At 66.4% G+C, this 96,678-nt stretch carries 78 protein-coding genes and 1 riboswitch; of the genes, 25 read left to right on the top strand and 53 right to left on the bottom strand.

Annotated elements, in window-relative coordinates:
* Together RHOFW104R8_RS04780 and RHOFW104R8_RS04775 are read left to right on the top strand one after the other, a co-directional pair.
* Positions 1-652 (top strand): GDP-mannose 4,6-dehydratase (locus RHOFW104R8_RS04780; protein ID WP_082823532.1); only part of this gene is annotated, 652 nt, incomplete at its 5' end.
* Between the two features lie 110 nt (positions 653-762).
* Positions 763-2,103, top strand: coding sequence for a phosphomannomutase/phosphoglucomutase (locus tag RHOFW104R8_RS04775; protein WP_068090970.1), 1,341 nt, complete (start codon positions 763-765; stop codon positions 2,101-2,103).
* 65 nt (positions 2,104-2,168) lie between these two features.
* Here RHOFW104R8_RS04775 and RHOFW104R8_RS17285 read toward each other — a convergent pair whose 3' ends face one another.
* The 13 genes from RHOFW104R8_RS17285 to RHOFW104R8_RS04715 all read right to left on the bottom strand — a co-directional run bounded on the left by RHOFW104R8_RS17285 (position 2,169) and on the right by RHOFW104R8_RS04715 (position 18,407).
* Positions 2,169-2,750, bottom strand: coding sequence for a hypothetical protein (locus tag RHOFW104R8_RS17285; protein WP_153021638.1), 582 nt, complete (start codon positions 2,748-2,750; stop codon positions 2,169-2,171).
* 257 nt (positions 2,751-3,007) lie between these two features.
* Positions 3,008-3,733, bottom strand: a complete 726-nt coding sequence (locus RHOFW104R8_RS16880; RefSeq protein WP_082823530.1) for a class I SAM-dependent methyltransferase — start codon at positions 3,731-3,733, stop codon at positions 3,008-3,010.
* Between the two features lie 277 nt (positions 3,734-4,010).
* A complete protein-coding gene (locus tag RHOFW104R8_RS04765; protein WP_068090836.1) occupies positions 4,011-5,123 on the bottom strand; it encodes a glycosyltransferase family 4 protein in 1,113 nt (370 codons plus the stop codon).
* A gap of 26 nt (positions 5,124-5,149) precedes the next feature.
* Positions 5,150-5,509, bottom strand: coding sequence for an EamA family transporter (locus RHOFW104R8_RS04760; protein WP_068090837.1), 360 nt, complete (start codon positions 5,507-5,509; stop codon positions 5,150-5,152).
* Positions 5,509-7,746, bottom strand: coding sequence for a hypothetical protein (locus RHOFW104R8_RS04755; RefSeq protein WP_153021639.1), 2,238 nt, complete (start codon positions 7,744-7,746; stop codon positions 5,509-5,511). Before RHOFW104R8_RS04755 ends, RHOFW104R8_RS04760 begins: the two co-directional genes overlap by 1 nt.
* A gap of 52 nt (positions 7,747-7,798) precedes the next feature.
* Complete coding sequence (locus RHOFW104R8_RS04750; protein WP_068090841.1) at positions 7,799-9,223, bottom strand: UbiA family prenyltransferase; 1,425 nt, start codon at positions 9,221-9,223, stop codon at positions 7,799-7,801.
* Positions 9,224-9,340: 117 nt separating this feature from the next.
* Positions 9,341-10,282 carry an electron transfer flavoprotein subunit alpha/FixB family protein gene (locus tag RHOFW104R8_RS04745; protein WP_068090842.1) on the bottom strand — a complete coding sequence of 314 codons (942 nt, stop codon included), beginning with the start codon at positions 10,280-10,282 and terminating at the stop codon, positions 9,341-9,343.
* 112 nt (positions 10,283-10,394) lie between these two features.
* Positions 10,395-11,141: an electron transfer flavoprotein subunit beta/FixA family protein gene (locus tag RHOFW104R8_RS04740; protein WP_068090845.1), complete on the bottom strand. Its 747-nt coding sequence runs from the start codon at positions 11,139-11,141 to the stop codon at positions 10,395-10,397.
* A 117-nt stretch (positions 11,142-11,258) separates the two neighbouring features.
* The gene (locus RHOFW104R8_RS04735) at positions 11,259-13,319 is read right to left on the bottom strand and encodes a glycoside hydrolase family 99-like domain-containing protein (protein ID WP_068090847.1); all 2,061 of its coding nucleotides are present in this window, start codon (positions 13,317-13,319) and stop codon (positions 11,259-11,261) included.
* 338 nt (positions 13,320-13,657) lie between these two features.
* Positions 13,658-13,999: a transcriptional regulator gene (locus tag RHOFW104R8_RS04730; RefSeq protein WP_068098599.1), complete on the bottom strand. Its 342-nt coding sequence runs from the start codon at positions 13,997-13,999 to the stop codon at positions 13,658-13,660.
* Positions 13,996-14,283, bottom strand: a complete 288-nt coding sequence (locus RHOFW104R8_RS04725) for a DUF6516 family protein (RefSeq protein ID WP_068090972.1) — start codon at positions 14,281-14,283, stop codon at positions 13,996-13,998. The genes RHOFW104R8_RS04730 and RHOFW104R8_RS04725 overlap by 4 nt, the downstream gene beginning before the upstream one ends.
* A 348-nt stretch (positions 14,284-14,631) precedes the next feature.
* Positions 14,632-16,734, bottom strand: a complete 2,103-nt coding sequence (locus RHOFW104R8_RS04720; RefSeq protein WP_343123769.1) for a glycosyltransferase — start codon at positions 16,732-16,734, stop codon at positions 14,632-14,634.
* Entirely contained in the window at positions 16,731-18,407 is a 1,677-nt protein-coding gene (locus tag RHOFW104R8_RS04715; protein ID WP_255373060.1) for an electron transfer flavoprotein-ubiquinone oxidoreductase, read from the bottom strand. Before RHOFW104R8_RS04715 ends, RHOFW104R8_RS04720 begins: the two co-directional genes overlap by 4 nt.
* Before the next feature lie 99 nt (positions 18,408-18,506).
* Between RHOFW104R8_RS04715 and RHOFW104R8_RS04710 the strand changes: the two genes are divergently transcribed.
* The 8 genes from RHOFW104R8_RS04710 (at position 18,507) to RHOFW104R8_RS04680 (ending at position 27,203) form a co-directional block, all read left to right on the top strand.
* Positions 18,507-19,904, top strand: coding sequence for an amidase (locus tag RHOFW104R8_RS04710; RefSeq protein WP_068090852.1), 1,398 nt, complete (start codon positions 18,507-18,509; stop codon positions 19,902-19,904).
* Between the two features lie 214 nt (positions 19,905-20,118).
* Complete coding sequence (gene cysD / locus RHOFW104R8_RS04705; RefSeq protein ID WP_068090854.1) at positions 20,119-21,036, top strand: sulfate adenylyltransferase subunit CysD; 918 nt, start codon at positions 20,119-20,121, stop codon at positions 21,034-21,036.
* The gene (gene cysC, locus RHOFW104R8_RS04700; RefSeq protein ID WP_068090857.1) at positions 21,036-22,910 is read left to right on the top strand and encodes an adenylyl-sulfate kinase; all 1,875 of its coding nucleotides are present in this window, start codon (positions 21,036-21,038) and stop codon (positions 22,908-22,910) included. The genes cysD and cysC overlap by 1 nt, the downstream gene beginning before the upstream one ends.
* Positions 22,911-22,998: 88 nt before the next feature.
* Positions 22,999-24,099, top strand: coding sequence for a glycine cleavage system aminomethyltransferase GcvT (gcvT, locus tag RHOFW104R8_RS04695; RefSeq protein WP_068090859.1), 1,101 nt, complete (start codon positions 22,999-23,001; stop codon positions 24,097-24,099).
* A 91-nt stretch (positions 24,100-24,190) separates the two neighbouring features.
* A complete protein-coding gene (gene gcvH / locus RHOFW104R8_RS04690; RefSeq protein ID WP_068090861.1) occupies positions 24,191-24,586 on the top strand; it encodes a glycine cleavage system protein GcvH in 396 nt (131 codons plus the stop codon).
* Positions 24,587-25,003: 417 nt separating this feature from the next.
* Positions 25,004-25,195, top strand: coding sequence for a hypothetical protein (locus RHOFW104R8_RS17280; protein ID WP_153021640.1), 192 nt, complete (start codon positions 25,004-25,006; stop codon positions 25,193-25,195).
* Positions 25,196-25,249: 54 nt separating this feature from the next.
* The gene (gene metJ / locus RHOFW104R8_RS17990) at positions 25,250-25,774 is read left to right on the top strand and encodes a met regulon transcriptional regulator MetJ (protein WP_082823529.1); all 525 of its coding nucleotides are present in this window, start codon (positions 25,250-25,252) and stop codon (positions 25,772-25,774) included.
* Positions 25,775-26,168: 394 nt separating this feature from the next.
* Positions 26,169-27,203 (top strand): energy transducer TonB, encoded by a 1,035-nt coding sequence (locus RHOFW104R8_RS04680; RefSeq protein WP_068090865.1) that lies wholly within the window; start codon positions 26,169-26,171, stop codon positions 27,201-27,203.
* An 82-nt stretch (positions 27,204-27,285) separates the two neighbouring features.
* Here the strand turns inward: RHOFW104R8_RS04680 and RHOFW104R8_RS04675 are convergent, their stop codons facing one another.
* Positions 27,286-28,581: a serine hydrolase gene (locus RHOFW104R8_RS04675; RefSeq protein ID WP_068090867.1), complete on the bottom strand. Its 1,296-nt coding sequence runs from the start codon at positions 28,579-28,581 to the stop codon at positions 27,286-27,288.
* A 125-nt stretch (positions 28,582-28,706) separates the two neighbouring features.
* The gene (locus RHOFW104R8_RS04670) at positions 28,707-30,296 is read right to left on the bottom strand and encodes a GMC family oxidoreductase (RefSeq protein ID WP_068090869.1); all 1,590 of its coding nucleotides are present in this window, start codon (positions 30,294-30,296) and stop codon (positions 28,707-28,709) included.
* A gap of 113 nt (positions 30,297-30,409) precedes the next feature.
* On the opposite strand from RHOFW104R8_RS04670, the gene RHOFW104R8_RS04665 reads away from it, so the two are divergent.
* On the top strand, positions 30,410-31,672 hold the full coding sequence (locus tag RHOFW104R8_RS04665) for an NTP/NDP exchange transporter (RefSeq protein WP_068090871.1): 1,263 nt from the start codon (positions 30,410-30,412) through the stop codon (positions 31,670-31,672).
* Positions 31,673-31,787: 115 nt separating this feature from the next.
* Here the strand turns inward: RHOFW104R8_RS04665 and RHOFW104R8_RS04660 are convergent, their stop codons facing one another.
* The 3 genes from RHOFW104R8_RS04660 to mtgA all read right to left on the bottom strand — a co-directional run bounded on the left by RHOFW104R8_RS04660 (position 31,788) and on the right by mtgA (position 34,053).
* On the bottom strand, positions 31,788-32,216 hold the full coding sequence (locus RHOFW104R8_RS04660) for a CBS domain-containing protein (RefSeq protein WP_068090874.1): 429 nt from the start codon (positions 32,214-32,216) through the stop codon (positions 31,788-31,790).
* Positions 32,217-32,311: 95 nt separating this feature from the next.
* Complete coding sequence (locus tag RHOFW104R8_RS04655; protein WP_068090877.1) at positions 32,312-33,250, bottom strand: glycosyltransferase family 2 protein; 939 nt, start codon at positions 33,248-33,250, stop codon at positions 32,312-32,314.
* A gap of 62 nt (positions 33,251-33,312) precedes the next feature.
* Positions 33,313-34,053 (bottom strand): monofunctional biosynthetic peptidoglycan transglycosylase, encoded by a 741-nt coding sequence (gene mtgA, locus RHOFW104R8_RS04650; RefSeq protein ID WP_068090879.1) that lies wholly within the window; start codon positions 34,051-34,053, stop codon positions 33,313-33,315.
* Positions 34,054-34,151: 98 nt separating this feature from the next.
* Between mtgA and RHOFW104R8_RS04645 the strand changes: the two genes are divergently transcribed.
* Positions 34,152-35,051 carry an Hsp33 family molecular chaperone HslO gene (locus tag RHOFW104R8_RS04645; RefSeq protein ID WP_068090881.1) on the top strand — a complete coding sequence of 300 codons (900 nt, stop codon included), beginning with the start codon at positions 34,152-34,154 and terminating at the stop codon, positions 35,049-35,051.
* 58 nt (positions 35,052-35,109) lie between these two features.
* On the opposite strand, the gene RHOFW104R8_RS04640 is transcribed toward RHOFW104R8_RS04645, so the two are convergent.
* Positions 35,110-38,007 (bottom strand): EAL domain-containing protein, encoded by a 2,898-nt coding sequence (locus tag RHOFW104R8_RS04640; RefSeq protein WP_068090883.1) that lies wholly within the window; start codon positions 38,005-38,007, stop codon positions 35,110-35,112.
* Positions 38,008-38,255: 248 nt separating this feature from the next.
* On the opposite strand from RHOFW104R8_RS04640, the gene RHOFW104R8_RS04635 reads away from it, so the two are divergent.
* Entirely contained in the window at positions 38,256-39,161 is a 906-nt protein-coding gene (locus tag RHOFW104R8_RS04635) for a hypothetical protein (RefSeq protein WP_068090885.1), read from the top strand.
* 86 nt (positions 39,162-39,247) lie between these two features.
* Here RHOFW104R8_RS04635 and RHOFW104R8_RS04630 read toward each other — a convergent pair whose 3' ends face one another.
* The 5 genes from RHOFW104R8_RS04630 to RHOFW104R8_RS04610 form a co-directional block, all read right to left on the bottom strand.
* Positions 39,248-40,150, bottom strand: a complete 903-nt coding sequence (locus RHOFW104R8_RS04630) for a DUF4097 family beta strand repeat-containing protein (RefSeq protein WP_068090887.1) — start codon at positions 40,148-40,150, stop codon at positions 39,248-39,250.
* A 17-nt stretch (positions 40,151-40,167) separates the two neighbouring features.
* Positions 40,168-40,614, bottom strand: coding sequence for a hypothetical protein (locus RHOFW104R8_RS04625; RefSeq protein ID WP_068090889.1), 447 nt, complete (start codon positions 40,612-40,614; stop codon positions 40,168-40,170).
* Entirely contained in the window at positions 40,611-41,156 is a 546-nt protein-coding gene (locus RHOFW104R8_RS04620; protein ID WP_068090891.1) for an RNA polymerase sigma factor, read from the bottom strand. Before RHOFW104R8_RS04620 ends, RHOFW104R8_RS04625 begins: the two co-directional genes overlap by 4 nt.
* A gap of 143 nt (positions 41,157-41,299) precedes the next feature.
* A complete protein-coding gene (locus RHOFW104R8_RS04615; RefSeq protein WP_068090893.1) occupies positions 41,300-43,084 on the bottom strand; it encodes a phosphoenolpyruvate carboxykinase (GTP) in 1,785 nt (594 codons plus the stop codon).
* Positions 43,085-43,210: 126 nt separating this feature from the next.
* Positions 43,211-43,789: a TetR/AcrR family transcriptional regulator gene (locus RHOFW104R8_RS04610; RefSeq protein ID WP_068090895.1), complete on the bottom strand. Its 579-nt coding sequence runs from the start codon at positions 43,787-43,789 to the stop codon at positions 43,211-43,213.
* Positions 43,790-43,928: 139 nt separating this feature from the next.
* Between RHOFW104R8_RS04610 and RHOFW104R8_RS04605 the strand changes: the two genes are divergently transcribed.
* The 3 genes from RHOFW104R8_RS04605 to RHOFW104R8_RS04595 are packed head-to-tail and all read left to right on the top strand — an operon-like array spanning position 43,929 to position 47,824.
* Complete coding sequence (locus RHOFW104R8_RS04605) at positions 43,929-44,834, top strand: alpha/beta fold hydrolase (protein ID WP_068090898.1); 906 nt, start codon at positions 43,929-43,931, stop codon at positions 44,832-44,834.
* Positions 44,835-44,843: 9 nt separating this feature from the next.
* Positions 44,844-47,294 (top strand): acyl-CoA dehydrogenase, encoded by a 2,451-nt coding sequence (locus RHOFW104R8_RS04600; RefSeq protein ID WP_068090900.1) that lies wholly within the window; start codon positions 44,844-44,846, stop codon positions 47,292-47,294.
* 56 nt (positions 47,295-47,350) lie between these two features.
* Positions 47,351-47,824, top strand: a complete 474-nt coding sequence (locus RHOFW104R8_RS04595) for a hotdog fold domain-containing protein (protein WP_068090902.1) — start codon at positions 47,351-47,353, stop codon at positions 47,822-47,824.
* A 19-nt stretch (positions 47,825-47,843) separates the two neighbouring features.
* On the opposite strand, the gene RHOFW104R8_RS04590 is transcribed toward RHOFW104R8_RS04595, so the two are convergent.
* The 19 genes from RHOFW104R8_RS04590 to RHOFW104R8_RS04510 all read right to left on the bottom strand — a co-directional run bounded on the left by RHOFW104R8_RS04590 (position 47,844) and on the right by RHOFW104R8_RS04510 (position 73,808).
* On the bottom strand, positions 47,844-48,845 hold the full coding sequence (locus RHOFW104R8_RS04590; protein WP_201028696.1) for a diguanylate cyclase domain-containing protein: 1,002 nt from the start codon (positions 48,843-48,845) through the stop codon (positions 47,844-47,846).
* 201 nt (positions 48,846-49,046) lie between these two features.
* Positions 49,047-52,685: a response regulator gene (locus RHOFW104R8_RS04585; protein ID WP_068090905.1), complete on the bottom strand. Its 3,639-nt coding sequence runs from the start codon at positions 52,683-52,685 to the stop codon at positions 49,047-49,049.
* 69 nt (positions 52,686-52,754) lie between these two features.
* On the bottom strand, positions 52,755-53,654 hold the full coding sequence (locus RHOFW104R8_RS04580; RefSeq protein ID WP_068090907.1) for a CPBP family intramembrane glutamic endopeptidase: 900 nt from the start codon (positions 53,652-53,654) through the stop codon (positions 52,755-52,757).
* Positions 53,655-53,705: 51 nt separating this feature from the next.
* On the bottom strand, positions 53,706-55,307 hold the full coding sequence (locus tag RHOFW104R8_RS04575; RefSeq protein WP_068090909.1) for a peptide chain release factor 3: 1,602 nt from the start codon (positions 55,305-55,307) through the stop codon (positions 53,706-53,708).
* Between the two features lie 89 nt (positions 55,308-55,396).
* The gene (locus RHOFW104R8_RS17655) at positions 55,397-55,996 is read right to left on the bottom strand and encodes a hypothetical protein (protein ID WP_162493024.1); all 600 of its coding nucleotides are present in this window, start codon (positions 55,994-55,996) and stop codon (positions 55,397-55,399) included.
* A 588-nt stretch (positions 55,997-56,584) separates the two neighbouring features.
* Positions 56,585-57,211: a hypothetical protein gene (locus RHOFW104R8_RS17270; RefSeq protein ID WP_153021641.1), complete on the bottom strand. Its 627-nt coding sequence runs from the start codon at positions 57,209-57,211 to the stop codon at positions 56,585-56,587.
* A 97-nt stretch (positions 57,212-57,308) separates the two neighbouring features.
* Entirely contained in the window at positions 57,309-57,551 is a 243-nt protein-coding gene (locus RHOFW104R8_RS04570) for a hypothetical protein (RefSeq protein ID WP_068205426.1), read from the bottom strand.
* A 337-nt stretch (positions 57,552-57,888) separates the two neighbouring features.
* The gene (locus tag RHOFW104R8_RS04565; RefSeq protein ID WP_068090912.1) at positions 57,889-58,239 is read right to left on the bottom strand and encodes a helix-turn-helix domain-containing protein; all 351 of its coding nucleotides are present in this window, start codon (positions 58,237-58,239) and stop codon (positions 57,889-57,891) included.
* A complete protein-coding gene (locus RHOFW104R8_RS04560) occupies positions 58,236-58,601 on the bottom strand; it encodes a DUF6516 family protein (protein ID WP_068090914.1) in 366 nt (121 codons plus the stop codon). Before RHOFW104R8_RS04560 ends, RHOFW104R8_RS04565 begins: the two co-directional genes overlap by 4 nt.
* 152 nt (positions 58,602-58,753) lie before the next feature.
* The gene (locus RHOFW104R8_RS04555; RefSeq protein ID WP_068090916.1) at positions 58,754-60,175 is read right to left on the bottom strand and encodes a M20/M25/M40 family metallo-hydrolase; all 1,422 of its coding nucleotides are present in this window, start codon (positions 60,173-60,175) and stop codon (positions 58,754-58,756) included.
* A 227-nt stretch (positions 60,176-60,402) separates the two neighbouring features.
* Positions 60,403-63,336 (bottom strand): TonB-dependent receptor, encoded by a 2,934-nt coding sequence (locus RHOFW104R8_RS04550; protein WP_068090918.1) that lies wholly within the window; start codon positions 63,334-63,336, stop codon positions 60,403-60,405.
* A gap of 197 nt (positions 63,337-63,533) precedes the next feature.
* On the bottom strand, positions 63,534-65,663 hold the full coding sequence (gene fusA, locus RHOFW104R8_RS04545; protein WP_068090920.1) for an elongation factor G: 2,130 nt from the start codon (positions 65,661-65,663) through the stop codon (positions 63,534-63,536).
* A gap of 291 nt (positions 65,664-65,954) precedes the next feature.
* Entirely contained in the window at positions 65,955-66,317 is a 363-nt protein-coding gene (locus RHOFW104R8_RS04540; RefSeq protein WP_068090922.1) for a response regulator, read from the bottom strand.
* On the bottom strand, positions 66,314-69,874 hold the full coding sequence (locus RHOFW104R8_RS04535; protein ID WP_082823528.1) for a chemotaxis protein CheB: 3,561 nt from the start codon (positions 69,872-69,874) through the stop codon (positions 66,314-66,316). The genes RHOFW104R8_RS04540 and RHOFW104R8_RS04535 overlap by 4 nt, the downstream gene beginning before the upstream one ends.
* 104 nt (positions 69,875-69,978) lie before the next feature.
* A complete protein-coding gene (locus RHOFW104R8_RS04530) occupies positions 69,979-70,641 on the bottom strand; it encodes a M24 family metallopeptidase (RefSeq protein WP_068090926.1) in 663 nt (220 codons plus the stop codon).
* Between the two features lie 9 nt (positions 70,642-70,650).
* Positions 70,651-71,010, bottom strand: a complete 360-nt coding sequence (locus tag RHOFW104R8_RS04525; protein ID WP_068090929.1) for a DUF1304 domain-containing protein — start codon at positions 71,008-71,010, stop codon at positions 70,651-70,653.
* A gap of 94 nt (positions 71,011-71,104) precedes the next feature.
* Entirely contained in the window at positions 71,105-71,824 is a 720-nt protein-coding gene (locus RHOFW104R8_RS04520; protein ID WP_068090931.1) for a 2OG-Fe dioxygenase family protein, read from the bottom strand.
* A gap of 185 nt (positions 71,825-72,009) precedes the next feature.
* Positions 72,010-73,026 (bottom strand): cysteine synthase A, encoded by a 1,017-nt coding sequence (locus RHOFW104R8_RS04515; protein WP_068090933.1) that lies wholly within the window; start codon positions 73,024-73,026, stop codon positions 72,010-72,012.
* A gap of 146 nt (positions 73,027-73,172) precedes the next feature.
* Complete coding sequence (locus tag RHOFW104R8_RS04510; RefSeq protein WP_068090935.1) at positions 73,173-73,808, bottom strand: peroxiredoxin; 636 nt, start codon at positions 73,806-73,808, stop codon at positions 73,173-73,175.
* Positions 73,809-73,954: 146 nt separating this feature from the next.
* Positions 73,955-74,070, top strand: a riboswitch (SAM riboswitch).
* A gap of 86 nt (positions 74,071-74,156) precedes the next feature.
* On the opposite strand from RHOFW104R8_RS04510, the gene RHOFW104R8_RS04505 reads away from it, so the two are divergent.
* The 3 genes from RHOFW104R8_RS04505 (at position 74,157) to RHOFW104R8_RS04495 (ending at position 77,639) form a co-directional block, all read left to right on the top strand.
* Positions 74,157-75,188 (top strand): homoserine O-succinyltransferase, encoded by a 1,032-nt coding sequence (locus RHOFW104R8_RS04505; RefSeq protein WP_068090937.1) that lies wholly within the window; start codon positions 74,157-74,159, stop codon positions 75,186-75,188.
* 181 nt (positions 75,189-75,369) lie between these two features.
* On the top strand, positions 75,370-76,560 hold the full coding sequence (gene metB / locus RHOFW104R8_RS04500) for a cystathionine gamma-synthase (RefSeq protein ID WP_153021642.1): 1,191 nt from the start codon (positions 75,370-75,372) through the stop codon (positions 76,558-76,560).
* Positions 76,557-77,639: a homoserine dehydrogenase gene (locus tag RHOFW104R8_RS04495; protein WP_068090941.1), complete on the top strand. Its 1,083-nt coding sequence runs from the start codon at positions 76,557-76,559 to the stop codon at positions 77,637-77,639. The genes metB and RHOFW104R8_RS04495 overlap by 4 nt, the downstream gene beginning before the upstream one ends.
* Before the next feature lie 175 nt (positions 77,640-77,814).
* Here the strand turns inward: RHOFW104R8_RS04495 and RHOFW104R8_RS04490 are convergent, their stop codons facing one another.
* Complete coding sequence (locus tag RHOFW104R8_RS04490) at positions 77,815-79,947, bottom strand: autotransporter outer membrane beta-barrel domain-containing protein (RefSeq protein WP_082823527.1); 2,133 nt, start codon at positions 79,945-79,947, stop codon at positions 77,815-77,817.
* A gap of 121 nt (positions 79,948-80,068) precedes the next feature.
* Between RHOFW104R8_RS04490 and RHOFW104R8_RS04485 the strand changes: the two genes are divergently transcribed.
* Together RHOFW104R8_RS04485 and RHOFW104R8_RS04480 are read left to right on the top strand one after the other, a co-directional pair.
* The gene (locus tag RHOFW104R8_RS04485; RefSeq protein ID WP_068090944.1) at positions 80,069-80,575 is read left to right on the top strand and encodes a hypothetical protein; all 507 of its coding nucleotides are present in this window, start codon (positions 80,069-80,071) and stop codon (positions 80,573-80,575) included.
* A complete protein-coding gene (locus RHOFW104R8_RS04480; RefSeq protein WP_068090946.1) occupies positions 80,572-82,158 on the top strand; it encodes a hypothetical protein in 1,587 nt (528 codons plus the stop codon). The genes RHOFW104R8_RS04485 and RHOFW104R8_RS04480 overlap by 4 nt, the downstream gene beginning before the upstream one ends.
* Positions 82,159-82,212: 54 nt before the next feature.
* Here the strand turns inward: RHOFW104R8_RS04480 and RHOFW104R8_RS04475 are convergent, their stop codons facing one another.
* Both RHOFW104R8_RS04475 and RHOFW104R8_RS04470 read right to left on the bottom strand, forming a co-directional pair.
* Positions 82,213-83,877 carry an APC family permease gene (locus tag RHOFW104R8_RS04475; RefSeq protein ID WP_068090948.1) on the bottom strand — a complete coding sequence of 555 codons (1,665 nt, stop codon included), beginning with the start codon at positions 83,875-83,877 and terminating at the stop codon, positions 82,213-82,215.
* Positions 83,878-84,152: 275 nt separating this feature from the next.
* Positions 84,153-87,098 (bottom strand): DEAD/DEAH box helicase family protein, encoded by a 2,946-nt coding sequence (locus RHOFW104R8_RS04470; protein ID WP_068090949.1) that lies wholly within the window; start codon positions 87,096-87,098, stop codon positions 84,153-84,155.
* An 85-nt stretch (positions 87,099-87,183) separates the two neighbouring features.
* Here RHOFW104R8_RS04470 and RHOFW104R8_RS04465 point away from each other — a divergent pair, with 85 nt between their 5' ends.
* Together RHOFW104R8_RS04465 and RHOFW104R8_RS04460 are read left to right on the top strand one after the other, a co-directional pair.
* The gene (locus RHOFW104R8_RS04465; RefSeq protein WP_068090978.1) at positions 87,184-87,465 is read left to right on the top strand and encodes a type II toxin-antitoxin system RelE/ParE family toxin; all 282 of its coding nucleotides are present in this window, start codon (positions 87,184-87,186) and stop codon (positions 87,463-87,465) included.
* Between the two features lie 12 nt (positions 87,466-87,477).
* Complete coding sequence (locus RHOFW104R8_RS04460; protein WP_068090951.1) at positions 87,478-87,783, top strand: HigA family addiction module antitoxin; 306 nt, start codon at positions 87,478-87,480, stop codon at positions 87,781-87,783.
* Between the two features lie 113 nt (positions 87,784-87,896).
* Here the strand turns inward: RHOFW104R8_RS04460 and RHOFW104R8_RS04455 are convergent, their stop codons facing one another.
* Positions 87,897-89,891 carry a site-specific DNA-methyltransferase gene (locus RHOFW104R8_RS04455; RefSeq protein WP_068090980.1) on the bottom strand — a complete coding sequence of 665 codons (1,995 nt, stop codon included), beginning with the start codon at positions 89,889-89,891 and terminating at the stop codon, positions 87,897-87,899.
* A 92-nt stretch (positions 89,892-89,983) separates the two neighbouring features.
* On the opposite strand from RHOFW104R8_RS04455, the gene RHOFW104R8_RS04450 reads away from it, so the two are divergent.
* The gene (locus RHOFW104R8_RS04450; protein ID WP_068090953.1) at positions 89,984-90,430 is read left to right on the top strand and encodes a hypothetical protein; all 447 of its coding nucleotides are present in this window, start codon (positions 89,984-89,986) and stop codon (positions 90,428-90,430) included.
* Positions 90,431-90,541: 111 nt separating this feature from the next.
* Here the strand turns inward: RHOFW104R8_RS04450 and RHOFW104R8_RS04445 are convergent, their stop codons facing one another.
* Complete coding sequence (locus tag RHOFW104R8_RS04445) at positions 90,542-91,924, bottom strand: L-serine ammonia-lyase (protein WP_068090956.1); 1,383 nt, start codon at positions 91,922-91,924, stop codon at positions 90,542-90,544.
* 77 nt (positions 91,925-92,001) lie between these two features.
* Between RHOFW104R8_RS04445 and RHOFW104R8_RS04440 the strand changes: the two genes are divergently transcribed.
* Positions 92,002-92,232 (top strand): glutaredoxin family protein, encoded by a 231-nt coding sequence (locus RHOFW104R8_RS04440; RefSeq protein ID WP_068090958.1) that lies wholly within the window; start codon positions 92,002-92,004, stop codon positions 92,230-92,232.
* A gap of 225 nt (positions 92,233-92,457) precedes the next feature.
* On the opposite strand, the gene RHOFW104R8_RS04435 is transcribed toward RHOFW104R8_RS04440, so the two are convergent.
* The 5 genes from RHOFW104R8_RS04435 to RHOFW104R8_RS04415 form a co-directional block, all read right to left on the bottom strand.
* Positions 92,458-93,030 carry a DUF4337 domain-containing protein gene (locus RHOFW104R8_RS04435; protein WP_068090960.1) on the bottom strand — a complete coding sequence of 191 codons (573 nt, stop codon included), beginning with the start codon at positions 93,028-93,030 and terminating at the stop codon, positions 92,458-92,460.
* 95 nt (positions 93,031-93,125) lie between these two features.
* Complete coding sequence (locus RHOFW104R8_RS04430; protein ID WP_068090962.1) at positions 93,126-94,490, bottom strand: GTP-binding protein; 1,365 nt, start codon at positions 94,488-94,490, stop codon at positions 93,126-93,128.
* Between the two features lie 9 nt (positions 94,491-94,499).
* Positions 94,500-95,048, bottom strand: coding sequence for a YceI family protein (locus RHOFW104R8_RS04425; protein WP_068090963.1), 549 nt, complete (start codon positions 95,046-95,048; stop codon positions 94,500-94,502).
* Positions 95,048-95,626, bottom strand: coding sequence for a cytochrome b (locus tag RHOFW104R8_RS04420; RefSeq protein ID WP_068090966.1), 579 nt, complete (start codon positions 95,624-95,626; stop codon positions 95,048-95,050). Before RHOFW104R8_RS04420 ends, RHOFW104R8_RS04425 begins: the two co-directional genes overlap by 1 nt.
* Complete coding sequence (locus RHOFW104R8_RS04415; protein WP_068090968.1) at positions 95,623-96,243, bottom strand: YceI family protein; 621 nt, start codon at positions 96,241-96,243, stop codon at positions 95,623-95,625. The genes RHOFW104R8_RS04420 and RHOFW104R8_RS04415 overlap by 4 nt, the downstream gene beginning before the upstream one ends.
* Between the last annotated feature and the right edge of the window lie 435 nt (positions 96,244-96,678).

The raw sequence follows: 96,678 nt of genomic DNA, 5'->3' as shown, positions 1-96,678 counted from the left end.
CTATCGCGTCAATGTGCTGGGAACGCGCAACCTGCTGGAAGCGCTGGCGCAGGCCCCTCGCCGGCCTGAAATCGTGGTGTTGGCAAGCAGTGCCAACATCTATGGCAACGCGCATGTCGAGCCGATCACCGAGGATACGCCGTCAGCTCCTGCAAATGACTATGCGGTGAGCAAGCTAGCCATGGAACACATGGCGCGACTGTGGATGGATCGCTTGCCGATCGTGATCACGCGGCCTTTCAATTACACCGGCATCGGGCAATCCACGCAATTCCTGATACCCAAGATCGTCGACCATTTCAAGCGTGGTGATCGCGTGATCGAGCTTGGCAATACACTGGTGGCTCGCGATTTCAGCGACGTGCGCGACGTGGCCAAAGCTTATGCGGCGATCGTGAAGACATCGCCAGTGGGCCAGACCCTGAATATCTGCTCTGGCGTCGGCTACTCGCTGGGGGATGTGCTCGACATGATGGCCGAGATTGCCGGTTATCGGATCGAGGTTCGCGTCAACCCTGCCTTTGTGCGCAGTAATGAGGTTGCGCGTCTGGTTGGATCGCATGCTCAGTTGGTGACTTTGACCGGGTGGCATGCGCAGAACACATTGTTACAGACACTTGCTTGGCAGTATTCGGGTCAGCCCACCATCTGATGGCAACGGACAGGATATGCCATGGATGACAGTACTTCGTTTACGAAAGAACGGCTGGGTGACCAAGGTATGCACCGGCTTCGTTTCGAGTGCCAGGATTTTTATCTATGATGAAATGTTTCAAGGCTTACGATATCCGTGGTCGTGTTCCGGATGAGCTGAACGAGGATGTCGCCTATCGTATCGGCCGTTCATTCGCGCAGATTCTTCAGCCGACAGATGTGGTGGTCGGCTGGGACGTGCGACTGAACAGCCCTGCCTTGGCGATGGCGCTCATGCGTGGCCTGAATAATGCCGGTGCGGATGTCATTGATATCGGATTGTGCGGCACTGAAGAGGTCTATTTTCAGACCGCCCATCGTGGTACGGGCGGGGGCATCATGGTTACGGCCAGCCACAATCCAATGGATTACAACGGCATGAAGCTGATCCGCGAAGATGCCCGACCGATCAGTGGGGACACCGGGCTCAAGGACATCCAGCGATTGGTCGAGTCGGTTTCATTCGCTCACCATGCCACTGCAGGCACGATTCGGGCGGATGCCGACAAGTCCGCCTATATCGAGCATCTACTTGGTTATGTTGACCGTACAGCGCTGCGCCCGTTGAAAATCGTCGTCAACGCCGGCAACGGCGGTGCGGGTATTGTCGTCGACGAGCTTGCCTCGCATTTGCCGTTCCAGTTTGTGCGTATTCATCATGAGCCTGATGGAACTTTTCCTCATGGCATACCTAACCCCCTCCTGCCGGAAAACCGAGCTGCGACAGCGGAGGCGGTACGTATCCACGGTGCCGACTTTGGCATTGCATGGGACGGCGATTTCGATCGATGCTTCTTTTTCGATGCCGCCGGTCATTTTATCGAAGGCTATTACCTGGTTGGTCTGCTTGCCGCTCAACTATTGGAGAAGTGTCCTGGCGGAAAGATCATTCACGATCCGCGACTGACCTGGAACACCATTGATATGGTCCGGACCGCTGGTGGCGTACCTGTCCTGAGCAAGACTGGACACGCGTTCATCAAGGAGCGGATGCGCATCGAGGATGCGGTCTACGGCGGTGAGATGAGTGCGCATCACTACTTCCGAGACTTTGCCTATTGCGACTCAGGCATGATTCCGTGGTTGCTTATCGCCGAGCGCATCAGCAAGACGGGGATGACATTGGCCAAGATGGTGGAGCAGCGCATCGCCAAGTATCCATGCAGCGGTGAGATCAACTTCGAGGTGCGTGATGCTGAGCTGGTGGTGCAGCGGCTGCATGATCGTTACGTCGCAGAAGCCCAGGCGGAGGATCGTACTGATGGACTCAGTCTGGAGTTCGCGAACTGGCGCTTCAACGTGCGCTCCTCCAATACAGAACCATTGCTCAGGCTCAACGTCGAGACTCGCGGTGATACGAAACTGCTTGTCGAAAAGACTGCAGAGCTACGCTTGTTGATTACGGCATGAAGGTATGCATGAGGAGGGGGGAGTGCAGGCCCTCCTCATGCAGCAAACGATTTCAGTGGGCAACTTCAGTGGGCTGGGGTCGTGGCAAGTGGCTTGCCATCAGCGTTGCAGATCGCACCTTCAGCGGTATTTTTGCAGCTGTTGAACGGGCCGACCGTCAATGGTTTGGTGCCCCAGGTATCAAACCAGGCCACACCTTCCTGAACAGGAAGGATTTGTGCACTCTCGTTCACTATTCCAGCCACCGGCAGGAGAATGGTCACGGCAGTCGAGGTGCCGGGGGCAATGTCCGGAAGGGCGGCATGTACCAAGTCGTTGTTGATGATCTTCCCATTGGCATCCACGCTGTGTGCTCCGAGGTTGACCGGATTGCTGCCGGACGAAGTCAACAAGGTCTTGCCGCTATTTGCCAAGTCCACGGTTACGGCGATGTTCTGCCCGTCCGCCGTGAGAACCGGCTCACCTTGCAGAGTGAGTTTTACGTTCACCTGATCAGCGGTGAGCGTCGCCGCTGGGGCCGACGGCATGGGACTGGCAGTCGAAGCCTTCGACTGCTGATCGGAGCCTTCCTGACTTGAACTGCAGGCACCAAGCGCAAGCGTTGAGGCAAGTGCAAGGGTGCCAAGGGCGTTGCGCATCGAAAGCATGTCGGTTTCCTCAAGTAGTGGGCGTTCAAAAAGATCACGGGAGAGCTACATTCAGAGCGGATGCTGCTGTTTCCACGGGTTCGTCCGTGGACATCACCGGTGGATGACGTGAGCCTAGCCAGGTAACTGCCTGCCGGTCCGCACTTCAATCGGTTCCGAAGGTACCATGGTGAGGTTGTGCGGACGATGAATGACACCCTTGGACAAGCCCGGGCGAGTGCAATGCACTCCGTAGTCCAGTGCTATTGACCCGACCCTTATACGGTTTCATGCGACGTATTTGACGCGAGGTGGCCGAGCAGGAAAATTACCGATTCGCCAGTGCCTGCTTTTAACAGCAAGCGGCCGGCAATGAACTGGACAATCGTTGGCCAACCGCGCAAGGCTATGTCGATGAGCCTGGATTTCCTGGGTGGATAAGGGAAGTCGTAAAGCCCATCTGCCGCTTCTTTCAGGACTGTGAATCCGTGGTCCAGAAACAGCTGACGCCATGCGGCGTGACCTTTCAGATTGATGTGGGTCGGATCGGTCAGCGCGAGCCAAGCCGTACCCTTGGTCCGCGAGGCCCAGCCGGTAGCGTCCGGCGTAACGATCAGAAGACGGCCGCCGGGCTGCAGGATACGCTTGAATTGCGCCAATACGGCGGCCAAGCCTTCGTCTTCGATGTGCTCGACTACATGGATTGAAACTATTCCGGCATAGGCGGCGGTCGGGATTTCGTCGAGCGAACGGTAGACCGTGGACGCGGGACAGTTTTGCCGCGATGCCACAGAGGCCCATTCGCTTGCTTCGACTCCGGCAGCGACGCGGTCTCTGCCGAGACGTTTAAGCAAATGCCCCATGCCGCAGCCAAAATCAACGACGGGGCCGGGGGGGATATATCGTCGAACAAGGCGTTGGTAGAGCGCCAAGGCGGGTCGATCACGATCTTGCTGATTACCCTGATAATACGAGTTGTCATAACCAAGCGTGGATTCAATCATCAGGTGTCATCCTTTGGCAAAATCTACCGGGAGTAAGTGTGGCCATAAACATCAATAACATCCTACGATATCGTCTTGGCCTAATAGCTACTTGGCTGCACTTCAATCAGTTCGGGAGGTATCGTGTCAACGTTCCCCAGCTAGTGCGTAATCCACAAAGGAATATATTTACTTCTCGGCTTCCGATTGTATATCGCTACCAGCGAGAGCAGGGGGCCAAGTGCCCATCAAACAGGGGTTCAGTTGCCGCCAAGCGGGAGAACTGTTTTCCAACGCATTAGGTTGCGTCAGAGTCAATCAGAGCAAGGTAGCGTTCTATAAATGCCTGATTAGAAAATATTTTCAGAGCGGTCTGGCGCACTGTTTCCCGGTCGCAACGCTGCTCAGGGGCGATGGCATCGACGATTGCTGTGGCCAGGCCATCGTCGGAGCCGGGCGGAGCCAGGCTACCGACGCCGGTCAGCTGGACCGGCACCCTGACCCCGCGCATGTCGCTGGCAACAGCGGGAACTCCCGCCAGCATTGCCTCGACCTGCACCATCCCGAACGCCTCATAGGCATTGATGCTCGGTAGTACGAATACATCCAGACGTGCGTAGAAGTTCGGCAGATCGGCTTCTTCGATGCGACCAAGCAGCTCGACACGGTCGCCGAGAGCGTCGATGCTTGCCTTGAGCTGAGGATAGATCGAACCGCCGGCAACTGTCTTGTAGTCGCCACCTAACAGCAATCGGGCAGAGGGGTAGCGCAAGCGCACACGTTCAAAGGCACGAATGAGAACGTCAATGCCTTTCTCGGCCACGAATCGACCAAGGAAACCGATAACCGGGAACGCCCCGTCGTCGCCAATCCTTGCTGAGGCCGGGAGCCCCATGTCCTTGATAGGAGCGTAGCCTTCGGCAATGGGGACGGTTTCGCCACTCAGAATGTTCGATCCGGCGGCATAATCATGAGACAGCGCGACGACCTTTTCCGAACGACGGATGCACGTTCGGGATCCCAGATTGACTGCGCCAACTGCAAGTCGGTCGATCCAGCCACCAACTGGCTGGACATCGCACTGGTAAGTCGTGATGAAGCGTGCGCAGCGCGGTGCCAGGTGCGTGAGCCAGGCTGCATCGAGCATGGGCAGATGAAAGTTGATGACATCCGCAGCGCGTGCAAGACGCCGGAACTGCAGGGCTAGATCGAGGCTTATATAGCCCTTATGCATGAACAGAAGCGGTTTGGCGCGAACGATCGTAACGCCGCCGATTTCTTCCCTAGTGGGTAGCGTGTCCAGGTGCCGCCCCGTTAACACGGTGATGTCATGATGTTGCGCCAGGCCCTCGGCGAGCATTTTCGCGTATTCTGATATGCCGCTTATGTAAGGGTGGTAGTAGCTCAGCACGAGAAGTATGCGTTTACGGGATGCCATCACGACCTCGAAATCATGACTACGCCGATCACGATGACCGCGATCCCGGCCCAGCGCGAAGCGGATACGTGTTCGTCCAAGAAATAAACCGCCAGCAGCGGTGTGATGACATATACGATCGACATAAGCGGCTGGAGCAGGCTAAGTTCAACTTTCCGCAGCAGCAAAATCCAGATCACTGCAGGGATGAAATACAGCGTCAATCCGGCCATGATGCGCCAGTTAAGCAGAATCGCAAATAGATCGAACATACCATGAATTGGCGCCAAGCGCGTGGCACCCAGCTTGAGGAAGATGCCGCCTATGGCGCTTAGCAAAGCACCGAAAAAAACCATCGACAGTAGGATAAGCAAAGGCATTAAGGTGCACTCCCGCATGTTACAGGTTGGAACGTGGCATCGGTCGACAATGCGAGTTTTGATACTTGGTAGGTCAGAATGCGATCATCGTTTGACTGGCCTAGGATGCTCGGGCTGACGGCGCGGCCCATTGGTACGATCGTCACTTGATGGTGTGGCCCTTCGGGTATGGCGAGTGACAGCTTATTCGATGTCGTGGAGCCTAGAAATTCGCAATGCCTGCTGTCGATCGTAATCGAGATTTTCTCGGTAGCGCCTTCGGGAGCGAATCGATTGGATAGCGCCAGATCCACGAATCGGGCATTGTCCCCACTGATATCAAGGACGAGCTGTTTACCCATCCAGGACCAGCCGCCCTCATTGGCGTAAAGATTCGTTGACGACAGTTGGCTGCTGTTCCTCTGATCGAGTAGCAGGAACCGACCGTAACGGCCCAGTACCTTTGCCCCGAACACCGAGGATGAGAAGGCTCTTTCATCGACAATTGCTGTAGGGGCAGTGTCATAAGGTGCTGCCGGATGCTCGTCGGTGAATGGCTGCATGTAACCACCCGTTCCAAAATATTTGGAAAAGACGACGGGCTCGTGGGAGAAATAAGACACCCACATGGAATAAAAGAACGGCTCTGTTGTAAATCGAGCTGCAAGATAATGGTAACCAGGCAGGTTGTCTGCAGCTTTCACGGCGTCGACAAAATCTTTGGCGATATATTTCTTGTCTGCTGTGTGCATGCCTTGTTTCAGTAGCAGATAGGACGCACCGACATTCACGCAAACGAGGCCGAGCAGGGCGGCATAAGACACCAGTTTATCCAATTTGCTACGGCTGGTATCGGTGACGGTAAAGCCGCATGCTACGATCAGGGACGGCGCCAGGAAAAGCGAAAAATATTCGAGAATCTTCAGTTTTCCGTAGTTAAAATCCTTATAAAAAATGTAGCCGAGGAAAATGATCAGAGCAAGTGTGACACCTAGGGACAGGGCAGTGTCCCGCGAGCGCCGAACGGATCGGGCGAAGGCCAAGCAGAGGATCGCCGCGATGAGGATGTTGAATGCTCCTGGCACGATGCTGGCGAGTGATCGACTTGTCGTAAACACGGCCAGCGGCAGCTGCAGGGGGTTGAGCCCGGCGTAGGGATCCGGCCAGGAATTCCCCTGCGTGCTGGCGGCGAAGTAGACATATTTCAGCGCCATCAAGGCGATGATTGATATCCATGGCAACGCGATCACTGCGATTACGACAGCTGCCAGTACCCGCATGCCGCGAGCAAACACTTCTTTGAACGGCTGACTCCGCAAGATCAGCTCAAACAAGAGCGCGCCGCCGATGATCACGAGGCCGATGGGCGACAGTTCGGGGTAGGTTGCGAGGACGCCTGCGAAAAGTAGCGGCTGCAGGATGTCTAGGCCACGCGTGGGGCTGCGCAGCGAGATCAGGGCGAACGCCGTCATGATGACTATCCCATACGCGTTGGCAAAGCTCGAGTTGATCGCGATCTGAATGAAGGCTGGAGCAAACACGACCGACATGACGATCAGCAGCCCGGATAACGTGGGACGTATGATCAACGCGGTGATCGGGCGCGGTAGCAGCAGGGTACTCACTGCGGCGCCGGCAATCATGGCAACCGCCTGCATGGCTTGGAAATGTGCCAGGGGATCTTGACCGGTGAGCGCACTCACAAACGCAAGAAGGCCCTCCGCTCCGACGCGACCGAGTGGCGGTGCTTCGCCAAAAAACAACCTCGATATCCAGAATAAGGGCTCGTTGGCGCTGTAGGTTACCGTCTCGTCGAAGCTATGGCCCAGCATCCAGCGAGCGTTCGTTATGTAGTAAATCGCGTCGTGATTGGGCGAGGCCTCGAAGACCAGCGCATGGTGCTTTAGCACTGGATAATTCAAGGTGATGACGAGCAGCATTAGCGCAGCGAACCAGCAGAGGCTCATGATCAGGTTGAGTGCCCGAAGATCGCCAATACATAGATCGCGTAGGGTCTTCTTGCGCCAGTGGTACGCAAGCCAGCCAGCAATGGCGACAGCAATGAATGGCACGGCCTTGTCGATAGCTGCCAAGCTGTTGATCGTGCGCACAAAGACGATCATTGCGCAAATACCGAGTATCAGTGCCCACGCTAGCCGCTCTGCCCCCTTGATGGCGTGACTGAGTCGGGTTAGTGGGTAGCCAATAAAAAACAGGCCGACGATACAAATCGCAGCGTCGAGCAGGAGGTACGCCATGGACATTATTCAGTACCAGGAATGGTGATAACGCTCGACGTAGTGCTGGGAGTCAAAGAGACAGGAATATCAGTATCCCCGCAATCGCAAGCGTAATCTGGCTCGTTCGATCACGAACGGCAAAGACGATCGGGTCGTCGACCATCTTGCCGCGATGAGCGACGAACCAGGCACGACTAACCCAATACAGCAAGCAAGGGCAGACAAGCCAGAGAAATTGCGGATGGTGGTAGAGCGTTTCGCTCGCCGAGCTGTTGATGTAAAGCGCGAGCACAAGCACGCTTAGATAGCCACTAGCCACGCCCATTGGCTGCAACACCGATAGATCATCCGGGCGATAGGCTCGACCTGGAATATCGATGAGCCCACGTTCCCTGGCAGCGTCGAGCTCGATGCAACGCTTCAGGACGGCCAGGCTCAGGAAAATGAAGACTGAAAATGCCAGCAGCCAGAACGAAAGCAGGCTTACAATGGCGACTGTACCGGCAATGATACGGATCGTATAAAGGCCAGCAAGCGTCACAACGTCGAGTAACTGGACTCGTTTGAGCTTGAAGGAGTAGGTGACCGTTGTGAGGAGGTAGATCAGCAGAACCCACAGGAAGTGGCTGGGCAAAAAAATGGCCGCGAGTGCTATCGAAGACGCTGTCAATACGGGGATCGCGAGGATACCTGTTTTCAGATCCAAGCGCCCCGCTGCGAACGGGCGGTTTCTCTTCGTGTGGTGCGCTCGATCAGCGGTAAGATCGAGCAGATCGTTCAGCAAATACACGCCTGAAGCGCACAGGCCGAACGATATGAAAGCGATGACTGCCCCTTGGATCGCGGCACTTTCGAACACGCGATGTGCTGCCAGCAGTGGAATGAATACAAGGAGGTTCTTGATCCATTGATGCAGACGTAGTGCCCTGATCCATTGATGTGTCGATTGCTTCCGCCCCGCGAAGAACACGGTTTTATCAGCAAGCATTGAGGCTCGCTGTCGAAGTGTGCTCCGGTCGCTCGCAACAATAGCGGTGTGGCTGTGGGCCCAAACCTTGAGATCGATGTGCTCATTGCCTGCGTAATCGAATTGGCGATCACCATAAAGGTCACACAATAACCGTGCCTTTTTCGTCCCGGATAGGTTTGTCTCGCCATCACTGGCTATGATGTCACCGAATAAACCGACTTCGCTGGCGACTGCATTCGCGAATAAAATGTCTGATGCGGTTACCAACACCAATGGTCGTAGGCATGCTTCGGTTTTTAACCAGGCGAGCAGTTCGAGGTTGTAAGGCAACAATGCCGTATTAAGCGTAACTCTGACAGCGATCTGACGCTTGAGGTTGGCGCGTCCTTTGGTTAGCCAGAACAGCATTGCGAAGATAAAGAAAGGATTTTTCTTCAGTAGCGAAAGTGCCGACTCAATCAGGAGATCCGAGTATATGAGGGTTCCGTCAAGGTCGACACATAGAGGGCGCGTTGTGTTTTCCATGTATTCGAATATCCCCCATCTCACACGGTTGCTGAAGCAGCGCGTCTCGTGCAGTTGTGCTTTATCGTCAGTAGGGCCGCACTTGTTTGCGCGACAATTAATTCTCTAGACTCTTCGTCAGAGCAAGCTCTCTAATTCCGGAATGATCTTGAACAGATCCCCCACCAATCCGAAATCCGCAATCTCGAAGATCGGCGCCTCGCCATCCTTATTGATCGCCACGATGGTACCAGCGTCCTTGATGCCGGTGAGATGCTGGATGGCGCCGGAAATGCCGATGGCCATGTACAGCTCGGGGGCGATGATCTTGCCGGTCTGGCCGACCTGCAGGTCGCTGGGCACGTAGCCGGCGTCGACGGCGGCGCGCGAGGCCCCGACGGCGGCGCCGATCCTGTCGGCGAACTTGAAGATGATGTCGAAGTTCTCCTTCGAGCCGACGCCTCGGCCGCCGGAAACGACCTTGCTGGCGCTCTGCAGGTCGGGGCGATCGCTGCTGCCCTGCTTCAGCTCGACGAAGCGGGTATGCGTGGGCAGCGCGGCGTCGACGGCCAGCGCCTCGACCGGTGCGCTGCTGGCGCCAGTGGCGGCGGCCGGCCACGAGGCCGAGCGGATCGTGGCGACCACGGTATGGGCGGTGTCGGCCTCGACGGTGATGATCGCGTTGCCGGCGTAGATCGGGCGCTTGAACGTGTGAGCAGCCTCGACGCTCATCACGTCGCTGACCTGGGCAACGCCGAGCAGGGCGGCGACGCGGGGGGCGACGTCCTTGCCGAACGTGGTGGAGGGCACGAATACATGGCTGTAGCCGGCAGCGGCCTTGGCGATCTGCGGCGCCAGGATGGCGGCCAGTGGATGAGCGTTCTCGGGGCGGGCGACGGTGAGCACGCGGCTCACGCCGTCGATCTTCGCCGCTTCGGAGGCAATCGCGTCGACGCTGTCGGCCAGCACCAGTACGTCGATCGCTTCGCCTTTCACCGCAGTGGCGGCGCTCACGGCGCGTGCGGTGGAGGAGTTGAGTTTGCCGCCGAGGTGTTCGGCGATGACCAGGATCTTGCTCATGTGTGTCTCCGAAGCTTTTGTTGTAGGAGCCCGCTTGCGGGCGATGCTCCTGCTCTGGGTCTCGAAAGAAAGAGCATCGCCCGCAAGCGGGCTCCTACATACAGGAATGGGGTTACAGCAGGCCTTTCTGTTTCAGCGCGGCGACCAGCTCGGCGGCGTCCTTCACCATCACGCCCTTGCTGCGCTTGGCCGGCGCGGCATAGTGCGTGGTCTTCAGGTGGTCGTGCGCCTCGACACCGAGCGAACCGAACTCGATCGTGTCGATCGGCTTGGACTTCGCCTTCATGATGTCGGGCAGCTTGATGAAGCGCGGCTCGTTGAGGCGCAGGTCGGTGGTGATCACCGCCGGCAGTTCCGCCTCGATCACTTCCAGGCCGGCATCGACCTCGCGGGTCACCGTGGCCTTGCCGCCGGCGATGTCGACCTTGCTGGCGAACGTGGCCTGCGGGCGGTCCCACAGCGCGGCGAGCATCTGGCCGGTCTGGTTGGCGTCGTCGTCGATCGCCTGCTTGCCCAGGATCACCAGCCCGGGCTGCTCCTTCTCGACCAGCTTGAGGAACACGCGGGCGGCGGTCAGCGGCTGCACGGCATCGGCGGCGACCACGTGGATGGCGCGGTTCGCGCCCATCGCCAGGCCGTTGCGCAGGTGCGCGGTGAGATCGGCCGGGCCGATGCCGACCACCACCACTTCCTCGGCCACGCCTTTTTCGCGCAGGCGCAGCGCCTCTTCCAGCGCGATGTCGTCGAACGGGTTGGCGGACAACTTGACGCCGTCGGTGACCACGCCGGTGCCGTCAGGCTTGACCTGGATGCGCACGTTGTAGTCCACGACGCGCTTGTAGCCGACCAGAATTTTCATCAACGATTCCTTGACTCATGGCAGCCCCTGCCGGGGCGCGGGAATGCCCATTCTATCCGGCATCAAGCAATCGTATGAAATGGGTGGTTCTGCGGCGTTGCGACGCGGCGAAGGCGGTCAACCGCTGCGCCGCGCATACGGGTATGGCGCGGGCACCGCTTCGGCGAGGCCAAGCAGAGTGGCCGCGCTGACCGTGCTGAAGTCACTGGCGCTGGCGGTGAGGCTGAACACGCGTTCGATGGCATGGGCAAGGGTGCCGTCGAGTTGGCCGGCCTCGGGCTCGAATTCCTCCACACGGAGATGGGCATCCAGTAGCGAGCGTAAGGCCGCCGGACGCAACCAGAACATGCTGCCGACGATGAAGTTGTCGTACTCAATCTGCGATGCGGGGATGCCAAAGCGACGAGCGAGGTATTCGACGTTGGCTTGATTCGCTCCCATGTATTCGACGAGTGGTTGTCGATGACCTTCGGCGTGCACCAATCCCAGTTTGGCATCGTCGTGGAAGGCCGCCACGATGCGCGCGGCGCGCTCGGGCGCGAGTAGCTTGTCGAGCAGTTCGCGGCGCCAGGTCTCGCCGTCCTCGCGATGGGTGGAACGCTTGCCATGCAGTTTCAGCACGGTTGCCACGCCTTCGTCGAGCAGGCGGCTGGCCACGTGCAGGAATGGCAGGATGTCGCGGCCGCGGTTCTCGAACACGTCGATCTCGGCGTCGAGGCCTAGCTGCGCCGCCCGTTCGCGCACGGCCTGTTCACGCTCGTGGGCAGTGGTGATCACGACGCGCCAGTCGATGCCGCTGGCGCGCAGCGCCGCCACCAGTTCGTCCAGCAGTTCGGGATACCAGACGTGGATCACCGCGCAGGGGCGCGTATCGGCGGCCGGTTCCGGCCGCAGCGCGGCGCGGGTGGCCTCCAGCCAGGCGTGGCCGAGCCTGGTATCTGGTTCCAGCACGGCGCCTTCGGCCCATTCGTTCCAGGCGTTGACGAACACCAGCGGCTGTGCCGGAAAGCGCCGCTGCGCGACACCAATGGCGTGCCGCAGCCAGTCGCGGTAGCCGCGCGGCGAGGCATGCGCGAACACGCGGCCGCGGCCGCTGCGCCGTGGCTCGTTGTCCCAGCCCGGGTTGACGCCTGGGTAGCGCGGATAGGCGGGCTCGGGCTGCGCCATCGACTGCCGCGCCAGCTCGCGCCAGTCGTGCACGTCGCCGCGATAGTCCGGGTTGAGCAGGTGCTGCCGCGCGGTGATCGGCGCGGGCGTGGTGTTGTTCGGCGGGAATTCCACCGCGGCGTCGAAGTCGATCGTGCGCGGGTCGACCCGGTCGAAACTCTGCACGTAGGCAAGATGGATCTCGCCGATGCCGTTGGCGCGGCACCATTCGCGCCAGCGCGCGGCGGTCACCTTCGGATCTGGCAACAGTCCCGGGCGGTAGACCAGCAACAGCGGCTTGCCGTCCACGCGCAGATAGCGTGGGTCGGCGAGGTAGCGTGAGACGTGTTCGATGAAGGCGAGGTCGTCGGTGGGGCTGTGCCGCTGGCCGATCAGGATGTCGTCGGCGCGGCCGTCCCAGCGCCGCGACCAGTTTTCGTTGGCCCAGCATAGGCACAGCGGCAGGTCGAGCGTGGGGTCAGCCAGCCATTGCTGCAGTGGCGTTTCCAGCAAGGTCTTGCCGGCGAACCAGTAGAAGTAGCTGCAGAACGCGCCGATGCCATACTCGCGCGCGAGCTGCATCTGCCGGCGCATCGTGTCGGCCAGGCGCAGGTCGTAGAAGCCCAGCTCGCTAGGCAGGCGTGGCTGCTGGTGGCCCTCGAACTGCGGCAACGCGCGCGTCACGTTGTGCCACTCGGTGAAGCCCTCGCCCCACCACGCGTCGTTCTCCGGGATCGGGTGGAACTGCGGCAGGTAGAACGCCACCACGGTGGCAGGCAGCGGCGTCGGCAGCGCGCCGCTGCGCCGGGATACGAAACCGATCGCGCGCCCGGCGGCATGGGTACGCGGGCGGCGCTCGACCTGTAACGAGGCGGTGAGCTGCCCGCGTGGCCCCCGTGGCAGCAGATCCGCGTGTCGATCCAGAAAGCGCTGGCGCAGCCGGTCGCGCGTGGCAACCGGCATCGGAGTCAGCCGGAAGCCGGTGCGCAGCACGGTGAACAGACAGCGTTTGGCGAAGTCGCGGAGGGGCATGGCGGTCTATCAGTGGTGATGCCGGAGCATCGCGGTTGGCACGACTGTGGTCAATCGCGTGCGCTGGTGAGCCTCGAATAACCCCATTTTCCCCGTCATTCCTGCGAAAGCAGGACAAGCGCGCAGCGCGCAGAACACCTGCAAGGCGGCCCCGGAGGGGCGAGCGCAGCGAGTCATCCAGTGCCTTTGCTTTTCGATGGCTTGAAGGCACTGGGCCCCAGCTTTCGCTGGGGCGACGGAGGTTATTCGAGACTCCCACTGGTGAGAAATGATCAGAGTTTCGACGCACCGTGATCACCCGCCGCGCTGCCGGCCGGATCGTCAGAAAACGTGTGTGGCTACGCTGCTTTGCGCAGAGTGAAATCGACATGCACGGCGTCGTAGGGAAACGATACCCCATCGCCCGATCGTTCAAGTACGCCAGCATGGACGAGGGCCGTCACATCGCCATGAACAGCTTTGACATCGCGGCCGACACGGCGGGCCACCTCGCGGATCGCCAGCTCACCTTGACCTGTCATGGCATGCAGGATTTCCCATCGTTTGGCGGTCAGCACTTTCCAGAGCAGTTCAATCGATGTGAACGAAATGAACGTGCCCTGCGCCTCGCCCTGAAAAGCGGCGGCCATTCGCCGCTTGGTTGCCTCAACTGAAGAAACACCGAGCGTCACTGTTTTCATTGCTCTGCCCTCCACGCTTCAACGTCGTTCCAGAAATCGGTTTGCAGCGTGGACAAGTCGATGAAGCGATAGGTCACTTCGTGACTGGCAACATGCTTGTGGTCGCCTTTGCCAGCTTCGTTGTCATATCGCAGTACGCAAACACCTTCAGCAACCAGCAACAAGCTGTACTTGTAGTCATGGTCACTGCCGGACACTGGCCTGGACACGTGCCAAATGACAGCCTCAATGAACGCTGTTTCCGTCAGGCTTTGGCGCTCGCGGAGCAGCAGTTTGGCTTTCATGTTGGAGAACATACCAACACATACAGGGTGTTGTCAAATGCACCAACACTGAAGCGGACAAGATCATGGGATCGGCCAGCGCACGCGGTTCTGATCACCAACGGGAGCCTCGAATAACCACCGTCATTCCTGCGAAGGCAGGAATTCAGGGAACCTCGAAAAACCTCCCACGAAGCGTCATTCCAGCGAAAGCTGGAATCCAGTGCCCCCGTGCTTCAATGGCTTGGGGGCGCTGGAGCCCAGCATTCGCTGGGATGACGAGCTTGGAGCAGGGTTATTCGAGGTTCCCCAACGGAACACTGATCATGGCGGAGCGGTACGGCTGATCAACCTCGCCGGTACGCGCAGTCAATCCAGCGCGCGATGCAGGGTGGCCGCGGCGGCGGCGGCGGAGAAGTGCTGTTGCACGTTGTCCAGACCATGTTCGGAGAGTTGCCGCCAGACCGTCTCGTCGTGCTGCAGCCGCTGGACGGCGTTGGCGTAGGCGCTGGCGTCGTCGGCCACCAGCACGTTCGTGCCGTCAGTCAATCGCATGCCCTCCACCGCGATGGTGGTAGCGATCACCGGCACGCCGTGGCTCATCGACATGTTGATCTTGCCCTTCACGCCGGCGCCGAAACGCAACGGCGCCAGCGTGGCGAGGCAGTGGTCCAGCCAGGGCGCCAGTTCGGCCACGCGGCCGTGGAATTCGAGACCCGGCGTGGCCAGCTCGTGTCGTGCCGTGTCCGGCATGTCGCCGAGCACGTGCACGCGGATGTCGGGCAGCGCCTCGCGCAGCTTCGGCAGGATCTCGCCGGCGATCCAGCGGATCGCGTCGCTGTTCGGCGGGTGGCCGTAGCCCCCGATGAAGACCAGGTCGCGGCGCCCCGCGTATGGGTGCCGGCAGCCGTGCACCTCGTGGATGTTGGACAGCAGTTCCACCCGTGCCTGCGGCAACAGCCGCGCCAGCAGCGATTGTTCGTGCGGGCTGACCACGAAGCTGACGTCGGCCTGTTCGATCAGCGCCAGTTCGCTGCGGCGGGCGGCTTCGGCCTGGCGGGCCATGAGGGTGCTGCCGCCGAGTTCGGCGGCGCGCCGTTCGCGCAGGAAGTGCAGGTCTACCGTGTCGAACAGCAGCTTCGCCTGCGGCGCATGCCGGCGCACCAGCCCGGCGTACTGGCCGGCGACGGTGTGACGGCACAGGATCACCGCGCGCAGTTCGCCGCCATGCTCGCGCAGCCAGCGCGGCAGGTCCGCCACCCACGGCTTGCACAACACTTCGCAGCCCAGTGCGCCGAGCGCGTCGATCTCCGCCGGGCTGGCGCGGCCGTCGTCAGGCCGGAAGGCGGTGCTCCAGCCCTGCTCGTCGAGCAGGCGCAGGATCGCGCACAGGCGCAGCGAGCCGGAGTCGCGCGCAGGCTCCGGCGCCATCGCGTCCACCACCAGCACGCGGCCGCGCCGGCGCCAGCGGATCGCGCGCTCGAGCGGCGTGCCGGCGGGCGGCTGGGCGGCGAGTTCGGTCGTCCATTTGGCGGCGAACTTCGCCCGGTTGGGCCGCTGGTGGCGCTTCATGCCGCGGTCGAGGTCGGTGCCGGCGCTGATGCCCTCGCAATGGATCACCGTGCTGGCCGGTTCGTAGTACACGCGCAGGCCGAGCCGGCGCACCGCGAACGCCAGGTCGGCATCCTCGTAGTAGGCCGGCGCGTAGCGTGCGTCGAAGCCGCCGACGCGCCGGAACACTTCGCGGCGGATCAGCAGCGAGGCGCCGGAGACGTAGTCGACCTCGCGGCGGCAGCGGAACAGCGGCACGTCGCGCGGTTCGAAGCGGCCGGTGGTCCAGCAGCTGCCGTCGGCAAACACCAGGCCGCCGGCTTCCTGCAGGCGCCCGTCCGGGTAGACCAGCCGGCTGCCGGCGATGCCGCAGTCGGCGCGCTCGGCGAAGCAGTTGAGCAGCGCGTCCAGCCAGCCGGGCGTGACCTGGGTGTCGTTGTTGAGGAACAGCAGGAACTCGCCGCGGGCCGCGGCAGCGCCGGCGTTGCAGCTGCCGATGAAGCCGAGGTTGGCGGCATTGCGCAGCAGGTGCAGGCCGCCGACCTGTGCCAGCGTGGCGGCGCTGGCGTCCGGCGAGGCATCGTCCACCACGATCACCTCGAACGGCGCCTGCGCGCCATGCCGCACCAGCGAGCGCAGGCAGGCGAGGGTATGGGCGAGCTCGCCGTGAACCGGGATGATCACCGACACCTGCGGCCGGTCGCTGAGCGGCAGCGCGAATGGCGCGAACGGTTCATCCAGCGGCAGCAGCGCCAGGGCCTCGTCCAGCTCGGGGCGCGACTGGAACTCCTGCCGCATGCGCGCCAGCGTACCGCGCCAGCCGCGCAGCGCGAGGCTGCCGCGCGTGCGCTGCCACAGGTAGCCCAGGCGCTTGAGTCGCCAGTGCAGGTTGCCGATCAGCGGACTGCTCCTGCCACTCAAAGGTTCTGGTAATTCGGCCCGGAGCCGCCTTCCGGCGTGACCCAGGTGATGATTTCGTACGGGTCCTTGATGTCGCAGGTCTTGCAGTGCACGCAGTTGGCGGAATTGATCTGCAGGCGCTTGCCGTGCGGCGCGCTGACGTCTGCGACCATCTCGTAGACGTTGGCGGGGCAGAAGCGGGTGCAGGGGTTGTCGTATTCCTCGACGCACTTGGTGGCGCAGATGTCGGTGTCGGCCACCTTGAGGTGCACGGGCTGGTCTTCGTCGTGCTCGGTGGCGGCGAAGTAGACGCCAGCCAGGCGGTCGCGCGGCGGCAGCGTGCGCTGCACGTAGTCGCGCTTCGGCTCCTCCTGCTGGCCGAGCTTGTGCAGCGAGGACCAGTCGGGCTTGTTCCTCAGCGTCCACGGTGAGAGCCCGCCGGTAACGGTTTCCCACGCGGCGTTGAGCATGCCGAACCACAGCCCCTTCTTGAACGCGGGCTTGATGTTGCGCACCTTCTTCAGCTCGGCCATCGCGTCCGAGCCGCGCAGCTTCGCGTCGAAGCCGGCCGGGTCCAGCGCGTTCGCAACCAGGTGTTCGGCGGCGAGCATGCCGCTGCGGATCGCCTGGTGGGTGCCTTTCACCTTCGGCACGTTGAGCAGGCCGGCGGTGTCGCCGATCAGCAGCGCGCCGGGCATCTCGCATTTCGGCAGCGACTGCCAGCCGCCGGTGACGATCGCGCGCGCGCCGGCGGAGAGGATCGTGCCGCCTTCCAGCAGCGGCAGGTTCATCGGGTGGTTCTTCCACTGCTGGAACGCTTCCCACGGCTGGTAGTTCGGGTCGCTGTAGTCGAGCCCGCTGACGTAGCCCAGCGCGATGCGGTCCTGGTCCAGGTGGTACATGAAGCTGCCGCCATAAGTATGCGTGTCGGCGGGCCAGCCGAAGCTGTGCACGATCTTGCCCGGGGTGACGCGGCCGAGCGGCAGCTGCCACAGCTCCTTGATGCCGATCGAGTAGCCCTGCGGATCGCTGTCCTTGTCCAGCGCATAGCGCTTGATCAGCTGCTTGGTGAGGCTGCCGCGCGCGCCTTCGGCCAGCACGGTGACCTTGGCCTTGATGTCGATGCCCTGGGTGTAGCCGCTCTTGTGCGTGCCGTCCTTCGCCACGCCCATGTCGCCGATGCGCACGCCGGCGACCGAACCGTCCTCGTTGTAGATGTTGTCGGCAGCGGCGAAGCCGGGGAACACGTCCACGCCCAGCGCCTCGGCCTGCGGCGCCAGCCACGCGCACATGGCGCCCAGCGAGACGATGAAGTTGCCGTGGTTGCGCATGCCCGGCGGCACCACCGGCAGCTTGCGCCCGCCAGTCTTGCTGAGCAGCCAGAACTCGTCCTCGCCGGCCGGCACGCAGATCGGCGGCGGATTGGCGCGCCAGCCGGGCAGCAGCGCGTCCAGCGGCTGCGGCTCGATCACTGCGCCGGAGAGGATCTGCGCGCCGACGGTCGAGGCTTTCTCGATCACGCACACGCTCACCTCTGGCTTCAGCTGCTTCAGACGGATCGCGAACGACAGGCCGGCCGGACCGGCGCCGACCACGACGACGTCGTATTCCATGGTTTCGCGTTCGCTCATGGCGGATTCCCTGGTGGAGGCGCGGGCGGTTGCCGTGCGTGTGAGTATGGGCCAAGCCGCCATTGTCCGTTTTCGGGTGGCGGGCGGCAACGCGTGCTGCGCTACCGCTTGCAATCGATTCATCGGGCGCGGCGATAATCGGGGCAACCCGAGGGAGTGTCCATGAATTCGATGCCGCCGATCGCCGACCTCGACCTGCGCCGTGCCTCGCTGTGCCAGTTGCTGCACTGGCTGGCGGTGGGCCGGGTGCAGCCGCAGGCGCTGGCCGATGTCTACCAGCAGGCGATCGAGCGGATCGATCCCGAACTGCATGCCTACGTCGATCAGCGCTCCGGCCTGCTGCAGGACCAGGCGGAACTGGCCGAACGGCGCCGCCGCGACGGCGTGATCGGTCGGCTGGACGGCATCCCGATCGCGCTGAAGGACAACTTCGACATCGCCGGCTGGCCCACCCGGGCCGGCCTGCCCGGCCGCGGCCGGCCGGTGCAGGAGGACGCCCACGTGGTGGCGCGGCTGCGCGCCTCCGGCGCGATGCTGCTGGGCAAGACCAACATGGACGAGGGCGCGCTGGGCGCGGTCACCGACAATCCGCATTTCGGCGCCACCCACAACCCGTATCGCCACGGCTGCACCGCCGGCGGTTCCTCCGGCGGCGCCGCGGCGGCGGTGGCCGCGGGGCTGGCGGTGGCGGCGGTCGGTTCGGACAGCCTCGGCTCGATCCGCATCCCGGCCAGCTATTGCGGCGTGTACGCGCTGAAGCCCACCCACGGCGAGATTTCCACCCGCGGCATGCTGCCGGCCGCGCGCCGGCTCGACGCGGTGGGCCTGCTGGCGCGCAGCCCCGACGACCTCACCGTGCTGCTGCAGGTGCTGGCCGGCTACGACGCCGACGACGCGCGCTCGCGCCGGCGCCGGGTGGCGTTCGCGCTGCCGGACTGGGAGCCGGGCAACCTGCGCACCGGCCTGCTGCCCGATCTCGCCGCGCTGGGCGTGCAGCCGGACGTGATCGAGGTGTTCGAAGCGGCGCTGGCGAAGCTGCCGCACGCGCTGGGCGAGCTGCGCACGGTCGACTTCGCCGACTGGGATTTCGCCCGTACCCGCCGTGCCGGCCTGCTGCTGATGGAGGCGGAGATGCTCGGCACGTTCGCCGCGGACCTGGCCAGCACCGAGCGCCCGGTCTCGGAGCACTTCCGCCGCCTGCTCGGCTACGCCGCCGGCAAGAGTGCGGCCGACTACGCGCGGGCCGACCGCGTGCTCGACGCGGCCACGCTGAAGATGCGCCGGCTGTTCGCCCAGGTCGACGTGCTGGTGCTGCCCACCACGCCGCAGGGCGCGTTCCCGCTGGACGACCCGGTGCCGGACAACCAGGGCGACCTCACCAGCTTCGCCAGCCTGGCCGGTTGCCCCGCGGTGAGCCTGCCGATGGGCACGTTGCCGAACGGCATGCCGGTGGGCCTGCAACTGGTCGGCGCCCGCGGCTCGGACCTGCGCCTGCTGGAACTGGCCGCGGTGTGCGCGGCCACGCTGGACGCGGAACCGGTGTATCCGGCGATCGCCTGAGGGCGCCCCGGCCACTTGCGGCCGCGTTGTCCCGGCGTGCGCCAGGGCGGCGGCAGGGCGCGGCCTTTTCGGCGATCCTGCCGCGGGGCATATGCCGTGCGCGCACGGCCTGTCGCGCCGAGGTTATTTCGGAACCCCGTCGGGGATCGCGTAACATGACCGGATGACCGGCGCGCGATGGCGCGTCCGCGCAAGACCAGCTCGGGTTCCACGCATGAGTACAGACAACGCGCCAACGCATTCGCACCTGGACGATCTCGAGGCGGAAAGCATCCACATCTTCCGCGAGGTGGCGGCCAGCTTCCGCCATCCGGTGATGCTGTATTCGATCGGCAAGGATTCCTCGGTGCTGCTGCACCTGCTGCGCAAGGCGTTCTACCCGGCGAAGCCGCCGCTGCCGCTGCTGCACGTGGACACCACCTGGAAATTCCGCGAGATGATCGCGTTCCGCGACCGGGTGGCGGCGGCCGGCGACGTGCAGGTGCTGGTGCACATCAACGAGGAGGGCGTGCGCCAGGGCATTTCGCCGCTCGTCCACGGCGCCACCGTGCATACCGACGTGATGAAGACCCAGGCGCTGAAGCAGGCGCTGGACCGCTACGGCTTCGACGCGGCCATCGGCGGCGCCCGCCGCGACGAGGAGAAGTCGCGCGCCAAGGAGCGCGTGTTCTCGTTCCGCAACGCGCAGCACCGCTGGGATCCGAAGCGCCAGCGCCCGGAGTTCTGGCACACCTTCAACACGCAGATCCGCCGGGGCGAGAGCGTGCGGGTGTTCCCGCTGTCCAACTGGACCGAGATGGACGTGTGGCTGTACATCCGCCGCGAGAACATCCCGGTGGTGCCGCTGTACTTCGCCAAGCCGCGCCCGGTGGTGGCTCGCGACGGCGCGCTGATCATGGTGGACGACGAACGCCTCGCCCTGCGCGAGGGCGAGACGGTGGAAATGCGCGAGGTGCGCTTCCGCACGCTGGGCTGCTACCCGCTCACCGGCGCGGTGGAATCCGGCGCCGACACGCTGGACAAGATCATCCGGGAAATGGCCGACTCGCGCAGCTCCGAGCGGCAGGGCCGGGTGATCGACCACGACCCCACCGCCTCGATGGAGCGCAAGAAGCAGGAGGGCTATTTCTGATGGGCGCACCGACCACGACCGATGCCGGCAAGGGCCTGCTGCGCTTCATCACCTGCGGCAGCGTGGACGACGGCAAGAGCACCCTGCTCGGCCGCCTGCTGTACGACGCCGGCACGGTGCCGGAGGACCAGCTCGCCGCGCTGGCGCGCGACAGCCGCCGGCTGCATGCCGATGCCGGCGACGCGCTGGACTTCGCCCTGCTCACCGACGGGCTGGACGCCGAACGCGAGCAGGGCATCACCATCGACGTGGCCTACCGCTACTTCCACACCGCGCGGCGCAGCTTCATCGTGGCCGACTGCCCCGGCCACGAGCAGTACACGCGCAACATGGCCACCGGCGCCTCCAACGCGGAACTCGCGGTGGTGCTGGTGGACGCGCGCAAGGGCCTGCTGCCGCAGACCCGCCGGCACACTTATATATGCAGCCTGCTCGGCATCCGCCAGGTGGTGCTGGCGGTGAACAAGATGGACCTGGTCGATGGCGACGAGGCCGTCTACCGCGGGATCAGCGAAGCTTACCGGGCGCTGGCGCAGACGCTGGGCATCGCCAGCGTGGCATGCCTGCCGGTGATCGCGCCGGGCGGCGACAACGTGGGCGCGCGCTCCGCGCGCATGCCCTGGTACCGCGGCCCCAGCCTGCTGGAGCTGCTGGAATCGGCCGACGCAGCGCCCGCCCGGGCGGTGGATTTCCGCATGCCGGTGCAGTGGGTGAACCGGCCCGACCAGTCGTTCCGCGGCTACGCCGGCACGATCTGCGGCGGCCGCGTGGCGCGCGGCGACGAGGTGGTGGTGCAGCCCGGCGTGCAGCGCGCGCGCATCGAGCGCATCGTCACCGCCGACGGCGACCTGGACAGCGCGGGCGACGGCCAGGCGGTGACGCTGTGCCTGGACCGCGAGCTGGACGCCAGCCGCGGCGACGTGATCGCCGACGCGTTGCGCCCGGCGCCGGTGGCCGACCAGTTCACCTGCCACCTGCTGTGGCTGGGCGACAGCGCGCTGCTGCCCAATCGCGCCTACTGGCTGAAGCTCGGCACGCGCACGGTCAACGCGCGGGTGATGGCGATCAAGCACAAGGTGGACGTGAACAGCCAGGCGCGGCTGGCCGCGCGCCACCTGGAACTCAACGAGGTGGGCTACTGCACGCTCGGCCTGGACGAGGAGGTCGCGTTCGAGGCCTATGCGGACAACCGCACGCTGGGCGGCTTCATCCTGATCGACCGCCAGAGCAACGCCACGGTGGCCTGCGGCATGCTGGACTTCGCGCTGGGCCGCTCGGCCAACGTGCACTGGCAGCATGTCGACATCGACAAGTCCGTGCGCGCCGCCAGCAAGGGGCAGCAGCCGCTGTGCTTGTGGTTCACCGGCCTGTCCGGCGCCGGCAAGTCCACCATCGCCAACCTGGTCGAGCGGCGCCTGCATGCGCTGGGCTGCCACACCTACCTGCTCGACGGCGACAACGTGCGCCACGGCATCAACCGCGACCTGGGCTTCACCCCGGAGGATCGCGTGGAGAACATCCGCCGCATCGCCGAGGTGGCGCACCTGATGGTCGACGCCGGGCTGATCGTGCTGGTCAGCGTGATCTCGCCGTACCGCAGCGAGCGGCAGTCGGCGCGCGAGCTGTTTGCCGCCGCGGAGTTCATGGAGGTGTTCGTCGACACGCCGCTGGAGGAATGCGAACGGCGCGACCCCAAGGGCCTCTACCGCAAGGCGCGCGCGGGCGCGATCCGCAACTTCACCGGCATCGACGCGCCGTACGAGCGCCCCGAGGCGCCGGACATCCACCTGGCGGGCGCGGGGCGGTCGGAGGAGCTGGCCGAACAGGTGGTGGCGCGCATCGTGGCCACGTTCGACGGCGGCGCGGACGGCTGACGCGCCGCGGCCAACGGCCGCGCACCGCTTGGATTGCTCGGGGCCGGCGGCGATAATGCGGGACTTCCCCCGCCAGGCGACCTCCGCGATGACCGAGAAAACCGTACTCAACGCCACCCACCGCGCGCTCGGGGCGCGCATGGTCGACTTCGGCGGCTGGGACATGCCGATCAACTACGGCTCGCAGATCGAGGAGCATCACGCGGTGCGCCGCGATGCCGGCATGTTCGACGTCTCGCACATGACCGTGATCGACCTGCACGGCGCGCGCACGAGGGACTTCCTGCGCCACCTGCTGGCCAACAGCGTGGACAAGCTCAAGGCGCACGGCAAGGCGCTGTACTCGTGCATGCTGAACGGGCAGGGCGGGGTGATCGACGACCTCATCGTGTACTTCCTCGGCGACGAGTTCTACCGGCTGGTGGTGAACGCCGCCACCCGCGCCAAGGACCTGGCCTGGATCGAGCAGCAGGCCAAGGCCTTCGACGTGCAGGTGAAGGAGCGCCCCGAGTTCGCGATGATCGCGGTGCAGGGCCCCAACGCCCGCGCGAAGGTGCTGGGCCTGCTGCACGAGGTGGACCGCCCGCGTATCGAGAAGCTGGGCAAGTTCGCCGCCGCCGCCGCGCAGGGGCCGCACGGCATGCCGCTGTTCGTGGCGCGCACCGGCTACACCGGCGAGGACGGTTTCGAGATCATCGTGCCGGCCGAACACGCCGTGGCGCTGTGGGAAGCGCTGGCCGCCGCCGGCGTGAAGCCGGCCGGCCTCGGCGCGCGCGACACGTTGCGGCTGGAAGCCGGCATGAACCTCTACGGCCAGGACATGGACGAGGGCGTGTCGCCGTGGGAGGCCAACCTCGGCTGGACCATCGCGCTGGACGAGGGCCGCGATTTCGTCGGCCGCAAGGTGCTGGAGGCGCAGAAGGCCGCCGGCGTGAAGCGCGTGATGGTGGGCCTGGTGCTGGACGAGAAGGGCGTGCTGCGCCACGGCCAGAAGGTGCTCACCGCGAACGGCGATGGCGAGATCCTTTCCGGCAGCTTCGCGCCGACCCTCGACAAGGCGGTGGCGTTCGCGCGCATCCCCGTGGGCGAGCCGGGCGCGATCCGCGTGGACATCCGCGGCCGCGAGGTGCCGGTGCGCCTGGTGAAGTACCCGTTCGTGCGCGACGGCAAGCCCTGCGAAGGGATCTGAGCGGCGCCCCGCGCGACACGTTTTTCCGACGGCGGATGTGGCTAGAATCTCCGCCTGTACCCCGACCCAACCCAACGACTGGACCCCGATCATGAGCGAGATTCCCGGCGATCTGAAATTCCTCAAATCCCACGAGTGGGCCCGCGCCGAAGACGACGGCCTGGTCCGGGTGGGCATCTCCGACCACGCGCAGGACCAGCTGGGCGACCTGGTCTACGTGGAGCTGCCGGAAATCGGCTCCGCCGTGAAGGCCGGCGTCGGCGCGGCCGTGGTCGAGTCGGTGAAGGCCGCCTCGGACATCTACTCGCCGGTGTCCGGCGAAGTCGTCGCGGTCAACGAACTGCTCAACGACAAGCCCGAGACCATCAACGAGGACGCCTTCGGCGAAGGCTGGATCTTCCTGGTGCGCCCCAGCGACCGCGCCGAGCTCGACGAGCTGCTCGACGCGAACGAGTACGGGGAACTGGTCGAGAACGAAGACCACTGAGCCACCGCCCTCCCGCGTGACCCCGCCGGCCGCCATGTGCGGCCGGCGTCGTTTTCGGCGACGACGCCATCGCCGCGCTTCCGGCGGATGCCGAGCGCGCGAAACGAATTCCTTCCCGCGCACGGCGATGCCATCGCCTCGATGTCCGGGGGTGCGCGCGGACCTTCGTCGATGCACATATGGCCGTCGCGTCGCGGCGAATCGGAGCGCGAGCCGTGCCGGACCGGTGCCGTCGCCCGCCGCCCGAGGTGTCGTCGGCGAGGGTTCCGCCCCCGGCGGCAGATTTTTTTTGCCGTGCCTGGATGCCGTTCCAGGCGCCTCCAGTCGCGTTCCGTTCATCTGTGGAATGCGGTCGGATACCCCGTGGCGCGCCTCGTTTTGCGAACGTGTCCCGCAGCGCGCTTTTTGAAGCGAAACATGGCGAATGCCCGAAAAGCATTGCGCTGCAAGGGTTTCAAGGGCATGCCTTGTTTTATGGATGATTATGTTTGGACGTATAGACGTCCAAACATAATGTCGGCGCATTACCCCGAAAGCCTTGCCGGACCGGGTTTTCGACCTGCCCTGGGTGGGCTGGAGCGGATTGATTTCATGGCTGAAATCAATTGACAGCCGAAATCTTCGGGGATAGCTTTCGCAACAGATCACGGGGAATGTGTTTTTATGGCGACAACGAAATTCATCAAGCCGTATGTCGAGCACGGTGAAAAGGCCAATGCAGTACGCAAGATCACCGTCTCGATTCCGTTGCATGTGCTGCGGCGACTTTCTGATTTACGTACCCACCGCCAGGTGAACAATCTTCGGCACGCTACCAACAGCGACTTGTTGGTCGAAGCGTTCCTGCACGCTTTTACTGGGCAACCACTGCCAACTGATGAGGAGCTAAGACGAACCATGGCCACTGCCAAGAAATCCGCTGCAAAGAAACCGGCCGCCAAGAAGGCCGCCGCCAAGAAACCCGCCGTGAAGAAGGCCGCCGCGAAGAAGCCGGTTGCCAAGAAGCCGGCCGCCAAGAAGGCTGCGAGGAAGGTTGCCAAGAAGCCGGCCGCCAAGAAGGCTGCTGCCAAGAAGCCGGCGGCCGCCAAGAAGGCTGCCGTGAAGAAGGTTGCGAAGAAGGCTGCTGCGAAGAAGGCTGCACCGGCCAAGGTGGTGAAAGCCACCCGGACCGCGAAAGCGAAGAAGTAAGCCACACGCGTCACCATACAATTAGACAAGTTATCGACTTCTCTCCCCGCGGTGCCCAGCGCGGGGAGAGCACTTCGAGAAGCCTTCGTCCCGGCCTGGCCGGGACGCTTCGTTTCAGGGGCGCGGAAACCGGCGCCGGGCGCGTGCCGTGCACTATCCATCGACGCGGTGTCGAGCCCTCGCGCCACTGTTCCGCCGCGATCCGCGGCTGCCGGGCGCCGCGATCGCATAGAGCAAATCGCCGCCCGGTGTCGTGAACTCCCGCGTCATTTGCCGTGCCGGGATATTGGAGTTACCTTTCTCCCATCCGCGCCGCGGCGAATCAGGGGATTCGCCGCTCCTGGATCGACAGGGGGAAAAAGCGCGGGTATCTGTCGACACTCAGCGAGAGACCATGGATACCCGATACACACTCAACGCGCGCCGGTATGCGCGCGGGGCTGCCAAGCCCATGCTCATTGCCATCATCTCCATTTTTGTCCTGCTCGCCGTAGGCGCCTGGTTCCTGATCATCAAGCCGCACCAGGAGCTGATCATGGCCGAGTCGGGCGGTCATCCGTCGACGCCGGTGTCCACCGCGACGCGGGCGGCGGCTGCTGCGCCGGCCAACGTGGCGGGGATGGACATCGACCAGCTGCTGGCCGAGGCCCGCACCGCCATGAACGAGCAGCGCTACCTCGCACCGGCCGGCAACAACGCGTTCGAGTTCTACCTGCGCGTGCTGCAGAAGGAGCCCGGCAACAAGGTGGCGTCCGACGCGCTGCGCGAGACCTTCCCGTTCGCCGCCACCTCGGCCGAGCAGTCGATCAACTCGCGCGATTTCAACGAGGCGCAGCGCCAGATCGACCTGCTGGCCAAGGCCGACCCGGCCAACTTCACGCTGACCATCCTGCGTTCCAAGCTGGATGCCCAGCGCAAGACAGTGGACAAGCAGCAGGAGCAGGAGAAGGCGGCGGCCCAGCTGGCCGCGCAGAAGGCCGCGGCCGAAAAACAGGCGGCGGAGCAATTGGCCGAGCAGCAGAAGGCGCAGCTGGCGGCGCAGCAGAAGGCGGAAGCGTCCCGTGCCGCGCAGCCCTCGCGTCAGGCAGCGGCCGGTCAGTCGGCGACGGCGGCGGCGGACGGCAGCAGCGTAGCCGGCAACGAAGGCGGCGAGTCCGCGCAGACCAACGCGGCCGTGCTGGTGAAGGGGGCCAGCGCGCGTTACCCCACCGCGGCCATGCGCGCGCGCCAGGAAGGCTGGGTGGTGGTGTCGTTCACGGTGGATGCCGACGGCAAGACCAGCGACGTCAAGGTGGTCGAATCGCAGCCGCGCCACGTCTTCGACCGCGCCGCCATGGACGCGGTGGAGCGCTATCAGTTCACTCCGGCCATGCGGAACGGCGTGGCCGTCTCCAGCACCAAGCAGCAGCGGATCGAGTTCAAGCTCTGATCGTGCCGCGGTTGTCATGACGAGGGCGGCGGGTGCCCGGCACGCGCCGCCTTCGTCTTGTCCGGAGCCAGCCGAGCGTGGCTCAGCGACGGCGTGATGCGCGATGCGGCCGCCGCGATCCGGGCTTCGGCCTGGCCGCCGCCGGCTTGGCGTTGCTTTCGACGCCGGCCCAGTCCACGTGGGGCAACCCAAGCAATGCGTCGAACACCATCGGCATCAGCCCGCTGGGCATCGGCCCGGTGGAGTTCCACAGGGTGACCACGCCGGTGCGGTACTTCGGGAAGAACCCGATCATGGTTCGATAGCCGGCCACGGCGCCGGCATGGTAGATCAGGGCCTCGCCGCCGTACTTGTAGACCCGCCAGCCGAGCGCGTAGTGCGCGGCGGTCAGGCGTTCGCTGCGCCAGGGGGTGGCGTGCAGCTCGCTGGGGGTGGCGACGCCGGGGCTGTGCAGCACGTCGAGCAAGGAGCCGGGCAGCACATCCTGGCGCCCCCCCATCTGCGCGATCAGCCATTTCTCCATGTCGCGCAGGCTGGCGTTGACGCCGGCCGCCGGGGCGACCCGGTAGTAGGTTTCGCTCGGCTCGAACGGCACCCAGCCGCCGCTGGTGGGGCGGTGCGGGCGCGCCCAGCTCTTGCTGGATTCCAGCGCGGCGCGGCCGTAGCTGGCGGTGGTCATGCCCAGCGGGTAGAAGATGCGCTTGTCGACCTGGCGGTAGAAGAAGTCGCCGGTGCGCGCCAGCACCACGTCGCCGATCATGCTGAAGGCGACGTTCTGGTAGCCGTAGCACTGGCCCACGCCGCAGACCATGCTGACCTCGTCCAGCTTGCGCACCAGTTCCTCGTACGGCGCGTCGCCCTCGAGCATGTTGTCGTAGGTGTTGCGCGGCAGGCCCAGGCGCTGGCCGAGGATGTCGGCGACGGTGGCCTGCGAGGCCGCCTGCATGTCCTTGAGCTTGAAATACGGCAGCACGTCGACCAGCCTGGTATCCCAGCCCAGCTTGCCGTCGTCGACCAGCAGCCCGGTGACGGCGGTGGCGAACGCCTTCGACAGCGAGGCGAGCCGGAACACGGTCTCCGGGGTGATCGGCTGCCTGGTGACCGTATTGGCGTAACCGAGGGTGTGTTCGAACACGACCTTGTCGTCGACCACCACGGCCGTGGCCAGCCCGGCGACGGCGTGGCGCTCGGCGAGGCGATCCAGCCAATGCTGGTAGTCGGCGAGCGCCTGCTTGACGCGCGCCGGTGGCAGCTTCTGCGTTGCGTTGTCGGCGGCCGGCGCAGCGCTCGGCGTGGTGTGCGGGGTGGTGGCGAAAACCGGCGTGCAGGCCAGCCCCAGCGCACCCGCGATCAGCAGGAAGGTCGTTCGAAACTGCATGGTGTTTGACGTGATTCCGGCGTGGGAGTCGCCTCAGGGCGGGAACTCGACGATGGGTCTGATCGTTCCCTCGATCGTGGTCCCCCTGATTGTCTTGTACTTCGTGGCGATCTACAACGGATGGATTAGCTCGCGCCGAGGATCAGCGCACTGGCCCGCTCGGCGATCATGATCGTGGGCGCGTTGGTGTTGCCGCTGGGCAAGGCAGGCATCACCGAGGCATCGACCACGCGCAGGCGCTCCACGCCGCGCACGCGCAGCTCGCTGTCGACCACCGCGCGATCGTCCTTGCCCATGCGGCAGGTGCCGGCCGGGTGGTAGATGGTTTCCGCCTTGCGCCGGATGAAGTCGACGTATTCCGCATCGCTGGCGATGCGCCGCTCGGGGAACACCGGCGCGCCGCGGTAGGGCGCGAACGCGGCCTGGTCGAGGATCGCGCGCGACAGCCGCGCCGCCTCGATCATCATCTTCAGGTCGTGGCCTTCCTCGTCGCCCAGGTAGTTGGCGTGGATCGCGATCGGTTGCGCCGGATCGGCCGAGTGCAGGCGCAGCCGGCCGCGGCTGCGCGGATGCAGGTGGCAGGCGTGCAGGGTGTAGCCGTAGCCGGGCAGGCGATGGCGGCCGTGGTCGTCGAGCAGCGCGGGCACGAAGTGGAACTGCAGGTCGCAGCGCGCATCGGCGGCGTGGCGGCTGCGCACGAAGCCGCCGGCCTCGGCCACGTTGGAGCTGCCCGGCCCGTCGCGGTGGCGCAGCCAGCGCCAGCCGGCGGACAGTTCGTTGAGGTGGTCGTAGCTGACGCGGCTCGGGTTGCCGTCCAGCGTGCAGATGTCCAGGTGGTCCTGCAGGTTGCCGCCGACGTCGGGCAGGTCGGCGACCACTGCGATGCCGTGCTCGCGCAGGTGGTCGGCCGGGCCGAGCCCGGACAGCATCAGCAGTTGCGGCGAATTGATCGCGCCTCCGGCGAGGATCACCTCGCCCGCCTCGATCCGCCCGGCGCCCTGCCGGCCGTGGCGCAGCTGCACGCCGACCGCGCGGCCACGCTCGATCAGCACGCGCTCGACCAGCGCATGCGTGCGCACGTGCAGGTTCGCGCGCCGGCGCACCGGCTTCAGGAACGCGGTGGCCGACGAGCAGCGCGCACCGTCGCGCTGGGTCACCTGGTACAGCCCGAAGCCAGCCTGCTGTTCGCCGTTGAAGTCGTCGTTGCGCGGGAAGCCGGCGCTGGCGGCCGCGTCGACCAGCGCTTCCGACAGCACGTTGTGATGGCGCAGGTCGGCAACGCCGAGCGGGCCGTCGGCACCGTGCAGCGCGCTGGCGCCGCGGCTGTTGTCCTCGCTGCGCAGGAACCACGGCAGCACCTCGCGCCACGACCAGCGCGGGTCGCCGCTGGCTTCGGCCCAGCGGTCGTAGTCGGCCACCACGCCGCGGATGTAGCACATCGCGTTGATCGCGCTGGAGCCGCCCAGCGTCTTGCCGCGCGGCCACCACAGGCGACGCTGGTTGAGCGCGGGCTCCGCTTCGGTGCGGTAGTTCCAGTTGAGCGCGCGGTTGTTGGCCAGCCGCGCGATGCCGGCGGGCATGTGGATCAGCGGGTTCCAGTCCGTGGGGCCGGCTTCCAGCAGCAGCACGCGCGTGGCCGGGTCGGCACTGAGCCGGTTGGCCAGCACGCAGCCGGCCGAGCCGGCACCGACGATGACGTAGTCGTAGTGGTTCAAGGCTTCTCCATGCTTTGCTGGATGGACATGGCCGCATGCTAGGCTTGCCGCGCCCCACGCTGGACGTGCCCGTGAGTTTGCCCCGCCAAGCCGTTGTGGAACAAGCCGCGCCGATGCTGTCCGCGCTGGCGTTCTTCTTCGTGATGACCTCGTACTACATCATCCGGCCGGTCCGTGACCAGCTGAGCGGTGCGGTCGGTTCGCAGTCGCTGCCGCTGTTCTATTTCGCGGTGTTCATGGTGATGCTGCTGCTGACGCCGCTGTTCGGCTTGCTGGTGGCGCGCTTTCGACGGCGCCAATTGCTGGGCTGGAGCTACAGCTTCTTCATCCTGTGCCTGCTCGCGTTCGTACCCGCGTTCATGGCGCAGGAGCGCATCGGCGCGCGCGAGCTGGGCGTGGTGTTCTTCGTCTGGATCAGCGTGTTCAACCTGTTCGTGGTGTCGCTGTTCTGGAGCTTCATGGCCGACATCTTCTCCAGCGGCCGGGCGCGGCAGGTGTTCTCGCTGATCGCGCTGGGCGGCATGGGCGGCGCGATCTTCGGCCCGCTGGTGACCGGGCTGCTGGTGCGGGTGATCGGCGTGGCGCCGCTGCTGCTGGTTTCGGCGCTGGCGTTGTCGCTGTCGCTGGCGTTGCTGATGCGGCTTTCGGCGGACCACGGCCGGCAATCGGGCAGCCGGGGCGAGGAGGCGGTCGGCGGCTCGCTGTGGGCCGGGATCAAGGAGCTGTGGTCGCGCCCGTTTCTGCGCTACATGGCGCTGCTGATGCTGTTCGGCGACGGCATCGGCACGCTGGCCTATGCGCTGGTGGCCGACTACGCCAAGGCGCATTTCGCCGATGCGGTGGCGCGCACCGTGTTCTACAACGACCTCGACCTGGCCACCAACCTGCTCGGCGCGGTCATGCAGCTGAGCCTGACCCGCTGGCTGCTGGTTCGCCACGGCGCCGGCTGGGGCCTGCTGCTGCCGGCGCTGGTGAACGTGGCCTTGCTGGCCGGCGTGGCCCTGATCGGCGGCGGTAACCTGGTGCTGCTCGGTCATGCCGTGCCGCTGCTGGCGGTGATGAGCGTGGTCACGCGCGGCTTCGCCTACGGCATGACCAAGCCGGCGGTGGACGCGCTGTACACGCGGGTGCCGCGCGAGACGCGCTACAAGGGCAAGAACTTCGTGGAGACCGCGGTGTGGCGCTTCGGCGACCTGGTGGTGACCAGCGCGGTGAGCGGTTTGCGCATGCTGGGCTGGGGCCTCGGCGGGCTGGCCCTGGCGGGCGCCGGCGTCGCCGCGCTGGCGACGGTGGTGGCCCGGCGCGCCGGCTGGTCGCCCGATCTGGCGCCTGACGAACACGCGCCCGTGGACGAGGGCGCGAAAGCATCGGTTTGAGCCGATGCTTTCCCGAATCCGGAATGACTCGCCGCGTCCGCGGCTCGCCCTGCGGGCCATCGGCTTCGCCGATGTTCGCTCCGGCATCCTGCCTGCGCGAGCCGAATCCCGAATCTCAGCTCGTGATATAGCGCTGCAGGTGCTCGATCTGTTCGGCCTGCGCGTCGATCACCGCCTTGACCAGGTCGCCGATCGAGATCACCCCCACCACCTTGCCGTCCTGCACCACCGGCAGGTGGCGGATGCGGCTGTCGGTGCACAGGCGCATGCAGTCGAACACGTCGGTGTCCGGCCCGACGGTCAGCGGCGTGCCGCTCATGATGTCCGATACGGCAGTCTGCGACGAGGAACGTCCCTGCAGGATCACCTTGCGCGCGTAGTCGCGTTCGGAGATGACGCCGACCAGTTGCTCGCCCCGCATCACCAGCAAGGCGCCGATCCGATGCTCGGCCATGTGCTTGATCGCCTCGAGCACCGGTGCCTCCGGAGCGATGCGGTAGATCGCGTTGCCTTTGCCTTGCAGCAGATGCTTCACCTGGCTCATGCGGTGGTCTCCCATCGGCCCGGACGGGCCGCCCGGAACGAGTCTAGCGCCGCTGCCGGGCTGGCGTGTAGCGAAGTTGTGAAGTCCCGCCGCGTTCAGCGCGGCGTGCGCGGCTGGCGCCGCTCCTCGATGAAATACAGTGGCCGCTGCTTGCTCTCGGCGTAGTTGCGGCCGAGGTATTCGCCGATCACGCCGAGCGCCAGCAACTGCACGCCGCCGAGGAACAGGACCACCAGGATCAGGGTGGGGTAGCCGCGTACCGGATCGCCGTAGAGCAGGGCCTTGACCAGCACGAAGGCGCCGTAGGCGAAGGACACCCCGGCCGCGGCCAGCCCGACCCAGGTGGCCAGCCGCAGCGGCGCGGTGGAGAACGAGGTGATCCCCTCGATCGCGAGTTGGCCCAGCCGCCAATAGTTCCACTTGGTGGTGCCGGCCTGGCGCGGCTCGCGCAGGTAGTGCACGGCGGTCTGCCGGTAGCCGATCCAGCTGAACAGGCCTTTCATGAAGCGCTGGCGTTCGCGCAACTGCTGCAGCGCGTCCAGCGCGCGGCGCGAGAGCAGGCGGAAATCGCCGGTGTCGCGAGGGATCGTGGTGTCGGACAGGCGCTCCATGCTGCGGTAGAACGCCGCCGCGGTGAGGCGCTTGAAACCGCTCTCGCCCTCGCGCGCGCTGCGCGTGGCGTAGACCACGTCGTAGCCGGCCCGCCACTGCTCGACCAGGGCGGGAATCAGCTCGGGCGGATCTTGCAGATCGGCATCGATCACCACGGCGGCATCGGCGAGCACGGCGTCGAGTCCGGCGGTCAGCGCCGCCTCCTTGCCGAAATTGCGCGACAGCTTCAGCGCGCCCGTGCGCGGGTCGGCGGCGACCAGCGACTCGATGATGGTCCAGGTGTCGTCATGGCTGCCATCGTCGACGTAGAGCACGTCGCACGCCAGCGGCAGGCCATCCAGCACCTTGCGCAGGCGCTCGTGGAACGACCGCAGCACGGCCGATTCGTTGTAGGCGGGAACGACGACGGTGAGCTGCGGCATGGGTGGAACCTGCGGAAGTCGGCTTCATGCTAACCAACCGGCTGCCGCGAGGCGAGCCGCGCTCAATGCGGCGGACGTGGTGGCGCGTCGCCCTCGACATAGCCCGGGCCGCCGAGCCGGTACATCTGCTGCTGGATCCAGCCGGCGCGGCGCTGCACGTAGGCGCTGGGGCGGTCGGCGTGCAATCGCCGCGGGCTCGGCAGCACCGCGGCGAGGCGGGCGGCCTGGGCTGGGCCGAGCTGGGCCGGCGGAACGTGGAAGTACGCCTCGCTGGCCGCGCCCACGCCGTAGACGCCGTCGCCCAGCTCGGCGATGTTCATGTACACCTCGAGGATGCGCTGCTTCGGCCAGCTCAGCTCGATCAACACGGTGAAGTACGCCTCCAGCCCCTTGCGCACGAAGCTGCGGCCGTTCCACAGGAACAGGTTCTTGGCGGTCTGCTGGCTGATCGTGCTGGCGCCGCGCAGGCGCCGGCCGTCGTCGGCCGCGTCGAGCGCGTCCTGGATGGAGTCGAGGTCGAAGCCGTGGTGGTAGGGAAACTTCTGGTCCTCGCCGGCCACCATCGCCAGCGGCACCCAGGTCGACACCTGGTTCCACGGCACCCAGTGCTGGTGCAGGCGGAAATCCTTCTCGCCGTGGAGCCAGGCGCCGAGCTGGCGCTCGAGCATCACGGCCGACGTCCACGGCGGCATGAAGCGCAGCACCAGCACTACCAGCCAGCTCAGCGCCAGCCAGGCCAGCACGAGGATCGCCAGCGCACGCAGCAGGCGGGTCAAGCGGTGGCGTCGGGGCGAGTGCGGCATAGCGCTGCGCATGGGAAGGAGCCGGCAGTATAAGGGGCGTTGTCCGGATGCCGCCGCGCCCCCATCTGTGGCGCTTGCCCTCAAAGAGACTGCCTGCCGTGGAAAACCTGCCTGTCGAAGACGTGCTGCACCGTTTCCTGCTGGAGCACGCCGGCGTGCGTGGCACCCTGGTGCGGCTGGGGCCGGCCTGGCGCGAAGTGGCCGGTCGCGCCGACTACCCGCCGGCGCTGCACGCGCTGCTGGGCGAGGCGCTGGCGGCCAGCGCGTTGCTGACCGGCAACATCAAGCTGGACGGCGCGTTGTCGATCGAGCTGAAGAGCGCCGGCGCGTTGCGCCTGCTGTTCGCCGAATGCAGCGACCACGGCCGCCTGCGCGGACTGGCGCGCTGGAACGTGCCGCTGCCCGAGCCGCTGGCGCTGGACGCGCTGGCCGACGCGGTGATGGCGATCACCATCGGCAACGTCGATCGCGGCCAGCGCTACCAGGGCCTGGTCGACCTGCGGCATGCCGGGCTGGCGGAGTCGCTGGAGGGCTACTTCGTGCAGTCCGAGCAGTTGCCGGCGCGGATCCTGCTGGCCGCCGACGGCGAGCACGCGGTCGGCCTGATGCTGCAGAAGATGCCGGGCGAGGGCGGCCACGATGCCGTGCGGGACGACGATGCGTGGAACCGCGTGGTGCACCTGACCGCCACCCTGGGCGCGGCGGAACTGCTGGCCAGCGTGCCGGAGCAGCTGCTGTACCGGCTCTACCACGAGGAATCGGTGCGCCTGTTCGAGCCGCGTCCGCTGGCGTTCGGCTGCAGCTGCAGCCGCGAGCGGGTAAGCGCGATGCTGCGTTCGCTCGGCCGCGACGAGGTGGAGGCGGCGCTGGCCGCGCGCGGCGACGAGATCGAGGTGGTCTGCGAGTTCTGCGCGCAGCACTACCACTTCGACCGCATCGATGCCGAGCACCTGCTCAGCGCCGCGGCGGCGCCCGGCGCACCGGGGACGGCGCAGTAGGCAAGTCCCTTGCCGGCAGCGTTCGGGCCGGCCGGGAGCCGCGGCCGCGGCAGGACGCTCAGCCCGGCAGCAGTTTGCCCGCACCGAGCCAGGTGCCGGCGGGTTGCGGCTCGGCGAACAGAAAGCCCTGGCCGTAGCGGCAGCCGACGCGCAGCAGCGCCTGGCGCTGCGATTCCTCCTCGATGCCTTCGGCGATCACCTTCATGCGCAGCGAATCGGCCAGCACCTGGATCGCGCGCACCAGCGCCAGGCCCTGGGTCTCGACGTCGTCGGGCGCCAGCTCGATGATGAACGAGCGGTCGATCTTCAGCGACTCGAACGGGTACTGGTGCAGGTAGCTGAGCGAGGAATAGCCGGTGCCGAAGTCGTCCAGCGCGATGCCGACACCGTGGCTGCGCAGGTTCTGCAGCATCTGCTTGACCTGGGTCGGGTTCTCCAGCAGCGCGTGTTCGGTGACCTCGATGCGGATGCAGTGCGTCGGCACGGCGTACTGGTCGAACAGCGCGAGCAGGCGCTGGTCGAGGTCGGCCGAGCGGAAATGCCGGCCGGAGACGTTGATGCTGATGAAGCCCTCGGTGCCGATCAGCCGCACGGCCTGGGTGCACACCTGCTCGAAGATCTGCCAGTCGATCGCCTCGGCGCAGCCGCATTCCTCGGCGATCAGCAGGAAGTCGTGCGGCGGCAGCAGGCCGCGCTCGGGGTGGTGCCAGCGCAGCAGCGCCTCGTAGCCGACGACGCGGCCGTCGGCGAGCTCCACGATCGGCTGGTAGAACGGCTCGAACTCGTTGCGGCTGAGCGCGTGGCGCAGGTCGCTCTCCATGTCCAGCAGCGACAGCGCCTCGCGGCGCAGGCGGTCGTCGAACATCGCCGCGCGGTGGCGGCCGCCGTCCTTGGCGTGGTACATCGCCGCGTCGGCATCGCGCAGCAGTTCCTCCGGCTGGCGGTAGTGCGGGCTGGCCAGCGCGATGCCGATCGAGGCGGAGGTGAAGATCTCCTTGGTGCCGAGCCGGAACGGCGTGTGCAGCTCGCTGATGATGCGTTCGGCGATCAGCGTCGCCTTGTTGGCGTCGACGATGCCCTCCAGCAGCACGGCGAACTCGTCGCCGCCGAGGCGCGCCACCACGTCGCGGGTCTTCAGGCAGGCGCGGATGCGGCCGCCGACCTGGAACAGCAGATCGTCGCCGATCAGGTGGCCGACCGAGTCGTTGATCACCTTGAAGCGGTCCAGGTCGATGAACAGCACGGCGAACTGCTCGTCCGGGTTCGCGTGGCAGCGCTGCATCGCCTGCTCCAGCCGCTGCAGCAGCAGGGTGCGGTTGGGCAGGCCGGTGAGCGAGTCGTGGAGGGTCTCGTATTTCAGGCGGCGCTCGACCCGCTCGCGCTCGGCGATCTGTTCGCGCAGGTCGCGGTTGGCCAGTGCCAGCGCGCGGGTGCGCTCGGTGACGCGCCGTTCCAGCCCGGCATAGGCCTGCTTGAGCGTCGCCGCGGCCTGCTTGCGCTGCAGTGCGTTGGCGATGTGGTAGCTGACGAAGGTCAGCAGTTCCTGGTCGCGCTCGTTGTAGGTGTGCTCGGGCGAGTAGCTTTGCAGCGCCAGCACGCCCATCGCCTTGCCGCCCCAGATCAGCGGCACGCCGAGCCAGCACACCGAGCGTGCGCCGAAGAGGCTGATTTCGCCGAGTGCGCTGAGCCGGTCGATTTCCGCCGGCGTGGCCAGCAGCGGCCTGGCGTGACGCAGCACGTATTCGGTGGCGCCGCGGCCGTGCGTGCGCGGCAGGCGCACGTTGTCCACGTCGTCTACCGAGTAGGGGAAGGTGAGGTGGCCGCTTTCCTCGTCGATCTGCGCGATATAGAAGTTGCGCGCGTACAGCAGGCCGCTGATCACCTGATGCACCGCCGCGTAGAACGCATCCAGGCTTTCCGGCGCGCTGGCCAGCTCGGCGATGCGGAACAGCGCGGCCTGCAGGCGCTCGCCGCGCTGGCGCTGCAGCACCTGCTGGCGCAGCACGCGGTTGGCCTCGCGCAGCGCGGCGGTGCGGTCGGTGACCCGGCGGCCCAGTTCGAGGTGCGCCTCGCGCCGTTCCAGCGCGGTTTGCACGTGCTGGGCCACGTAGTTCAGCAGTTCCAGGTCGTGCTGCGAATAATGCGTGTCGTCGCGATAGCTCTGCATCACGATGCCGCCGACGGCGTGGTCGGCACGCAGCAGCGGCACGCCCAGCCAGTGCTCGCAGTTCGGACCGAGCGGCACGAGGCGGTTGCCGAACTGCTGGCGCAGCTCGTCGATCGAGCCCATCAGCGGCCGGCCTTCCTGCAGCAGGTTCCAGGTCAGGCTGTGCAGCATGCCGTGCAGCGGCAGGCTCTGGTCCGGCGGCGGCGGGTCGGTGTCCTTGATGTCGATGTAGTAGGGGAAGCGCACCGTGTCGGTGGCGGCGTCGTAGAGCACGATGTAGAAGTTTTCCGCGTACATCAGGCTGCTGACGATGGCGTGCAGCGAACGCATCATCTCCGGCATGTCGTGCTCGGCGCCGGCCTGCTCGGCGATCGCGTACAGTGCGCGCTGCAGCCGCTCGGCCTGTGCCAGCCGCGAGATCGCCTCGTACAGGCGGCTGGTTTCGGCCAGCTGGCGCAGGCGGGCGCCGGCCAGCCGGCCCATCCAGTCCAGCCGGTCATGGACGGGCTCGGGCAGTGGCAGGTCGGCCCAGTCCAGCACCAGGGTGCGCGGGCCCTGGGGATCCACGGCCAGTTCCATCTGCCCCGCCAGATGCCCCGGGGATTCGTCCCCGCGACGCCAGCGCAGGCGGCCCTGGATGCCGAAGTTGCCCAGCATCAGCTCGCAGATTTCCATCACGCTGGCGGCGTCGGCGGCCTCGAACAGGTGTTCCATGGCCTCATGCAGGGCCGCAAGATCCCGCGCCACCGGAAACGGCGGGGAGGAACGGATCGTCGGCGTGGCGCTCATGGGGCTGGGTGGATTCCGGTGCGATCCGGCAGGATCGGTGCGGTGCCGCACCCCTTTATATCGTGTAAGCCGGCCCCGTCGCCAGTTTCCACGGGCGGGAACCTGATGGCGCCACAGGGGTCGAAACAGGCGCGGAAACCCTGTCATTTTGTGAGTTGGCGCGAGTTTTCTGGGTGTTAGTAAAACGTAAAGCGGGGTATACTGCTGCCCGGATAGCCTTACTTGCCGAGATCCACGGGTTCAAACTGATGCGCCGCCTGTCTGCCCTGTTGCTGATTCTCCTGCTGCCGTTTGCGGCGGCGGGACAGTCCGTGGGCGCCGACAGCGCCACGGCCCAGGAACTGCTGGCGCGGCCGGCCGGGCAGGTGGGCGGAACCGGTACGGCGGTGCCGCTGTGGCGCGGCACCGATGGCCAGTTGCTGACGCTCAAGGCGGATCGCAGCACCGGTGCCGAGGCGCTGCGCAGGAATCCGCAACTGGCCCCGCGCGTGGTCGACGCCACCGGCGTGACGACCACCGGCCTGCAATATGGGCTGGGTCCGCAGTTGCAGGCGCACGCCGAGGTCAGCGAGCTTTCGTGGGCCAACTCGAATCTGCGCGTGCTCGACAGCGAGGTGGGCGCCACGTTCGATGCCGGCCGTTACAGCGTGGGCGTGAGCGTGGGCGCGAGCAAGGTGCCGGACAACAATGCGGTGCTGCCGCGCGTGCTGCCGGGTGCGGCGCCGGGTGTCGACGGCCTGCCCGATTTCGACAGCAGCTCCCAGCTGAAGGCGCACGGTCGGCTGGCGCTGGGCAGCAAGAGCGGCATCGACGTGGGCGCCAGCGTCGGCCGCGTCCACCTGCTGCCGGGCAATCTGCTCGGCATCAATGCGCTGGACCAGAAGGCGCTGAGCTTCGGCGTCGATCATGGCCCGCTGAGCGGCGTGCTGGTCGGCCGCACGATGCAGCCGCAGGCCGGCATTCCCGGCAGCCTGAACGCAGACCGGCGCTGGAACAGCATCGACCTGGGCGTGACCTGGCGTTTGCCGTGGCGCGGCTCGCTGAGCGTCGGCGCGCAGAACCTGTGGTCGTCCGGCACCCCGGCCAATACGCCGGCTGGCCCGGAGCCGGACCAGTCGCGCACGCCGTACGTGCAGTATCACCAGGACCTCTGAGCGGCCCGTCCGCCCGTTCCCGCGCATCATGAAAAACGCCGTCGCTAGCGCGACGGCGTTTTCGTTTCCGGCGGCACCGGCGGCGCTCAGCCTTGCTTGCGCACGCGCAGGTCGCCGCTGAAGGTCTCGATGTTGATCTTGCCGCGGCCGTCGCCGAGGCGGACGTCGAGCGAGCTGCCGGGGCCGTGCTCGGGTTGCGTCGGGGTGCCGAAATCGCTGCGCAGGTTGCCGCTGAAGCTGCTGGCGTGCAGGCTGCCGGAGGTGTTCGCCGGCAGCAGCAGCTGCACGTTGCCGCTCATGCTGTCGATGCCGAGGCTGCCGCCGGCTGCCGGCGCGCCGGTCAGCTGCACGTCGCCGGATACCGTGCTGAGCGTAAGTTTCTGCCATGGCCCGCCGCTGGCCTGGACATGGCCGGAAATCGTCTGCAGTCCGACGTTGCCGCCCAACGCGGGAGCCAGGATGTCGCCGCTGACGGTCTGCAGTTCGGCCCGTTCGGCATGTCCGGCCTGCTCGATGTTGCCGCTGACACTGTCCACCTTGAGCGAGGGCGTGCGTGCATTGATGCGTGCCTTGCCGCTGACCGTGTTGACCTGGATGCTGCCGCCGCTCATGCCGTCGATGACCAGCGGTGCACTGATCACGCTGACCTCGAGCGAGGCCGCCCTGGGTACGTGCAGTTCCAGGGTGGTGGGCGCCATCTTGCTGTCGCCGCCCCAGTTGAACCGGCCGGAGCCGCCCTGCGGCTCGACCCTGATCTCCAGGTTGCCGTTGCTGCCGCTGATCGCCAGCGGCCGGGCGCCTTCGCCGAGCCGGCCGCCGACCTGAACCTCGTTGCGGTCCCAGGCGGTCACGTTCACCGTGCCGGCGACGTTGCTGATGCGGATGCGGGCGGTCGGAGTGGCGTCATGGCGCAGCTGGATCGGCGTGTCGGCGAGGGCCTGGCCGATGCAGAAGCACAGCAGGAGGGGAAGGTAGCGGACGGTTTTCATGGTCGTTCCTGTGGATCTCAGCCGGCCTGGCCGGCCAGGTGGCGCAGCTGCGCCTGTTGACGTTCGGTGCGGCCGAGCAGGCGCTGCAGCGCCGGCGAGTCCGGCGCCTGCCGGATCGCCATCTGCAGTTCCATCCGCGCGGCGTCCAGCTCGATCGCGGCGCCGGCCAGGCGCGGATCGGACGGCTTCCAGCTCGCCGGGAGCTTGGCAGCGGTGGCGAGCGGGGTGGTCGCCGGCACTTGCCGCCAGTGCCAGCCGAGGCCGCCGGCCAGCAGCAGCGAGGCGGCGAGACCGGCGGCGACCCGCCAGCGGCGGCGAGGTGGTGCGGCCGGAGGGGCGGTGGCGTGCGGATCGCCTTGGCCGGCATCGTCCAGTGCGGCTTCGATCGCGGCCCACAGGTCGCGCCGTGGCGCGAGTGGCCGGCGCAGGCCGCGCATCTGCCGGCGCCATTCGAATTCGTTCATGAGCTTTCTCCCAATGCCTTGCGCAACAGGCCGCGGGCGCGGTGCAACTGCGCTTTCGACGTACCGACGGCCATCGCCAGCTCGGCGGCGATTTCCTCGTGCTTCCAGCCTTCGATGTCGTGCAGTACCAGCACGGCACGGGCGCGCGGCGGCAGCTTGCCGACGGCGTGTTCCAGTTCCTCGCGCTCGGCCGCGCAGAACGGCGTCTCGCCGGCGTCGGGCAGGTGATCGTCGTCCACCATGCTCACCGGGTCGGCGCCGCGGGCGCGGATGTCCATCAGCGCCACGTTCACCGCGAGCCGGTACAGCCAGGTGCCGAAGGCGCTCTCGTGGCGGAAGCCGGGCAGCTTCTGCCAGGCGCGGACGAACGCATCCTGGGTAAGGTCCTCGGCGCGGGCATGGTCGTAGCCGGCGAGCCGGTACACCGCTCCGTGCACGCGGCCCACGTGCAGCCGGTAAAGCCGCTGGAACGCGCCGCGGTCGCCGGCGGCCGCGGCGCGCACGTCATCGCTGTCGTTCGCTCCCGTTGAGGCAGGCGACATGGAGCTTCCAAGGGCAGGACAGGCGGCAGTCATCTTGCCAGCTTGGATGCGACGTTGCGCGAAAGGGTTGGAACGGGCGCCGCAGTGGCGTAGCTGCAGGCCTCACGGGAGGATCGCGATGAATCCGCCCGTGACGGGATGCTTCAGGAGGCGATGGCTTCGCGACGCGACTGGTCGGCATCGTCCTGCAGTGCCTGCGCCACGCGCTGCTGCTCCCGGCGCAGGCGTTCGGGCAGCCGCGGGGCGAAGCTGTCGAGGTACTCGCCGATGGCCGACAACTCGGCCTGCCAGCCGGCGTTGTCCACGTCGAGCAGCTCGTCGAGCCTGGCGCGCTCGAGCTTGAGTCCGTCCAGCTTGAGCTCGCCCTCGCCCGGCAGGATGCCGATCGGCGTCTCGACGCCGCTCGCGCGGCCTTCGGTGCGGTCGATCATCCATTCCAGCACGCGCAGGTTGTCGCCGAAGCCCGGCCACAGGAACTTGCCGTCGGCGCCCTTGCGGAACCAGTTGACGTGGAAGATCTTCGGCAGCTTCGCGCCCGGCTTGTCGAACGACAGCCAGTGCGCGAAGTAGTCGCCGTAGTGGTAGCCGCAGAACGGCTTCATCGCCATCGAGTCGCGGCGCAGCACGCCGACCGCGCCGGTGGCCGCCGCGGTGGTTTCCGAGCCCATCGCGGCGCCCATCAGCACGCCGTGGGTCCAGTCGCGCGCTTCCATCACCAGCGGCAGCAGCGAGGGCCGGCGGCCGCCGAACACGATTGCGCTGATCGGCACGCCCTGCGGCGCCTCGGCCTGCTCCGACCAGGTCGGGCACTGCTTCGCACTGACCGTGAAGCGCGAGTTCGGGTGCGCGGCCGGGCCGTTGGCCGGATCGTACGGACGTCCCTGCCAGTCGGTGACTGGCGTGCCGGGCAGGCCTTCCCACCACGGCTGGTTGTCGGCGGTGACGGCGACGTTGGTGAAGATGGTGTCGTGCGAGATGCTCTTCATGGCATTGTGGTTGGTGGCGTCGCAGGTGCCCGGCGCCACGCCGAAGAAGCCGGCTTCCGGGTTGATCGCGTACAGCCGTCCGTCCGCGCCGGGACGCATCCAGCAGATGTCGTCGCCGACCGTCCACACCTTCCAGCCATCGCGCAGGTAGCCTTGCGGCGGAATCAGCATCGACAGGTTGGTCTTGCCGCAGGCGGACGGGAACGCGGCGGCGACGTAGTGCGTCTCGCCCTGCGGGTTCTCGATGCCGACGATCAGCATGTGCTCGGCCAGCCAGCCTTCGCTGCGCGCCTGGTGGCTGGCGATGCGCAGCGCGTGGCACTTCTTGCCCAGCAGCGCGTTGCCGCCGTAGCCGGAGCCGTAGGACTTGATCGTGAGCTCGGCCGGGAAGTGCATGATCCAGCGGCGCTCCGGGTCGAGCTCTCCCTTGGAATGCAGGCCCTTCACGAAGCGGCCCTCACGCTCGATCCGCGCCTGCGCGGCAGCGCCCATGCGGGTCATGATCTTCATGTTGGCGACCACGTACGGGCTGTCGGTGATCTCCACGCCGCAGCGCGCCAGCGGCGAGTCGATCGGGCCCATGCAGTACGGGATCACGTACATAGTGCGGCCTTCCATGCAGCCGTCGAACAGCGCGTCGATCTTCGCGTGCGCCTCGGCCGGGTCCATCCAGTGGTTGTTGGGGCCGGCGTCTTCCCGGTTCGGGTGGCAGATCAGGGTGAGGTGCTCGACGCGGGCCACGTCGGTGGGGTGGGAGCGGTGCAGGTAGCAGCCCGGATGGGTCCGCTGGTTCAGTTCAATCAGGGTGCCGTCGGCCAGCATCTGCCGCAGCAGGGTCTGGTATTCGGCGTCCGAACCGTCGCACCAGTGGATCCGCGCAGGGCGGGTCAGCGCCGCCACTTCGGCTACCCAACGATCAAGCGCTTCCAGCTTGCTGGCCATCGTGTCCCCTAAGGTCTTGTGGAAAAAAGGAGTTGGCACGGTAGTTTGCGCGCACTGGTATTGCAAGGTTCCGTGCAGCAGAAACGGCGCCGGATGGCGCCGTACGGGGTGTTCCGCAGAGCTGGCTCAGGCCGGAATCAGGGTCGCGATCATGTGTTCGACGTAGGCGTCGAACTCTTCCAGGTTGATCCGCGGCAGGCCCAGCGTGAAGTTCAGCTGCAGGAAACCGACGTAGGCGGCATAGGTCAGCCGCGCGCGGTTGAGCGCCTCGCCAGGGGGCAGGCCGGCTTCGCGATAGGCGGTGGTGAGGAACTCCATGCGCCGCTGCGATACGCGGGCCATCACCGGCACCACCTGCGGGTGGTCCAGCGCCTTCAGCAGGGCGGCGTAGACGCGGTGCGGCTGCAACTCGTGTGCGACGCGGCGGAACAGCTCGGGCAGGCGCTGGCGCGGGTCGGTGATCTGCTCGATCTGGCCCAGCACTTCGCGCTCGCCGTACTGTTCCCAGCGTTCCAGCGCGGCATGCAGCAGGGCTTCGCGGGTACGGAAGTGCCAGTAGAAGCTGCCCTTGGTCACGCCCAGCTGGCGTGCCAGCGCTTCCACCGCGAGTGCGCCGACGCCTTGTTCGGCGATCAGCTGCAGGGCGGCAAGTTCCCAATCCTCGGCCGACAGCCGGGTGCGTTCTGGCTTGCTACTGACATTCATGTGCGTATGGTAGCGGCACCCCGTGCATTTGTAATGCGGAATGTCGATCCGGCCGAGGGCTCCGGCTTTGCCCGGACGGCCGCCGGAACGCACGGCGCATGGTTGACGCCGCTCGCCGGAGCAATCCATACTCTTCCGTATGGTGAACAATGTCCCTGCGTCCCCGGCGATCAGCCGCTTCCCCGCTGCCGACCTGACTCTGGCGGTGGAGACGCGCTGCCCGGACGGTCATCCGACCCTGCTGTTCGCGCACGGTTTCGGCCAGACCCGTGGCGCCTGGAACGGTACGGCCGCGGCGCTGGCACAGGCGGGCTGCCGCTGCGTCACCTTCGACGCGCGCGGCCACGGCGAAAGCGACCGGGTGCCCGGCGGCAACTACCACATGGACCAGTTCGCCGACGATCTGCGGCGGCTGGCCGTGGCGCAGCCGCAGCCGCCGGTCCTGGTCGGCGCGTCGATGGGCGGCCTGCTCGGCCTCGTGCTGGCCGGCGAGGTGCGCCCGTCGCCGTTTCGCGCCTTGGTGCTGGTGGACATCACGCCGCGCTGGGAGACCCGCGGCGTGGAACGCATCCTCGCCTTCATGCAGGCGCATCCGGACGGCTTTGCCGATTACGCCGAGGCGGCCGAGCAGATCGCCGCCTACCTGCCGCAGCGGCGCGAGCGCAAGAGCGAGCAGCAACTGCGCCCGCTGCTGCGCGAAGGCGCCGATGGCCGGCTGCGCTGGCACTGGGACCCGGCCCTGCTCGCCGGCGACCTGGTGCAGGAGAGCGAGCGCTACCAGCCGCGCCTGCAGGCCGCCGCAACGAAGATCGAGGTGCCCGTGCTGCTGCTGTCCGGCGCGCGCAGCGATGTGGTGTCGCGCGCCACCGTCGACGAATTCCTGCAACTGGTGCCGCATGCGCAGCATGTGGAACTGCCGCACGCCACCCACATGGTGGCGGGCGACGCGAACGATGCCTTCACGCGCGAGGTCGTGCGTTTCGCGCAGAGTCTTGCCCCCTTACCCGCCGGCCGGCGCGTCGCCGGCGCCGTTCAATCGCAATGAGGTGTTGAGATGTCCGTGATACTGACCCTGCTGGCGGCGGTGCTTGCCTCCGGCGCCTGCGCCTATCACCGCAGCAGCCTGCGCACCTGGGCGATCGCCACCATCGTCGCCACGCTTGTGGTCGGCCTGATCGCGCATGCGCCGTGGACCACGGCGATCCTGCTGATCGTCGAGCTGGCGATCGCGTTGCCGCTGCTGCTGGTGGACTTCCGTCGCCAGCAGATCAGCCTCCCGCTGCTGAAGCTGTTCGCCAAGGTCACGCCGAAACTGTCGGAGACCGAGCAGACCGCGCTGGAGGCGGGCACAGTCGGTTTCGAGGGCGAGCTGTTCTCCGGCAAGCCGGACTGGCACGAACTGCTGAAGCAGCCGAAGCCGGAGCTCTCCGTGGAGGAGCAGGCCTTCATGGACGGTCCGGTGGAAGAACTCTGCGCGATGATCGACGACTGGCAGATCACCCACGAACTGGCTGACCTGCCGCCGGAGGTGTGGGAGTTCATCAAGAAGCACCGCTTCTTCGGCATGATCATCCCGAAGCGGTACGGCGGCCTCGAGTTCTCCGCGCTGGCGCATTCGGCGGTGCTGCAGAAACTGTCCACGATGTCGGCCACGGTGTCTTCCACCGTGGCCGTGCCGAACTCGCTGGGGCCGGCCGAGCTGCTGCTGCACTACGGCAGCGACGAGCAGAAGAACCACTACCTGCCGCGCCTGGCGGTGGGCGAGGAGATTCCCTGCTTCGCGCTGACCGGCCCGTACGCCGGCTCCGACGCCACCTCGATCCCCGACGTAGGCATTGTCTGCAGGCAAGTGGTCGACGGCGTCGAGACGCTCGGCATCAAGCTCACCTTCGACAAGCGCTACATCACGCTGGCGCCGGTGGCCACCGTGGTCGGCCTGGCCTTCCGCATGTACGACCCCGAACACCTGCTCGGCGACAAGGACGACCTCGGCATCACCCTGGCCTTGCTGCCGCGCTCCACGCCCGGCCTCGAGATCGGCCGGCGCCACTTCCCGCTGAACATCCCGTTCCAGAATGGTCCGGTGCGCGGCAAGGACGTGTTCGCGCCGCTGTCGGTACTGATCGGCGGCCCGCACATGGCTGGCCACGGCTGGCGCATGCTGGTGGAATGCCTGTCGGTGGGCCGCGCGATCTCGCTGCCGTCCAACGCCACCGGCGGCATGCGCGCCTCGGCGCTGGCCACCGGCGCGTACGCGCGCATGCGCAAGCAGTTCGGCCTGGCGGTGGCCCGCTTCGAGGGCGTCGAGGAGGCGCTGGCGCGCATCGGCGGCCTCACCTACGCCACCGCCGCGCTGTCGCGCGCCACCGCTGCAGCGGTCGATCGCGGCGAAAAACCGGCAGTACCGTCGGCGATCGCCAAGTACCACGCCACCGAATGGGCGCGGCAGATCGCCAGCGACACCATGGACGTGCATGGCGGCAAGGCGGTTCAGCTGGGCCCGAAGAACTACGCCGGGCGCGGCTGGTCGGCGGTGCCGATCGCGATCACGGTGGAGGGCGCCAACATCATGACGCGCAGCCTGATGATCTTCGGCCAGGGCGCGATCCGCTGCCATCCTTACGTGCTGAAGGAAATGCAGGCGCTGTCGATCGCCGACCGCGGCGAACAGCTGAAGACGTTCGACCGGCTGCTGTTCGGCCACATCGGCTTCGGCATCTCCAACGCGGTGCGCAGCTTCGCGATGGGCCTTTCCGGCGCGCGCCTGGGCGACGCCGCCGGCGACAACTACACCCGCCGCTACTACCGCAAGCTCGGCCGCTACTCCGCCGCGCTGGCGCTGTGCGCCGACGTGTTCATGGGCGTGCTCGGCGGCAAGCTGAAGTTCAAGGAAAAATTGTCGGCGCGCCTGGGCGACGTGCTGAGCTACCTGTACATCGCCAGCGCCATGCTCAAGCGCTACGAGGACACCGGTCGGCCGGAGGCGGACCGCCCGTTCCTGGCCTGGGGTTTCCATCAGTGCATGTGGCTGATCCAGAACGCGCTGGACGGTGCGATCCGCAACTTCCCGGTGCGTCCGGTGGCGTGGCTGCTGCGCGCGCTGGTGTTCCCGCTGGGGCGGCGCGAGGTGCCGCCGTCCGATCGCCTCGGCCGCCGTGTCGCCGCGCTGCTCACCGCGCCGAACGAGGCGCTCGAGCGCCTCACCGACTGGGTCTACACCACGCCCACACCGAACAACACGATCGGCCGCATGAAGGCGCTGCTGCCCGACGTGATCGCCGCCGAGCCGGTCGACCGCAAGTTCGGCAAGGCGCAGAAGGCCGGCCAGTTCGCCTCGCACGACTACCTGGGCCAGCTCGCCGAGGCGCAGCAGGCCGGGGTGATTTCGGAAGCCGAGGCGGACCTGCTCCGGCACGTGCGCGACGGCGTGTTCGAGTTCATCTCGGTGGACGATTTCGATACCGACGAACTGCACGCGTTCAAGACGCGGGCGGATGCCGCGTAAATCGGGCTGACCGACCGGCCCGCCCTGCGGGCCGGTTCTTTTCCGGAGGGCGACCGATGAGTGCCTCGGTGTTGTCGTTGTACCGCCGCATCACCCGCTGGCCGGCGGGCCACCGGATCTTCTCGCGCCTGGTCTGCCTCAAGGCGCCGTACTTCGCCACCATCGCGCCACGCTTCGTGGCGCTGGCGCCGGGGCGTTGCGAGGTGCGCATCCGCGACCGGCGCCGCGTGCACAACCACCTCGGCACCGTGCATGCGATCGCGCTGTGCAACCTGGCCGAACTCAGTGCCGGCGTGATGACCGATGCGACGATTCCGGCGGACATGCGCTGGATTCCCAAGGGCATGAGCGTCGAGTACCTGAAGAAGGCGACGGGCACGATGCGCGGCATCGCCACGCCCGAACTGGCCGCGCCCGTCTCCGGCGGCGGCCACGAGTGGCCGGTCAGGGTGGAGGTGGTGGACGACGCGGGCGAGACCGTCTTCCGGGCGCGCGTGCTGATGTGGGTGTCGCCGCGCAAGCGCGGCTGAGCGCACTGCCTGCGCGCCGTCAGTCCGCCAGCACGCAGCGGTTCTTGCCGCTGCGCTTGGCCGCGTACATGGCGCGGTCGGCCGCATGCAGCAGCTGCTCGCCGGCGTCGGGGGCAGCCTCCAGCGGGCAGGGCGCAATGCCGATGCTGGCGCTGATGCGCACCTCGATCAGGTGGCCGTTGACGCTCAGCGCATAAGGTTCGCCCAGCGCCGTGCACAACTTTCCGCACAATTGCAGCGCCAGCTGCGGATCCCCGATGTCCTCCAGCACCAGCGCGAACTCGTCGCCGCCCAGCCGGGCCACCGTGTCGTTGCTGCGCAAGTGTGCCGACAGCCGTGCGGCGATCTCCTGCAGCAAGGCGTCGCCGGCGGCGTGGCCATGGCTGTCGTTGACGTGCTTGAAACCGTCGATGTCGATGCAGGCCAGCGCGAACTGGCTGTGGTGGCGGTTCGCGCGCTGGATCGCGCCATGCAGGCGGTCGTGGAACAGGATGCGGTTCGGCAGGCCGGTCAGGGCGTCATGGTGGGCCTGGTGGCGCACCATCGCCTCCATCAGCTCGCGCTCGGCGATTTCCTGGGTCAGTTGCTGGTTGCGCTCGGCAAGTTCGTCCAGCGCGTGCTGCAGCTTGGCGCGCGCCGCGTACAGTTCCAGGAACACGCGCACCTTCGACTGCAGGATCACGTCGTTGATCGGCTTGGCGATGTAATCCACGGCACCGGAGCGGTAGCCCTTGAGCCGGTTCATGTCGTCGGCATAGGCGGCGGTGACGAAGATGATCGGGGTGTCGCGCAGGTGCTCGGCCTCGCCCAGCAGGCTGGCGACCTCGAAGCCGTCCATGTCGGGCATGTTGACGTCGAGCAGGATCAGCGCGAACTCGTGGTCCAGGCACAGCGCCAGCGCCTCGTTGCCGCTGCGCGCCTCGAACAGCTGCGCGCCGCTGCGGGCGAGCAGCCGGCGCATGGCGACGAGGTTGGCGGCGGTATCGTCGACGATCAGGATTTTCGGTGGTATCGCGTTCATGTCGGTGGTGGAGCATTTCCTCCCGGCCAACCTTAACCGTTGGCGGTCATGGCCGGCGTGAACGGCCGCACCGCCCCGTCAGGCTCGAGCGAGGCGGGTCGGTGGCCTCGCCGGTACAGCCGCGGGGCAGCGTCGATGGCGCTGAAGCCGACGGCCATCGGCGCGGAATCCGGACTCACGCGGTCGTGGCCGGTGCGGGCATCACGCCCGACGCTGCAGCCACGCGCGCAGCAGCGCCGCCAGCTGGTCGGTGTCGATCGGCTTGGAAAGGTAATCGCTGGCACCCATCTCCAGGCACTTCTCGCGATCCCCGCGCATCGCCTTGGCGGTCAGCGCGATGATCGGCAGGCTGGCGAAATGCGGCTGGGCGCGGATCGCGCGGATGGTCTCGTAGCCGTCCAGGCCCGGCATCATGACGTCCATCAGCACCAGTTCCGGCGCTTCGCCGTCGGCCAGCATCTTCAGCGCCTTGTGCCCGTCCTGCGCCATGCTCACCTGCAGCCCCCAGCCGCGCAGCACCTTGGACAGCGCAAACAGGTTGCGCATGTCGTCGTCCACCAGCAGCACGCGACGGCCCGCCAGCCCGTCGCCCGCTGCCGGTTCGGCGACGCTCCGGGGTGGCGCATGCCGGACGCTGTGCAGGAACAGGCTGACCTCATCGAGCAGCCGCTCGGTGGAGCGCGCGCCCTTGACCACGATGGCGTCGGTGTACTGGCGCAGCTTCAGGCTCTCCTCGCGGCTCAGTTCGCGACCGGAGTACACCACCACCGGCGGCACGCCCTTGCTGGTCTGCGCCAGTTGCGCCAGCAGTTCGAGCCCGGACATGCCGGGCAGGCCCAGGTCGAGCACGATGCAGTCGTAATCCGTACGGGCGACCTTCCCCATCGCGTCCTCCGCCGAGCCCGCTTCCTCGATCTGCACGCTGTCGTCGCGCAGCAGGGTGCGCACGGCGGTGCGCGAGTCGGCATCGTCGTCGACGATCAGCAGGTGCCGTGGCTGCCCGGCGGCGAAATGCAGCAGTCGCTCGAGTGCCAGGCCGATCGATTCGCGGCTGACCGGCTTGGTCAGGAAGCCCACCGCGCCGCGCTGCAGCCCGCGCGTACCGCCGTCGATGACCGAGATGAAGTGCACCGGGATGGCCCGCGTGGCGTCGTCGGCCTTGAGCTGGTCGAGCACGCTCCAGCCGTCCATCGCCGGCAGCGAAACATCCAGCAGGATGCCGGTGGGACGATGTTCGCGCGCCAGTTGCAGGCCCGATTCGCCATCGCCGGCGGCCAGCGCGCGATAGCCCTTGCGGTGGATCATGTCGATCAGGATGCGCGCGAAGGCAGGGTCGTCCTCGATCACCAGGATCGTGGCCTGGTCCGGCATCGGCGCGTCGCGGTCGTCGTCGGCCGGCTTCGGCGGCAGATACGGCGAGGCGGCCCGGCTGAGCCGGGCCGTGCCGGCGCGTGGCGCGTCTTCAGCGGTGCCGGATGCCGGAGGCGGCGTCTCCGGCAGCAGCACGGTGAAGTGGCTGCCGCGGCCGCTTTCGCTGCGCAACACGATATCGCCGCCCAGCAGCTGCGCCATCCGCCGCGAGATCGCCAGGCCCAGCCCGGTGCCGCCGAAATTGCGGCTGGTGCCGGCATCCACCTGCTCGAACGCGTTGAAGACGCGCTGGAACTTGTCTTGCGGAATGCCGATGCCGGTGTCGCTCACCGTCATCGCGATCAGCGGTTGGCCGCGGAGTGCCTCGGGGATGTCGGCGTCGCTGCCGGGGCGGCCGATGCGCAGGCCCACCGTGCCATCGGCGGTGAACTTGAACGCGTTGCTGAGCAGGTTGTTGGCGATCTGCTCGAGCTTGCTGGCGTCGGTGCGCAGGACCGGGGGCAGGCCGGGGTCGATGTCCAGCGTGAAGCCCAGCCGCTTTTCCTCGGCCACATGCGCGAACGTGCGCCGAAGCCGTTGCCCCAGCCCGGCCAGCGCCAGGTTGTCGATCACCAGTTCCATCTTGCCGGCCTCGACCTTGGACAGGTCGAGGATGTCGTTGATCAGGTGCAGCAGGCTGTTGCCGGCGTCGTGGATGATCCGTGCCGACTCGACCTGCTCCTCGTCGAGGTTGCCGGTGTCGTTGTCGGCCAGGCTGCGCGACAGGATCAGCAGGCTGTTCAGCGGCGTGCGCAGCTCGTGCGACATGTTGGCGAGGAATTCGGACTTGTACTGGCTGGCCCGCGCCAGCTCGGCGGCCTTCTCGGCGGTTTCCTGCTGCAGGTCCTCCAGCACGTATTTCTGCCGGTTCAGGCTTTCGGTCTTCTCGCGCAACTCCTCGTTGGACGCCTGCAGTTCCTCGGCCTGCACGCGCAGCTCCTCCTCCGAGGCGATCAGCCGCTGGGATTGTTCCTCCAGCTCTTCCGTCTTCGCCTGCAGCGCGTCGTTGTTGTCGCGCAGCACCTCCTTCTGCTGGCGCATCACCAGCTCGGACACGCGCAGCTCGTCGGCCTGCTCCTGCGTGCGCTGCAGCAGGTCCTGCACGCTGGCCGTGCGGTTGAGGTTCTCCAGGCTCAGCGCCACGAGCGGCAGCAGTTCGTCCAGCATCTGCTGCACCAGCGGGCTCAGCGGGGTGAAGCCGGCCAGCTCCAGCACGCCGATCAGGGTGTCTCGGTACAGCACCGGCATGATCGCCAGATGGCCGGGCAGTGCCTCGCCGCTGCCGGAGTCGATGTGCAGGTAGTTGGCCGGCACGTCGTCCAGGACGATCGCCTTGCGCTCGATCGCGCATTGCCCGACCAGCCCCTCGCCCGGCATGTACTGGTCAGCCGAACGATTGCCCAGGCGCAGGCCGTAGCTGCCGAGCAGGTCGAGCCGGTGGCGCGCGTCGTCGTAGGAATAGAACAGGCCCACGCCGGCCTTGCACAGCGGCACCAGCGCACTGGTGAGCCACCGCGCGAACTCCTTGTGCGTGGTGGCCTGCAGCAGCAGGTGGGAGATGCCCGACACCTGCTCCTTGATCCAGGTCTGCGCCTGGGTATCCACCGACATTTGCCGGAATACCTGCAGTGCGCGGGCGATCTCGCCGATCTCGTCGCGGCGTTCGAGCCGGTGGATCTCGAAGTCGTGGTCGTGGTTCGCCAGCCGGGTCAGCTGGTCGGTCAGGCCGCGCAGCGGACGGGTGACCAGGCGTAGGGTCAGCCGGATCACCGCCAGGCCGAACAGGATGGCGAGCAGGGTCGCCACGATGTTGACCGTGCGGGTGATGGCGAGGGTCCTGTCCAGGCGCTGGTTGCGGGTGGCCAGCAGCCGGTTCTCATCGAGCGTCATCTGTCCGATGAGGTCGCTGATTTCCTTCACGCTGACGCTGCGGTGCTTCAGGTAGTCGGACTGGATGTGCTGCCGCTGCAGCACGGCCTGCGCCGGCTCGGTCGTACCCAGGCCGGCGAGGGGGTCAATCACCTCGCTGCGGAACTCGCTCTGCCACAGCATCGCCATCGCCTCCAGCCTGTCGATGCGGGACAGCTGCAGCGGGTTGTCCGACATCAGCTCGCGCAGCCGGGTGAGATGGGCGAGCAGACTCCGGTTGGCGTTCTCGAACGCACCGCGTTGCGCGGCATCCTGGGTCAGCAGGTAGCCGCGGGCGCCGACCTGGCTGGCCTGCACCGTCTGCAGGACGTGATCCAGCTGCAGCAGCACCTGGTAGGTATGCATCGACCAGCGGCGGTCGTCCTCCTGCTGGTGCAGCGAGTGCAGGGTGATCGCGCCGGCCAGCAGGAACAAGCCCAGCAGCAGGCCGATGGCCAGCACGGCCTTGTGCTGCAGCGGCCGGTCGGCCAGCCAGGTGTTGGACGTTCGGGTCATGGGCATGCGGATATCATCGCAGCTTGCCACTTCGCCTGTCGTATGCCCGGGATGAAGGCCGGCGGCGGCCGCGGTTCAGCGGCGCCAGGCCGGCGGCACGATCGAACCGCGCCGCCGCGCCACGACCAGCAGGCCGATCGTGCACAAGGTACACAGGGCCAGCGCGACCACCGACGCCTCGGCGCCGAACGCGCCGCCGCTCAGCCAGTCCGGGCCGCTGCGGGTGGAGACCAGCCAGCCGTCGGCGCGGGTACCGGAAACCGGGATGCCGTAGATCGTGCCCTGGGCGAAGTTCCACGCCGCGTGCAGGCCCATGCAGGCCGGCAGCGAACGGGTCGCGTGGTAGAGCATGCCGAACAGCAGGCCGGCCTCGATCGCGATGGCGGCCGAACTCCACAGCGTGGCGCCGGGGTTGCCGATGTGCACCGCGCCGAAGAACAGCGCCGAGACCAGCAGCGCCCACCAGCTGCCCAGGGCTTCCTCGACGATGCGGAACAGCACGCCGCGGCAGATGAGCTCCTCGCCGATGCCGGCGCCCAGCCCCGCCATCAGCAGGGCCGGCAGCCACTGCGCATGCGGGTTGGTGCCGGTGACGTGATAGCTGCCGAGCAGGTACAGCACGCCGACCACCGCACTGAACAGCAGCAGGCCGGCGGCGGCGCCGGCGGCGCCGTCCGGCAGCAGCCGGCGCGGCGCCAGTTCGGCGAGCGGGCGGCGCTCCACCAGCCGTACCAGCAGGAGGTAGGCAAGCAGCGCCGGCAGCGCGCGCATCAGGAACTGCGCCAGGCCGTGGAGGGTGGCCGGGGCGGCCTTGCCGAGCCAGCCCAGCGCATGCAGCAGCCAGCCCATCGCCAGGCTGAGGATCAGAAACATCGCGACGAAGATCACGATCCGCGCCAGCGGCGAGAACAGCAGCCAGCGCTGCCAGCGCGGCGCATCGGGAGGCGTGGTGAAGGCGATGGCCTGGTCGTGCATGCGTGATCCGCCGGCAAAGGTTCGCACGTTAGCAGCGGTATGGCAGTGCTGCTACAGCTCCACCGCCGCCGCGTGCTCGCGGGTGGCGGCGAAGCGCACCTGCGGCCAGCGCTCCTGCGCCAGCTGCAGGTTGACCCGGGTCGGCGCGATGTAGACCAGCTCGCCGGCCGCGTCCAGCGCCAGGTTCATCGCGTTCTTCTCGCGGAATTCCTCCAGCTTCTTCGCGTCGTCGCAGTGCACCCAGCGCGCGGTGGTCACCGTCACCGGCTCGAAGCTGGCGTCGACGTTGTACTCGTCCTTCAGCCGGTAGGCGACCACCTCGAACTGCAGCACGCCGACCGCGCCCAGGATCAGGTCGTTCGACATCAGCGGGCGGAAGAACTGGGTGGCGCCTTCCTCGCTCAATTGCGCCAGGCCCTTGTGCAGCGCCTTCATCTTCAGCGGATCGCGCAGCCGCGCGCGGCGGAACAGTTCCGGCGCGAAGTTCGGGATGCCGGTGAAGGTGACCAGCTCGCCCTCGGTGAAGGTGTCGCCGATGGTGATGGTGCCGTGGTTGTGCAGGCCGATCACGTCACCCGGGTAGGCCGTCTCCACGATCTCGCGGTCGCTGGCCATGAAGGTCAGCGCGTTGGCGATGCGCACTTCCTTGTTGGTGCGGGTCTGGATCATCTTCATGCCGGCGCTGTAGGTGCCCGAGCACACGCGCATGAACGCCACGCGGTCGCGGTGCGCCGGGTCCATGTTCGCCTGGATCTTGAACACGAAGCCGGAGAGCTTCTCCTCCTCCGGCTGGATCTCGCGCGTGGTGGTGGCACGCGGGCGCGGGCTGGGCGCGTGCTCGACGAAGAAATCCAGCAGCAGCTGCACGCCGAAGTTGTTCACCGCCGAGCCGAAGAACACCGGCGTCTGCCGGCCGGCCAGGTACTCGTCGAGGTCGAAGGAGGGCGCGGCGCCCTGTACCAGTTCCAGCTCCTCGCGCAGCTCGCGCATCGCATCAAAGCCGATCTTCTCGGCCAGGCCGGGCGCATCGAGGCCCTTGAAGATGGTCGAGTCCTGCCGGGTGAAGTTCTTGCCCGGCTCGAAGATGTGCACCTCGTCCAGCGCCAGGTGGTACACGCCCTTCAGCCGCTTGCCCATGCCGATCGGCCAGGTCACCGGCGCGCAGGCGATGCCCAGCACCGACTCCACCTCGTCCAGCAGTTCGATCGGCGAGCGGCCCTCGCGGTCGAGCTTGTTGATGAAGGTCATGATCGGCGTGTCGCGCAGCCGGCAAACCTCCATCAGCTTGATCGTGCGCTCCTCCACGCCCTTGGCGCAGTCGATCACCATCAGCGCCGAATCCACCGCGGTCAGCACGCGGTAGGTGTCCTCGGAGAAGTCCGCGTGTCCCGGCGTGTCGAGCAGGTTGACGATCTTGCCCTCGTACGGGAACTGCATCACCGACGAGGTCACCGAAATCCCGCGCTCCTTCTCCAGCGCCATCCAGTCCGAGGTGGCGCTGCGCGACGTCTTGCGACTCTTCACCGAGCCGGCCATCTGGATCGCACCGCCGAACAGCAGCAGCTTCTCGGTCAGCGTGGTCTTGCCCGCGTCAGGGTGGCTGACGATGGCGAAGGTGCGGCGGCGGCGGGTTTCTTGGAGATGCGAGGGCATGGAGGCGGGTCGGCTGGAGCGCGAACCGGTAATTGTAGCTTGGATCGGTGGTGGGCCTCGCGCGAGCCACTTCTCCTCCGCGTTCGTGATCAGTCGGCGCGGCCAGAGCGTCCTTGGGCGTCCTTCTCTATCAAGGAAACGATGTTCTCAACGAACCAAGGCCTCAATTCCTCAAGCTTACCTAGTTTTGTAATTTTTCCATTTTTTATATAAACGTAATTTTCAATAAATAGTCCCCTTGCTTCAATACAGCCGCCAGCCTGTTCCGCCAATAACATGTATGATCGCAAATCTATCGGCTTTTGTTTAAGCTCAGAACATAGCGCAAGCGCGTGCAAATGACGCTCCTTCTTCACGCCTTCTTCTGATGCGCGTCGCGATTCCTTGTCTGCGACGCTACTTACAAGTTGCTTCATTACTTCTATTGCTTTGCGAGCCTTGCCCTGTGCCTCACCGGCAATATTTAAGGCGATCAGTTGACCACCACGAAGGTTTTGCTTACCCGTGCCGGAGACTTTGAAATGACCAATCTCGATCTCCTCGATGTTGAGGGATCCCGATATGCCGCTCCACGAGCCGAAACTCATTCCGGTCTGGAACGTAACCAAACCAAGATTTTCGTTAGCGCTGTCCAACTTCCAGTCTAATTGCTGAATCGCTCGCATGGCGAGCTTGACCACTGTCGCCATGGTGCCAGCAAAAGTGTCGGTCTGTGCGTCGTATGTAATGTGGCTCGGAGATGGGGCGGCCCTTGGTAGCCCCGCAGTCATGGCCGGAGCGGGCGCCCCACAACCTGGGCAGGCTGCCGCTTTGTCGGAAATCTCGCGGCCACATTCTGAACACTTAATTAGAGCCATATTGCCCCCGTTTACAAAGCCTAACGCTAGAATTAAGCGGCGGCGAAGCCGTCCACCTTGAGCGAACTGTTAGCCCACAAGTGACCTAGGAACGCAAGAGCGAGGCTGCAACTAGAATTACATTGACTACCGTTAACCCAAGTATTGCCCATGTGAGAGTACGCATCGTCTGGGTAAGTGCAAGCATGCGAGCGCTTTCCTTTGCCATTTGCCGACGGACTAACTCCTCGCGATAGAACTCCGTGCCAACCACAGTATTTGACGTTGCCGCGTTGTAACGAACGATAAGCTCAGCTTCGGACAGCGCTTGGAGTTCGTCGTGCTTTGGGATGTTTTCCATAAACCGCCCCTGGGGCCTAACGCTTGAATTAAACGGCGACGTAACCGTCCGCCTCGAATGACGAGTTAGGTTTCGCGATGTTAGAACGAAGAGCTGTCTTCTCTTTTCGATTGTTCGTCTTTAAGGAACTTTTGTCCTGACGGGCTCGCTACCAAAATTAGACCCCAATCTATGCTCGATACCATGCTGTCGTAAGTTATCAACGCATCTGGCTTCTTCCATGCGACGGTGTACTTAGTGAACTTCGCGCCGTAGCGGTTTTCAACCTGTGTATGCTGGCTTGATTCCGGCTTACCGTATTTTTTTGTGAGAAGCACTAAGAAGCTATCTTGGCTGTCGAGGCCGTTCGTTGGCACGACTATTCCCTCAATGTGTCCGTCAACGACGATTAGATCAAGCGAATCACTACGCACGCCGTCGGGAGTTTTTCCGCTTGCCGGAATGGCTCCAACCTTGAACGTTCCTTTGGTATCCAATGGATCGCCCGGGTGCGCCTTCAGAATGTTGTGCTTCCAACACGGCGTAATTGGCTGCTGGAAGTCGTAATCGTATGTTGCAAGTGCACCGTTACCCTTCCAGTGACACTCAGGGAGATTGAAGTTTTCTTTTATCGTGAAGCCCAGGATTGTCGTTGGCTCCGTGACACCTGCTCCATAGGCAATCGAGTACATGAAAATTGCGAGTAGCCCGCATATCAATCGTTTCATTACGTGTTTCCCCTTGATACAGATGACTTGAACCTAACGCTTGAGTTGAGTGGCGGCGGCGCCGTCCACCTCGAAGGAGTTGTCGGAGCTCACCAGCCTAGAAGTCAGCTGTCATGTTGACGAACGCAAGCTTTCTCGAGCCCGGGCCACTGTCGAACTTAACAGTCGGATTGCCCTTTTCATTGCGCTCGGTCACAGCCATGTGATCATTCGCGCCGTCTATGAAGAATACTGAGAAAAGCTTTTCGGTCGTTTGGAGCGACTCATCTTCACAGTATCCGTAGACATCCGAATTTGGGTCCAGTTTGCCAAGTGCGGCAATAAGGTCTTTGACTTTCATGAGATCTCCGTGTCATGAATTTGAGGCCTAACGCCAAAGTTGACTGGCTGCGGCACGCAGCGCTCGATTGTCGCGACATCCTATACCCGCAGTCCGGTCGAACGCGCTGTTCGGGAGCGAGAGTGGCAGATTCCCGATGGGTTGTTCGGGTCTCGTCGCTTCCGATGGCGGACCGCAGCGACGAGGTCGTGAACAGCAAAGCGCCTGCGGCGGTCGGATCAACACCGTTATCCGACCGCCGCACCGCAGGCGAAAAGGTGTCAGCGGGCGAAAAGGTGTCAGGGACAATTTGAATACCCCTGTGGCCGTCCCGAAATTGTCATTTAAATCGTCGGCCTCACGCCGCCTGAATCACAAATTTGCTGGCCGTGGCGATGGGCTGCACGTTACGCAACGTGCGGCGCATCTCGACCAGGCCGTATCGTTCCATCGTCTTGAGCGTCCGCGAAAGATTACTGGGCGCGCGCCCGGTGAACTCCGCGAGCTGGCTCAGTGACTCGGGCTTCTGCTCCCTGATGACACGCAGCAACGCGCGATTGTCGTCGGACAGCACTTCGGCCAGGGAGCGCATGGAGGTGAACCAGATCTTTGGCTCGTTGGGGCGTGGCTGATGATCGCCGCGCGCAATGGCCAGTGCGCGGGCGCGGATGGCTTGTTGGGATGCGATGCCGATGACCAACTTTTTCATGATTTCGTTTCCTCAAGTACGCGATCGACTTCGTTGAAGAAATCCTCCAGCAATTGCTGCGGGCTGGTGAATTCGTACGGCACGCCCTTGTCGCTGGCGTGACGATGTCGATGGTCGTAGGCCAGACGACGACCTGCATAACGCTTGCGCTTCGGTGGCTTGACGGCATGCGCGTTGTCGAAACCGAGTAACCGCGTGCCGTAGCGATCATGCAATGTCAGCGCGTAGCGTATGCCGTGTGGCACATGCTCGTTCGCCTCGATACGCCATGCCTCGATCTTGATCCAGTAGCCGTCGTCCTGATCATAGATCTCGCCGTTGAGCAACAGCAGCGTTTCCAGTCCCACGTCTTCCTTTGACATGACTATATATCATCCGATGATAACTTGAATGAATCCCGCCAAGGTTTGTGGCGGCTGGTCGCATGCTGCACGATGAGGATGGAGTCAGGTTCGGCCGTTCCAACATTTGCCCAAGATCGGGAGCCGGCATTACGCCGGCTCTGCCAGTTACGTCACTTCGCCAGCTGCATCAACACCCGATGCCAGAACTCCAGCCCCGCTTCGACTTCCGAAGCCGGCAGCTTTTCGTTGAGACCATGGGCGAAGGTATCGTCGGGTTTGGTGAACGCCGCATCGATGCCGTAGCTGGGCACGCCGGCGTTGCGGAAGTACATGCTGTCGGAGGCGCCGGCGGACATGCCGGGCACCACTTCGACGCCGGGGAAGCGGGCGTGCACCGCGGCGGTGACGGCAGCGATCACATCCTGGCGCAGTGGCGAGGCGGGGCTGGCCACCGGCGGGGGCGGCAGCACGGTGACGGTGGCGGACTGGTCGTTGATCACCTTGACCAGCGTGTCGCGCACGCTGTCGACCGGTGTACCCGGAAAGATGCGGCAATTCACGTTGACGCTGGCGCTTTGCGGCAGGGCGTTGAGTGCGTGGCCGCCGTTGAGCATGGTGGCCACGCAGGTGGTGCGGATCTGGCCGACGTAGGCGGGATCGGCGGAGATGGTGGCCGCCGCGGCGGCATCGTCGGGATGGGCGGCGAAGCGGGTCATCGCCGCGCCCAGCGGGCCGGGCGTGTGGGCGCCGAGTGCACGCAGCGAGGCGCGCGTGATCTCGTTGCTCTGCGGCGGAAACTGGTAGCCGGCGACGCGGTCGATGACTCGCGCCAGCCGATAGATCGCGTTGTCCGCGTTGGGTTCGCTGGAGTGCCCGCCGGCGGAGCTCAGGCTGATCTGGAAATCCGCGTAGGTCTTCTCGGCAGCCTGGATTTCGTACAGCGCGGGCTGACCGGTGGCGGGGTTCAGGGTGCCGCCGCCGGCATCGGCGTTGAGCAGGAATTCGGCGTCGTGATAGCGCTTGGCCAGTTCGCGGGTCGAGGCCATCGTGGTCTCTTCGTCGCCGGACAGCAGCAGGATCAGGTCGTGGCGCGGCTTGAAGCCCTCGCGCTTGAGTCGGATCAGCGTCTCGACCAGCACCACCACCGCGGTTTTCATGTCGGCCGTGCCGCGGCCGTAGAGGTAGCCGTTCTCCTCGACCAGGGTGAACGGGTCGCGGGTCCAGTCCTTGCGCTTGGCCGCCACCACGTCCATGTGCCCGGACAGCAGGATCGGCTTGCCTTCACCGGTGCCGCGATAGCGCGTCACCAGCGCGGCGGTTTCGCCCACCGGGATGATCTCGACATCGCTGGCGGCGAAGCCGGCGGCCTTGAGCTTGTCGGCCAGGTAGGCGGCCAGCACCGGCACCTGGTGCTGGCCCTCCACCGTGGGGATGCTGATGGCGTGCTTCAGCATGGCCATGGTTTCGGGCAGTACCTTGGCGCCGGTGTCGGCCGCGGTGCCGGTCCTGGCGTCGGCGTGGGCCAGGCCGATGCCGGCGCAGAAGACCAGCGTGGCCGCTGCGGCGGGCCCAAGTACTCGTGGTGCTCTCATTCGAAGTTCTCCGGTGCGTATGCTGAGCGATGCCCGAGTATGCGCGGCGGCACGCGCGCTTGCATCTGCCGCGCGGGCGGCCGTCGGCGGCCGGCGCGCGGAGATCGCCGGCGGCGTCGATACCGAGCGGCGATCCTGCACGAACATCTTTCCGCGTGACGGGCGCCCAATGAAAAACCCGGGGATCGCTCCCCGGGCTTCATGGCTTTCCGCTGTCGCCGGATCGCCTACAGCTTGTAGTTCACCCCCAGCATCACCGTGCGGCCCCAGGTGTCGTACTCCAGCGGGCGCGCCACCTGCACGTTGTTGGGCAGGCCGGAAACCTGCACGGTCTTGTCCGGAGTGTTGGTGAGGTTGCTCACCTGCAGCAGCAGCGACAGGCCGTTCCAGCTGCCTCCGGTGAACGCGTAGCCGATCTGCAGGTCGGTCTGCTTGTTGGCCAGCACCTTGGTGTAGCCGAGCTGGTCGAACAGCGCCACCGCCTCGCCGGTGAAGGACGAGCGGTAGCGCTCGGCCACGCGCACCGACCAGCCGTACTTCTCGTAGTACAGCGCCAGGTTGGCGACCTTGCGCGACAGCCCGGGCAGGGTGGTCGGGCCGCCGGGGATCGAGGAGATCGAGCTGGTCGGGATGTTGCTGTTGGTCAGCGAGAAGTTGGCCTGCACGCCGAAGCCGTCCAGCGCCTGCGCCAGCAACCCGCCTTCCAGTGCGCCGGACAGCTCCAGACCCTGCATCTTGCCGCCGGTGCCGTTCGCGGGCCGGGTGAACGAGCCGATGTTGCTGGTCGGCGTGAGCGTGGGGTTGTCGTTGGTGTAGTGCGAGAAGTCGTAGTTGAGCGTGGTCTGGTTGTAGATGTAGTTCAGCAGGTTCTTGTTGAACACCGCCGCGGCGAAATAGCTGGACTTGCCGAAGTAGAACTCGTACGACAGGTCGGTGCCGACCGCCACGTAGGGCTTCAGCTTCGGGTTGCCGCCGCTGCCGGACCACAGCACCTGGCCGGCGGCGGGGCCGTTCTGCACTTTCCCCACGCCGGCGGAGGTGGCCACCTTCTCGTCGTCGATGCGGCCGCGCGACATGGTCTTGGCAAAGCCGAAGCGCAGGTACTGGCGGTCGGTGAGCTGGGCCGCCAGGTTCAGGCTGGGCAGCACGTTGTTGTACTTCGCGCCATCGGCGATGCGGCCGACCAGGGTGTCGCCGTTGGTCTGCAGCGCCTGCGACGACTGGTCGGTGCGCACGAACTGCACGCCCACGTTGCCGCGCAGCGGCACGTCGCCCAGCGCGGTGTCGATGTTGAGCTTGAGGTAGGCAACCGGCACCTTCTCCTTCACCGTGTAGTTGCGGCTCCAGTCGCCCTGGCCGTTGCGCTGGGTCAGGTAGAACTGGTTGTACAGCGCGCCCAGCACGTTGTAGTAGAGGATGCCCGGGATGCCGCCGTAGCCGAGCGAGGTGGGCTGGCGCAGGTAGGCACCGTTCACCGGCGTGCTGAAGTGGTTGTCGTAGGTGCCCGAGGTGGAGCCGTTGCCGTTGAGCCAGGCGAAGTCCACGTCGGCCGTCTTGGTCTTGGTGCGCTCGGAGTAGTCCGCGCCGAGCGTGAAGTCGCTGAAGATCCAGCCCAGCGGATGGCTCACCTCCAGCCGCATCGCCTTGATGGTGTCCTTCTGGTGGTCGAACTCCTGCCGGCCGTTGTAGCCGTAGCCGTCCGGGTCGGTGAACACCACCGCGGAAGGATCGGCCAGGTTCACCGCGGGCGAGAAGTACGGATAGCCGTTGCCCAGCGGGGTGTTGAATGCCACGTTGGTGAAGGCGCCACCAGCCAGGCCGGTGAACAGGTAGGCATCGTGCAGCCGTTTCTTGGCGCTGGAGTAGGAGAGGTCGGCGCTGGCCGCCCAGCCGTTGCCGAAGTCGTACTGGTTGTTCCAGCCGGCCGAGAACAGCTTGTCGTGTTCCTTGGTGTACTGGTTCTGCAGGATCGGCGCGATGCCGCTGATCGTGCCCGAGGTGACCACCGGGTAGGGCTGGGCGGGCGTGATGCCCACGTTGGAGTAGGCGATGTTGTCCCACGGGCTGCTCGACCACTGCGCGCCGTTGGTGTACTTCTTCTCGTTGAAGGTCGAGTAGTACAGGTCCAGCGTGGAGTGGTAGTGGTCGCCCGGTGCCCACTCCAACACCGTCATCAGGCCGTTGCGCAGCTGGCTCTGCGACTGCGCGCGCAACTGCATGCCCTCCTGCGAGATCACGTTGTCGGGCAGGCCCGGCGTGTGCGGCGCGCCCCAGTTCTGTTCGGCGCCGGCGCTGCCGTTGTCCACGCTCCACCACCAGGCCTGGTACTGCTTCTCCTGGATCGGCGAGTCGAGCTGGGCGAAGCCCACCGCGAGGCCGAGGGTGTGGTCGAAGAACTGGTCGATATAGGAGAAGCTGGCGCGGTGGCCGAGCGTGCCCACGCCGCTGCCCGGGTTGAGCTTGCCGTTGCTGGTGTGCTCGCCGCGCAGGTTGGCGACGAACGTGCGCTTCGACAGGTCCAGCGGCTTGATCGTGTGCAGGTCGACCGTGCCGGACAGGCCCTGGCCGATCAGGCTGGCGTCGGGCGTCTTGTAGATCGCCGCGCCGCTGATCAGCTCGGACGGGTACTGGTCGTATTCCACGCCGCGATTCTCGCCGGTGGTGGCCTGCTCGCGTCCGTTGAGCGTGGTGCCGGCGAAGTCGGGCGACAGGCCGCGGATCGAGATCGTGCTGGCGCGGCCGTTCATGCGCTGGGTGGCCAGGCCCGGCACGCGCGACAGGCTCTCGGCGATGCTGGCGTCCGGCAGCTTGCCGATGTCCTCGGCCGAGATCGCCTCGATGATGTCGTTGGAGTTCTGCTTGGCCCTCAGCGAGTTCTCGATGCTGCCGCGGATGCCGGTGACGACGACGGCGTCCAGGTTGCTCACCGTGTTCTCGGATTTCTTGTTCTTCTTTTCGGCGGCCTTGGCCTGCTTGGCCACGGGTGCCGTCCGGGCGTCCGTCGGCGTGGATGCCTGCTCCTGCACCTGTGCCTGCTGGGCCGACGCGGCCCCGGCCAGGGCCAGGCCGAGCAGGGCGGTGGCGCAGGCGACGGCCAATGGCCGCTGACGGTTGCGGACAGGCCGCGCAAGCACATCCGACTGCATGCGTTGAGAATTCATGGTATCCCCTACTGAATGGTGGGCGCCCCCCGGCGCCCGGATGCAGGCGGTGATGCTCCTGCGGGCGGCCAATATGCTACCGCCCGCCGGGGCGAGGGTGGGCCCTGTCGTTTTCCTTCAGTACAGGATGAGGGGAGTTGCCGTGGCGGCGCGCGCCGGCGCCAGCCATGCGGGCACTGGCCGGAAGAGGCGAAGCCTTACTTCGCCTCCTTCTCCATCAGCTTCTCGACCATGCCGGCCGGCACTTCCTGGTAGTGGTCGAACTCCATGCTGAAGGTGCCGCGGCCGCGGGTGGCGGAGCGCAGGAAGTTGATGTAGCCGAACATCTCGGCCAGCGGTACGAAGCCCTGCACGAAGGCGGAGCTGCCTTTCTGGCCCTGGTCGCTGACGCTGCCGCGGCGGCGGTTGATGTCGCCGATGACGTCGCCCAGGTAGTCCGCCTCCATCACCACCTCGAGCCGCATGATGGGTTCCAGCAGCTTCGGCTTGCTGAGCTTCTGCGCCTCGCGGAAGCATTGCCGGGTGGCGATCTCGAACGCCAGCGCGGAAGAGTCGACGTCGTGGTACTTGCCGTCGATCAGGCGCGCCTTGAAGTCGACCACCTCGTAGCCGGCGACCTGGCCCTCCCGCGATTCGGCCTTGACCGAATGCTCGACCGCCGGGATGTACTCGCGCGGCACGCGGCCGCCGACCACCTCGTCGGAGAACACCACGCCCGAGCCCGGTTCGCCCGGCTCGAAGATCATCGTCACCTCGGCGAACTGGCCGGAGCCGCCGGTCTGCTTCTTGTGCGTGTAGGTGTGTTCGACGGTCTTGCCGAACGCCTCGCGGAAGCTGACCCGGGGCTTGCCCATGTTCGCTTCCACGCCCAGCTCGGTGCGCATGCGGTCGATGGTCACCTCCAGGTGCAGTTCGCCCATGCCCTTGAGCACGGTCTGGCCGGTCTCCTGGTCCACCTCGAGCTTCAGCGACGGGTCGGCCTTGACCATCTTGTAGAGCGCGCTGGACAGCTTGTCGACGTCGTTGCGGTTCTTCGGCTCCACCGACACGCTGATCACCGGGTCGGGGAAGCGCATGCGCTCGAGCAGCGCCGGGTGCGCCGGGTCGGCCAGCGAATCGCCGGTCTCGGTGTCCTTCATCGAGACGAAGGCGCAGATGTCGCCGGCGCGCACCTCGTCGATCTCCCGGGTGTCGTCGGCCTGCACCTCGACGATGCGGCCCACGCGCTCCTTCCTGCCGCGGGTGACGTTGAGCAGGGTGTCGCCCTTCCTGATCACGCCGGAATAGATGCGGCAGAAGGTGAGCGTGCCGAACTGGTCGTTGATCACCTTGAACGCCAGCGCGCGCGCCGGCGCGTCGTCGGTCACGACCTGCTCGCCGACGACGTGGCCGTCCTCGTCGACCATCGCGATGCCGCCGTTCTCGCCCGGGTAGGGCAGGTAGTCGACCACCGCATCCAGCAGCTGCTGCACGCCCTTGTTCTTGTACGACGAGCCGCACAGCACCGGTACCAGCGCGCCGGTGACGGTGCCGCGGCGGATGCATTGCTTCAGCACCGCCGGGTCGAATTCGCCGGTGTTGAGCAGGCGCTCGAAGGCGTCGTCGTCCAGCGCCAGCGCGGTTTCCAGCAGGTCCTGGCGCAGCTTCGGCAGGTCGGCGATCCACGCGGTGTCGGCGTTGGCGCCGAACGTCAGGCGGGCCTTGAGCTGCTCCAGCGGCACGCTTTCCCACACGCTGTCCTTGTCGTCGGAGGCCCAGAGATAGCCCACGCCGGCGACCAGGTCGGCCATGCCGACGAATTCGTCGCTGCTGCCCAGGGGGATTTGGCACAGCAGCGCGTTGGCGCCCAGGCGCTCGCGGATGCCCTTCACGCAATGCGCGAAATTCGCGCCGATGCGGTCCATCTTGTTGACGTAGCAGATGCGCGGCACCTTGTACTGGTCGGCCAGGCGCCAGTTGGTCTCGGTCTGCGGCTCCACTCCGGCGACGCCGTCGAACACCACCACCGCGCCGTCGAGCACGCGCAGCGAGCGGTTCACCTCGATGGTGAAGTCGACGTGTCCGGGCGTGTCGATCACGTTGATCTGGTGGCCCTTCCACTCGGCGGTCACCGCCGCCGACTGGATCGTGATGCCGCGCTTGCGCTCCTGCTCCATGTAGTCGGTGGTGGTGGAGCCCTTGCCGTCCTTGGTGTCGTGCACGTCGACGATCTGGTGCTTGCGCCCGGTGTAGTAGAGCACGCGCTCGGTGGTGGTGGTCTTGCCCGCGTCGATGTGCGCGATGATGCCGATGTTGCGGTACAGGCTCAGGGGTTTCTTGCGGGCCACGGGTTGGACTCCGGAGGGGGCTGCACGAACGCAGCCAAGTGACAGCTCAAATATTGTCTGCTGCGGACTTTTTCAATGCGCGAATGGCCGTGCCGGCTTGCCGCGACGGTTCAAGGTACCGCGCGGGCCGGCCCGATCGGCGCGCGCCGTGCCGGCAACCGCCGCCGCACCGTTTGGCAGGGCGCCCGGCCAGCGTCCGAGCCCGGTCGCGCCGGTTCGGCATGTCAGTCGGGGCAACGCAACAGTGCCCCGCAGCGCGCGGACGGCATGTTCCGCCATCGGCGAAGACGGTCAGGCAGCGCGCAGAGCGGTCAGTGCCGCGGTCAGCTGCCGCGTGTCATAGGGTTTCTGCAGGACGGTTTCGTTGCGCCACATCTCCGGGATGTCTTCGCCGCCGTAGCCGGAGGAAAACACGAAGGGTATGCCGCGGCGGCGCAACACCACGGCCACGGGGAAACTCTGTTCGCCGGCCAGGTTGATGTCGAGGATCGCCAGGTCGATCAGCTGGGAGTCGGCCAGCTCCAGGCACTTGGCCAGTCGCGCGGCCTTGAGCACGCGATAGCCCGAAGCTCTGAGGCGGTCCTCGAGCATCATCGCCAGCATCATCTCGTCTTCGGCGAGCAGGATGCAGGGTAGCTTGATATCAATGGTCATCGGGAAACTGCCTCGCCCAGCGGTATATCGATGGTGCAGGTGACGCCGCCGGGCGGAAAGACGAGCGATACCTCACCATCCAGTTCATACGGAATGCCTTCATCGATCAGGCGTGAGCCGAAGCCTCGGCGGGAGGGCGGCTCAACCGCGGGGCCATCGGTTTCCGTCCATTGCAGCAGCAGCCACGGACGGTGATCCCTCACGCGTGTGGCCCAGGTGACGGCGACCTGGCCCTCGGGTACCGACAAAGAACCGTACTTTCCGGCATTGGTGGCCAGTTCGTGGAACGCCATGCTCAGCGCCAGCGCCTGTTTCGGCGGCAGGTTGAGTTCATTGCCCTGTAGGCGCACCCTCGCGTCATTCACGCGCGCGTCGCTGTCCTGCCGGTACGGCGCCAACTCGTTGTTGATGATGCCGACCAGCGGTGCGCCAAGCCATGCATCCAGTGCCAGCAGGTTGTGGGTATGCGACAGCGCCAGCAGCCGCGACAGGAAGCTTTCCTTGAAGGCGCGCAGGTCCGGCGCGGTGGCGATGGTCTGGTGGGCGATCGCCTGTACCGTGGCCAGGGTGTTCTTCACCCGATGGTTGAGTTCGGCCATCATCATTTCCGTATGCCGCGCCGCGCGCACGCGCTCGGTGATGTCGCGTGCGATCAGCTTGCCGGCGAACAGCATGCCGTCCTTGTCGCACACCGGCGAATAGCTGAACGCCAGCGGCACCGACTCGCCGTCCGGGCGCACCCAAGTCATGTCAAACTCGGCCAGCCGCAGCGGCCGCTCGTGACTGACGAAAAACTTCCTGGTCTCCTCGGACGGCTCGGGCGGCAGTAACAGGCTCAACGGCTGGCCGACCACCTGTTCGGCCGTCAGGCCGAAGATGCGTTCGGCGCCCGCGTTCCAGCTGCTGATCCGTTCGTCCAGCGAAAAGCCGAAGATCGCATCGCGCGAGGAGTTCACGATCGCCGCCAGGCGGGCGTGCTCGCTGTTCAATCGCTGGCTCTCGGTGATGTCGACGAAGGTCAGCACCACGCCGTCGACGACATTGTCGAACGTCAGGTAGGGGCGCATGCGCAGCAGGAAGGTGGGCGCGTCGCCGGTCCCGCGCAACATGCGCTCGATGACCGTCATGTCCTGCAGCACATGTACCACGTCTTTTCCCAGTTCCGGGTAGTCGATGCGCGGCGAGATCTCGGTGATCGGGCGGCCCTTGTCGCCGTCGCGCAGGTGGAACAGCTCGGTCATCATCGGCGTGTAGCTGCGGATGTGCAGTTCGCGGTCGAGGAAGATGGTCGCGATGTGGGTGCTGTCGAGCAGGTTGCGGATGTCGTTGTTGAGCCGGTTCAGCGTTTCGTTCTTGCTGTTGAGCTCGGTGTTGACGATCTGCAGCTCCTCGTTGATCGACTGCATCTCCTCGGTGGAGGTTTCCAGTTCCTCGTTGGCGGACTGCAATTCCTCGTTGACCGACTGGTATTCCTCGTTCGCCGATTTCAGTTCCTCGCTGGCCGTTTCGTGCAGTTCGACGGCGGTATGCAGTTGCGCGCGGGTGCCGCGCAATTCGTCCTCCAGGGCGTGAATGCGCGTGAGCTCGCCGCCTGGTGTGGCGTCCGTTGCGGACTGGCTCAAACGTGCCGCGAACTCGAGCTCCTGGAAGGCGATCACATACATCTCGGCCTTGCCGTCGTCGCCCAACGGCTCCACGATCAATCGCAATGACCGCTCATGTCCGTTGAGCAGGATGTCCAGCCTATCGCGGATCACCTGCTGACCGCTGGCGAATGCCTGCAGCACGGCCGCACGCACGGCGCCGCGCAAGGGCTTGTCGAGCAGCTGGAACAGGTTGAGGCTGGCCGCGCCGGACGATGGCGCTAGATAATGCCTGGTATCGCCGCCGAAGCGCAGCACGTCGTGGCTGGCGTTGATCACCACGTAGGCCGGCGACCATGGCTCCAGCGCCTGGCGTACTTGCTGATCGATCGGGTCTTCGACATACCGCGGCGCGGCGTGCTCGGCGCTGCCGGAGGGCCGCGGATACATGCTGACGAAATCCCGTGGACGTGTGTGTGCATCGTCGCGGCGCACGTACAGCCGCTGTTTCTTGTCCAGCTCGGTGAACAGACGCGCGTTGCGGGCTAGTCGTTCCGACGGGCCCAGCAGCAGGAAGCCACCGGGTCGCAACGCGTAGTGGAACGACTGCACCAGCCGTTCCTGCAGGTCGTTGTCGAGGTAGATCAGCAGATTGCGGCAGGAGACCAGGTCCATCCGCGAAAACGGCGGGTCCTTGATCACGCTGTGCGGCGAGAAGACGCACATCTCGCGGATCTGCTTGACCACGCAGTAATCATCGCGATCCTTGCTGAACCAGCGCTCCAGGCGCTCGGGCGAAATGCCGTTCAACGGCGCGCGGTAACGCCCGGCACGGGCGCGGCCGATCGCCTGGTCGTCGATGTCGGTGGCGAAGATCTTCACCTTCAGGCCGCGTTGCGAACCCATTGCCTCGCGCAGCAGGATCGCGATGGAATAGGCCTCCTCACCGGTGGCGCAGCCGGGCACCCAGACCCGCAGCACATCGTCGCTGCTGCGGTTGGCCAGCAGCGACGGGATCGCGATGGTGCGCAGTGCCTCGAACGCGACCGGATCGCGGAAGAACTCGGTGACCCCGATCAGGAACTCGCGGAACAGCAGCTCGTGCTCGTTCGGGTACTGCCGCAGGTGGTCGATGTAATCCGTGACGGTCTCGGCCTGCACCACCAGCATGCGCCGCTGGATCCGCCGCATCAGGGTCTTTTCCTTGTACTGGCTGAAGTCGTGGCCGACTTCGGCATGCAGCAGTTCACAGATGGTTTTCAGGTGCGTCGCCACGTCGCCGCGCACGCCATCGGAACCCTTCTTCTGCTGCGCGGCGTGCATCTGCTTCTGGTAGGCGAGCAGCCGTGTCGGCATGTCGGCCACCGGCATGACGGCGTCGACCAGCCCGGTGGCCACCGCGTTGGCCGGCATGCCCGTCATCGCTTCGTGGTCGAAACCGGATTGCGCCAGCGCCAGCCCACCGTGATCCTTCACTGCGCGCAGGCCCTGCGCACCATCGTTGCCGGTGCCGGCCAGCACCACGCACACCGCGCAGTCGCCCTGGTCCTCGGCCAGCGACGTGAAGAACGTATTGATCGGCCAGCGATGCTCGCGCGGCGGCGCCGGCTTGCATACCTGCAGCACGCCGTCGGCGACGGTCAGGGTGGCATTCGGCGGAATCACATAGACATGCCGCGCTTCGACGCGCATGCCATGGGTCGCCTCGAGCACCGGCATGCTGGTACTGCGGCCGACCAGCTCGGCCAGCAGGCTGTTGTGATCGGGCGCCAGGTGCTGCACCAGCACGAAGGCCAGCTCGCCATCCACCGGCATGTGCGCGAAGAACGCCTTGAACGCTTCCAGCCCACCGGCGGAAGCGCCGATACCGACGATCATGGTGTGGGTCGGTGGCGGCTTGCGGGTTTTCGTCGATAAGCCGCCCTTGCCTGTGTTGGCGGTGCGGGTGGGCACTGGCTTCAGATGCGACGGCATGCGGGACAGCCTGAATCCGGGCAACGCCTGGACGAGGCAGCAGCATAGCGCGGATGCCGTTCACCCCAGGTGATTGCCGCAGGCGAGGCGCTCTTGCGCACGGATCAGCGCGTCAGCAGGTCCTCGTGGAACGCGCCGAACGGTTCCGTCGGATGCGCAATCTGGATCTCCAGTATCCACAGTCCGCCCGACGGCGACGCTTCCAGGTCGCCCAGATCGCCGCCTTTGTGTATCGAATGCGGGAAATCGCCGACCCGGTGCCCCTTGATCGCATGGTTGAGCCGCCAGCCCATCGCCTCGGCGCGCTCGCCGGCAAACGCGTACAGCGCCTGCCCGCTCAGCCCCCGCGAGCGCCATGCCGCGGCCACTTCGCCGAACAGCGCGCGTGCCGCCTCCGCGCAGGCCTGCCGCTCGGGCGCGTGGCCGACCACGAAGGTGTCGCCCACATCGCCCTCGTGGCGGTCGAACACCAGGCCGAGGTCGATGAAGTAGCTGTCGTTCTCGCCCAGCCGCACGCCGGGGTCGGAGGCCTGCCGGTAGGTCCTGGTGGTGTTCGCGCCGATGCGGATGATCGTCGGGTGCCACAGCCGCTCGCAGCCCAGCTCGCGGAACACCTCGTGCGCCGCGGCTTTCGCCTCGTCCTCGCCGATGCCCGGGTGCATGCGCGCACGGATGCCGTGCAGCGCGGCCCAGGTCTTCTCGCGGGCGCGCTGCATCAGGGCGGGATCGAAGCGCGTGCCGACGGCTTCGCGGTCTGGCGTGTGCATGGCGGCGCCTCAGGCCAGCAGCACCAGCGCCAGGCCCACCGCCGCCGGCAGCGCCTGGAACCACAGGACCTTGCGCGCCGCGGTGATGCCGCCGTAGATGCCGGCCAGCAGCACGCAGCCGAGGAAGAAGCACTTCACGTGCAGCGCCTCCGCGCCGGAAAGCAGCAGGCCCCAGGCCAGGCCGGCGGCGAGGAAGCCGTTGTACAGGCCCTGGTTGGCGGCCAGCGCCTTCGACTGTTCGGCGAATTCCGCCGAGGTGCCGAACGCGCGGCGGCCCGAGGGCCGCGTCCACAGGAACATCTCCAGGATCAGGAACCAGGCGTGCAGCAGCACGATCAGGCCGATCACGAGGTTGGCGGCGGCGGACATGCGATCTCCGGTGCGGTCGGGGCGCGTTCCAGCGTAGCGCAGCTCGGAGCCTGTTCCATATCTCCGCATGGCTCGCGCCGGGAGCCGTTTGCGTTCAGGCCGCCTTGAACGTCACCACCAGCACGTCGCGGTGGGCCGGCCTCTGTGGATCGAGCGGCGTGACCGGGGTGACCCCGTGGAACACGCGGTGGTCGTCCACCAGCGCCGCGTCGAAGGCGTGGGCCAGGGTGAAGCTGCCCAGCTCACGGCCGTCCGGCGCGTGGATGGTGGTAGTGCCGCGCTCGATGTTCTCGCGGTCGATCAGCAGCACCAGCACGTAGTCGACGCCGTCGCGGTGCACGCCTTCGGGGGTGGGCTCGCCGGCCTCGTCCGCGCGTGCCTCGATGCGGAACTGGTGCACCTCGACGTGCCAGTGGCGGGTTGCAGGAGCCAATGCGCCGAAGCAGTCGCGGCAGAAACCTAGGATGCGGCGCAGGCTGGCGCCGCCGCCGATCGCCGGCAGCACCGGTTCGAACCAGCGCTGGATGTCGCCCTGCAGCGGGTTGTACGCGAGGCTCTGGTAGTGCGGCTGGTGCGCCTCGCGGCGGATGCCGTCGGCGTCGGCGCTGAAGGTGGCGTGGCGCCGCCGCCGGTGGCGGCCGCTGGCGGCGAGGTAGGTATCCTGCGCCAGGTCGTTCCAGCTGGCCACGAACGCGGGCCAGTCGCCCAGCGTCGGTGCGTCCAGCAGGTTGCGCATGGTGTCGGCGGTGGCGAAGGCAAAGCCGTCGCGCTGCAGCCGGTCGTGCAGCGCGGACGTGTCGGGGAGGGGAGTCATCCGTTTACGTTAGCAGCACCGGCCTGCAGCGGCGATGGCTGCCTGCCCACGGCGAAGGTCGGTAGGAGCCCACCCTGTGGACAGGGGACTTCCTTCAGTCGTGGGCGATGCTCTTGTCGCAGGCCCCGAAATCAAGAGCATCGCCCACAGGGTGGGCTCCTACCGACAGTCGATGCTCGTGGCCCTCAGCCGGGAAACGCCCGCGCCAGCCAGTCCGGCACCGGGATGCCTTTTTCGCGCAGGAACGCCGGGTTGAACAGCTTGGCCTGGTAGCGCGTGCCGGCGTCGGCCAGTACGGTGACGATGGTGTGGCCGGGGCCGAGTTCGCGGGCGAGGCGGATCGCGCCGGCCAGGTTGACGCCGCTGGAGCCGCCGGTGCACCAGCCTTCCTCGGCCAGCAGGCGGTGCAGCAGCGGCACCGATTCGTCGTCGGGGATCGACCAGGCCAGGTCGATCGGCGCGCCGTCGAAGTTCGCGGTGACGCGGCTGGAGCCGATGCCCTCGCTGATCGAATTGCCCGCGGCGACCAGTTCGCCGGTGTTGACGTAGCTGGCCAGCGCCGAACCGGCCGGGTCGGCCAGCGCGATGCGCACGCCGGGGTGGCGCGCCTTCAGCGCGCGGCCCACGCCGGCCAGGGTGCCGCCGGTGCCGGCGGCGCAGACGAAGCCGTCGACGCAGCCGCCGGCGTCCTGCCAGATCTCCACCCCGGTGGTGGCTTCGTGCCAGTCGCGGTTGGCGGTGTTGTCGAACTGGTTGGCGAACCACGCGCTGCCAGGATCGGCGGCGTTCGCCGCCTCGGCATGGGCGCGGGCCTGGTGCGCGTAGTGGTTCGGGTCCTTGTACGCCACCGCAGGCACCAGTCGCACCTCGGCGCCGGCGATGCGCAGCGCGTCGATCTTCTCGCGGCTCTGCGTCTCGGGCATGAAGATCGTGGTGCGGTAGCCGCGGCTGGCGCCGAGCAGGGCCAGCCCGATCCCGGTGTTGCCGGCGGTGCCCTCGACGATGCTGCCGCCGGGGCGGATCAGCCCGCGCCGCTCGGCGTCCAGCAGCAGGCCCAGCGCGGTGCGGTCCTTGATCGAGCCGCCGGGATTGAGGAACTCGGCCTTGCCCAGGATCTCGCAGCCGGTCAGCGCGGAGGCGTGGCGCAGGCGCAGCAGCGGGGTGCGGCCGATGGCGGCGGAGAGGTCGGGCTGGATGCTCATGGAGAGGAAGTTCGGGAGAAAGCGTTGATTCTGCTCCTCCCCCTGTGTGCAGGGGGAGGTTGGGAGGGGGTTGGCTTTTGACTTGGACTGAAGATCAAGAGCGAACCCCTCCCCGACCCTCCCCTGCTTTGCAGGGGAGGGAGCAGTCAGGCCTGTGGCGCCGGCACCAGTCGCAGGTACGACTTCAGCGTCTTCCAGCCGCCGGGGTAGAGCTTCTTCGCGTCGTCGTCGGAGACCGATGGCGCGATGATCACGTCATCGCCGGGCTGCCAGTCCACCGGCGTGGTCAGCTTGCGTCCGTCGGTGAGCTGCAGCGAGTCGAGCACGCGCAGCACCTCGTCCACGTTGCGGCCGGCGCTGGGCGGGTAGGTGAGCACCAGGCGCACCTTCTTCTGCGGGTCGATCACGAACACCGAGCGCACGGTGACCTTTGGGTCGGCCTTGGGGTGGAACATGCCGTACAGCTTCGCCACCTCCAGTTCCGGGTCGGCCAGCAGCGGGTAGTTCAGCGCGGCGCCCCCTACGTCCTCGATGTCCTTCGCCCAGCCGCGGTGGTCGGCCACCGAATCCACCGACAGGCCGAGCAGCCGCGTGTTGCGCGCGTCGAACTCGGCCTTGCGGCCGGCGAACGCGCCCAGTTCGGTGGTGCACACCGGGGTGAAGTCCTTCGGGTGCGAGAAGAACACCACCCAGCGGCCGCCAGCGTAGTCGTGGAAGCGGATCGGCCCCTCGGTAGAGTCGAGGGTGAAGTCGGGGGCGGTGTCGCCCAGTTGCAGGCTCATGGCGGTCTCCGTGGGGAATGTTGCGGTGTGCCGAGCTTTGTCCCGCCGCCACGCCATCGGCAAATGATGTGATCGAATAAACATATATGCGTCTAGACGTTTAGACGTCTATTGACAAGGTATATGCGCAGGCCTCACTATCCGCCCACTCATCGAGACCGGCTGAGGGACAGGCCCATTGAAGCCGGGGCAACCTGCGGAGCGCTTCCGCCACGGTGCCAACTCCTGCGGGGATGCTGCGGCATCCACCGGAAGATGGGCGTCGTCCGGCTCGCGGCAGCTTTCGCCAAACCGGTACCGACGACCTTTCCGGTCCTGCGCAGGGCGATGCCGACCGGAGAGAGTTCCATGACGTTCCTGCCCGAAACCCGCTGTACCGAGCCTAGCCAGGCCGTCGTCGCCGCCGTCGCCGAGCCGCGGTACGCGCATCCGCCGCTCACCGCCCAGCGCAGCACCCGCCGGCTGCGGCTCAGCCCTAAGTACGGCAGCGGCCCGTGCGAGGTGGACGTGGACTACCTGTGGTGCGGCGCGCCGGGCGCGCCCACCGTGATCGTGCAGGGCGGCATCTCGGCCGACCGCGACGTCACCGCGCTGGATGGCGGCGCCGCGCCGGGCTGGTGGCAGGCGCTGGTCGGCCGCGGCGCGGCGATCGACCTGGAGCGCTGGCGCGTGCTGTCGATCGACTGGCTCAGCCCGGACCGGCTTGGCGCCGGCTCGGTCTCCAGCGAGGACCAGGCCGACGCGCTGGCCGCGCTGCTGGGCGAACTGGGCATCGCGCAGGCGCATGCCTTCGTCGGTTCCTCCTACGGCGCGATGGTGGCGCTGGCATTCGCCGCGCGGCACCCGCGCAGCGTGGACCGCCTGCTGCTGCTGGCCGGCGCGCACCGGCCGCATCCGCTCAGCACCGCGCAGCGCAGCGTGCAGCGCGGCATCGTGCGGCTGGGCCAGGCCAGCGGCCAGGCCGACGAGGCGCTGGCACTGGCGCGCCAACTGGCGATCACCACCTACCGCGGCAGCGCCGAGTTCGGCCGCCGCTTCGCCGGCGGCCCGGAGTGGCGCGAGGAGCGCTTCCACTTCCCGGTCGAGGACTACCTGGCGCACCAGGGCCGCCGCTTCGTCGAGCGCTTCGATGCGGACCGCTTCCTCGCGCTGTCCGAGTCGATCGACCTGCACGACGTGCAGCCCGAGCGCATCCCCACCCCGGCCACGCTGATCGGCTTTCCCTCCGACCGGCTGGTGCCGCTGGCCGACCTGTGCGAACTGCAGCGCCGCCTGCATGGCCCGGCCACGCTGGAGGTGGTCGAGTCGCCGTACGGCCACGACGCCTTCCTGAAGGAACCCGAACAGCTCGCGCCCCTGTTGCGCGAAGCCCTCGCGTAGGAGCGCACCTTGTGAGCGACGCTCTTCGTTCCGGCCGCGTAGGGCGGGCACTGCCCGCCGCCCTTGGCCGTGACGCATCGTCGAAGAGCCGGCGGGCACTGCCCGCCCTACAAAGCAAGAGCGATCGCGCACAAGGTGCGCTCCTACGAAAAACGCCGCGACGAACAACCTGGAGATGCACATGAGCGACACCCCCGCCCCCTGTACCCGCGCCGTGCGCGCCGGGATCGAGAGCGACACCCAGCACGGCGCCGTGGTGCCCGCGCTGCACCTGTCGACCAACTACAGCTTCGCGGGCTTCGGCCGCAAGCGCGCGTACGACTACTCGCGCAGCGGCAATCCCACCCGCGACCTGCTCGGCGAGGCACTGGCGGAACTGGAGCAGGGCGCCGGCGCGGTGGTGACTTCCAGCGGCATGTCGGCGGTGGCGCTGGCGCTGGAGCTGGTGCCGGCCGGCGCCACCGTGCTGGCGGCGCACGATTGCTACGGCGGCACCTGGCGGCTGCTCGACGCCTGGGCGAAGAAGGGCCGCTTCCAGGTCGAGTTCGCCGACCTCACCGACAGCGTGGCGCTGGCCGCCGGCCTGGCGCGCAAGCCGGCGCTGGTATGGGTGGAGACGCCGTCGAACCCGCTGCTGCGGATCACCGACATCCGCCACGTGGCGCAGGCCGCGCACGCGGCCGGCGCCTTGCTGGTGGTCGACAACACCTTCCTGTCGCCGGCGCTGCAGCAGCCGCTGCTGCTGGGCGCCGACGTGGTGGTGCACTCCACCACCAAGTACATCAACGGCCACAGCGACGTGGTGGGCGGCGCGGCGGTGGCGCGCGACGCGGCGGTGGCCGAACAGCTGAAGTGGTGGGCCAACTGCAACGGCCTTACCGGCGCGCCGTTCGACAGCTACCTCACCCTGCGCGGCCTGCGCACCCTCGGCGTTCGGCTGCGCCAGCACCAGGAAAACGCCGTGCGCATCGCCGAGCGGCTCGATGCGCACGCCGCCGTGCGCAAGGTCTACTACCCCGGCCTGGCCGGCCACCCAGGACATGCGCTGGCGGCGCGCCAGCAGCAGGGTTTCGGCGCCATGCTGAGCTTCGAGCTGGACGGCGACGCGGCGCAGATCGAGGCGTTCGTCGACGGCCTGCAGTACTTCTCGCTGGCCGAATCACTGGGTGGTGTGGAAAGCCTGATCGCCCATCCCGCCACCATGACCCATGCAGCGATGGCGCCGGAGGCGCGCCGCACCGCGGGTATCGCCGACAGCCTGTTGCGCCTGTCGATCGGCATCGAGGACGGCGGCGACCTGCTGCGCGATCTCGACGCGGCGTTGGTCCGCGCCGAAGCGGTGGAGACGTCCAAACGCCGGGTGCTCGCGTGAGCGCGGTGCTGGCCGAACGCGCGGCAAATGCCGGGGCCGCCGCATCCCCCGCCATCGCGATCGTGCTGCTGGGCACCGGTGTGGTCGGCGGTGCGCTGCTCAAGCTGCTCAACACCTCGGCCGCGGGCTCGCTGCGGCTGGTCGGCGCGGCGAACTCGCGCCGCCAGCAGACCGATCCGGCCAGCCTGGCCCGGCGCAACCTGCGCGAACAGCTGGGCCAGCACGGCACGCCGCGCGACAACACCAGCCTGCTCGCCGCGCTGGACGCCAGCGACGCGGCGGTGAAGGTGATCGTGGACGCCACCGCCAGTGCGGCGCTGGCGGCGCGTCATGCGGAGTGGCTGGCGCACGGCTACCACGTGGTCACCGCGAACAAGGCACTGGCCGGCGGCGAACTGTCCGGCTGGCGCGCGCTGCAGGCCGCGCTGGCGAACGGCGGCCGCTACGGCGACTCGGCCACGGTGGGCGCCGGCCTGCCGGTGCTGTCCACCCTGCGCCGGCTGCGCGCCTGCGGCGACGGCCTGCTCACCCTGGAAGGCGTGTTCTCCGGTTCGCTGTCGTGGCTGTTCAACCAGTACGACGGCAGCCGCCCGTTTTCCGAGCTGCTGCGCGAGGCGCGCCAGCTCGGCTACACCGAACCCGACCCGCGCTCGGACCTGTCCGGCGAGGACGTGGCGCGCAAGCTGCTGATCATCGCCCGCAACGCCGGCTTCGCGCTGGGCACCGACGAGGTGCAGGTGGAAGGCCTGGTGCCCGAATCCCTGCGCGAACTGGATACCGAGGCGTTCCTGGCGCGGCTGGCCGAACTCGACGCGCCGCTGGCCGCGCGCCAGGCCGAGGCGAAATCGCGCGGCTGCGTGCTGCGCTTCCTGGCCCGGCTCAACCAGCGCGGGCATGCGCGCGTCGGCCTGGCCGAAGTGCCGCTCACCCATCCCGCCGCGCGGCTGTACGGCACCGACAACCAGTTCGCGCTCACCACCACCCGTTACCACGCCCAGCCGCTGGTGATCCAGGGGCCGGGCGCGGGACCGGAGGTGACCGCGCAGGCGCTGCTGGGGGACGTGCTGGCGCTGATGTGAAAGCGCTTCAGCAGGTTGGAGTGAGCGCAGCGATGTCCAGCAACGAGACGGCGTTGAATGCCGGGGCTCTTTGCGCACACCGCCACCTTGCGGTGTGCGCAGCAACCGACAGGGAGCGGGTTGCTGCCTTGGTGGAGCATGCAAAGACGGCAACAGCCTGCGAGGGCTAGGTCGGCTACAAGTACAGGATGGCTTTCAGCATTGCCTGATTCGCCTTGTAGCCGTGACTCCATTGGTAATCGTAAGCGCCTTCAAGCGACCATTTCTTGCCGCTGGCAAGTACCACGCCGACGCCCACGTCGTAGGTGTTCCTCTCCGGCTTCAATCCGGTGGCGGTGAAGGTGGGGCCGCCGCTCACGAAGGCTGCCGTGTTGTTCATGGTTCCGCCGCTGAAAGAATGCAGCCAGTTGACATGCAGCTCGGGACGCAGCGTCTGTGTATCGGAAAGGGCAATGTTGCGAGCGATCTTTACCCCGAGGCCCGATTGCACGAAGTCGTAGTCATGGGCGTTGACCTTCAGATTGATCGTGCCCCCGCCTGTCTCCGCATAGGCAGGGACAAGCATGCGGGTGTATTGAAGCGTTGCGATCGGCGTGATGACGGTCTGGCCGTCGCCGACATAGAAGTGATAGCCCGTGGTACCAAAGGCAGTGTATTGGTGGCTGTTGTAATCGGCTGACGCGGTTTTCTCGACACCGGGAAACGAGACGCGACGCGAACCCGAATAATCGTCCAGTCCATACACGAGGCTGACATTGGCGAACCAGGGCCCTGGCGCATAACCCAGGTAGGCCGTGGCCTGGTAGGACTTGATGGTGCCGTGGCTGCCGGAGTTGTTGCCGTCGACTACCGACCGAGCGTATCTGACGCCAAAACCTGCACGGGTGGTTTCGCTGAGCGGTGTTTCATATGCGACCATGGCGCCGTAACTGTCGGAGCTGTATCCCTCAATTCCCTGCGTGTTGCGCTGTTTGCCAAAATAGCCAAAGGCGGCTCCCCACCAGCGCGCGCGCGTATCGTTGTATTGGCAAGCCGCGGCCGCCTCTCCTTGAGGCATGTTCTGTCGATGGGGCTGCCCGTTCTGGCCACATTTGTCCTGACCTTCCTCGAGATGGGAGGCCCACAGGTTCTGGAACTGCTGGGTGACCCGGTAACTCACCTGCGGTGCTGCGGTGCCGGCCGTTCCCGGGGCAAGTTGCACCAGTGCATTGGCCACGGCGGGTGCCGTCGGCAGCAGCGTAATCGCGGTCAAAAGCGGTGCCGTATTCGGAGTCAACGGCAACGCATCGATGACCGGCGCGATGATCGGGATAATGACGGGCGCGGCCGGAACGACCACTGGAGCCACCACGTCCGCGAGGGGTATCTGCGTCGTGGTGATTTTCACCAAGCCGTTCGTGGTGGGTGCCGCCGAAAACAGGTAGCGCGGAGTATTGCTTGTCGCGGTGACGGTACTTCCGTTCGTGCCGCTGGTCGCGTCGACAATGTTATAACTGGTCCCGTTGGCAATGGGTCCGGTGACGGTCACGTTGACTTGCAGGGCATTGCCGATGGTCGCGGCGCCTACCGGCACTATTTTCCCGTACAGCGATTGACTGAAAATGGTCGTATTGATGGTTCCCGCCACCGGAATGGCCAGCGCACCGGCTACATTCAAGGTGTTGGTGCCGAGTGTGAAGGCCGCGGCGTTGGCCTGACCGGTGATCAGCGCATTGCCGCCGCCGACGTTGATCTGCTTCAGTCCGCTCGCCGCGCCGACAGCACCATCCAGGATGCTGTTGCCATTGAGCGTCAGTGTGCCGGTATGCGCCCCGGCCGAGTTGGTTATGGCGGCCTTGACGGTTTGGCCGGGTCCCACATTGATGCGGCCGTCGCCGGCAAAATCCATGGTCGAACCCGTATTGCTGGTGAAGCCGCCATTGAAATTGACGGTGCCGGTACCGGAAACCGAGAACGTCGTCGAGAAAACCGGAGCGGTAAAGGTCACCGTGTTTCCGTTGGCGCCGGCGGCGATGCCAAGGAAGGTGGTTCCGGTCTTGCCGACGAATCCGGTCACTATCGAGGTGCCGTTGAAGACGATATTCGCCGTATTGGCAGCGTCGGTTGTGATGGCGCCACCAGCATCATTCCCGGTGTTGATGTTCTGGTTGCCAACGGTGAGGGTTCCCGGGCCCCGTGTATCGACACCACTCGCCACGCCGACTGGACTGACGACGCCAGGCAGGACGACAACCTCACGTGCCACCGTCAATGGCAACCAGGCCGCCATGGCAGAGCCAAGGACGGGAATCAAGAGAGTTTTTTTCATGGGTGTCCCCTTCGGGATTTCGAGCAGTGTCGTGGCGGTGCATTGCCCGCGGGGTGTGCGGACGCACCAAATGCTCGTGAGTCCCCGCTTGGCGTGACACCCAGGAGATAAACAGGCTGGTATGGTGATCGACGCTGTTTGGACCGTTCAGGCCAGCGTCTTTTTGGCGCACGCAAACATCTGCCGGATTTCGGTGGCTTTGACCGTCCAGATGAATATTTTCTGGCTACTGTTGCCGGCGTTTGATGTGACCATCAATCGCTCTTCCGACAACACGGGGTGGAAGGTGTCGCAGCCCACACGATCAATCGCGGTTGTGGACGGGGCGCTCAAGCGCTTGCGATCAAAGTACGTGAACGAATGTGATGCGGGTGTGCAGCTTCAGCGGATCATCCCGCAGGTCGGAGAGAAGCAAGGCGGCTTGATCGTGCGCTCCAGGGAATTTCGAACAACCCTGCCCAGATATGTCGGCGATCAGCAACGGCTTCGGTCTCGTCCGATTGAAATGCCTGCGAGTCACGTCGATGGCGACCAGCCAGTGCCGCAGGTGATGCAGCCGACGGAAGTATCATTCCACGCAAGTGCCGACCCCTCTTTTTTTCCGAACCCAGGTAGATCCTGCGCGTGAATACCTCCATCCGTCGCTGGCTCGCTCCCGGCGACATCAACGGCTTCCTCGGCCTGGTGGTGGACAACCTGTCCATCATGGGCTTCCTCGCGGCGGCGCTGATCGGCCTGTTCGGCTTTCCCGCGGACATCGTGTTCCTGCGCATGTTTCCGGGCACCGCGCTGGGCGTGCTGCTGGGCAACCTCGCCTATACCGTGATGGCGCGCCGGCTGGCCCGGCGCCGCGGCAGTGACAACGTCACTGCGATGCCGCTGGGGCTGGATGCGCCCACCAGCATCGGCATGGCGCTGCTGGTGCTCGGCCCGGCCTTCCTCGGCTTCAGGCAGGGCGGTATGGACGAACACGCCGCGGCGATCGCCACCTGGCAGCTGGGCATGGCCTCGCTGGTGGTGATGGGCGTGCTGAAGTTCGTGCTGTCGTTCTTCGGCGCGATGGTGCAGCGGCACGTGCCGCGCGCCGGCCTGCTCGGTTCGATCGCCGGCATCGCACTGGTGCTGATGGGCTTCCTGCCGCTGGTGGAGATCCTCAAGCTGCCGGTGGTGGGGTTCGCCGGCCTCGGCGTGGTGCTGTACGCGCTGGTGGCGCACGCGCGGATGCCGTTCGGACTGCCCGGTGTGCTGGTGGCGTTCGTGCTCGGCGCGCTGCTGTACTACGGGCTCGGCCCGCTGGGCTGGCTGGGTGCGGGCTACCACGCGCCGGCAGCGTGGCAATGGCGTTTCGCGCTGCCGTGGCCGACCCTGCAGTGGGTGGAGGGGCTTGCGTACATCGTGCCGTACCTGCCGCTGATCCTGCCGTTCGGCCTGCTGATGGTGGTGGGCGGCATCAACGTCACCGAGAGCGCGCGTGCGGCCGGCGATGATTACTCCACCCGCGACATCCTGCTGGTCGAGGCGCTGGCGACGCTGGCGGCCGGCTTCTGCGGCGGCGTGGCGCAGACCACGCCGTACATCGGCCAGCCGTCGTACAAGGCGATGGGCGCGCGCAGCGGCTACACCCTGCTCACCGGCATCGTGATCGGGCTGGGCGGCGTGTTCGGCTATCTGTCGAACCTGGTCGAGCTGGTGCCGCTGCCGGTGCTGGCGCCTATCCTGGTGTTCGTGGCGATCGGCATCACCGTGCAGGCCTTCGAGGCGACGCCGATGCGCTACGCGGCGGCGGTGGTGTTCAGTTTCTTTCCGGCGATCGCGCGGATGCTCACGATCAAGCTGAGCGACCCGACCTATGTCTCGCCCGAACATTTCACCCGGCTGTTCAACGACGGCACGCACGGCATCTCCGAGCTGGCGGTGATCACCGTGCTGGGCAACGGCTTCATCATCACCGCGATGGTCTGGGCCAGTTTCGTGGTGGCGCTGATCGACCATCGCCCGCGGCGCGCCGCACTGATCCTGCTGCTCGGCGGGGCGCTCAGCCTGTTCGGCGTGATCCACTCGGTCGAACCGTCCGGCGGCATCTACCTGCCGTGGCTGCTCGACGCCGCCTCGCGCGGCATCGTGTGGCAGTTCGCCGGCGCCTACGGGGTGCTGGCGATCGTGCTGGTGCTGTTGTCGCTGGGCGGTCGTGGGCGGGCGGCCGCTTGCTGAAAACAAAAACGCGCGGCTGGTCGCCGCGCGTTCCATGGAGCCGGGTAGGGCGGCTCAGCGCCCGGTGACGCGCTCGGCGGTCTCTTCGTCAGGCGGCACCAGCGGCGCGTGCGGATCGACCCTTGCCTCCAGTTCCGCCGCCTCCACCGACGGCGTGCGCCAGCCGCACCGCACGCCCCACAGGTAGAACACCAGGCCGACCACGCCGACCAGCAGCAGGTCCCAGCCGTAGGGCAGGTAGCCCTTGCCGCCGAACATCGTGCTGCCGATCCACGAGACGAAGGCCAGCGCGGGCAGGTAGCACACCAGCCACGAGGCGCCGTTCATCTGCCGGCCGAAGTCGTGCCAGCCGCTCTTCGCCTGGTAGTACAGGTACACCGGCAGCGCCACCGCCATCAGCAGGATGATCTCGCCGGTCAGCGGCCACTTCGCCCAGTACAGCAGCTCGGTCGACATGACGAAGGCGATGCCGGCCAGCACCGGCAGGCCGAGCAGGCGGAACGGGCGGTGCAGCCCGGGTGCGGTGCGGCGCAGGGTCATCACGCTGACCGGGCCGGTCAGGTAGGAGATGATCGTGGCCACCGAGATCACCGCCGCCAGCGTGCCCCAGCCGCGGAAGAAGAACAGGAACAGGAACGACACCACCAGGTTCAGCCACATCGCCGGGCGCGGCACGCCCCACTTCGGGTGCACGCTGCCGAAGATCTTCGGCATGGTGCCGTTGCGCTCCATGCCGTAGATCATCCGCGCGGTGGTGGCGGTATAGGTCATGCCGGTGCCGCTGGGGCTGACGAAGGCATCGGCGTAGAGCAGGATCGCCAGCCAGTTCAGGTTGACCAGCACCGCCAGCTGCGCGAACGGCGAGCTGAAGTCGATGCCGTGCCAGCCGGCCGTGGCCAGCATCTCGCGCGGCACCGCGCCGATATAGGCGACCTGCAGGATCACGTAGACCACGGTGGCCAGCAGGATCGAGCCGACGATCGCGAACGGAATGCTGCGGCCCGGGTTGCGTGCCTCGCCGGCCAGGTTCACCGGGCTCTGGAAGCCGTTGAAGCTGAACACGATGCCGGCGGTGGCCACCGCGGTGAGGATCGCCGAGAAATCCGTCTCGTGCGCGCCGCCGTGCGCGCCCACCGAGAAGTTTTCCGGGTGGAAGCCGCTGGCGATCAGCGCGATGCCGGTGGCGGCGGGCACCACCAGCTTGAACAGGGTGATCGCGGTGTTGGAGCGGGCGAACAGCTTCACGCTCCAGAAGTTCAGCAGGAAGTACACGATCACCAGCACCGCCGCGATCGCCAGCCCGGCGTGGGACAACTCGCCGTGGCCGCCGGGAACGTGGCGGTACAGGTCCTGCGCCCACTGCCACTTCCAGCCGGCCATGTACTGCACCGAGGCCTCGGCCTCGACCGGGATCACCGAGACGATCGCGATCCAGTTCGCCCACGCCGCGATGAAGCCGACCAGCGAACCGTGCGAGTAGTGGCCGTAGCGCACCATGCCGCCGGACTCGGGGAACATCGCACCCAGCTCGGCGTAGGTCAGCGCGATCGCCATGATGATCGCCGCGCCGAGCACCCACGCCCAGATCGCGCCGGGGCCGGCCAGCTTGGCCGCGTTCCACGCGCCGAACAGCCAGCCGGAACCGATGATGGAGCCCAGGCCCGTGAGCATCAGGGCGAACGGGCCGACGTCGCGGCGGATCTGGCTGGCTTGGGACATGGAAGCTCCTGCGGAGGCGTCGGAGGCGGGAAAAGAGGCCGATGGTTGCAGAACTGACCGCCCCGTGTCATCTCGCGGAAGTCATGCGGGCTATTGGGGCTCCGGTTTTTCCCTCTGCTGCAGGCGAAGCAGGAAGCCTTTGCTCCTCCCCCTGCTTGCAGGGGGAGGCTGGGAGGGGGTGGGCTTTTCGCTCTGCTGCTTCAAGATCAAGAGCGACCCCTCCCCAACCCTCCCCTGCAAGCAGGGGAGGGAGCAACCTCCCCGGGAGTACGGCGTCAGAGGGCCAGGCCACCTTGCGACTGTGCTGTCGGCGCGGCGCGTGCGCGCGAGAACGCCAGCAGTTCGCCCAGCCGGGCGCCTTTTTCCCGCCAGTCGTAAAACCGCGACTCGCCGACCAGCGCGTAATGCCATACGCGGTCGCCGCGCTGCTCCGCGTCCAGCGCGTTGATCCGCTCGCACCAGGTGGTGGCCGCCTTCAGCTTGCGCTGCACGTTCGGATGGCTGACCTGCTGCTGCGCCTTGGTCTCGACCAGGTAGATCGCCTCGGCCGTGCGCACCAGGAAATCCGGGATGTAGAACGCGGGCAGGCCGTCGTCCTTGACGTAGCGCAGCCGCGCGAAGTCGTGGCGGTTCTCGCTGATCTTGCAGAACGCCTCCACGCCGGCATCCAGCTGCGCCCACTCGATGAACGCGCGCTCCAGCCCGCCGCTGCGGGTCGGGTACGGCAGGCGCGTGTAGATGCACTTGGTCACTTCCAGCGAGGCGCTTTCGCGCACCATCAGCCTGCTCACCTCGGACAGATGCCGATGACGCACTTCGGTGGCGCCGGTAGTGGTGTGCTCCTCGGCGCGTACCAGCGCCAGCCCGAAGATCTTCACGATGTGGTCGAGCACCGGATCCAGCAGCAATAGTCGCCAGCCCTCGTCCTCGAACGGCTCGAAGGGTTCGTCGAAAAGCCGCTCGCGGATATAGTCGTCCAGCGCGGTGGCCAGCGCGGCGGTGTTCATCTGCAGGTAGGGGCGATCCAGGTGCGGGGCGATCTTGTTGCCCCTCGGCAGCGGGTGGTTCAAGGCCTGGCTCACCCGCCGGGTCAGCCGCGACAACAGCTCGTTGTAGCCGCTGACGTTCATCGCCACGCCGTCGACACGGTAGTCGCCGAACAGCGTGCTGCTCTGCAGGTCCTGCGAGGTGAAGGTGTCGCCCTTGCCCAGCAGTTCGGCCAGCTTCACGCGGCTCATCGCGCTGAACGGCGACAGCGTGGCGATATCGATCGGCAGGTGCTCGACGTTCTCCTCGGTCTCGCGAAGGATGAACGGGATGGCGAAGTCATACAGCTCGTAATCCTCGCGCAGCTCGGCGGCGACCAGGTCGCCGGTGCTGCTGCCTTCGTCGTCGCCAGTGGTGCCGACCAGGCCTTCGCGCATCAGCTCGTCGTAGAAGCCCTGGAACGCCGGGTGCTCGACGATCGAGAGAATGTCGATCAGCGAGCCCGGCTCCTCGCCGCGGTTGATCCGCTCGCGGTTCTCGCGCTTGATGTCGGCGTATTCCGGGTCGCGCCACATCAGGCGCAGGCCGCGGCCGATGGTCTGCTCCAGCAGGATCTGCGCCTGGCTGGAACGCAGCGGCACGATCACGCAGATGTTGTTGACGTCGAAACCCTCGCGCAGCATCAGCACGCTGACGATCGCCCGCGGCTGCGCGTGCCGGTCCACGTTGAACAGGCGCTGGCGCAGCGGCGCCCAGTCCTTCTCGCCGAGCTCCGCCTTCTTGCCGGAATCGACGGTGAGCACGTCCTCGTCGTGCAGGCCCTCGTCGCACAGGAACTGCGCCACCAGCGGCGATACCTTGGTGTCCTCGCACACCACCAGCATCTTCGGGTGGCGGTCGGGGTCGAGCCGGGCGAAGTCCGCCTCCAGCTTGCGCAGCTTCTGCAGGCCGGCGCGCAGCATCACGCGCTGGCCTTCGGAAAGCGCCACGTTGCCGTCGGCGTCGCGCTCGGCCTTGAACTCCAGTGAATCCAGCGGCAGCGCGCCCAGCTCCTTGCGCTTGTCCAGCACCAGCGACTTCACCAGGCCCAGCCGCATCGCCGCCTTCAGGTCGAAATCGACCACGATGTGCGGGAAGTAAACCTTGCGCTTGTTCCTGCCGCCGCCCACGTCGTTGTACGGCGTGGCGGAAAAATCCATCTGCACGAAGCGGCGGCCCTTGCCCGCGGCGATGATCGACAGGCTCTTCTGCCATTCGACCTCGGTGGTCTCGCCTTCCTTCTTCAACTCGTGGATGTGGTGCGCCTCGTCGTTGAATACCATCAGGTCGGGCAGGTCGGCGAGATAGGAGAGCACGTTGCCGCGTGCCCAGCGCCGGTCCAGCATGTCGAGGCTGTTGCCGGCGGCGCGGCCCGGCGTCAGCGGCAGCACGTCGTAGGCCACGCGGGCCGCATCGGCGACCATGCCCGGCGTGTCGACCCACTCGGTTTCCTCCTGCTCCGCTTCCTCCTCGGCGTCGCTGAGCAGGTGCCAGTTGGTGATTGCGATCATGCCGTTGCCGGTGGCCTTCAGGCCGATCTCCTGCTTCTGGCAAACATTGCCGCGTACGAACTGCGCGATCCGCTCGCGCCGCGCCGGCGGGGTGAACAGCTCGGCGTAGCTGGCGATGTCGGAGCTGGCGAAATCGCGGCTCTTGTCTTCGTTCTCCTTGCCGAGGAACGCATCGAGCAGGCGCTCGTACACGATCAGCCCCGGCGCCACGATCAGGAAGCGGCGGGTGAAGCGCGGGTCGTCGCGGCCCTCGTCCAGTGCCGCCGTCTTGTTCAACAACTGCCACACCAGCAGCGCCTGCAGCACCCAGGTCTTGCCGGTGCCGGTGGCCATCTTCAGGCAGTACTTCGGGTGGCCGTGCTTGCCCTGCGCCACGTCGGCGAGACGTGTGCCTACCAGCAAGGCGTCGGCGCACACCTGCTGGTACAGGTCCTTCAGGTTTGGGCTGTCCAGCACTTCGTGCGCCACGATCACGTTGAGGATCGCCTGCCTCTGGCCGGGGTGAAAATTGAACGCGCGCGACCGACAGGCATCCTCGCCGAACCACCAGCGCAGCAGCTCGGCGGTCACCGGCGTCACCAGTTCGTAGAGGTCGGCGATGCCCTGTTCCAGTCCAACGCACAGTTGTTCGGTGCGGTGGGTCAGTGCCGCAGCCAGGGCCAGCGGGTTGGCAGGGTCACGCATGGTCTTGCTCCCCATGCTTGCGCATCGTAAACATATTGTTTACGATGGTCGGGCGAAAGCCGGCCAGGTAAACAGGAGTGACCAGGTGATCAGGAGCTTTGCCGACAGGGAGACGGAGCGCTTGTTTTCCACCGGAGCCGCCAAGCGGTTTCCACCGGATATCGCGCGTCGCGCGATCGGACGCCTGCAGCACTTGCATCTCGCCAACCGGGTCGAGGATCTGCGCAAGCCGCCCTCCAATCGTCTCGAAGCCTTGAAAGGAGATCGAGCTGGCCAATGGAGCATTCGCGTCAACGAGCAATGGCGGCTGTGTTTTCGTTTTGAGGGCGGCGATGCCTTCGATGTCGAGATCGTCGACTACCACTGAGGAACTGCATACATGTCCATACCCGCCACCAAAAACGGTCTGCCGCCCATTCACCCCGGCGAACTGCTTGAAGAGATCCTGAGTGATCTCGGCATGAGTCAGGCGGCTTTCGCTCGCGTGGTCGGAGTTTCGCCGATGCGTATTTCGCACGTGATCCGTGGCGAACGTCCGGTGACCGCAGAGCTTGCGTTGCGGTTTGGTCGCGCCTTTGGCCAGACGCCGCAAATGTGGCTGAACTGGCAGACTGACTACGACCTCAAAATCGCCGAGCGCGATATCAAGGACAGTCTGCGTAAAGTTCAGCGGTTGGCAGCCTGAATGCTTTTTGCCGTCATTCCCGCGAAGACGGGAATCCAGCGACTCCTGGCAGGTAAAGACGCTGGATTCCAGCTTTCGCTGGAATGACGAGGGCCGGAGCGTCTCGCGAGCCATCACTTCCCTCCCTCCGCCACCACCTGCACCACCTCGGCCTCGAAGCCGAACACATCGACCACGCGCACGCAGACGCGGCGCTCGCCAGCCTTGTGCGGCACGTTGAAGTTCGCGGCGGTCACCGCGCGCAATGCGTCATCGTCGTTGGCGGTGTTGCCGCGGTAGTCCTGCCACACGGAGCGGAACACCGCACCGTCGTAGTCCGGATCCACCGCCCAGTACTCGATCAGCGCAAGCGGTTCGGCGTTGGCCACCTTGAGCAGCTTCTTCCGGTTCTCCTCGTCCAGGTTGATCGCCTCGGGCGAGAGCAGCACGTAGTTGTCCAGCGTAACCTGCAACTGCTCCTCGTCGCCGCTGCGCTGGCGTTGCACCGGCTTGATCGTGAGGTACTGCAGGCTGGAAAAGCGCACCTGGCCGCGCAGCTTCTCGATGCCACCCTTCTTGCGCAGGCGGTCGAGCAGGTCGGGCGGGATCACCAGCACTTCCAGCCGCGGGTCGTTCAGCGCGGTGATGCTCTGCCCGATCGACGGCTCGAAGTTCCAGCCCAGCACCACCACCCGATCCCAGCCGCCGAGCAGGTGCTCGCGCTGCGCGATCGCCTTGCGCAAGGTGGCGTCGCCGGTGAGCTTGTTCGGCGAGTCCACCAGCACCAGGGTCTTCTTGCCGCCGTACACCACCGCGCCGAGATTGCGCAGCGGGTTGTCTTCCGGCTGCAGCGGAAGCGCGCCGTACAGCGAAAGCACGATCCCCGACAGGTCGCCCACGCGGAACTTGCGCCCCAGCGAACTCTTCGCCGCCTCGACCTGGTAATCACCGATCGCCTGGTACAGGAAGGGCTTGGCGCCCTGGTCGATCAGCCGCTTGCGCATGATCATGCAGGCCGGCTTGCCGAGATCGGTGGTGATCCAGCGGCGGCCGAGCTTCTCGGCGACGGCGGCGGTGGTGCCGGAGCCGCCGTTGAAATCGGCGACGAGGCCCGTGTTTGGGCAGGAGTGCTCGATAATGCGTTCCAGCAAACGTTCCGGCTTCTGTGTGTCGTAGCCAGTGATTTCCGAGTGCTTAGCCTGGTTTTCTTTGTAGGCGCGTGGATCAGCATAGATCTGTTTGATATCAGTCCACACCGTCGAAGCTGGCAGCCCCTTGCTTTCGTCCAGGTACTGGCGATCAACAATGTTCTCGCCTTCGTCGTCTTTGCCACGCAGTCGGATGCGATATCGGCGCCCATCCTCGTCCGTGTATTTGAACCAGTCGTCGATGTATTTCTGCTCGTATGGCAAATACACCTTCTTGGTGTAGCGGTTGTCATAACTTTTCGCGTAATGCGCGATGTATTCGTGGATCTTGACCATCTTGGGGCCGGCTGCTCGACCTCCAGAAGGTGAGCCATAGGCCCAAATGACTTCCTGGACAAAATTGTCCTTGCCGAAGATTTCGTCCATCACGATCTTCACGTAGTGGCTGACCTGAATGCCCAAGTGAACGTGGATCGAGCCGGTGTCCGCGAGTAGCTCCCGCATGAGCACCAGTCGCGGGGTAATCATTTCGAGATATGACGCCGTCCCTTGCGACCATGTATCGGAATATGCGAACTGCTCGATCACCGTCGGCTTCTGCTCCAGCTCTACGCCAGGCAGCGACACCTTGGTGCGGTAGTCGGCCTTGGAGTCGAACGGCGGGTCGATGTAGATCAGGTCGACCTTGCCGCGCAGGCTGGGCGTGTGTTCGTCGCCGGCGAGCAGGGCGGCCATCGCCAGCAGGTTGTCGCCGTAGATCAGCCGGTTGGTCCAGTCGGCCGTGCCTTCGTCGCCCAGGTGCGCCTGCCGGTTCGCCGCGGTGATCCAGTCGCCGTCGCGCGTGTCCTTCGACGGCAGCACCCACTCGCGTGTCTGCAGGCTGACCCGGTGGCGTCCTTCCAGGCTCTCCAGGATCTTCTCGGCCTGCTTGCGGCCTTCCCTGATGATCTCCGGCAGCTGTTCCAGCAGTGAATTGGTCACGCGGCCGTTCCCCATGGATTAACGTCAAACGTTAATCATAGTGAACTCTGTACGTTAACCGGTAGGCTGGGCGGCCGCTAAGTTGCCATGGAATGAGCAACGAACGCGCCGAATTCTCGAAACGCCTGGCTGCCGCGATGCTCGCGCAGGGCCACGAGCCGCGCCCGGGGGTGCTGGTCACGCAGTTCAACCTGCGCTTTCCGGGCACCTCGGTGGTGTTCCAGACGGCTTCGCGCTGGTTGAACGGCAAGGGGATTCCCGAGCAGGACAAGCTGGTCGTGCTGGCCGACTGGCTGAAGGAAAGCCCGGATTTCCTGCGGTTCGGCGATCGGGCCGTGCACGGAAAGCGTGGCGCCAGACAGGTCAAGGAAGAGGCGCCGACCTACGACGACCAGAAGGTCTTCGATATCTACCGGGCACTGCCGGCTGCGCAGCAGAAGGTCGTGTGCGACGTGATCCTTGCCTTGGCGGCACCGCCTTCGAGACGGTCGACCTCAATCAAGCGCCGCGCTGGCGCAAAAACGGATAGCCGCCGATAGCCGAGTGGCCCCAGGTCGTGTAGGGCGGACACTGTCCGCCGCTCTGGATTCAACAAAGCAAGAGCCGGCGGGCCGTGCCCGCCCTACGCAGCGTCGCTCACCGGCAGGGCTTCAGCACTCGATGACGTTGACGGCCAGGCCGCCGCGGCTGGTTTCCTTGTACTTGTCCTTCATGTCGCGGCCGGTATCGCGCATGGTCATGATCACCTTGTCGAGCGAAACGCGGTGCTTGCCGTCGCTCTTCAGCGCCATGCGGCTGGCGTTGATCGCCTTGACCGAGCCCATCGCGTTGCGTTCGATGCAGGGGATCTGCACCAGGCCGCCGATCGGGTCGCAGGTGAGGCCGAGGTTGTGCTCCATGCCGATCTCGGCGGCGTTCTCGACCTGCATCACGTTGCCGCCGAGCGCGGCGGTGAGGCCGCCGGCGGCCATCGAGCAGGCCACGCCGACTTCGCCCTGGCAACCCACTTCGGCGCCGGAGATCGAGGCGTTTTCCTTGTACAGGATGCCGATCGCGGCGGCGGTGAGCAGGTAGTCGATGATGCCGTTCTCGTCCGCCTTCGGGCAGAAGCGCAGGTAGTAATGGCCCACCGCGGGCACGATGCCGGCGGCGCCGTTGGTCGGTGCGGTGACCACGCGGCCGCCGGCGGCGTTTTCCTCGTTCACCGCCAGCGCATACAGGTTCACCCAGTCGAGGATGGTCAGCGGATCCTTCAGCGCGGCCTCGGGCTGGTTGCGCAGTTCGTCGGCCATGGCCGGGGCGCGGCGCGCCACGTGCAGGCCGCCGGGCAGGGTGCCGGGCGAGCGCAGGCCGCGCGTCACGCAGTCCTGCATCGCCTGCCAGATCGTCAGCAGGCCGGCGCGGGTTTCCGCCTCGGGCCGCCACACGCTCTCGTTCGCCATCATCAGCTGGGCGACCGTCAGGTGGTGTTGCTTGCACAGCGCGAGCATCTGGTCGCCGGTGGTGAAGGCGTAAGGCTGCTCGGTGGTGTCGGCGACGATGCGGTCTTCCGCCGCCTCGTCGGCGTTGACCACGAAACCGCCGCCGACCGAGTAGTAGTCGCGGCTGGCCAGCTCGTTGCCGTCGGCGTCGTAGGCGGAAAAGCGCATGCCGTTGGTGTGGAACGGCAGCTTTTGGCGCTTGTTGAAGACCAGGTCGCGCTTTTCCTCGAACCCGATCTCGTGCTTGCCGAGCACGCGCAGGCGTTGCGTCGTGCGGATGCGTTCGAGCGTGGCGGGGATCCGGTCGGGATCGACGGTGTCCGGGTGCTGGCCTTCGAGCCCCAGCAGCACCGCCTTGTCGGTGCCGTGGCCGCGGCCGGTCATCGCCAAAGAACCGTACAGCTCGGCGCGCACGCGGACGACGCGGTCGAGCACGCCCTTCTCCTCCAGCCAGCGTTCGGCGAAGCGCGCGGCGGCGCGCATCGGTCCCACCGTGTGCGAGGAGGACGGCCCGATGCCGATCTTGAACAGGTCGAATACGCTGACGGCCATGGATGCGCTGCTGGCGAAGTGAATGAACCGGCTATTCTACGCGGCACCCTTGGCTTTGGCAGTCCATTCGCAAGCGCATGTCCGACCTGATCCTGTACCAGCGCGACTACTGCCACCTGTGCGATTGCGCGCTCGCCGTCATGGCCGAGGCGCACGCGCCGGATTTCGACAGCGTGTGGGTGGACGATGCGGACGAACTGGAGCAGCGCTACGGCACCCGCGTGCCGGTGCTGCGCGATGCGCGCGACGGCCGCGAGCTGGACTGGCCGTTCGATGCGGCGGCCGTGCGCGCGTTCCTGTCGAAGTAAGCTCCCTACCCTGCAAGGCAGGGGAGGGCTGGGCGACCGGAGGGAGTCCCTCAGGTGAGGGGTTCGCTCTTGATCTTTCCCGCAAGCCAGAACAACCTCCTCCGACCTCCCCCTGCGAGCGGGGGGAGGAACATCAGGCCAAGGGCCGCGGGTTCTCTGCCGATCGAGGATCTCCCTGCGCACCGCGGCAACGGCTGCATGTCGGGATGGACCACCGGCCAGCTTTCAGACGCCGAAATACGCCAGCGTGCCGACGACGAGGCCGAGGCCGCCCATCACGAGCACCAGCCTGCCCAGCCACTGCTTGCGGGTGAGCAGCGCGATCGCGGCCATGGCGATGCCGATCTGCAGCAGCATCGTGGCCTGCGCCCAGCGGTGATGGCGGTGCATCTGCGCCTCGCTCTTTTCGTCGAGCGCGGCCGAAGCCTGTTCGAGCTTGTCGGCGGCGAGCTTGATCTCGGCCTTCTGCGCCTCGTAGCGCTTCATCTCGGCCGCGAAGAACGGCTTGCGCACATCGCTGGACAGCTCCATGCCGAGCTCGCTCAGGTTCAGCTTGTTGCCCTTCGCCTGGTAGTAGTTCCACTGGTTGGCCGCTTCGGTTTTCCTGATGGCGGCGTCGTTCTTGAGCAGGGCCGCCTCGGCCTGGGTGCTGCCCGCCATGTACGAGAACATGGCGCCCATGGTGGCCAGGATGGCGGTGATCACCGCCAGCCGGCCGGCCATGCCGCGGGGCTCGCGTTCGGCGGCTTCGTCCAGGTGGTCCTCGTGCACTCCACGGACTTCGAATTCTTCTGACATGCGCTCTCCGATCAGCCGGCTGGGTGGGATGCGGATTCTAGGCGCGATCGCCGTGCATGCGGCGTATCCCGCAAGAACTATCGGACTCTATCGGTTCAGCGGGCGGCGCCAGGGTTCCTGAGCCGGAGCAGGATCTCCTCGCGCGCCTCGCGCAGGATCGAATCGCGGTCGAGGCCGGCGACGATGTCGGCGACGGCGCGCTTGGCGCCGGCTTCGCCCCAGGACTTGCCGGCGACCAGGTAGCGTTCGGCGGCGCGGCCGATCAGCACCGTGGCGTACCAGCCCAGCGCACCCTGCGCGGCGGCGGTGATCAGCACCGATAGCCCGGCGCTGACGCCCTTCAGCGCCGAGGCGACCAGCTGCATGCCCCAGATCGCACCCATCAGCGCGGCCAGCTGGGCGGAGATCACCGCCACCAGCCGGCCGGATTCGGCGCGGGTCAGCGGCAGGCCGTACACGCGCGACAGCTGTACCACCATCGCCGCGTCCAGCCCGGCGGCGGCGAGCAGGTCGGCCACCGGGATCGGGTTCAGCGCCACCGCCACGCCCTTGGCCAGGCAGTACTGGCGGATAAGTTTCGCCGCCACCGCCTGCCGGGTCTGCGCGATGCGCGCGCTGACCTGGTCGGTGAGCCGGCCGGCGTACAGCCCGGCGTTGATCGCCGACAGCGTCTTGCCCTCGCGCGCGGCGATCGCCAGCAGCCGCTCGCGCAGGGCGGCCACGTCGAGCGTGCCTGCCTGCTCGCGGAGGTGTTCGTGGCCGCGCGCGTCGATCTCGACCAGCCGCTGCGGCGCCGGCCGCGCGGCCACCGCGAGCACGTCTTCCGCGCGCACCAGGCCGGCCACGCGCCGGCGCAGGTGCTGCAGCAGGCTGTGCAGTTCGTCCGGTCTGTACCGGTCGGCCTTGTTCAATGCCAACAGCAGCGGACGCTGGGTGGCGGCAAGCGTCTTCAGCGCGTCGAGTTCCTCGCGGGTGAGGTCGCCGTCGCCGACGAACACCACCAGGTCGCTGACCTCGGCCACCTCGAACGCGAGGCGTTCGCGTGCCTCGCCGTCCAGCTCGTTGATGCCGGGTGTGTCGATCAGCACCAGGCCGTCGTGCTGCGCCTCGTCCAGCATGGCGTGCTCGGCGTCGGTGGTGGTGCCGTGCAGGACGCCCACGGCGAACGCCTCGCGGCCGAGCAGCGCGTTGCCCAGCGCCGACTTGCCGGTGGAGACGCGGCCGAACACGGCCACGTGCAGCTCGCCGCGCTCGAGCTTGTCCAGCATGGCCTCGATGCGGCCGAAGTCGCCGGCCAGCTCGCTGCGCACCGCGGCCGGGATGGTCGGGTCATCCAGCAGCGCGCGCAGGCTGTCGGCCACCGGCGTCGGGTCGGTGGCCGCGCGCGGTGCAGGCGTGGCGACGGCGGGCCCCCGCGCGACCCAGCCGCGCAGGCGCCGCCACAGCGTGTCGCTCGCCATCGCGGCGGCTTACTTCGGCGCCAACTGCAGGTGCGCGGTGACCTTCACGTCGCCGCCGATCACCGAGGTGTCGGCGTAGTCGCCGGTGCCCACGCCGAAGTCCAGCCGCTTCACCGTGCCGGCCACGTCCAGCGTGGCGCCGCCGGCCTGCGGCTTGAACGTCACCTCGAGGCTCATGGGTTTGGTCACCCCGCGCAGGGTGAGCGTGCCATCGGCGACCACCTTGCCGCCGCTCTGGCGGAAGCCGGTGGTGACGAAGTGCGCCTTCGGGAATTTCGCCACGTCGAAGAAGTCCGCGCCGGGCAGCGCGCCGTCGCGGTCCTTGTCGCCGGTCTTCACGCTGGCCAGGTTCACCTCCACGTCGAACTTCGATGCGGCGAGGTGGGCGGGGTCGTAGCTGATCGTGGCGGTCCACTGGCCGAAGCGGCCGTCGAACGATTCGCCCTGGAAGGTGTTGCTGAAGCCTAGCGTGCTGGACGCCGGCTGCACGGTGTAGTCGGTGGCCGCGGCGACGCAGGGCAGGGCGAGCGCCAGCAGCAGGATGGCAAGACGTTTCATCAGTGATCTCCTTCGGAAGCGGGGCGTGCGCGCAGGCGGCCGAACGGCAGCATCCGGCGCAGCACGTTGTCGTGATCGAGCAGGTGGTGTTTCAGCGCGCCGCCGACATGCGCCACCAGCACCAGCAGCAGGAACCAGAACAGGTACTCGTGCACGCCGTGCGCGAAGTGGCGCAGCGCGTCGTTCTTCTGCACCAGCGCCGGCAGGTTGAACAGCTTGAACCACTGCAGCGGCTTGCCGGTGACCGAGTTGAACCACCAGCCGCTGAGCGGCAGCAGCACGATCAACACGTACAGCAGGCCGTGCGCCGCCTGCGCGGCGAGTTGCTGCCAGCGCGGCGCCGGCTCCTCGGCCGGGCGGTGGTCGGTCCAGCGCCACGCGATGCGCAGCAGCACCAGCGCCAGCACGGTGAGGCCGATCGACTTGTGCAGGGCCAGCCAGTTGATCTTCTGCATCGGCGAGCTGGCCAGGTCCATCAGCAGGCCGAACAGGCCGTTGCCGAGGATGCCCAGCGCGATGGTCCAGTGGAAGAACTTGGCGACCGAACCCCATTGGCGGTCGTTGCTGCGCAGACTCATGGATGCTCCTTGGTGGGCGAGGTGGCGCGGTCGTCGCGGAGCGCTTCCAGCTCCAGCCAGAGGCTGACGTGCGCGCCGATCGAATTGGGGTTGGCGGTGATGCCGAAGTCGTTGCGATCCAGGCTGGTGGTGGCCGAGAAGCCCGCCACCTCGTGCGTTTCGTAGAGGGTGCGGGCGGCGCGGTTGAAGGTGAACGCCAGGTCCAGCGGGCGGGTCACGCCGTGCAGGGTCAGCTCCCCGTGCAGCACGCCGTGCTGGTCGTCCCGGCGTTCCACGCCGGTGCTGCGGAAGTGCGCATAGCGCTGCCGCTCGCAGTCGAGCAGCGCCGGCTTGCACACCGCCGCGTTCCAGGCCGCATCGCCCATGTCCACGCCGGCCAGGTCGATGTCCAGTTCGGTCGCCGCCGTGCTCCAGTCGCCCGGGTCGAAACGCAACCAGCCGCGCGCGATGTGCAGCCGCCCGAACGGCCGCGAATAGCCGTTGTGGCTGATGCTGAAGACGACCTGGCTGTGCACGGTGTCGTAGCGCCAGCCGGCCGGCGCGGCATGCGCCGTTGCCAGCGGCAGCAGCATCGCCGCGAGACACCACGGCCAGCAGTTTGGACGCAGACGAGACATGCGGCGAAGTCTGGCCGATCGCCGGCGGCGCCGCCAGCGCCGGGGGCTGAACGATGGGTTTCCGGTTGGGGGTCAATCGGGGGGGCAGGGGTTTCTGGTATTTATTGTCTCGCAAGACCGGAGCTTTCGTGTGCCTGCGACAGCCACCTCGCGGGATCGTTGTAGGAGCCCGCTCGCGGGCGATGCTTCTGTCGCGTTGATGCGGGCTCAGGGCGGAGAGCTTTCGTGCGCCGATGGCGCCCGAGTCACTTTTCTCTTGCGTGGCCAAGAGAAAAGTAACCCAAAAGAGAAGGCCACCCCGCTTGGCGCTTGCCGGGCTCCCGCCCGGCAAGTCCGTGAGCCGGGGCCGGGCTTTTCGAACGGGCCTCCTGCCCGTGCGAAAAGGCGAGGTCATCCATGACCTAGCCCGCTGCGCGGCCTGATCGCCCCGCCTCA

The sequence above is a fragment of the Rhodanobacter sp. FW104-R8 genome (genome assembly GCF_001617365.1).
In the GTDB taxonomy this organism is placed as follows: domain Bacteria; phylum Pseudomonadota; class Gammaproteobacteria; order Xanthomonadales; family Rhodanobacteraceae; genus Rhodanobacter.
This window is presented reverse-complemented; position numbering and strand designations above follow the sequence as displayed.

Coding starts and splice junctions, on each gene's coding strand:
- RHOFW104R8_RS04590 (WP_201028696.1), bottom strand. CDS start 48,845: ATGAACGCGATACCACCGAAAATCCTGATCGTCGACGATACCGCCGCC.
- RHOFW104R8_RS04715 (WP_255373060.1), bottom strand. CDS start 18,407: ATGGCGGCTTGGCCCATACTCACACGCACGGCAACCGCCCGCGCCTCC.
- RHOFW104R8_RS04515 (WP_068090933.1), bottom strand. CDS start 73,026: ATGAGCATCCAGCCCGACCTCTCCGCCGCCATCGGCCGCACCCCGCTG.
- RHOFW104R8_RS16880 (WP_082823530.1), bottom strand. CDS start 3,733: ATGATTGAATCCACGCTTGGTTATGACAACTCGTATTATCAGGGTAAT.
- RHOFW104R8_RS04605 (WP_068090898.1), top strand. CDS start 43,929: ATGGTGAACAATGTCCCTGCGTCCCCGGCGATCAGCCGCTTCCCCGCT.
- RHOFW104R8_RS04510 (WP_068090935.1), bottom strand. CDS start 73,808: ATGAGCCTGCAACTGGGCGACACCGCCCCCGACTTCACCCTCGACTCT.
- RHOFW104R8_RS17285 (WP_153021638.1), bottom strand. CDS start 2,750: ATGCTTTCGATGCGCAACGCCCTTGGCACCCTTGCACTTGCCTCAACG.
- RHOFW104R8_RS04440 (WP_068090958.1), top strand. CDS start 92,002: ATGTCCGACCTGATCCTGTACCAGCGCGACTACTGCCACCTGTGCGAT.
- RHOFW104R8_RS04560 (WP_068090914.1), bottom strand. CDS start 58,601: ATGTCAAAGGAAGACGTGGGACTGGAAACGCTGCTGTTGCTCAACGGC.
- cysC (WP_068090857.1), top strand. CDS start 21,036: ATGGGCGCACCGACCACGACCGATGCCGGCAAGGGCCTGCTGCGCTTC.
- RHOFW104R8_RS04450 (WP_068090953.1), top strand. CDS start 89,984: ATGAGCAACGAACGCGCCGAATTCTCGAAACGCCTGGCTGCCGCGATG.
- RHOFW104R8_RS04505 (WP_068090937.1), top strand. CDS start 74,157: ATGACGTTCCTGCCCGAAACCCGCTGTACCGAGCCTAGCCAGGCCGTC.
- RHOFW104R8_RS17270 (WP_153021641.1), bottom strand. CDS start 57,211: ATGAAACGATTGATATGCGGGCTACTCGCAATTTTCATGTACTCGATT.
- RHOFW104R8_RS04550 (WP_068090918.1), bottom strand. CDS start 63,336: ATGAATTCTCAACGCATGCAGTCGGATGTGCTTGCGCGGCCTGTCCGC.
- RHOFW104R8_RS04680 (WP_068090865.1), top strand. CDS start 26,169: ATGGATACCCGATACACACTCAACGCGCGCCGGTATGCGCGCGGGGCT.
- metB (WP_153021642.1), top strand. CDS start 75,370: ATGAGCGACACCCCCGCCCCCTGTACCCGCGCCGTGCGCGCCGGGATC.
- gcvT (WP_068090859.1), top strand. CDS start 22,999: ATGACCGAGAAAACCGTACTCAACGCCACCCACCGCGCGCTCGGGGCG.
- RHOFW104R8_RS04725 (WP_068090972.1), bottom strand. CDS start 14,283: ATGAAAGCCAAACTGCTGCTCCGCGAGCGCCAAAGCCTGACGGAAACA.
- RHOFW104R8_RS04490 (WP_082823527.1), bottom strand. CDS start 79,947: ATGAAAAAAACTCTCTTGATTCCCGTCCTTGGCTCTGCCATGGCGGCC.
- RHOFW104R8_RS04620 (WP_068090891.1), bottom strand. CDS start 41,156: ATGTCGCCTGCCTCAACGGGAGCGAACGACAGCGATGACGTGCGCGCC.
- RHOFW104R8_RS04655 (WP_068090877.1), bottom strand. CDS start 33,250: ATGCCGCAGCTCACCGTCGTCGTTCCCGCCTACAACGAATCGGCCGTG.
- RHOFW104R8_RS04540 (WP_068090922.1), bottom strand. CDS start 66,317: ATGACCATTGATATCAAGCTACCCTGCATCCTGCTCGCCGAAGACGAG.
- RHOFW104R8_RS04565 (WP_068090912.1), bottom strand. CDS start 58,239: ATGAAAAAGTTGGTCATCGGCATCGCATCCCAACAAGCCATCCGCGCC.
- RHOFW104R8_RS04460 (WP_068090951.1), top strand. CDS start 87,478: ATGTCCATACCCGCCACCAAAAACGGTCTGCCGCCCATTCACCCCGGC.
- RHOFW104R8_RS04640 (WP_068090883.1), bottom strand. CDS start 38,007: ATGAGCGCCACGCCGACGATCCGTTCCTCCCCGCCGTTTCCGGTGGCG.
- RHOFW104R8_RS17280 (WP_153021640.1), top strand. CDS start 25,004: ATGGCGAATGCCCGAAAAGCATTGCGCTGCAAGGGTTTCAAGGGCATG.
- RHOFW104R8_RS04575 (WP_068090909.1), bottom strand. CDS start 55,307: ATGCCCTCGCATCTCCAAGAAACCCGCCGCCGCCGCACCTTCGCCATC.
- RHOFW104R8_RS04445 (WP_068090956.1), bottom strand. CDS start 91,924: ATGGCCGTCAGCGTATTCGACCTGTTCAAGATCGGCATCGGGCCGTCC.
- RHOFW104R8_RS04415 (WP_068090968.1), bottom strand. CDS start 96,243: ATGTCTCGTCTGCGTCCAAACTGCTGGCCGTGGTGTCTCGCGGCGATG.
- RHOFW104R8_RS04745 (WP_068090842.1), bottom strand. CDS start 10,282: ATGAGCAAGATCCTGGTCATCGCCGAACACCTCGGCGGCAAACTCAAC.
- RHOFW104R8_RS04660 (WP_068090874.1), bottom strand. CDS start 32,216: ATGAGCCAGGTGAAGCATCTGCTGCAAGGCAAAGGCAACGCGATCTAC.
- RHOFW104R8_RS04730 (WP_068098599.1), bottom strand. CDS start 13,999: ATGAAAACAGTGACGCTCGGTGTTTCTTCAGTTGAGGCAACCAAGCGG.
- RHOFW104R8_RS04420 (WP_068090966.1), bottom strand. CDS start 95,626: ATGAGTCTGCGCAGCAACGACCGCCAATGGGGTTCGGTCGCCAAGTTC.
- RHOFW104R8_RS04760 (WP_068090837.1), bottom strand. CDS start 5,509: ATGCCTTTGCTTATCCTACTGTCGATGGTTTTTTTCGGTGCTTTGCTA.
- RHOFW104R8_RS04525 (WP_068090929.1), bottom strand. CDS start 71,010: ATGTCCGCCGCCGCCAACCTCGTGATCGGCCTGATCGTGCTGCTGCAC.
- RHOFW104R8_RS04530 (WP_068090926.1), bottom strand. CDS start 70,641: ATGCACACGCCAGACCGCGAAGCCGTCGGCACGCGCTTCGATCCCGCC.
- RHOFW104R8_RS04735 (WP_068090847.1), bottom strand. CDS start 13,319: ATGCCCCTCCGCGACTTCGCCAAACGCTGTCTGTTCACCGTGCTGCGC.
- RHOFW104R8_RS17655 (WP_162493024.1), bottom strand. CDS start 55,996: ATGGCGACAGTGGTCAAGCTCGCCATGCGAGCGATTCAGCAATTAGAC.
- RHOFW104R8_RS04430 (WP_068090962.1), bottom strand. CDS start 94,490: ATGGCGAGCGACACGCTGTGGCGGCGCCTGCGCGGCTGGGTCGCGCGG.
- RHOFW104R8_RS04435 (WP_068090960.1), bottom strand. CDS start 93,030: ATGTCAGAAGAATTCGAAGTCCGTGGAGTGCACGAGGACCACCTGGAC.
- RHOFW104R8_RS04425 (WP_068090963.1), bottom strand. CDS start 95,048: ATGAAACGTCTTGCCATCCTGCTGCTGGCGCTCGCCCTGCCCTGCGTC.
- RHOFW104R8_RS04625 (WP_068090889.1), bottom strand. CDS start 40,614: ATGAACGAATTCGAATGGCGCCGGCAGATGCGCGGCCTGCGCCGGCCA.
- RHOFW104R8_RS04615 (WP_068090893.1), bottom strand. CDS start 43,084: ATGGCCAGCAAGCTGGAAGCGCTTGATCGTTGGGTAGCCGAAGTGGCG.
- gcvH (WP_068090861.1), top strand. CDS start 24,191: ATGAGCGAGATTCCCGGCGATCTGAAATTCCTCAAATCCCACGAGTGG.
- RHOFW104R8_RS04600 (WP_068090900.1), top strand. CDS start 44,844: ATGTCCGTGATACTGACCCTGCTGGCGGCGGTGCTTGCCTCCGGCGCC.
- RHOFW104R8_RS04635 (WP_068090885.1), top strand. CDS start 38,256: ATGCGCCGCCTGTCTGCCCTGTTGCTGATTCTCCTGCTGCCGTTTGCG.
- RHOFW104R8_RS04595 (WP_068090902.1), top strand. CDS start 47,351: ATGAGTGCCTCGGTGTTGTCGTTGTACCGCCGCATCACCCGCTGGCCG.
- RHOFW104R8_RS04750 (WP_068090841.1), bottom strand. CDS start 9,223: ATGGAAAACACAACGCGCCCTCTATGTGTCGACCTTGACGGAACCCTC.
- RHOFW104R8_RS04775 (WP_068090970.1), top strand. CDS start 763: ATGAAATGTTTCAAGGCTTACGATATCCGTGGTCGTGTTCCGGATGAG.
- RHOFW104R8_RS04470 (WP_068090949.1), bottom strand. CDS start 87,098: ATGCGTGACCCTGCCAACCCGCTGGCCCTGGCTGCGGCACTGACCCAC.
- RHOFW104R8_RS04675 (WP_068090867.1), bottom strand. CDS start 28,581: ATGCAGTTTCGAACGACCTTCCTGCTGATCGCGGGTGCGCTGGGGCTG.
- metJ (WP_082823529.1), top strand. CDS start 25,250: ATGGCGACAACGAAATTCATCAAGCCGTATGTCGAGCACGGTGAAAAG.
- RHOFW104R8_RS04555 (WP_068090916.1), bottom strand. CDS start 60,175: ATGAGAGCACCACGAGTACTTGGGCCCGCCGCAGCGGCCACGCTGGTC.
- RHOFW104R8_RS04580 (WP_068090907.1), bottom strand. CDS start 53,654: ATGCACGACCAGGCCATCGCCTTCACCACGCCTCCCGATGCGCCGCGC.
- RHOFW104R8_RS04630 (WP_068090887.1), bottom strand. CDS start 40,150: ATGAAAACCGTCCGCTACCTTCCCCTCCTGCTGTGCTTCTGCATCGGC.
- RHOFW104R8_RS04475 (WP_068090948.1), bottom strand. CDS start 83,877: ATGTCCCAAGCCAGCCAGATCCGCCGCGACGTCGGCCCGTTCGCCCTG.
- RHOFW104R8_RS04485 (WP_068090944.1), top strand. CDS start 80,069: ATGGTGATCGACGCTGTTTGGACCGTTCAGGCCAGCGTCTTTTTGGCG.
- RHOFW104R8_RS04585 (WP_068090905.1), bottom strand. CDS start 52,685: ATGCCCATGACCCGAACGTCCAACACCTGGCTGGCCGACCGGCCGCTG.
- mtgA (WP_068090879.1), bottom strand. CDS start 34,053: ATGCCGCACTCGCCCCGACGCCACCGCTTGACCCGCCTGCTGCGTGCG.
- RHOFW104R8_RS04610 (WP_068090895.1), bottom strand. CDS start 43,789: ATGAATGTCAGTAGCAAGCCAGAACGCACCCGGCTGTCGGCCGAGGAT.
- RHOFW104R8_RS04570 (WP_068205426.1), bottom strand. CDS start 57,551: ATGAAAGTCAAAGACCTTATTGCCGCACTTGGCAAACTGGACCCAAAT.
- RHOFW104R8_RS04665 (WP_068090871.1), top strand. CDS start 30,410: ATGCTGTCCGCGCTGGCGTTCTTCTTCGTGATGACCTCGTACTACATC.
- RHOFW104R8_RS04535 (WP_082823528.1), bottom strand. CDS start 69,874: ATGCCGTCGCATCTGAAGCCAGTGCCCACCCGCACCGCCAACACAGGC.
- cysD (WP_068090854.1), top strand. CDS start 20,119: ATGAGTACAGACAACGCGCCAACGCATTCGCACCTGGACGATCTCGAG.
- RHOFW104R8_RS04520 (WP_068090931.1), bottom strand. CDS start 71,824: ATGACTCCCCTCCCCGACACGTCCGCGCTGCACGACCGGCTGCAGCGC.
- RHOFW104R8_RS04710 (WP_068090852.1), top strand. CDS start 18,507: ATGAATTCGATGCCGCCGATCGCCGACCTCGACCTGCGCCGTGCCTCG.
- RHOFW104R8_RS04755 (WP_153021639.1), bottom strand. CDS start 7,746: ATGGCGTACCTCCTGCTCGACGCTGCGATTTGTATCGTCGGCCTGTTT.
- RHOFW104R8_RS04740 (WP_068090845.1), bottom strand. CDS start 11,141: ATGAAAATTCTGGTCGGCTACAAGCGCGTCGTGGACTACAACGTGCGC.